Source organism: Dyadobacter sp. CY356 (assembly GCF_021440195.1).
Taxonomy (GTDB): Bacteria; Bacteroidota; Bacteroidia; order Cytophagales; family Spirosomataceae; genus Dyadobacter.
The window spans coordinates 173,015-288,357 of record NZ_JAJTSZ010000001.1; the positions used below are offsets into that span (position 1 = coordinate 173,015).

The following is a 115,343-nucleotide window of genomic DNA, read 5'->3' on the forward strand; positions in this document are numbered from 1 at the left end:
TCAGGATTATACTCTGTCTAAAAATAATGATGTTACAAGTATTGATATTCTGAAATATGCAACACAAGGGACTGTTACTGATGGAGTTGAAATCAGAGCATATGCAACAGGATCGACCTCGCCTGTACTGACTATTCAGCTGAAAGGTGCTTCTATCACTTCGTATGCCGTAGGTGGGGCTAGCCAGGATGGCGGTTGTACCAATTGCTCAGGATTGACCGAAAATATCACAATAGCCTATGGCGCTATCAAAATCGGAACTTTTGTATGGAGACTTTCAGATAACACAGCAAATTTTTGATATGATCAGGCACGTAAAATTCAATCTATATCTAATGTTATGCCTGGTATTTACGATCTCATCATTTGGCGTGACTGCACAACAATATTCTGGTTTGGCGGCTAATATCCCGTCCTGGCAGGAGGATTTCCGTAAACTGAAAAAGTCGCCGGCACTGAGTAAACTGGAAGAAATACGGGCACGTACAGCTCCTGATTATTTTAATAATTTGTACGGAGCGAAATCCAGATATGCAAAACGGGAGGGTAATACTTTACGGACAGCGGCAGATTGCGGCAATTACGTATGTAGTGCCACGCCCTTGCCGGTTACCTTGATTTCTTTCAAAGGTGAACGGATAGATGCAAATCATGCTGGACTGACATGGGAAACTTCGTCAGAAACTAATAATGCAGGATTTGATATTGAAAGATCGCTGACGGCGGCCGCAACCTTTGAAAAGGTTGGTTATGTTGACGGCGGCGGGACGATTTCGAAGGAAAAATCCTATGCGTTTTCCGATCTGAATTCGAATGAAAACATAAGTTATTATCGTTTGAAACAACTGGATTATGACGGGACATTTGAGTATTCCAGAATTATTGCCGTCAACGGGTTTAAGGAATTATTATCGTTAATCACTGTTCCAAATCCGGGAACGCAAAACAATACTTTTTTTCAGGTTTCCGGGAATGATTCATCGGGGGAAATTGATTTGACCATACTGAATGTTAAGGGCCGGATAATTTATCAAAACCAGCGGTTTAAGACGAAAAATGACAAAAAGATTTCACTTGCCGGATTTCCCAAACTAACCTCAGGGCTGTATGTAGCGAAGATCATTTCGGCCGGCCAGCAATCCACTGTATCATTTGTGATCAGCGAGTAATAATAAATCTTAAAAGAAGGTGTAAGGCAGGATTTATCGTAAAGTCAGATTTGAATGGGTATATTTACTTTTAAAAAATCTGATAGAAATGCGTTGTTTACCGATTAAAGTTTATCAGAAGAAAACTTATAAAATGATGAAAAAGCTGCTTGTTTATCTGGTTTTGATGCTGTGTTTTCAAAATGTATTTGCCCAATCTGCATCACCAGTGGCCTCTAAAGCATTGTTTGGTAATAATTCAAAAACAGGTAAATATGCAGACATTCGTGGTTTTAAGATGTATTATGAAGTTTACGGCACTGGAAAACCTCTGTTACTGATTCATGGAAATGGAGGCTCCATAGAAAACTTCAAAAACCAGATTCCATATTTTGCCAAAAACTATAAAGTAATTGTTGCCGACAGTCGTGCGCAGGGAAAATCAGCGGATCCGGCAGATTCGTTGTCGTATGAAATGATGGCAGATGATCTTAATGAATTATTGAATAAGCTGAACGTAGATTCCTGTAATGTTGTAGGTTGGAGTGACGGTGGTATCGACGGTATTCTACTGGCCATCAGGCATCCTGAAAAAGTAAGAAAACTGGCCATAACCGGAGCGAATTTATGGCCGGATACTACGGCCATTGAACCCGGATTTGTAAAAATGATCGTAGCGGCCAAGGACAGTCTTTCCAAAGTGCAGCAGATTTCCGAGGTTAAAGCACAGGAGAAATTACTTAATCTGATGATCTTCAATCCAAATATCACCACAGCGGATTTGAAAAATGTAAAATGTCCAACGCTCGTTATTGGTGGAGATCACGATGTGATTTTGCCGAAGCATACCATGGTGATCGCTGAGGCCATTCCTAAATCCTATTTGTGGATTTTACCAAATTCGGGGCATTCAACGCTTGTCGTGTATAAAGATATGTTTAATCAGGTGGTTGGTGATTTCTTCAAAACACCTTACAGAAAACAAAAAGGTACAGCGCAACTCGAATAAAAAACGTATTTTACCTTCACCGGCAAAGATTGAATAAAGAACAGAACACGCTTGCCAAAGACGGTTATGCATTATGAGGATTTCGTAAATTTCGTATCTTGTGGTCATCGGAAGTCCTCAGAATATCAGCCAATATTTTCCGGGACTTTCAAAATCACACCAAACGATTTCAGGAACCTGTCTGTCATGGAAAAAAATACAAAATCGACCGCTCAAAAAGTGTCTATTGCTGTTTTGCCTTTTTTGAATTTGAGCAATGATCCGAAGCAGGAGTATTTTAGTGATGGCGTGACAGAAGAAATTATTAACGTATTAAGCCATGTGCCTGATTTACAGGTCGCAGGGCGCACTTCTTCTTTTATTTTTAAAGGAAAAAACCAGGATGTAAGGCTGATCGGTGAGCAACTGAATGTTAATCATATTCTGGAAGGAAGTATTAGAAAATCGGGAAATAAACTGCGTATTTCGGCGAACCTGATCAAAGTAGAAGACGGATATCAGATATGGTCCGAGAAATATGACAGAGAGCTGATTGATATTTTTGACATTCAGGATGAGATTGCGCTTTCGATTTTGAAAGAAATCAAAATACAATTATTAAGTACCGAACATGCAACGCCTTTTAAAAGGTATACCAATAATCCTGAGGCCTATCAATTGTATTTGCACGGCCGGTTTTTTCATAACAAATTTGCAGGAGCTGAGGAATTCAATAAAGCGATCGGGTATTTTCAGTTGGCCATTGAACTGGAACCAAACTATGCAATCGCATATGCAGGCATTGCTTCCTGTTATCTGAACATGTGGTTTTATCGCCTTCTTCCGGCAGCCAATGCTTTGCCACTGATGAAAATGGCAACCGAAAAAGCGCTGGAACTGGACGATAGCATTGCGGAAAGTTACCTGGCTCTGGCCCGGATGCAGATGTTATACGAATGGGATTTCACAAATGCCTCTGTCACGTTTAAAAAAGCGTTGGAATTAAGCTGGAACGCGGCCGAATTACATATACAATTTGCCTTGTACTCAGCTTTGACGGGCAGTCTGTCCCAGGCAGAGGAACACGTGATACAGGCTTTATCGCTTGAGCCGTTTTCACTGATCAACAATTTCTATGCGGCCTACGTATACTGGATAGCCGGAAACATTGAAAAAGCCGTCGCTCAGGGACGAAAACTTGTTGCGCTGGAACCGTCATTCTGGGGTGGATATATGATTACAGGCTTGAATCTGATCACGCTAAAAAATTATCCTGAAAGCCAGGAAGCGCTGGAAACTGCGCTGGAACTCAACTATAACGGAATTACGCTTAGTGCCTGTGGTGCATTATTCGGACTTTCCGACGAGACGGAAAGTGCCTGGGATATTCTAACGCAGATGGCTTCACTAAGCAAAACCCAGGTTGTGTCCAATTATGATAATGGCATTGTGCATGCCTGTGTGGGCGATGTGGATAAAGCTTTGCATTATTTTCAAACCGCAATTGAAAAGCATGAACCTCCAATGCTGTTTTTCAAATTCATAGTGCGTGACTGGCTTACCGGCAGATTACATGATGAACGTTATGAAGCACTCGTCCAACAAATTATTGATTAGGAGAATTTCTAATTGTATTAAAGTTTGTCATTTAGCACAATAAGGTAAAAAGGCTTGGGTCAACATAAAGCCAGGCCATATTATAAGAAACTACTTTTTTGGAATAACACGCCAGGAAACGCCAAAGGCAGTCTGCTGATTTTGACGTTTCGGTGTTGAATATTATTCGTTTTACTGACGCCTGTCCTTGTAATTGAGACAATAAGCTAAGTTTTTTCAATGGAAACTTGATATTGATCAAATAGACCAAGTTTTTGACCTAATAGTAAAAGTCTTTCCCTTTTTATAATAATACCTTTGACCGAATCTATTACACTCAACCAGATGAATGCTCAACCCGAAATGCTCCCGGAGCTTATGCTCAAACCGACCGAAAAAACGGATAGAATCAGCGCTATGGATACGATCCGGGGCATTTCGTTGTTGGGTATTTTATTGATGAACATCACCGGCCTTGGTTTATATCATGCCTATGATGATCCAACCGTAACCGGCGGAGCAACAGGTTGGGATTTAAAAGTATGGTGGATAAATTCAATGTTTTTTGAAGGTACAATGCGAGGCATGTTTTCCATGCTTTTTGGCGCGGGCATTGTGTTATTTAACAGTCGTTTGGCCGGAAATATAAATGGCGTTTCAGTCACTGACGCATTCTTTCGCAGATTGTTATGGATGTTTCTTTTCGGTATTATCCATACCTACATTTTATTGTGGAATGGTGAAGTGCTTTATCCATATGCCATCGTTGGTATGTTTGTATTTAGTTTCAGGCACTGGAAGCCGAGCCGTTTGATTGTTGCAAGCGCAGTACTTCTTGTTTTTATGTCACTGATTTATAACTACGACTATTATGATACCAAAACGGCTTTTGATAAGTACACATCCGTTGAGTTGAAAAAGAAAGAATTCAAGAAACTTACAAAGGAAGATTCGACGGCGATTGAAACCTGGAAGGGCAAAGTCTCTGATGCAAAACCACCAAAAGAAAAAATAGATAAATTTGTAAAGTCAATGCATAAGGATTATTGGAGCATTATTAAGGTAAAGGCTCCCATCGCTCAGTTTATGCAAAGTACCTACATGTATCGGTACTTCTTTATGGAAATGGCAGCGATGATGTTGCTTGGTATGGCCTTTCTTAAAACCGGAATTTTCAGAGCAGCCAAATCAAATAAATTTTATTTGATAATGGCTATTATTGGTTACGGAACAGGATTGACTGTCAATTATTTTGAAACCAGTTATGTCATGGATCATCATTTTGATATACTTTCAATGGCAGCAGTTTTCAGGACCTATGACGTTGGCAGAGTGCCAACAACGATTGGGCATATTGCAGTGATTATGCTTTTTATAAAATCAGGTATTCTTCCTTTTCTCCAAAAAAGTCTTTCAGCGGTGGGGCAAATGGCTTTAACAAATTACGTCAGTCATTCCATTATCTGTAATTTTATTTTCATGGGTTATGGCCTTTCCTTATATGGGATGCTGCACCGTCACCAGCTTTATTACATTGTATTCAGTATCTGGATTTTCCAATTAATTTTTAGTCCGATCTGGCTCAGATATTTCCGTTTTGGTCCGCTTGAATGGACTTGGAGAAGTTTGACCTACTGGGAAAAACAGCCAATGAAACGTGAAAATATTAGAATATCGGAAGAATGAAATATATTCTTATCGACAGCGACTTTGGTGGGCGTAAGCAGTCAATAAGAGGACTTAAATCTGGCGAAAAATACAAATTTTGAAAAACTGCTATCCGATTGTTAAATTTGGTTTTAACAATCAGTTGATCACTATGACCTCAAATTCCATCGATGATTTTTACAAACGGGCAACAGCCACGCTCCCGGAAGATATTTCGAAAGAAATAGGTCATTTCAATGTGTTTGAAATTGAAAAACTGTTTGACAAAAAAACAGGAACACGGATTATGCCTTACAGCCGGAGGTCATATTACAAGATCAGCTTTCTGCAAGGTAAAAACAGGGCGGAGTATGCCGATAAGGTTATTAATATAAACGGAAGTGCTCTGCTTTTTGCGACGCCTAAAATTCCCTATCACTGGATACCGGAAGACGATAACCAGACGGGGCTATTTTGTATTTTCACCAGTGATTTTCTTTCTAAAAACAGAGCGGGAATTATCCTCGATGATCTGCCCATCTTTCGTCCGGGCGAACTTCCTGTTTTTGAGCTTACCTCAGAGCAATCGGAAGAACTGGGATATCTTTTCAGGAAAATGCACAAAGAACTGCAAACGGATTACATTTTTAAATATGACCTGCTGCGCAATTTATTGTTAGAAGTCATCCATTTCGGGCAAAAATTGCAACCCGCTTCTTCGCTTAGTTCCGTACAAAACGCTTCTGACAGGATTTCTTCACTATTCATCGAGCTTTTGGAAAGACAATTTCCGCTGGAATCTCAGGAACAAAGACTCAGCCTTCGGGCCGCAAAAGATTATGCAGACAGACTAGCTGTTCATGTGAATCATTTGAACAAAGTACTTAAAGAAACAACCGGGAGCACCACGACTGAAATCATCAGTAACAGAATTGCCCAGGAGGCAAAGATTTTATTGAAACAGACCGATTGGACTATTTCGGAAATCGCATACATATTGGGATTTGATGATCTGGCCAACTTCTCCAATTTTTTCAAAAAGCAGACTTCCTTTACACCAATGGGTTTTCGGGCTTAAAGTTTTAGCTGAAAAAATATATTTACATTTCCCGATTTACCTATGACATAGGGCTGTCATTATGCATGTTTTTCTTTGTGGTGTTGATACAATTTCAATCACTAAAAAATAAAAATATGTTTAACGTTCTGTCTGAAATCTCCTGGTTAAGCGTTCTGCTGGCATTCGTGCCTTACTTTCTTCTTGGCGCTTTATGGTTCACTTTGCTTTTTCCAAAATCATATAAAATTTCATTAGGCAGAGAAAATGACACACCACAAAAACCGGCTCCAATATTTATAATTGGTCCAGCAATTTGTTGTTTTGTGATCACAGTTGCTACTGCCATTTTAATGTATGCTTTAAAAATAGATTCTTACGAAAATGCTGTGATTTTTGCAGTCATTGTTGGATTTGGTTATCTGGCGGCCAATACGGTCAATATTGCTATTAACCCTAATATACCAAAACCGTTGCTTTACGGTTTGATAAGTGGCGCATATCATATGGCTGGTATCTTGATTGTCAGCCTGATTTTAACCGCAATGAAATAAGTATCAGTTCGATTATGCTATTTTTGAGAAAATTCAGCCAGCAATCATGATTGAAAAAGAGTTAAAAACTTTTTATCCGGCAAACCGTCAGCAATGGAGAGCATGGCTGGAAGAAAACCACAATAATGAAAAATCCGTCTGGCTGATTTTCTACAAAAATAAATCAAACACGCCAACCATCACTTGGAGCGATGCCGTGGATGAAGCACTTTGTTTTGGATGGATTGACAGTATTGCAAAACCGCTGGACGAAGAAAAATTCATGCGGTTTTTTAGCAGGAGAAAAGTCAATAGTGTTTGGTCAGGAGTTAATAAAGAAAAAGTCAGGCGACTTATTGAAGATGGGGTAATGACGCAAAAAGGCCTGAAAAGTATCGAAACTGCAAAAAGAAATGGTTCCTGGATATCTCTTGACGATGTAGAAGCATTGATAGTCCCTGCGGACCTGGAAGAGGAGTTTCAAAAAAGGCCAAACGCAAATAGCAATTTTTCAGGTCTGAGTAAATCCGTTAAAAAGAGTATTTTACAATGGTTGAATCAAGCCAAACGATCTGATACGAGGCAGAAGCGCATTGTTGAAATTGTAGAACTTGCTGAACTGAATCTGAAACCACAAGCCATTCAGTGGACAAAAAAATAGCTAATGATTGACCCGGAAATAACGCGACTTTCACGTTTGGTTGCGTTGCTTACATTGCTTCAAACAAAGCGGATATTGACGGCCACAGAACTGGCGAAACGGTTTTCTGTCAGTACACGTACGATTTACCGTGATATTAGAACACTTGAAAGTGCGGGAATTCCTGTGGTGACGCAGGAAGGTAAGGGGTATGCGATGCTGGACGGGTACCGCTTGCCGCCGGTAATGTTTACGCGAGAGGAAGCCATAGCATTACTGACAGCTGAAAAACTTGCCGCCCAACTCACCGACGCAGCCACAGCACATCTCAGCGGGGCGGCGATGAACAAGTTGCGCGCTGCTATGCGGCATGCAGACCGTGATTATCTGGAAACAATTGATCCGCATATTTTTGTTTTGCCCAGCCAGCCCGGGCAATCGAATGCTTACCAGCAATTGGTAACTGCTGTCACCGCGCATCGTGTAGTCAATATTTTATATCGGGGTGCTGACAATGAATCTGCAATTAACCGCGATATTGAGCCGATCGGTCTCTATCTGAGTCAGCAATGGCACGTAGTTGGTTACTGCCGGCTCCGGCAGGCGTTCCGGGATTTCCGACTGGATCGTATTCAATATCTACGGTTAAGCGAAGAAATTTTTACCGCCCGCCCTGAAACATTGGAGCAATAGTGGGTTGACGAAGCCAAAAGAAGATCCAGAGAAAAGGTAACAATCCGCTTTCAGGCAGTTGCTATTTTGCCGGCTCTTGCTCAGCATTTGCACGATACCAAGCAACAGTATGGCTGGACACACGAGGAACTGTTGCCTGATGGAAGTCTGGAAATGATATTTTTAATCGGCTCATTACCTTACCTCGCTACCTGGCTGCTGCCATATGCAGGGGCAGTTACAATACTCGAACCGATTGAGTTAAGGAAACATTTGCATGACCTGGCTCAGCAGGCATATGATTTTTTTTGTAATTCGGATATGTAATTTTTATTTTAAATGACTGATTTTAAAATGTTTCTGGCTAAAAGATCAGAACTGTTCCAGCCCTGTCATAAAAAGATCAAACCCGCCTTTGCCGCCAGGACGGTCAGAAGAAAATATCATGAGCTGGTAATTAAAGTTATAAAGTCTTGGTAGAACCGGCCGGTATTCATTATACAATGTATTGATCCGCCCGCCTGCATTTACAGGTACAGACCATTTCCCGTTTTCCAGTGTGGAAGTATAAATATCAAATCCACCCTTTCCTCCTGGCCTGTCCGAAACAAATACCATCGTATTCTCCATTAAATAAGGGCATTTATCTTCATAAGGACTGGAAAGTTCATCCATTTTTCTGATCCTGAAATCCTTTGGATGAATCAGGTTCTCTCTCGTAATTTGTTCCGCGCCTGTCCGTGAAATCGTTACTTCATAAATGTCGAAATTACCTCCGCGGTTTGAACAAAAATAGATTTTATCACCTTCATACGAAAAAGTCGGATAGGCATCATCCTGATCAGAATTCAATATGTCAAACTTTTCTGGCTTTGGATTATTTCCGTATGTAAGATGTTTTATGTCGAGATTGCCAGAGGAATCGTCTGCATAAAATAAAATCATATCATTGTTGCCACCGGAATTAGCAAAATCTATATTCAGGATTACTGATTTGGGACCGAGCACGTTAAAATCCCCATTTGCCCGGGATGCAAGAAATTGTGCACCATCATAAGAATTTTCTGAATAGGTGCCTGGTATATTTTTATGTGGTTTCAATTCCAGCCGGTCGCCGTAGCTAAAATCTGCTTTGGAATAAATAAGGTTGAAAACATCCTTTTTTTCTCGTTTGGAAGAGAATAACAAATACGTAGAACCTGATCTGTTTGAGGGCATATTGGAATTATAGTCGTCGAATTCAGAATTAAATTCATCCAGGCGTACAACTTCTTCCAGAAATTCCCCATCCTCTTTATGAGAAAAAATCGGCCAGCAGCTTGTCAGGCAAACTACGGGTAAAATAAGAAAGATCAGTTTTTTCATAAAAAGGAGAGATGAGTTGCTTTGTAAGACTCAGATTTACGCAAAAGGGTTGGATAAGTTTTGGATTTAATGTGACTTTTTATTTAACCCATAATTTATTAAATGTCATAGCTGACAAAAAAATGCTCCGACTTACCAGCGGAGCATTTTTTCTAAATTTAAATTCCTAACCTATTAATCTAATTTACCTTCAATCTTACCTATCGGATTTGGATGCTCATTAAATTCTTTTCGCGCTTCCGACCAGGAAGAATTCTCGGGATATAGTGCACTGCGCAGATAAGCCAGGGAAAGTTGTTGTACTGCGGACACGCGTTCCGGATTTTCATCACTCGTTTCAGTAACCAGATATCCGGAAATCCCACCTAACAAATGTTCACCACCAAACAACGTTACCAGCCAGTCGGCTCCCGGACTCAAAGTAAAGGCATCTGTAAACCAGTCCCATCCGCGAATTGTCAAAGGTGAAATGTCTTTATCACCCGCAATGACAAGCGTTGGTGTTGTCATTGCGGCATAACTTGGATTCATAAACGGAAAATGCTCAGCAGCAAACGGGCTCAGGTCGCTGCCTCCTTTTCCTGCCGGGGTCAGCAGTACGCCAACCTTTATCCTGGAATCGGACATATCCTCGCCAAGCGTTCCGTCGGGGTTGATAACCCGAGCACCTAACAACATTCCGGTTGTTTGCGCACCAAAAGAGTGGCCAACTGCAACAATGCTGTCATGATCCAAACGACCTTTAAGGCCAATTACAGAATCTGCAATAAAGTCGAGCTCATCCAGGATTTGTTTCACATCTTCAACACGGAATTTCCAGATCAAAGGTGTACGCGGATCTTCTGGACTGAGGGCCAGTGTTCTTGAATCGAGAAAAGTTGGCTGGATCACAACGAAACCGTTGGCAGCCCAGAAATTTACGAGTGGCGCATATCCGTCCAGTGAAGAGCCATAGCCATGTGCAAAGATGATAATGGGTAACTTGATACCGCTTACGGGAGCTGAAACCCGCAATTGAATTGCTTCGCCACGTTCAGGTGCTGATAATAAAATGGGGCTGACAGACAAAACAGAAGTTGGAACGTTTACTGCTTTATCACTGGCAGTTTTGATAATCTCTGTTTCAATTGATTCTACTTGTTTCATGGATTTGTATTATAAAAAGTTAAAAGAACGACCAGCATGTTGTGGCTGATTGCCTTGTTTGTTTTGTAATACAAAGCTCCGCTTTAACGGATATTCTGAATAGAGAGAATCAAACCGAAAATTATGCTTTTCATACTTTCTCTTTATTCTTTCTGAAAGCGTTTGGGGTAAGAGCGGTAATTCTTTTGAAATAGTTATTGAAATAGCTGGGGTATTCAAAACCCAGAGCAAAGGCAACATCTGCTACACTCCAATTGGTATGTTGCAGTAGCGCTTTTGCTTCGGACGTAATGCGCTCGGCGATATGTACGGATATGGGTTTGCCGGTAATTTCCTTTACGGAGCGGTTGAGATAGTTGACATGAACAGCCAGACTTTCAGCGAAATCCTGGGCAGTCCTTAACCGCAACGGATCTGCGGCGGTTTCTACCGGGAATTGTTTTTCCAGTAATTCCATAAATAAATAGGTCATTCTCGTAGCGGCGTTTTTTTCTTTAATCTCAGTTTGAGGCTGGATACGCAGTGCTTCGTGAATGATGATATCTATAAAACTTCTAAGCATTTCGGCTTTTTTGTCATATTCACCACCATATACGGCTTGCATTCTCTCGAAAATGGATTTAATAAATGTCGCCTGTTCACTATTCAGCGGTACTATGGGTATGCCGTCAAATCGAAATAGGGAAGTGTTCAATAAACTGTCGGTCCGTTCTCTGCTTCCTATAAAACGCTCTGTAAATACGCAAGCGAATCCATTTTGCTCGGGCGATAAATGTTCATTGGAATAAGCAATGTGCGGATTGCCAAAAAACAGGAAAGTATCATTGATATTAAATGTCTGGTCACCATAACAAATATTAAAATGCCCGGTCGCCAAAACAATTTTGTAATAATCACGTCTGCCGTAAAAAAGTTTAGGATAGGAGGGGCCGCTTATCTGGTGGACTTTAAAGCCCTTCAATTTTATTGCGGAACTTTGGAATCCTGCAACCTGACATTCGAGGTTTTTATTCATTTTGTAAAGTTAATAGAATCAAACATTAATGAAAATTGTAGCTGTCAATTTTCATTAATGACCGGATGCGAATTTGTCCGGGTTCCTGGCAAAAGAAAGTTTGTTTAACTGTTTATGATTATTATTTAACGGTTATTTTCCTGCTGTTTTTTTTGTCTACTTTGGGTTATAAAAAATTCGAACATTCATTAGAAAATATTCTATTGACCCTTGCCCGTTTTCAACCCTCCTTCTTTACTGCATGAGTTGTTTTCCAAATCTTAATATTTTTTGACCGCGATGGCAGAACCACTACGGCTTGCTTACCTGATTTTTGTACATAAGGATCCGTCTCAACTGGCCCGTTTACTGAAAAGGCTTTACTATCCAACCAGCATGTTTTATATTTATGTTGATGGTAAGGCAGATATCAATCTTTTTAAGTCGGCAATTAACGGAATGCCTTCGGATCAGGTTATTTGGCTGACAAAACGGAAGTCTATTTCCTGGGGGAACTTCTCTTTGTCCGACGCTTATCTCACCAGTTTTCAGACGATTCTGAAACAAAATCCTGAGCCTGACTTCATCCTGACGGTCAGTGGACAGGATTATCCTATTGCAACCACAGAGACAATACAGAACTGGTTTTTGCAGCATGTTGATCAGACGATCATGGACCATTCTATCATTACTAATAATTCGCCGCATATTACTGAGCGCGTAGAGCAATATTATTTGTCAGTTAAACGGCATCATGCGATCAAATATCCGCATCCCAATCCCGATATACTTAGACGAAAGGTTTTTAATACTGCTTTGCGTTTGAGCGGCTTGTTTCCTTTACCACGAAAAATGCCGATGGGACACCAACTGTTTTTCGGCACAAATTGGTTTCAGCTAAAACCAGCAGCGGTGCGATATCTTCTTGATTTTTGTCGTTTACATCCTTCTTACCTTAAATTTTTTCGCACGACTTATGTGCCCGAAGAATTTCTGTTTCAAACAATATTACTAAACGCTTCTGATGCAGAGAGGGGTAAGATATCCAATCAACGTTTGACATATATGCAGTGGGACAGACCTTCCGGAAGTTACACTTCACCTATATCAATTGACGAATTGCCTTCGATATTAACATCCGCCAAGTTTTTCGCCCGCAAGTTTGACAAACAACATGGTGAAGAAGTTCTCGACCAGATCGATCGGTATCTCGATCAGTGATAAGAAACGAATAAGTTAATCAAGTGATCCATATTGATATTCCTGTAAAAAACCTTTTTCCCTTTTAACTGCTATACCAGAAATTATGAAAAATATTTCTATCGCGCACAGAATTAATTTGCCTTGGGTTGAGTCTCCGTTTTTTAACACCTTGATTTCAGAAAAACAACTTTCAGACCAGCAAAGGAATATTGCCAATCATTTTCACCATGAAGGTTTTATTGTATTGCCGCAATTGGTCAGTCATGAATTAATTGATCAGACTTTACAGGATATCAAAGGGGAGTATCCCGACAAAATCGGACAGGAACCAATTCGTCAGCAGGATTTATGGAAGAAATATAATAGTGTGCGTGAAATAGCAAGTTCACCACAAGTTATGGATGTACTTAAAATGTTGTATGACCGGGAGCCCATTCCATTTCAAACTTTGAACTTTAAGTTTGGGACCCAACAGCGAGCCCATTCCGACAGCATTCATTTCAGCAGTATTCCTGCCCGGTATATGTGTGGTGTGTGGGTGGCGCTTGAGGAAACTACATCTGACAACGGACCATTGTTTTACTACCCTCGCTCACACCGCCAGGAAGAATTTAATTATTTTGATATAGGTATTGAAGCAGAGAAGAATTATGCGGAATACTATAAATATGAGGAATTCATGGAAGAATTCATGGATGCAAAAGGCTACGAACGTCAGGAAATTCACCTGCAAAAAGGTGATGTTTTGATCTGGTCGTCCAATCTGGTACATGGTGGAATGCCCATTAAAGGTGACAATCTGACCCGCTGGTCCCAGGTCAGTCATTATTATTTTGAAGGATGTACATATTATTCTCCCCGTTCTTCAGATATGTTTTCCAACGACCTTAATCTGAGACGCGTAATCAATATTGCCACCGGAGAAACGGTACAGCACAGTGACAACGGTAAACCGATAGAAACAATAAACACAGGCAATTCGCGGTATGCAATCAGCCATAATTTCACACTGCCAATACTGGTGAAGGGGTTATTGAAGAAGGTGCTGGGCAGGAAGCCTTTTTAAAGTTAGAAGTGGGTTCTTGTGCAATAAAAAGTTGATTCAGTATTTCTTATTGAGGACTGATAGTTAAGATGAAACAAAAGTATTCTAAGGGAAATACCTGAAAAGGTGAGTTTGTTATGCAATAGATAAAAATTCAAGATATTATTGTTACAAATGGGTAGAAGGAGTGTAATCTGAAATGTCAAATCTTCGTCAATCAAATTTTATGGTCGTTTGCTGGCCATTGAGAAAGCCTTGTCTGTCTATGTGCTTTGACACTCCATTCAATACATTTTGCTCTTACTGTATCATTAAGTCTTTTATTGATAATGCGGCAATAGCTCTTGATTTTCATAGATCAGTATTCATCAGGACTTGCGTAAAAAGTGCATTCAGGATTTGGCTGGAAATCTTTAAAATCCGAAAGACTAACTCTGAATGGCATCAGTTTCGACAAAATTTGTCTAAATTCTGATAAGATAAGGTGATAGGTCGCTTCATTAGCGACAAAAAAGATTAAAGTGATATGTGCTAATGAATTTTCACTTCCATAAGGCCTTTTCAAGCGATCTCTTAATTTAACTTTAAATTCTTGAAAAAGTTTGATTGTTACATCATCAGGAGATATTGCTAAACAGTAAATGTCCATGTGCTGATTGTTGTCTTTATGTCTGCCCTATAAACATAAACATAAAATTTACGGATAAAATTTTAGCGTTAAACAAATATTTTAATAGAAATAATTTTCAAAAAGAGTATCGAGCAAATTTGTTGAAATTTAAGAAAGAGTGAGCCCCACTGTCTCTAATGATAATTCAGGGCCATTTTACCCGAAAAGTATCAAATTGTCAAGGAAGAGACTAGCTACAATACAGGTTGTTTGAAAATCTGGTATTAACCAAACCTCATTTTCATATTGAAACGAGCAATTCAAAAAATTTAGTAAATAGCTAAAACAAAAAAATGGCTCTGATTTATCATCAGAGCCATTTGTACCCGGAGCCGGAGTCGAACCGGCACGAGTGTAACCTCATTGGTGTTTGAGACCAACGCGTCTACCAATTCCGCCATCCGGGCATTGTGTTGTGTTGGGAGTGCAAAAGTAGGGAGAAAATCAGATTAACCAAACATTGTTTCAAAAATATTTTGAATAAATTTTCAGTGATTATATCAATATGATTTTTCTTCTTTCATTACTCATAACGCAACGCTTCGATAGGGTCTAAGCGTGAGGCTTTTATGGCTGGGTAGATACCTGACAGTACGCCTACAACTACGCAGACAACAATTCCCAAAGCCATCCATGCCCATGGAATAACAAAGGAACTTTCGGAGCTTATGGAGTTTGAAATCACATTTCCAATCAAAATCCCGAGAAATAAGCCGGCAATACCACCGATAATACAAACCACAATGGCTTCTATCAAAAACTGAAAACGGATAACACTTGGTGTTGCGCCCAGGGATTTTCGGATCCCGATTTCCCTTGTGCGCTCAGTAACGGAAACCAGCATGATATTCATCAGGGCTATCGATGCACCTAGTAATGTGATAATCCCGATACCAAAACCACCTATCCTTAGATAACCGGTAATATTTTCAAAATCTTTCGCCATGGCATCGGCTCGCTCGACCACAAACGAATCTTCGTTTCCGAGCCTGTCGTTTCGGATACGCCGCATAAGACCTCGCGCTTCTTCCAGAATCACTTCGCCATCTGAAATCTTTGAAGTGGAAGCGGTGATACTATACGTCAAAGTTCGGTTGGCAGCTAATCCGCGTCCGTTATCCAGAGGAATGATCATGATCCGGTCGGCGTCATTTCCGCCACCCATCGATCCTTTCTTTTGCAGCACACCAATCACCTTGTATTTGGAACCCATAAAGGTGATTTCCTTATTTAACGGATCAAGATTGCCGAAGAGATTCCTGGCAATTTCCTGACCAAGCAACACGACATTCAAAGAATTGTCCATGTCGTTTTTATTCAGATTCCGGCCAAAATCGATCTTATAACCATTGATACCTAAATACTGCTCGTCCGTACCAATCACATTACTGTTCGGGTTGGTTTTTTTTGATCGGTAATTGGCCTGAATTGCCCCGCCGATGCTGGATGATAAGGATACAGTTCCACCAAAATCATCCCGGAAACGTTGTGAAAATTCACTTGCCTCTCTGTAATCGATGACAGGATATCGCTTCCCGCGCCTTCCGCCATTCCGGAAATTATCTTCGTCGTGATTTTTGACCGTAAAAGTATTGGCACCTAAGTCAGCAAAACTGCTGTTTACTGAATTCTGGATACCTTCAATGGCTGTCAGAATTCCTACCAGAGAAGTAATGCCAATGGCAATAATAAGCGCAGTGAGCACCGTCCGCAGCAGGTTTGACTGGATGGAACGCAAGCCTTCGTCTACATTTTCTCTGATATTCATTTTATAATTATGCGTTACGTACCATATTTTGTTTAAATTACGTTAAATCAGACAGAATATATTCGTTGTAAAACGTATATTTCGTTGTGAACGCATTGAATTAATTTTGCGATTAAACCGAAATTTTTTTCAACGATCTGACCTGATTTGTAATTTGTATAAAGGTTACTTTGTAAAATAAAGAAACCTGTTTTTATCAATACGTAAAGCTGCACATGATGCGTGAAAGAATCAAACCAATGGTACGGCTCTTTGCCCCGTTTATCATTATTTTAGGAATTTCTGCCCAGAGTTTTGGGAACAGGCTATTGATTCCGATGGATGATTCGCAAAAAAATCATTTGAAGGCTTATGGGATCGCTTACTGGATACTGAAAAGCTATGAGATGGAAATGGACTGGCTGCTGAACTATCGCGGCGGTAGTTTTATGGTGGCTTATAATCAGCAATTTGCTTCGGAGATGACGGTTCGGGGGGTAAGTTTTGAAGTCATTTCGGAAGGGCAGGCTGGTAAAATACTGAGTGATATCAGCGCGCCGGATGTTAATATGGATGCTGTGAAATTGCAAAAAGCACCGAAAGTGGCGGTTTATTCTCCCAAATCAAAATCGCCCTGGGATGATGCCGTGACGCTGGTCTTGACTTATGCTGAAATTCCGTATGATGTGGTATATGATGATGAAGTACTGAATGACAAACTACCTGAATATGACTGGCTGCATTTGCACCACGAAGATTTTACAGGCCAGTTTGGCAAGTTTTTTCAATACAAGGATTATCCCTGGTATCGCGAGCAAAAACGTGAGGCAGAAGGCATAGCTGAGAAATTCCAGTTTGCCAACGTGCCGCAGATGAAGCTGGCTGTGGCTAAGAAAATTTCTGCATTTGTAACCGGTGGTGGTTTTATGTTTGCGATGTGTAACGCAACGGATACTTTTGACATTGCCCTGGCCGCCGAAGGTCTTGATATTGTGGAGGCTATGTATGACGGAACGCCGGCAGATCCAACGGCCAACAGTAAACTTCATTACGAAAACACGTTCGCTTTTCAGAACTTTAAAACCATTCCATATCCTTATGAAATCGAGTTTTCGGATATTGACAGTCAGGTTGAGGAACGCGGATTAAACGAATCGAATGACTTTTTCTCATTGTTTCAGTTTTCAGCAAAATGGGATCCGGTACCTAGTATGCTGACGCAAAATCACCAGACAATCATCAAAGGTTTTTGTGGACAAACCACTGCATTTAAAAATCGTTTTGTAAAACCGGAAGTGGTTATACTGGCAGAAAACAAACAATTACAGGAAGCCAGATATATCCACAGTACTCACGGAAAAGGCTTTTTTACTTTTTATGGCGGTCACGATCCGGAAGATTATCAGCACAGGGTAGGCGAGGAGCCAACTGATTTAAACTTACATCCCAATTCGGCCGGATATCGTCTGATTTTGAACAATATCCTTTTCCCGGCAGCGAAGAAAAAGAAAATGAAAACCTGAGATTCTTTAAATCTTCCTGTTCGTAAACACACAAACCGTGCTATTTCGCACGGTTTTTTCTTTGTTAATATTTCTTAAATTTCTGAAAATTAGTGTGTTAGCTTTTGGCACAATGTTGTAAATAATAAGGTATCGTCAGCCATGAAAATGAAGTTATCATATCTTAAAAATTTACAAAATGGATCGGGAAGTTGAACCGCTATATGTCCAAAAACAAAATAACCGGCGATGGATTGTTAGTGTTGCCGTCATTATCGCCATCGCTTTGGCTATTTATTTATTTCGCAACTCTTTGAAAGGAACCATTGAAGCGAGCAGGATCAGGACTGCGGCTGTTGAAACAGGGGATGTGGAAAATACGATTTCTGCCTCCGGGGAAATAATCCCGGCTTATGAACAAATTATTACAAGTCCGATCCGGGCAAGTATCCGCAGGGTTTTGATCAATCCCGGAACGCCTGTGTCACCCGGACAAGCCATTGTGGATCTTGACAAATCGCTGACGGAAATTGAGCTTGAAAAATTTCAGGATCAGCTTGCTCTGAAAAAAAACAGTATCGAACAGCTGCGAATGAAACTGAATAAAAACCTGTTTGACGCCGAAATAAGTGACAAAATCAAACTGCTGAATATCAATAAACTCAGAGCAGATTTTGAAGATGCAAAACGTTTGAAAAAAGTTGGCGGAGGAACGGGCGAAGATATCACCAGAGCAGAAAACGAGCTTAAAATCGCCGAACTTGAAAAAAAACAACTGGAAAATGATCTTTCCTATAATCGTGAATCCATGGGCGCAAGTTTGAAAGAAACCGAACTGGGTGCTCGGATTGAAGGAAATAATTTGAAAGAACTATCTCATAAACTAAAAATGGCCGATATCGTTGCAGACCGTAAAGGGGTTTTGACCTGGGTAAATGACAATATTGGATCGGCGGTGAATGAGGGAGAAATGCTTGCCAAGGTTGCCGATCTGGGAAGTTTCAGAATTGATGGTTCGTGTTCAGACGTATATGCCGAACAGGTTAAGGTGGGATTGCCGGTAATCATTAAACTAAATGAGACCATTTTACGTGGTTTAATTTCACAGGTAAAACCCTCAGTCAAAAATGGTATCGTCGAATTCATAGTGCAGCTTGATAATGCTAGAAACGAATCGCTGCGGCCAAACATGAAGGTTGAAGTTTACATCATTACCAACCGGAGCTTGAAAACACTGCGCGTGGCCAATGGACCTGCTTTTAATGGAAAGAGAAAACAATATGTTTATGTTGTGAAGAATGGTGTAGCCTATCGCCGCGAAGTCGAAATGGGACTATCAAATTTCGATTATGTTGAAATAAAAAATGGTGTGCAAAAAGGCGAAAGTATTGTTTTGTCTGACATGAGCCAATTTGAAAATCTGGAAGAAATCTCAATTAAATAATTATGAAAAAGAGATACTTCTACATTTTGCTTATCATTTTTACTGCCCGGTTGGCAGAAGCGCAGATACAACGTATTTCACTTATGGAAGTTGTTCAGCAAGCCCGGGAGCAATCAGTGGCTTCAAAGCAGGCTGTGACTTCCAGGAAAACCAATTACTGGCAATACCGGTCTTTTATGGCCGATTTTAAGCCACAATTGAGTTTGAATGGAACGATTCCGGGTTTTACCAATTCTTATATCCAGGTAATCCAGCCAGATGGAACGGTATCTTTTCAATCCGTTTCTTATAATAATTCAGTGGCAAACATTTCGCTGAATCAAAGTGTAGCATTGACTGGCGGTACTATTTATGTTCAGCAACAGATGCAGCGTTTTGATAATTTTGCCGGAAAAACGACCAGTTATAATGGTATACCTTTTGAGTTTGGGATCACTCAGCCCTTATTTCGATTCAACGCCATGAAATGGAACCGGAAAATTGAGCCGTTAAAATATCAGGAGGGAAATCAGCAATATATAGCCTCACTGGAACAAGTTGCGCTGGATGCTACCGGCTTATATTTTGATCTTTTGGTGGCGCAGGTGAACTTACAGATTGCAGGAAAAAACCGAAGTAACAATGATACACTTTATAAAATAGCCGGTCATAAACTGGAATTGGGGAAGATTTCCCAAAACGATTTATTACAGCTGCAAATGGGACTTTTAACAGCACAAAAAGATCTGGCTTCTGCTCAGCAGGCTGCCGCAGTGGCTTCGCTCAAACTCAAAATGTTTTTAAGTTCAAGAGATGAGCGGGAACTGGAACTGGAAATTCCGATGGAAAAGGATGAATTTCCAGTTAATCCACAACTGGCATTGGATCAGGCTTTTTTGAACCGGTCAACTGCAATTTCTTTTCGCCGCAGGTTACTGGAAGCGGAGCGAGATGTTGTTCAGGCAAAACAGGAAAATGGTTTGAATGCCTCGCTGAATGCCACATTTGGATTGTCAAATCAGGGATCGCGACCAGGTGAAGTTTACATAAAACCACAGGATCGTGAATTTGTTGAATTACAATTTACATTGCCGATTATGACCTGGGGACGAAATAAAGCCAGAACAGAAGTGGCGAAAGCGAATAGGGAATTCGCACAACAATCTGTTGAGCAGGATAAACTGACTTTCGAACAGGAAATTTTCACACAGGTAACACTTTTGCAAATGTTGCAGAAACAGGTAAAATTGACCAAACTGGCAGATCAGATTGCTGCAAACCGTTATCAGATCGCCCAGGATAGATTTATATTAAGTAATTTGAGCGTAACCGATTTGGGTATTGCGATGCAGGAAAAAGACAGAGCCAGGCGCGATTATATTTTAGCCTTGCGGGATTACTGGCAATCTTATTACACCTTACGTTTATTGACATTATATGATTTTGAAAATGACCGGGCCATAAATGGGTAGGGGCGACCCTTGTGGTCGCCCAATTTGGTCGCCGGAAAACGATATCTCGAACGCTATAACAGGAAGAATTCAAAAATAATAAATCCCAAAACCATAATAGCCATGATCAAATTACAAAACGTTGAAAAAGTTTACCGGACCAGTTCAATAGAAACATTAGCGCTCAACAACATCAATATTGACGTCAAAAAAGGAGAATTTGTATCCATCATGGGACCGTCAGGTTGTGGAAAAAGTACCTTGCTAAACATCATAGGTTTGCTGGATGCGCCGTCAAAAGGAACTATTGAAATTGACGGATTGAAAGTTGAAAAATATCATGACAAAGAGCTGGCACATTTGAGAAACCAGAAACTGGGTTTCATTTTCCAGAGTTTTCATTTGATCAACGATCTCTCCGTCGTTGATAACGTAGAAATTCCTTTGTTATACCGTGAAAGTAATGCCAAACAACGCAGGGAATTGGCCGAAGAAGCACTGGTAAAAGTAGGATTATCCAACCGGATGAAACATTTCCCGAAACAATTATCGGGCGGACAAAAACAGCGTGTCGCCATAGCGCGCGCCATCGTTGGAAAACCGGAAATAATCCTGGCAGACGAGCCAACTGGAAACCTGGACAGCGCTATGGGAAACGAAATAATCAGCATTCTTCAAAACCTGAATGAAAACGGAGCAACAATCGTGATGGTAACACACGACGACGCAATGGCAAAAAGAACACACCGGCTGATCAGGCTGTTCGACGGAACGCAGGTACTTTAATATAAATGAGTGAATGATAGAATGAGTGAATGATTGAATGTGTGGCTAAGTGAGACATTTTAATTAATGCAAAGACTTTCTCATTCTGTTATCAAAACTCAATAATATCCAAAAATCGGGATCTCGCCACATTCTCTCACTCACTCATTCTCTCACTCTATCATTCTATCATTAACTAACTCCCATGCTCGCTAATTATATAAAAATCGCCTGGAAGGTTTTGCTGCGGCATCCTTTCTATACATTTATCACCTTGTTTGGTATAAGTCTCACGCTTACGGTTCTTATGCTTATAACTTCATTTCTGGATCATTTAATTGGAGCGCATTATCCCGAGACAAAAAGAGACAGGACACTTTACATTGAAAGAATCGTAATGCAGGATTCGTCCCGGCAGTCGATGATGTCCAATTCCATGAGTTTTAAATTTCTGACAGATTATGCCAAAACAGTTAAATCAGCAGAGCGTGTCACTATTTTTTCATTTTTCAACGGATCAAATGCTTATGTAGGTTCTCAGAAAATTAAACTTAATATCACTTTTTCTGACGCAGATTTCTGGCGGGTTTCGGATTTTGAATTTATTGAAGGGAAACCATATAATGAGCAAAACATAGCAAACAGCGACTATGTAGCTGTGATCACAGACGACTTTAAAAAGCATTATTTTTCCAATTCAGATGAACCGGTTGTTGGCAAAAATGTTGAGATTGAGAGTATTAATTACAAAGTGATTGGTGTTGTAAAAGGCAGTCCCATAACCCGACCATATACCCACGCAGATGTTTATTTTCCTTATACCGCACCAAAAAGTAATTACCAGAACAGCGGTATGGTAGGTAATTTCATAGCCATGATTTTGGCTAAAGATCCCTCAGATCTGAAAGCAGTCCGGAGTGAATTTCAGAGTAATATCAGGAAAATTCCATTGCCAGGTAACCAGGATGGATTTAAATATGGTGTGCTCGAAGTAAGAAGTGATCCATATCTGGAAAACTTTGTAACGACTATTATGAACGGAGGTCCGGGGTTGAAAAATATTTTTTACGGCGTGATTGTATTTATTGTGCTCATGCTCATGGGGCTTCCGGCTATTAATCTGGTGAACTTAAATGTTGGGCGTATTTTAGAAAGAGCTTCTGAAATTGGTGTCAGAAAAGCCTTTGGCGCGCCGGTAAAGACGCTGATGTGGCAGTTTATTGTTGAAAATATTTTTATCACATTCATCGGAGGCATCATCGCACTAATCCTGACTTTTACAATTATTCAAATCATCAATGCAAGCGGCTGGATTGCCTATGCCGACCTTACGATCAATCTTACGGTGTTTTTAATCAGCGTATTTGTTTGTCTGATTTTTGGATTACTCTCAGGAGTTTTACCAGCGCTCAGAATGTCAAAACTTAGCATTATCGAGGCACTGAAAGCGTAAATCATATTTTGAATGAGTGACCGGGTCGCCGGTGCGATGAGAGAATAAGTGTCTCATTCGAAATATTCATTCATTCTCCCATTCCATCATTCACTCATTAATTTTCTCCCCATGATACGTCATCTTTTCAAATTAATATGGAATAAAAAGAAAACCCATTCGCTGCTGATAATAGAAATTTGGGCTTCTTTTCTGGTTCTTTTCGGACTGGCAACGCTGATTACCTTCAATGTGAAAAATTACCTGGAACCACTCGGATTTGCGTATGAAAATGTTTGGGCGATTAATCTGAGCAACAATCAGGATACTTTGGCAGTAGCAGAAAAGGTGCAAACTATATTTCAAAGCGTTAAGGGGTTTCCGGAAGTAGAATCACTTTCAAGGATGAGCGATGCTTATCCTTTTTCACAGAGCAACAATAGCCGGACGGTGAAGTATAAAAATTCAGATGTTCAAATGGGTGTTGTTTTTGCAGATGAAAATCTTTCAAAAACTATCAACATTCCACTGATAGCTGGAAAATGGTACCGAAATAAGGATAGTGTAGGTAAGTATATTCCGGTTGTTATCAACAAAATGGCAGAAGGTGCACTTTTTGATAATCAACCAGCGGTTGGGAAAGTACTTAAAGATTATGATGGAAAAGCAGTTTGGGTTGTGGCCGGTGTTGTAGATTATTACAAGGATAAAGGTGAGTTTATGCTCAACAAACCAATGATGTTTGAATTGTTGAAGGCTGATCAGATTTATAACAAAACATTGGTAATCCGTGTCAAGCCGGGGACAGATGCCGTATTTGAAGCCAAACTTGTAAAGGCAATTACTGGCATTGCAAAAGGATGGAGCACTGAAATCGTGTATCTGACAGACGCTCGTCAAAAACAACATAACATAACACTTATCCCGGTCATTATTTTTCTGATCATTTGCAGTTTTCTACTGATAAATGTCGCATTGGGCTTATTTGGAATTCTGAATTTAAGTATAGCCAGAAGACGTGGAGAAATTGGATTACGCCGTGCCATGGGAGCAACGGAAGGGAGCGTTACAGCACAGTTTTTAGGTGAAATATGGGTTCTGGCAACTTTTAGCCTCATATTAGGTTTGTTATTTGCGGTGCAGTTTCCGTTGATGAATGTATTTGATATTGCTGGTGGGGTTTATATCACAGCAATTCTGATCGCGATTGTAATCATTTTCCTGATCGTTACACTCTGCGCCTGGTACCCAAGCCGGCAGGCATCAAGGATTCATCCGGCGATTGCTTTGCATGAGGATTAAGGAAATTAATGTTTTAAGGTTTCACGCCAAGCAAAAAAGGAAGGGCAAAGGACGCTGAGAATCTTTTGCGTATTTTGCCAAAAATAAACACACGCTAATTATGACTGAGAACGAATTGTCTTTTAAGATTATTGGTATCGCTTTGGAGCTACACAGAAATGTTGGTCCGGGGTTATTAGAATCGTCTTATGAAAATGCCTTAGTATATGATTTAAGACAAGCTGGAATGGAAGTAAAACAACAGGTGCCAGTACCATTTCTTTACAAGGAAATAAAAATGGAAGTAGGTTACAGGTTGGATATAATTGTTGAAAACAAAATTATTATTGAAGTTAAATCAATTGAAACTGTTGCGCCAGTTCACTATGCTCAGCTGCTTACATATCTGAAATTATCGAACATGAAATTAGGGCTATTAATTAACTTCAATACTAAATTGCTTCGGGAAGGAATCCACAGAGTAGTAAATAATCTTTAAATCCAACTTTTGCGCCCTCTGCTCAACTTTAAACCTTTGCGTGAAATTAAACAGAACTTATGATCCTCATAGTTGACGACGACTTAGCCATTAGAACCTCACTCGCCCTTCTTCTGAAAAAAGAAGGATTCAGTGTCAAAGGCGCAGGCTCACCCGAGGATACTTTTGAAGTATTAAAACATGAAATCCCTGAATTAATTCTATTAGATCTTAACTTTTCTATTGAGACATCGGGCGATGAAGGCATGCAGCTATTGCAAAGATTACATAAATACAATCCGAAAATTCCGGTTATTTTAATTACCGGCTGGGGAACAATAGATCTGGCTGTGAAGGGCATGAAGGAAGGAGCCAGAGATTTTATCACCAAACCCTGGCAAAATGAATATCTTCTTCAATCCATCAACACGATTTTAAATCTGACAAATCAGGCACCGCAGTCTGCCAATCGACGTAAACTTGAACAAACTTATCACTTTCAAAACATAGTCGGAGAAGACCCAAAACTCCTTCAGATTTTGGAAACAGTCGGCCGTGTATCGTCAACAGATGCGCCTGTGCTTATCACAGGAGAAAGTGGAACGGGTAAAGAGCTGATCGCTGAGGCCATCCATACCAACAGCAAACGAAAAACGAAACCCTTTGTGAAAGTCAATTTGGGCGGAATTTCTTCAACTTTATTTGAAAGTGAATTATTTGGTCATGTACGAGGTGCATTCACAGATGCAAAAACCGATCGGGCAGGCCGTTTTGAAATGGCGCATAAGGGGACGATCTTCCTGGATGAAATCGGAGAACTGGATCTTGCCAGTCAGGTTAAATTGCTCAGGGTTTTGCAGGAAAGAACTTTTGAACCGCTGGGAAGCAGTAAAAGCCGGACGGTTGATGTCCGGATTATATGTGCCACAAACCGGAATCTGGAAGAAATGGTTGCGCAAGGTACTTTCAGGGAAGATCTTTTTTATAGAATAAATTTGATTACCGTAAAGCTTCCTGCGTTAAGAGAACGGCCTGGCGATATCCCAATTCTGGCGGAATTTTTTATGAATAATTTAAAAGTGATTTATGAAAGACCAGCTTTACAATTAAGTCCAACCGCGTTGAAATGGTTAAAAACTTTGACTTTACAGGGAAATATCCGTCAGTTAAAAAACATTGTTGAGCGTACCGTTTTGTTAGCTGGCGATGATATACTTGAAGCAGAAAATTTTAAGCAAAACATGAATTCTGATTCACCTTCCACTTCTAAAAATTCGTTGCCAGAGGTTGGTACAATAACTCTGGAAGAAATGGAGTATCAAATGATTACCCGCGCGATGGAATTTCATCAGCATAAAATATCCAAGGTGGCGAGAGCACTGGGAATTACCCGGTTTGCACTATACCGGCGACTGGAAAAATATGGGATTTCTTATGAATCTGAAAACTAATTTGAAGGCGTAATTATGAAAATTTCACTTCGGCTGCGCTATATTATTTTTATTGGTATTCTTCACGCCGTGTTGATATTGATGATATTCATTTTGCTCCGCGAAAAGAAAATATTTTTTATAGCATCCGAAATTTTAATTCTCGTTTCAATCCTGATCTCAATTCAGATTTATAGAGATTTTTTAAGACCAATAGAATTTGTTCGCTCTGGTATTGAAGCAATTAAAGATAAAGATTTCAGTATAAAATTTGTACCGACAGGGAAAAGCGAAATTGATATTTTAATTGAAGTATATAACCTCATGATCGATCAGTTGAGAGAGGAAAGGATCAAATTAAATGAGCAACATTTCTTTCTTGAAAAGTTGATTGAAGCTTCACCCATTGCGATCCTGATCATGGATTTTGATGACAAAATCGCTTCTGTTAATGAAAAGACAAAAAATCTGTTTCAAAAGAACGGGAATTCCTGGCAGGGCAAAAGGCTTGATGAACTGGATTTTGCCTTGTTTGCCCAATTGACAGATCTACAAGATGGCGAGTCGCGAACGATCAAAATTAATAGTGTTGAAACCTATAAGGTTCAACGTTCCCATTTTATGGATCAGGGTTTCCGAAGATCATTTTTGATGATTGAAGAACTGACAGCAGATATCCTCGAATCGGAGAAAAAGGCCTATGGAAAAGTGATCCGAATGATGGCTCATGAAGTGAATAATACGCTTGGCGCAACGGATTCAATTCTTCAGACAACAAGAAATTATCTGGCAGAAGATTCATTTCTGGATTTACGGGATGCGCTTGGGATTGCATCTGACAGAAATAAAAAGCTGGCAGTCTTTATGCGAAATTTTGCCGACGTGGTAAGACTGCCGGTTCCTTTCAAAGAAAACACAGATATAGGAAGATTAGTAAAAAGTGTAGGAACATTTATGCGGCCCATGGCTGAGCAGAAGGGCATAAGTATTGAAATGGATCTGTCTGCCGATACGGATTATTGGATGAACATTGATGCAGGGCAAATGGAACAGGTTTTTGTAAATGTGATTAAAAACGCCATAGAAGCTTGTGAAGTTGGAAATGTGATTCGAATGGAAGTTTCAGAAGACAACATTCTGATAAAAAATAATGGGAAACCAATTGAAAACGAAACGGCAATACAGCTTTTTAACCCGTTTTTTAGTACAAAAAAAGATGGACAAGGAATTGGATTAACACTAACGAAAGAAATTCTGTTAAGTCATGGATTTTCATTTTCGCTGGCATCAGGACCTGATGGCTGGACTATTTTTGAAATTTCAAATCCGAAATAAATTTGATCAAATCTTACGTTTTCGGATTGTTAAAACAGAAACCGGATTTCTTATCAGCAACTGATCTAGATCCGAATCTGTTAATCCTTTTGTTTTTAAAAGAGGTATAAATCTATCTGACAGATCCGTGAAACCTCTGAAATTTCCGCCATTTTCTTCACCCGGTTTATACCATCCGGCATCCTGAGAAATTAGCACTTTATTAAGTAGGTTATGATCTTTCATGAATTTAACCAGGACAGCGTTCTTTTCTAAATTATCCTTGCTAATCCCATCCAGACTTATCAAGGCTCCCTTTTTTGCGGCTTTCAGGAAATCATCAGGATCGTTACTATTTGCGTGAACCCATACAAATGCTTCTGCTGCAACGCCTTCTTTTTGTAATATTTCAATTTCTTCAAAAGCAGGTAAGGATGGCCCTGTGTGCGAATATATTGTTAAACCGGTTTCCAGATGTGTCATTGCTGCGGCCCGGACTAATTTCTGATGTAATGTCGAAAGAGAAACGGGATTTACACTTATTTTTATAAATCCGGGTTTTATTCCGGTTCCGTCAATTCCCTTATTAAATTCCGTTATCCAGCGTGACGATAATTGTTCCGCTGTCTCTTTGAATGCAAAGTCGGGAAGATACTTATTGTCCGATGCACCATAAAAACCGGTATTTGTCAGTATGTGCAAACCGCTTAATTCGGATAACTTTTTTAATAACAGGACATCACGACCCAGATATGCCGGTGTACATTCTACTAAACTTTTTATACCGCGCTCTTTTATTTCTAACAGATAGGGTAACACCTTATCAATCACTTTTTGATGGTCCCAACGGTTGGCATTGATTTTATCTGCACCAATAAAATCTACAAGAATATGTTCATGAATAAGCGTTCTACCAAGATCCCAAGCTTTGATTTCACCAAGGACGGTATTAATATTTCCTTCCTGTAAGGAAATATCAGGTAAAAAAAATGGAGCTGAAAGACAGAATTGGAGAAAACTACGGCGTGAATGCATTTCGCAGGAATTGAGTTCTTACGAAAGATAATCTTTTGAATTGTCTGTTGCGTAAAAATCTAGATTTTATTAAAAGCAGGAATGGCACCTTTACGTTCGTATTCGTTAAGCCAGGTTTTATGTTTTCCTTGAATGGTCAGGTAAAAATCAAAAACCGGTTTCAAATCTTTTTGAATATCTCCCGACAAAAAGATGGGCTGACTGATCACAAGCGCTTTACGAGGATAATCGAATCCTATAAGTATCAGAGGTACCTCAGCAAGAAGAGCCATATGATAAAATCCAGTTTTCAGTCTGTCAACATCTTTTCTGGTTCCTTCCGGCGTGATAGCAATATGTAATGTTTCATTTTGCTCAAACATCGCTGCAACGGCTTCTACCAAATTACCCGATTGATTTCTATAAACCGGATAACATCCCAAAGCCCGAAACAACCAGCCCGAATACCATTTGAAAAGCTGACTTTTGGCAAGAAAACCAACGTTGATTTTCATTTCCCCACGTGCACCCAGACATAACATAAAATCCCAGTTCGAGTTATGAGGTGCACCAACCCATACCGCCTTTCTTATTTCATAGGGTGGTATGCCGATAATTTTCCAGCCAGCAATCCGAAAAATAAATGCGGCGATGATATTAAGCATTTTGAAAAAGATCTATTAAAGCTGCTGGTTTTATGCAGACCAAAATCAAAGAACAATAAACGGTTTTGGACTAAAAGATATGATGAAGATAATCAATGCTATTATGCCCAATATCATACGTGCTGTACCGATGGGCTGATTTTCTTCTGTATCAGGATGGCGAATTCCCAAAAATCTTCCCAATATAAAAATAAACGGAAGGAATCCGGAATAACCTTCCCATTCCGGACGAAGGAATGACAAGCCAAATTGTCCAACGACAATCATTAAGCTGACCATCAGTGCATTGGAAGCATTTTCACTGATACGTCTCAGGCAGATATAGAGGAAATATATGTAAATGAACAACGAAAGTAAATGTTCATAAAAGACAGAATCATTGTTGATGGCAAAATCTTCTGCTCTGAACATGCCCAGTCCTGCATAAAATACAAAAACGATGTAAAGGGCCGGAGCTACGACATCAAACTTCTTTTTCCCAATCATCCCATACAAAATATGCCCTCCGTCCAGCTGACCGATTGGTATAAGATTCAGTGACGTAAAAAATAAAGCAAGGTATCCAGCAAACAGAAATGGATAATGAATAATCTCATAAGCATGAGGCATACGTGCCGGATCTGCTACGAAATTTTTGAAAAACCAGAAAAGTATGTTATCGCCCAGTACAATATTTCCGGCTGAGTTTTCATAAACAAATTGCGGATAACTTAGTCCGTAACGTGCGTATTCCGGATGGACCGAAAAAATATATTCAGCAGGCGGCAGATGCGTAAATCCATACCACAATACAACTATTGCAGCTACGAAACCAGCTAACGGACCGGCAATTCCAATATCAAAAAACTTTAAGCGTGATTTTACAACCGAAGTAATTCTGATAAAAGCACCCATGGTACCGATACTCTGTGAAATTCCGAACCACAAAGGAATGTAGTAGGGAAGCGTCACTTTTACCTGATGTTTTTTTGCCGTAAAATAATGGCCAAACTCATGAACGGTAAGAATGGTCAGGAAGGGGATAGAAAATTGAAATCCCATGAAAAACTCTGACCAACCCATGTATTTCCCTGTGTCGGCCACTTCATTTCCTGACGTTTTCTCTGCCAGAAAATGAATAAAAGTGCTGACAAAAGAAAAAACATTACCAAAAATCCACTCGGCACCGGCCATGGTGGTGGTGATAACCGTTGCAATAAAAAGTAAAGCCTGAATCAGGTGTGTGCGGGTATTAGGCGACATAATCTTTAAGATAGTCCAGTATGGTAACAGGCTTTTGTACGAGAATTGTGTCGATGCCTAATTTTGAAGCTGCTGTAATATTATCTGCGTTATCGTCCAGGAAAAGTGTTTCCTCCGCTACAAGGCCGGATTCTTCCAGAACCTGCAAATAAATTGCCGGATCAGGTTTCATCTTACCCATTTCATACGATAGATATACTTTTTCAAAGAGATCATCCAGTTTTTCAACCCCCGACGCGGCTTGCAGAATTTTATTGACTTCTTTGATATGAATCGAACTGGTATTACTCAAAAGAAATAAACGATACTTTTTCCCAAGTTCTTTAATCAGTTCAATTCTGGCAGGAGGAATATCAAGCAGTAAACTGTTCCAGGCCGTATCAATAATTTCTTCTGACCAATCAGGAAATTCGAGTACTTCCCTGACCATATTTCTGAAAGCAATTTCGTCCACCAGTCCGGTTTCAAACATACGGAAAAGCTCTTTTTCTTTGAAAAGAGTCAAAACTTCATGCTGTTCTTTACCACTTAATTTCGCAAAATTACTCGAAGCAAGAGGGACGTCAATGTTAAGAATGACATCACCCAGGTCAAAAATGATATTTTTTATACGGCTGTTTTTCATGAAATCCTAAAAGCTTGATTATTCAACAACAACACCCATTGCACAGAATTTATCGATACGCTGATCAATTCTTTTCTGAGGATTCATGGAAGAAAGTTCTTTGATATTGCTCAGAATTACTTTTTTCACTTCTGCGGCCATCCAGGCATGATCCAAATGAGCTCCTCCAAGTGGTTCGGCAATAATTCCGTCAATCAGCTTGTTGTTTTTCATGTCTTTCGCAGTGATTTTCATTGCTTCGGCTGCCTGCTCCTTGAAATCCCAGCTGCGCCACAGAATGGTCGAGCAGTTTTCAGGAGAGATTACAGAATACCATGTATTTTCCAACATCAAAACACGGTCACCCACTGCAATGCCAATCGCGCCACCAGAAGCACCTTCACCAATTATAATACAAATGACAGGCACTTTCAAAAGGAACATTTCCTTGATATTACGTGCGATCGCTTCACCCTGTCCGCGCTCTTCTGCTTCCATGCCAGGAAATGCGCCGGGCGTATCAACCAAAGTCACAATAGGGACATTGAATTTCTCCGCCAGTTTCATCAAACGTAAAGCTTTGCGGTAACCTTCCGGATTTGGCATCCCAAAATTGCGGTGCTGCCGCTGCTTGGTATTTCTTCCTTTTTGCTGACCAATGATCATGCAGGTTTGTCCGCCAACATTTGCCAGTCCTCCTATCATCGCAGGATCATCTCTAACCTGGCGGTCTCCGTGAAGTTCTATGAATTCATCGCAAATGAGCTGGATATAATCAAGCGTATAAGGACGATCCGGATGACGCGACAACTGGACGCGCTGCCAGCTAGTGAGCTTACCGAAAATATCCTTGCGAAGTTCAGTAATATTATTTTCCAGAAGGGTGATAGCGGAAGAAACATCTACGTTATTCTGCTGCGCTAATGTCTTCATCTCTTCGAGCTTACGTTCTAGCTCGGCCATTGGTTTTTCAAAATCAAGGTATGTTCTCATGTTATATTTCTTCTTTTTGGCTGAGGCTTAAAGTTCATAGGAGTGACCTCTTAACGGTATTTCCACCGTTTTGTAGCCTAGTTCATTAATTTTACCCTGGAAATCAGACATGCTTTGATGTTCGCCATGCACCAGAAAAACAGTTTTTAATTTCTCGGGATCCTGCATTTTTACAAACCGGATCAAGTCATTCTGGTCTCCGTGGCCGCTAAATACGTCAATTTTTTCAATATTAGCCAAGACTGGCAGCTTGTTTCCGCGAATAGATATGCTGTCCTGACCATTTAAAAGCCTCCATCCCAGCGTGCCTTCGCTCGCATAACCAATCATGAGTATAGTCGCATAAGGATTACCGATGTTTGCTTCAACGTGTTGTTCTACCCGCCCGCCCTGCACCATTCCGGATGACGAAATGATAATACAAGGTTCGTTATAGTTTGAAACGGCGCGACTGGCGTCAGAACTTTCCAGATAGATAAGATTGTCAAAGTCGAACAAAATATCATTATCGGCATGAAATGTTCTGGCTTCTTTATTCAACAATTTTACATAACGCTGATAAACTTTGGTACTGCTATGCGCCAGGGGACTATCAGAAAAGACTTTCAGATTCGGGAAAGCATGATCCGCATATATTTTGTTCAATGTAAAAAGCAAAGCCTGTGTACGGCCAACGCTGAAAGAGGGAATGATCAATCTTCCCGGAATATCGATACAAGTACGTTTTATCACATCAGCCAATGCCTCAGCCGGAGAAGTGGTATCTTCATGAAGACGGTTCCCATAGGTAGACTCACAAACCAGATAATCAACCTGCGGTATTTCTTGTGGATCAATTAGTAAGGGATAGTTACTTCTGCCGATATCACCCGAAAAACAGATCTTTTTCTTTTCTCCGTTTTCTGTAACTTCTACCACAATATGCGCTGCCCCAAGTAAATGGCCGGCCGCGTAAAATGTGATGGCTACGTTATCTGAAATGCGGTAACGCTGTCCAAAAGATACCGGGACAAAGTTATCAAGTGCCTCATTTACATTTTTTTCTACAAAATAATCGCGGGGAACGTCCTTCCGTTTTCTACCTCTTTTTTTGTTTGACGAGCTGTTTTGTGAATTCAGTCTTTTTTGGTGTAAATGAGCAGCATCTTTTAAAAGCAAAGCAGTCAGTGCCAAAGTTGGCTCTGTACAAACTACCCGACCTTCAAAACCTTCTTTGAATAAATTAGGGATATTTCCGGAATGATCAATGTGTGCATGCGTTAACAGCACCGTATTGATCATGCTTGCATCAAATGGGAAAACACTTTTTTGTTCATCATAGCGCGTTCTTCTGTCTTTCTCATCTAAATCAAAATCTGAGCCACAGTCAATCAAAATCCGGTAATCGTCTGTTTCAAGCAGAAACATACTGCCGGTAACTTGTTGGGCGGCTCCCCAAAATGTCAATTTCATGTTTTATGTAATACCGTGAATATCTATATTGCGATTTTTCTCTATGTGGGAAAAATCAATATTATTTCGAATCGTAAGGTCTAATCAAAGGATTAAATTAATGTAAATAAACCTGCTGTAAGATAATGCAAGTATAATAACGGCAATTGTTGCGGAATATCATGAACATAACTTAATCATTTAATTACAAAAGTATCAAAAAAGAGGCTTAGAATTGGTGAAGTCTGCATAGTTTAGCATAAGAATGTTAATTTTTTGAAGCAGACCCAGACCGAGTAAACAGTTATGAAACTTATATATACCTTATTCTGCATGCTTGTTTTCTTTGCAGGAAAGGCGCAACCGATTGATAGTTTGGCATTAATCGGTTTTAGTGATGCCGTACTTGAACTGCAAAACAGTGAGCTTATCCGTAACGGAACCTTATCTGTCAGCGTAAAATCAGTCGCAGATAAAAAAACGATTTTTGGAATAAATTCTGAAAAATCACTCCCTTCTGCTTCAATCCTGAAACTGGTTAGTACGGCATCAATCTTGTCTGTATTAGGGGGTGATTTTCGATACCAGACGTTTCTGGAATATGATGGATTTGTTAACAAAGATACCTTGGTTGGAAATATCTACATCCGTGGAACGGGAGATCCATCATTGGGAAGTGAACGGTTTAAAGATTACCCTTCGAGTGCTGCACTGATAGCGCGCTGGACTGCCGCTATTCAAAAATTTGGAATAAAATTTATTAAAGGCGATGTATTTGCAGATGCTTCCTATTTTGATTCAAATACGATAGCAGATAGCTGGATTTGGGGCGATCTTGGAAATTATTATGGTGCCGGTGTGTCAGGATTAAATTTTAATGACAATCAATACAGGATCAAATTCGAGCCCGGCATTCAGGAAGACGACCCGGCAGTATTTCAGGGAATTGAGCCTTCTATTCCTTATCTTATTTTTTCAAATAAAGTAACTACCGGCGAGAGAGGTTCGGGTGATAAGACCGTCGTGTATGGCAATCCGCTAAGCAATCAGGTTATTCTTACAGGAACAGTACCGAGAGGTGTGTCATCATTTTCTGTAAAGGGGTCTATTCCGGATCCTGCTTATTATGCCGCTTATGCGCTAAAACAAAGTCTTTCCGGCACTATCAAAATTATTCCGGAGTCATTAACATTTAAACTTACCAAGGCCGCCTCGACATTTGGACCAAAAAAAATACTGGACGAGTATAAATCTCCGCCTTTGCGAGAGATCTGTCAGCAGGCTAATTTCTGGAGTATTAATTTATATGCCGACTCATTTTTGAAAAAAGCCGGGAAAGTTTTAGAGGGCAAGTCGGATTACGATGATGCGGCAAAAGCGATAACTAACTTCTGGTGGAACAAAAAAGCAGATATGCGTGGTTTTTTTATCAAAGATGGAAGCGGTCTATCTCCGTCAGGTTCAATCACGACCAACAATCTTACTGACATTCTAAGCCTGGCGACCAAAGAAGCATCCTATCCAGATTTCTATAAAAGTATCGCAGTGCTGGGAGTAAATGGAACAGTCAGAAATCTTGGTAAAGGGACAAAAGCTTCCGGAAACATCCGCGCTAAGAGCGGTTCAATTGAAGGCACCAGAGCCTATGCAGGTTATGTCACGACAAAGTCCGGAGCTGTATTAAGTTTTGCCATAATTGCCAATAAATACCAGCAGGAAAGCAGTCGTATTGTTTCAGAGGAATTAGTAAGACTAATGACGCTTTTGGCAGGATTATGAATATTACAATGAGTATAGAAATTAAAAAAGTGCCGGTAAAAGATATTCTGCCAATCCGGCATAAAGTACTTTGGCCTGACAAACCGTTCGAATTCGTTAAAGTAGATGGGGATGAAGAAGGGATTCACTTCGGACTTTATGAAGATAATATTCTGGTAGCGGTTATCTCCTTATTTGCAGAAGGGCAAAGTATGCGGTTCCGCAAATTTGCTACGCTGCAAGAATATCAAAATCGCGGACTGGGCAAAATGATGATTTTGAAAGTAATTGAATATGCCAAAGAAAGTGGCTTCGAAAGATTGTGGTGCGACGCAAGAACGGACGCGTTGAATTTTTACGAAAGGGTAGGATTTAAAAAGATCTCTGAGCCTTTCTACAAAGAAGAAATTGAATATTATAAAATTGAAAAAATACTGTAAATGAGAAAGCGGCTGAAAGCCAACCGCCTTCTCATTGATATTATTAAACAACTTTTTCTATGACAAGATTATGGTTTGTATAAATACAGAGATCAGCTGCAACAGTTAGTCCTTCGCGAACCATCTCTTCGGCTGTCAGATGCGTTGCATGTTTTTTCAGAGCCTGAGCTGCTGACAAAGCAAAGTTTCCGCCAGAGCCAATGGCTGCAATTCCATTTTCAGGTTCCAAAACATCACCAGTACCGGAAATTACAAGAATCTCATCTTTATTGGCTGTGATCATCATAGCTTCCAACTTACGTAAATAACGATCCGTACGCCAATCCTTTGCAAGCTCGATAGCCGCACGTTTCATATTGCCTCCGTAAGCATTAAGTTTTTCTTCAAAGCGTTCCAAAAGCGTAAAAGCATCCGCTGTTGATCCCGCAAAACCAACAAGGATCTTGCCACCCATCAGTGTACGTATCTTTTTTACATTGCTTTTTGCGACTGTATTACCCATCGTCGCCTGTCCGTCAGCACCCAGTGAAACGGTGCCATTGTGAAGTACGCCAAGGACGGTGGTTGCATGTATTTTTTCCATAGTGTAATTGTGGATTCTAAATGATATCTGCCAAAAGCGCAGAAATTTAATCTGTCATTAAAACAAAAGTGCCAGGCTATAAAACCTGACACTTTTGACATTATTGTATTTTATGAACTGAAATCATTTCGAAAAACTAGTTTTTGTTTTTCAGAAAGTTTGAGATGGATTTAAGCTCCTGCCTGGATTTCTCATTTTCAATGAGTCTTCTCTTTATTTCAGAATTAGTATCCATTTTTACAACCGTTCGATCCGTTCTTTGATCTAATTTTTCAGCGGCTTCCTCTAATTTTTCAACAATTCCGCCTAGCAATCCAGTTATCTTATCTAACCTTTCATCCATTTCATCTAACCTCTTACCCATTTGAGCAATAAGCGTCTCGATCTGATTTAAACGGTCTCCTGATTTCATATTTAGTGTGTGTGTTTGTAATTACAACATTATACCAACATGCTCATAGGCTCTTCCAACAGCTTTTTCACAGTGTTCAGGAACTGCGCAGCAAGTGCTCCGTCAACAACACGGTGATCAGCAGAAAGTGTAACCTTCATAATGTTGGTTGGGTATACCGTTCCATCTTCTTTGAAAGCCGCAACTTTTTTGATACCGCCAATAGCCAAAATGCAAGAATCCGGTGGGTTGATGATCGCTGTAAATTCATCTACACCAAACATACCCAGGTTAGAAATCGAGAATGTATTACCTTCCCAATCCTTTGGCTGCAATTTTTTATCTTTTGCTTTACCGGCAAAATCTTTTACTTCCGCCGAAATAGTAGAAAGATTTTTCTTGTCAGCATCACGGATTACAGGAACCAAAAGTCCTTCGTCAACCGCAACTGCAACACCGATATTTACATAATTGTATTTTCTGATTTTATCTCCCAACCATGCAGAGTTAACCGCAGGATGTTGTTTCAATGCAATCGCACAAGCTTTGATCACGAAGTCATTGAACGAGATTTTGGCAGGGCTAACTTCATTCAATTGCGGACGTAGAGCCATCGCTTTGTCCATCACGATTTCCATGGTTACATAAAAATGCGGTGCAGTGAACAAACTGTCGCTCAAACGACGTGCAATCGTTTTACGCATTTGAGAAATCGGCGAATCAACGAAATCTCCGTTTGCAGGTGCAGCAACTGGTTGTGCTTCTGGTTTCGCAGCAGGTGCTGGTTCAGCAGCTTTTGCAGGCGCAGCTTCTGTTTTAGCAGCCGGTTTAAACTCATCAACATCACGCTTCACGATACGGCCATTATCCCCGCTTCCTGAAACCTGATCAATGTTGATTCCCTTTTCTTCTGCCAAACGACGTGCCAGAGGAGAGGCCTTAATCCGTTCTCCCGAATCTGCAACTGATGTCGTTTTGTCGGCTTCCGCGGGTGCACCAGCTTCTTCGGTTTTGGCAGCAGGAGCCGCTTCCTGTTCTGCTTCTCCGTTTTCACGGACAAGCAAAGCTTCAACGTTAGATCCTTCTTCACCAATTACAGCAATAATTCCGTCAACCGGAACCGCTTCGCCTTCTTTGATACCTACATAAAGCAAAGTACCGTCTTCATATGCTTCAAGTTCCATGGTGGCTTTGTCGGTTTCGACTTCCGCCAGAATGTCTCCTGATTTTACTTTATCTCCAACTTTTTTCTGCCATGAAACCAAAGTTCCTTCTTCCATCGTATCGCTCATTTTAGGCATACGAACCACGGCAGCATTAATTTTTTCAGTAGATTTTGCGGCAGGTGCAGCCGGCGCTTTTTCAGTAGTCGGTGTTGCAGTTTCTACCGCTGCTTCTGGTTTAGCTTCTTCTTTCGGAGCTTCAGCTTTTCCGTTTGACGCTCCATTTCCACCACCTTCTTCCAGTAAGGATTTATAATCTTCACCTTTTTCACCCACAACAGCCATTACGCCGTCAATAGGAACAGCATCGCCTTTTTTAACGCCTATATAAAGAAGAGTACCATCATAATACGATTCAAGATCCATAGTAGCTTTGTCGGTCTCGACTTCCGCTATAATTTCACCGGATTTGATTACATCACCAACTTGTTTGTGCCATTCTGCAATAACACCTTCTTCCATGGTGTCGCTCATCTTGGGCATACGGATTACTTCTGCCATATCGGTATTTGTCGTATTTTAGTTTCTTGGGTATTACAAATAGATTTGAGTCAAATTTACAACAAAAGGCTTACGAAGCACTTTCTTTTGTTATTAAATTATAACGCTGCTTTCGATTTAATTAATCTTCAATACAGCCATAAATGCTTCCTGTGGAATTTCTACATTACCAACCTGACGCATACGTTTTTTCCCTTTTTTCTGTTTTTCAAGCAGTTTACGCTTACGGGAAATATCACCACCATAACATTTTGCCAATACGTCTTTACGCATCGCCTTCACTGTTTCACGGGCGATAATCTTCTGACCAATAGCGGCCTGGATCGCGATCTCAAACATTTGACGGGGAATCAGTTCACGCAATTTCTCACACAGTTTTTTACCCCATTCATATGCTTTTGTTCTGTGAACAATGGCCGACAAAGCATCAACAGGTTCACCGTTAAGCATTACGTCCAGTTTCACCATGTCAGACTCTTCGTATCCGGCAAGGTCATAATCCAGCGACGCATAACCTTTTGAAATCGTTTTCAGTTTGTCAAAAAAGTCAAACACAACTTCGGCAAGCGGCAACCTGAATTGTAATTCAACGCGTTCGGCAGTCAGATAAACCTGATTTTTCAACATGCCTCGTTTGTCCATACAAAGCGTAAGGATCGGGCCGATATAATCAGATTTTGTGATAATCTGTGCGTTGATATAAGGTTCTTCAATCCAGTTGATAAGGTTCGGTTCAGGCATTTCTGACGGAGCGCTAATATTGATCAACTGGTCTTTTGTATTGGTTATCCTAAACTGAACCGAAGGAACCGTTGTAATAACCGTCATATCAAATTCGCGTTCCAGACGTTCCTGAACGATTTCCATGTGCAGCATACCGAGGAATCCGCAACGGAAACCAAAACCAAGTGCCGCAGATGTTTCAGGTTCCCAAACCAAAGCAGCATCGTTTAGCTGAAGTTTTTCCATCGCATCACGAAGTTCTTCAAATTCGGTGGTATCAACCGGATAAATACCAGCAAAAACCATCGGTTTTACTTCCGAGAAACCAACGATGGATTCAGATGCCTGGCGGTGCAAATGCGTGATCGTATCACCAACTTTTACTTCTTTGGCTACTTTGATACCCGAAATCAGATAACCTACGTCACCGCATTCAACAACTTGTTTTGGTATTTGAACAAGACCAAGCGTACCAATTTCATCGGCAAAATATTCTTTGCCGGTGTTCATGAATTTTACCTTATCGCCTTTTTTGATACTTCCGTTTTTGATACGGAAAATAACTTCAATACCGCGGTAGGAATTGAAAACTGAATCAAAGATCAGTGCCTGCAAAGGAGCTTCCGGATCACCTACCGGCGCAGGAACTCTTTCAATAATAGCATCGAGAATTTCTTTGATACCAATTCCTTCTTTTCCGCTGGCAGGGATAATATCATCACGTTCGCAACCCAGAAGGTCAACCATTTCATCCTTGATTTCCTCAGGTCTTGCGCCTGGTAAATCTACTTTGTTAAGTACCGGGATGATGGTCAGATTATGATTTATAGCAAGATATAAGTTCGAGATTGTCTGCGCTTCTGTTCCCTGGGAGGCATCTACAAGTAATAATGCACCTTCACAGGCAGCAATCGAGCGGGAAACTTCATATGAAAAATCGACGTGTCCCGGCGTATCAATCAGGTTCAGTGTGAATTCTTCCCCTTTGTAAAGATAAGTCATCTGGATCGCGTGGCTCTTGATCGTGATGCCGCGTTCGCGTTCCAGATCCATATTGTCAAGGAGCTGCGCCTGCATGTCGCGGTTGGATACCGTTTTGGTGAATTCCAACAGACGATCTGCCAGCGTACTTTTTCCGTGGTCAATATGGGCAATAATGCAAAAATTACGAATGTTCTTCATGAAAATAATTATATAGGCCGACAAAATTACATGCCTAAACTTTCAAATCCTACATTTCACTTATCCACTGCATCATAAGTGCCGAAAGATAGCCTCCGTAGGTGCCTATCGCATAACCAAGAATAGCCAATAAAATCCCGACAGATGCCAGCGAAGGATGAAATGCCGCAGCGACCACAGAAGCTGACGCGGAACCGCCCACATTTGCCTGACTGGAAACGGCCAGAAAGAAGTATGGAATTTTCAATAACCGGGCTACGATAATAATTAAACCTGCATGAACCATCATCCAGATTAAACCAATGGCAAAAAGTCCGGGATTGTCTGCAATCGATCCCAAATCCATTTGCATACCGATTGTTGCAACCAAAATGTAAAGAAATACACTTCCCAATTTTGATGCACCAACATTTTCCAGTTTTCGTAAAGGTGTAAAAGACAGAATAATTCCGATTAGTGTGACCAATCCGGTGATCCAGAAAAAGCTGGAAGTGAGACTGTATTTTTCCAAAGACGGATAATTCGTGCTTAAATAAGGTGTAATTATTTCTGCCAGAAAATGAGCAATTCCGGTAGCACCCAAACCGACAGCAGCCAGATATATAAAATCTTTTGTAGCCGGAATTTTCTGGTTATTCTGTTGATAAGCTTCGAGATGATTTTTAATTTCATCAATTCCACTGCTATCAGCTTTCAGAAATCGATCTATTTTTGTCGCAAAACCTGCACCATATATCAAAACGGCCATCCACAATTCGGCTGTGATAACATCAACGGCAACAATTTGAGAGAATAATCTGTCACTTGGTTTAAACACTTCCCGCAAGGCTGTCTGATTGGCACCGCCGCCGATCCAGCTTCCGGCAATGGTTGCTAATCCGCGCCAAATGGCATCCGGACCTTCTCCGGCAACGGTTTCAGGACTTATTTTTTCAACAATAAAAAGGGCGATAGGACCTCCAATGATTATTCCAAAAGATCCTACAAGCATCATAATAATGGCTGGCGGACCAAGTTTCGCCAACGCTTTCCAGTCCATGCCCAGCGTGAAAAGTACAAGACACGCGGGGAGCAGATATCTTGAAACAACCGGATATAGCTGAGATTCTGCTCCATTGATTATTCCGAACGAATTCAATAAACCCGGAATGAAATAGCAAAGAAGCAATGGCGGGAAAATGTTATAAAATCGTTGCCATCCTTTTTGTGGAAGTGACGCGGTATAGAAAACCATGGCAAGAATTACCATCAGCAGGCCAAGAACCGTTGCGTCGTTTTTTAGCATAAAAAATTAATTTTTATTAGGGCATAGGAGAATAATGTCCAAATATATACAATTCATAAAGCCGGCCTACCTACTTTATGACTTACCTGGATTTATATCATGTATTAGAAAAAGAATCCGTCAATTATCCAAAATTATTCAGAGTAAATCCAGTGACTTTATGGGTTTTACTGAAATGAGTAGTTTCCTAAACCTATAAATATTCAATGAGTAAAACATTACAAATAAGATCAGAATCAGAAAAGGAAAGACCCGTTATGGTGAGGGAAGGCCGTGCGCTTTGGATAAGCATGTCACTTTTTGTTTCTGTATTTTTCTTTTTTTTATCAATAAAACCTGCTCTTGCACAATCGGGAGGCAAGTTGTCTGTAACCGGGAAAGTTGCCGACACCCAGAATAACGGTGCTTTAAGTTATGCAAGTGTTCGTTTATTCAAAACATCCGACAGCACTTTTGTCACTGGTTCAATTACGAATGAGGCAGGTGAGTTTGTTATTGAAGTCGGCTCGGGGTCATATTATGCTTTGACAGAATTTATTGGATACAATGCAAAGAAGTCGTCTGGAGTGAATGTTACATCTCAGAATTCTCCTTTCAATATTGGCACAATCAAATTAAATCCTTCTGCAAAAACACTGGATGAGGTTGTGGTTCAGGGAGAGAAAAGTACGATGGAGCTGACTTTGGACAAAAAGATTTTTAATGTTGGAAAAGATCTCGCGAACGCAGGAGGAACCGGCGTTGATATTCTGACCAATATACCTTCCGTTGCTGTGGATGTGGATGGAAATGTTAGTCTGCGGGGAAGCAATAATGTACGTATACTAATTGACGGTAAACCTTCCGGACTGGTAAGTTTGAAAGGTGGGAGTGGTCTGCAATCATTACAGGGAAGTATGATCGAACGTGTTGAAATCATCACAAATCCGTCTGCCAGGTATGAAGCCGAAGGAATGGGCGGGATTATTAACATTGTTTTGAAAAAAGAAAGAAAAGAAGGATTTAACGGTTCGTTTGATATTATTACCGGCCATCCAACAAATTTTGGTGCTGCTGCAAATGTGAATTACCGCAGGAAAAACCTTAATTTTTTCGTCAATTATACATTTTCTTACCGAAATACGCCGGGTAAAAATTCACTGTATCAGGAATTGTACAGAAATGATTCGACTTTTATTACTGAAAAATACATGACGAGTCGTTTGAAAGGGCAGAACAACAGCGCACGTGCAGGGATTGACTATTATTTAAATGATAAAAATGTTCTGACGGGATCTTACACCTACCGGCTGAGTAAAGGGAAGCGTTTTTCAAATATTGATTATCGTGACTATCTGTCGAACCTGAATAATTTGTTGAGCACCACAAACCGCACGCAGGATGAAACTGAAACTGAGCCAAATTCTGAATATGCATTAACTTACAAAAAGACATTTAAAAGAAAAGGACAGGAGCTGACTGCTGATTTCAGGTATCTGGATAACTGGGAAGATTCGGATCAATATTACAGACAGAAAACGTTGCGACCTGACGGAAGTCCATCCGATATTCCATCCACTTTACAACGCGCTGTCAATTACGAAACGGAGAAGCAATTTCTGGCTCAGGTAGATTATGTGCATCCGTTTGCTAAGGAAGGAAAATTTGAAGCCGGCGGAAGAAGCAGCACAAGAAATATGACCAATGATTATACCGTTACGCAGCAAAATGATGATGGTAGTTTCAGCCCGATTCCAGGCCTGACCAACGACTTTTTGTATGAGGAAAGAATTAATGCGGCCTATGGGATTGTAGGAAACAAAACGAAAAAGCTTTCTTATCAGGTGGGTTTAAGAGCGGAGTGGACAGGGGTGACCACTACATTAAAACAGACCAATGAAGTCAACAAAAGAACTTACGCCAATTTATTCCCGAGTGTGCATGTGAGTTATGTTCTGCCGCGTCAAAACGCGCTTCAGCTAAGTTTCAGCCGGCGTGTGCGCAGGCCGCAGTATAATGATTTAAGTCCGTTCATGACATATAGTGATAACCGGAATTATTTCAGTGGAAACCCGGATCTGAACCCGGAATTTACGAATGCTTTTGAAATCGGTCATATAAAATATGTAGAAAAAGGGTCGCTCAGTACCTCTTTATATTACCGCCACACCAACGGAAAAATCATCAGTATCCGGCGTGTGGAAGACAACGGAGACTCTTATACAAAACCTGAAAATCTGGGAACAGAGAATTCTTATGGAGCAGAATTTACCGGATCTTATACTTTGTACCAATGGTGGAAAATGGATGGAAGTTTAAATTTTTTCCGTGCGGTAACAAATGGCCAGGGCGTTGATTCTGAGTTTCAAAGTGATACATACAGCTGGTTTGCGCGCACGACCTCACGTTTTACACTATGGAAAAATACCGATCTGCAACTTCGTGCCAATTACGAAGCTCCGCAGCAAACGCCGCAGGGAAAAAGAAAAGCTTTGGCGACCCTGGATCTGGCTGCAAGCCGTGATGTTTTTAAAAATAACGGAACCCTTGTTTTGAGCGTTACAGATGTTTTTAATTCCCGCAAATACAGATCAATTCTGGAAGGATCCAACTATTATGCTACTACCAGCTCCCAAGGCAGATTGAGACAAATTAACCTGACACTGAATTACCGTTTACATCAGGCTAAAAAGAAAAAAGAACTTAACGCGGGGGAATACTGATTTTTCCTGCCAACCGCGATCGTTAGTGTTGCTGAAATAATATTCCATCAATAAATTTGTATGATTTATTGATGGAATATTTTCTTTAAATATGAATCGAATCAAACTATAAGAGATTTGCCGGGATATGGCTAACCCGCGCAGTTCTTCTTTAAGGCATTCCGGGTAAGATTTTATTTTCAGTATTAATATTACCATTGGCACGATGTTAACAGCAGGTACACTGGAAATAGTACCCTTTACAATAAGTGAGAAAATAAGATATAAGTATGAATTTAATTGAACTTGATTTCGAAAGAGCCAAGGCAAAACACATCTTATTTAAAACACAACTCAGATCAATGCTTTATGGTGTTGAGGCAGACGAATTTTCTGTTACAAGTCATGAGGAATGCGAAGTAGGCAAATGGATTTACAATCATGCACTTGAAAGGTATGGGTACATTCCTGAGATGCACGACCTTGAAAAAGTGCACCATAAAATTCATGACTGTGCTAATGAACTGCTCGGTCTTTATAGAAATGGAGAGGTTGAAAAGGCCCGGGAAGGGTTATCCTCGATGGAATTGATTGCAGGTAATCTTACAACTTTATTATCTGTAATTAAGGTCAAGGTCAGTTCGGATAATAACCTTCTGCCCGAAAATGAAGATTCAGATCAACTGAGTATAAATTATAAAGAACTTCTCCAATTGCATGAAAAACTTGTTGCGCTAGACGAACGTGTAAAAAAGGAAATTGAAAACACCGCGAAAGCTAAACGACAGGAAAATAGCAGCGAAAGCCGTTTCAGAAATACTATGATGCAGGCGCCTGTCGGGATGGTGATTTTGAGAGGTCCGGAGTTCATCGTGGATATGGCCAATGCGGCATATTTAGAAATAGTTGACAGAAAAGAAGAAGAATTTACAGGCAGGCCTTTATTTGAATCTCTCCCCGAAGTAAAAGACCGCGTTGAACCGATTTTGCGGGGTGTATTAACAAACGGAATTCCATTCTACGGAAATGATTTTGAGATCACTTTAACGCGTGCCGGAATCCCGGAAATCTGTTGTTTTAACTTTGTTTATCAGCCTCTGCTGGATACAGATGGTACTATAAGCGGAATTATAGTCGTTGTCACAGAAGTGACAGGGCAGAGAAGGGCAAAAAAAGCCTTGCAACAAAGTGAGACCCGGTTTCGTAATCTAGTAACACAGTCACAATTTGCCAAAGCTATTTTGGAAGGTGAAGATATGGTGATAAGCCTGGCCAACGAGGCTATGTTAAATGATATCTGGAAACGTGAACTGAAAGATGTTCAGGGCAAAAAACTTCTGGAAGTTTTCCCTGAGCTGGCCGATCAAAAATTTCCACAAATCCTGAATGAAGTATATTTTAAAGGAATAACGCATAGAGAAAATGAAGCCGTGGCATATGTGGAAACGTCTGAGGGGCTTCAAAGATATTATCTTGATTTCCAGTACGCACCCATTCTGGAAGTTGACGGATCTGTTTCCGGCGTGATGATTTCGGTGAACAATGTAACAGAAAAAGTTGAAGCCAGACAGCAGGTGAATGACGCTGTGGAAAGACTGCGACTTGCCACCGAAGGAACACAACTGGGAACCTGGGATCTGAATTTGAAAACGCGTGAAATTGTTTATTCTTCGAGGTTAAGTCAATTGTTTGGTCAGCCGGAAACCAGACATTTAACGCATAAGGAAATGCGTGACCAGGTTTTCCCTGAGGACATCCGTATGATTGAACAAGCTTTTGAGAATGCTTTAATAACCGGAATTTATAATTATGAAGCAAGAATTGTTCATCCGGACGGTTCATTGCACTGGGTGAGGACACAAGGGAAAGTCATTTTTGACGAGGACGGCAGTCCACTCCGGATGCTAGGGACTATGATGGATATTTCGCAGCAAAAACAGGCAGAGAAAATTATTGAGGAAAGTGAGAAACGGTATAAGGACCTGATTGAAACTTTACCCGTTGCTGTGTATACCGTCGATGCTGAGGGTCTGGTTAATTTGTATAACAAAGCTGCTGTGAAATTGTGGGAACGGGAACCCGAATTAGGCAAGGATCTATGGTGCGGCTCTTACGAAATGTACACGTTAGAGGGAGATTTCCTCCCACATGCAGAATGTCCTATGGTACCTGCTCTGAGAGAAAAACGTGCACTGACAGCAGAAGCTTACGTGAAACGGCCGGATGGAACACTCCGGCATGTGATTGCAAATCCTCAGCCTATTTTTGACAGCGCAGGAAACGTAACCGGCGCGTTAAACGTCGTAATCGATATTACGGATCGGAAAGAAGCAGAATTTGCCTTAAAAACAAGTGAGGGGAAATTCAGAACTCTGGCAGATTCAATGCCGCAGTTTATCTGGACTGCTGATATTGATGGAAATCTTTCCTACTTCAACCGATCAGTCTTCGATTATTCCGGTTTAAATTTTGAGCAAATTGAAAAAAGCGGATGGCTGCAAATGGTTCATCCGGATGACAGGAAAATGAATGTTCAATTGTGGTCTGAGGCGATCCGTTCGGGTAAAGATTTTATTTATGAACATCGTTTCCGCAAGTTTGATGGCGAATATCGCTGGCAGCTAAGTCGTGCAATACCCCAAAAAGATGCGGATGGTGTAATCCAGATGTGGGTTGGAACAAGTACTGATATTCATGACAGCAAATTATTTATTGACGAACTGGAATTGAAAGTTCAGCAGCGAACCAGGGAACTTACTGTTATTAATGACGAATTGATCCGTACCAATATTGAATTGGGGCAGTTTGCCTATGTGGCCAGTCACGATTTGCAGGAGCCGCTTCGTAAAATCCAGACTTTTGCGTCAAGAATAATGGAAACTGAAAAGGATAATCTTTCTGATCGTGGTAAGGATTATTTCAATCGGATGCAGGCCTCATCAACCCGGATGCAGCGTTTAATTGTTGATTTGCTTGCTTTTTCGCGCGCGACTTCCGTAGAAAAGAATTTTGAACCTACTGATCTGAATATTCTATTGCAGAATGTGAAAGAGCAGTTGAGTGAAAGTATACAGCAAAAAGGGGCTATCGTTAATATTTCAGCATTACCTACGCTGAATGTAATCGTATTTCAATTTGAACAATTATTTACCAATCTGCTTGCTAATTCTTTAAAATTCGTAACGGACGGTATTCGTCCGGAAATTCAAATAACCGCCGGAATCATTGCCGGGAAGGATTTAGGATATCCGGAAGCTAATCCTGAAAATGACTATCATTATCTTTCCTTTGCAGATAATGGAATTGGTTTTGATCCGCAGTTCAAGGAGAGGATTTTTCAGGTTTTTCAGCGTCTGCATAATAAAAATGCTTATGAAGGCACTGGAATCGGACTGGCGATATGTAAAAAAATCGTTGATAATCACTCAGGTATCATTATGGCGAACAGTAATCCTGGCGAAGGAGCAACTTTTACTATTTATCTTCCAATTGTTTGATTTATTTATCAATCACAATACCATCAAAAGCTTCCAGTTTATCAATGCTGAATTCAAGGAATCCATCCTTCCAGGTGTAGACAAGAGGTTTTCCATTCGACATTGAAAATACCTTAGCGGGTTTGAAATCGGATTTCAGTTTAAATTTCATTAGATAAACAGGTAACGGAGGAAAATAGGTATTACCGCTAAATCCGGTCAAATTAATCAGGTGCAGGATCATGCCATTGTCTTTTCCTGTTGTATCAATGCCGTTAATATTCTTGCTGTATTTTTGGAGAATGGTTTCAACACGGGCAGGTGCGTTGGTCTGGATCGTTTGAAGTGCTTCCGGATAAATATAGTTTATTACATCAAGCAGAATATTCTTATGTTCCTCATATCCATGCATATAATACAACCTGCCAATATTTACAGGCATCAAAACAGCTTTACCTTTCGAATGATTTTTTATACCCAAGGCGAAATAACCAATCGGATCGTGGCCGCCGATAATTTCGGGAGGACCTGGTCTTCCTTTGTCCAGAACCGGCAGCAAAGTTTCATCCGCAGATTTAAAATCATATAATCCAAGATTGAATTTCCAGAAAAGCATTTTCTGTTTTGTGAAATGTTTAAAGATGTTCTTGTTTTCGGGATTCAGATAATTTCCGGCGCCGTCATTATCCATTGTCACAATTTTAGCACCAAACAAATCCATCAGAGTTTCGGGTGTGTCAAAAAAAGCTTTGTTGGTTGCTATTATATTTGTTCCGTTATCAGACGCTTGTTTAAGTATATGTAACGAATTTTTGCTCAGATAAGTAATCTCTGGTAAAATAATCAGTTTGTACTTTTTTACTTTTGTTTCCAGATTTTCAATTTGCGCATCTTCAATAATATCAAAAGGAATATGTGCTTCTTTTAACATCAAAACAATCCCGCGATATTCCTGCATGGTAGGTCCGCTGGGCCAGGAACCAGGAGCGATCACAGCAACTTTTGCAACTGATTTATATCTGCCAAAATATGGTTCATGTTTTTTGTGATATGCGTAAACTGACTTGATCACGTCATAATTTCGCTCGTCTTCATAACCGCGCATATCACCCATCATACTGATATCCAGTCCTGAGCCGTTTGCAATATTTTCGTATAACCGAATTCTTACCTCCTCGGGCTCAACAGCATTATAGCGAGACTGGAAGGAGATCTGCTGGATACTGGCGTTGCTGATAATATGATTGGGATAGGAATTAACAGCATTGCCAACATTATCAGACGCCGTATAGGGCCAGTAGGGCAAAACGGTACTGCTCTGGGATTCATGCCTGATGATATCAACATATTTGTCAAAATAAGTACAGACTGCAATGTTACTGTTTTTGGATTTTACTAAGGTATTGAGTCTGTGTGACCAGTCTTCAACGGTAAATTTTTTGAATTCCAGATACTTTTGAAATAGCGGATCGGCTTTATTTTCTTCCAATGGCAGAGTCTTTCCATTTGTATATTCGGCAAAGCGTTTTTTGTCATATTCGTTCTGATCAATGCCATGATATTTTTCCTCATAAGGATTATTGACCTGATAACCCGGCATATTCAGGAAAATGCCGTCAACGGGGAACTTATCAATGACTTCTTCTATAATTTTGAATGCTTTTTCCTGCACGTAGGGTGCATTAATGGAAACGACATACATATCGGTATTAATAATTCTTTCACCTTTTGGAGAGATGTAACACCAGTCGGGATGGGCTTTGAAAATACTTTCCTGGACACGGCTGAAATCGAAGCGAACAATAACCCGGATGCCTTTTTCGTGACATTTCCTGACTACATCGGCCAGCATGTTATTGTTTTTAAGGAACGGATTCCGGTAATGAAAGTCAAGTTCGGTAGGATAAAAGGCCATTATTCCGCCTGCATTGATCAGTAGTGTATTGGCTGAAAAATTTTCAAGATCTTTTAACAAAGAATCAGGATTCAGTGTGGCAGCTTCATATGCCGGTAAGTTGGTCTGGATAACACGCAGATTATTTTTCTTCCACCAGGCTGTTGTGTCAGGTTTTTGTGCAAATACGATGGTATTTAACAGGAGGAAATAAATAAGAAAATAGAATGATCTGCCGTTCATTTGCGCTTTATTATTTCTGTGGAATAAATGTAATAAAGACGCTTATTCTTGAATATACTTGCGCTTTTCTACTTAACCGCAATGGACGCGATGGGTTTACGCAATGGGTGCAATGGATTTTTTAAGCGGACAATTTTTTTCTTTTCAGAAAAGTGATTCCGATTCCGGCGAGAATGATGATGCCGCCAATGATCATTTGAAGTGAGACTTTTTCATTGATAAAGAGCCAGGCCAGCAAACCTGTCACCAGAGATTGACTGAGTAAACTTAATGAAACACGTTGTGCATCCAGTTTTTGAACTGCGTAACTTATCGTTAGCCAACCTAATAACTGACAAATTAAACCCTGAATGCTCAGCACGCCCCAAATTGCTGGCGTGAAATTCCATAATTGCTGGCCTGTGACCAGACAAATGATCAGTAAATAAATACTGGAAACGGACATACTGTAAACCATGAAACTGACGATTTTCATCCGGTTCAGGACTTTTTTGCTGACGATCATATAGCTGGCGTATAAAAGCCCGGATGTAAGAGCCATCAGAAATCCTTTGTCAAAACGCATTTGCGTAAAAGTGTCCAAACCCATCAGAATGACCATACCTGATAGCGCAACCAACGTTCCCATCCAGAATTGTTTTCCGGGTTTGTCATGGAGAAAAAGTGCAGAAGCGATTCCTACCCAAACCGGTGATAAATTGGTAAGTAATGTGGCCTGTGTTGCGTTGGAATAATGAATTGATAAATTCCAGATGGCAATATCACTTCCAAATAAAATGCCGCAAATAAAAATGGGAAGCCATAAAGACCGGTCAGGTTTTTGAAGCTGATTTTTGATCAGAACATAGGGTAACAGAAAAATAACCGCAATGGCCATTCGGTAAAATGCAGAAGACAATCCCGAAACGGGCGCCCATTTAACCAGAACAGGGAAAATACTGATACTAATAATGCCAATAAGAAGACAGATCCGGGGGCTAAGCATGAGCACAATGTAAAGTTATCCGATGATTTTTACTCGTCCAACTTCTCCGTTCATAAGTCTTACTTTAATTCCATGTGTATGTTTTGGTGCACTGGTCAATATATCTTTTACAATGCCCTTTGTCAGTTTTCCGGTACGCTGATCCTGCTTTAAAACAATTGATACTGCCAATCCCGGCGTTATATTTCTCCGTTCGGTTCCTGATACTTCATCCATATTCCTGTTTTTGTCTATTAAGAAAACATAAATTTTTTCAAAATTAGAACAAAATGGCTAGGGAACATCATCCTCAGTGATATTCATTGCTATAAGGTTAACGAATTATATTTTTCCAAGTTTTTGTTACGCAGGATATATTATTCAACTTCAAATCCCGACATAGTTTGCGGCATACAACGAATGTAAATATGTTAAATATTATTTCTTCTTTGAATATTCAAATTGGAAAAATGTTTCTAAAAATGCTCTTTCCTTCATCTTGAACACATTTCAAATTATAGACGTTACCTTTCCTTAATTATTGAAGTTTTTGCCAACATTTTAATATAGATGTCCAGACTTCTTAAAATCTTGCTTTTTGTTTTGTATATCAATTTAACAAAACAAAGAAACACCTACTGGAAATGTTATAAGAAATTGATATGAAAAAGAGCGTACTGACTTTAACCCTTGGTGGTTTTGGAATTGGAATGACCGAATTCGTGATTATGGGAATTCTGCCGGATATCGCAAAATCACTGGAAATTACAATCCCCGAAGCCGGGCATTTAGTATCGGCTTATGCGCTTGGTGTTGTTGTTGGTGCTCCTTTGCTTATCGGTTTTACAGGGAGCAAACCGCCGAAAACGATCCTGTTGTTATTGATGGTTTTGTTTACCGTTTTCAATACTATTTCAGCTTTTGCCCCAAGTTACTATATGCTCTTGCTTTCCAGATTCTTTTCCGGAATGCCGCATGGAGCATTTTTTGGCGTGGGTGCGGTAGTCGCCGGACGGTTGGCAGAACCCGGGAAAGAGGCGCGGTCTGTTTCGCTCATGTTTGCCGGATTAACAATCGCCAATCTGATTGGAGTTCCTTTGGGCACATTTATCGGCCATCATATCAGCTGGCGGATAACGTTTATGATCGTCGGTGTGATTGGTCTGCTGACAACCACCAGTATTAGAATCTGGATGCCTTCACTCGCTGTAACCAATACAAAAGGGTTGTTGAGCGAGCTTAAATTTTTTACACGCCTTGACGCCTGGTTGATCGTGGCTGTTATTGCGGTTGGTACCGGCGGATTCTTTTGCTGGTATAGTTACATCGCTCCGTTATTGACGGAGGTTGCAGGATTCAGTGATGATTCCATTATGTATATTCTCGTGTTAGCCGGATTGGGTATGGTCATTGGTAACTTTATCGGTGGCCGTCTTGCAGACCGGTATTCACCTTTAATCAGTTCCGCGGGGTTATTATTTGCAATGGCTGTGTCTCTAACTATTTTATTCTTTGTTTCCCACAACCAGGTATTGACATTAATTTCAACATTCGTCACTGGTGCCATCGCATTTGCCATGCTGTCGCCTTTACAAATGCTGATGATCAACACCGCCAAAGGTGCTGAAATGCTGGCTGCTTCTGTAAGCCAGGCAAGTTTTAATATTGGAAACGCGCTTGGAGCCTATTTGGGCGGTTTGCCCATTGCAGCTGGTTTAGGATTTAATTCTCCCGAATGGGTGGGCGCAAGTCTGGCAATCGGCGGCGTGTTGGTTTCATTTGTGCTGATGTTCCATTTAAAAAGAAACCGAGAAATTCGTCTACAGGCGGTTGAAGCATAACTAAACCTCAACGGAAATTTTATTCAGGATTTTAATTTCATCAATGGTAATGGTACTGATCAGTTCAAAAAGTCCATTAATGGTCTTAAAATCCGACAAAGCCTTTCTTGCAGGTGAGTGTGCAGATTTTTCAATACCCATTTCTTTAAGTTCTTTTTTCCGGATCGTTAGCAGTTCAATCAATTTCTGGTTTTGCGGAAGCGATTCTTTGATCACTTCATTTCCGATATGCTGCTCTCCGTCAATCACTTTAATTGCCGTTTCAAACTGACGGTCAATTTGACGGATCATCGGTTTGAATTCTTCCGATAAATAACTTTGTCCCACTGTTTGCGCGTAGGTAGAAAGTGATGCAATGTAGGAGGTAAGCATATGGCTGGTTGCCACAAACTGGTGGTGTTCTTCCATTTTAACCTGCTGCTTTTTGGGTTCGGAAAGCATACGCTGGAAATTGTCGGAGAGGTTGGCCATGGCAATAATGGCTTGTTTCCGATGCAATTTTAATTCCCCGATATTTAAGGAAACACCGGTGAAAATTGTTGAAACATTATCAAAATATTTTCGGTTTGCGTCGAGCGCTTCCTTCATATACTGCTTAATCTGCGTATGTTCCCATACCGGAAGCACATAGGAAGAAACAAAATACGCGATGATGGATCCAATGACCGTATCAATCACACGATCCTGTAAAACGGCCGTGATGTGATGCGGATTAAGAAAATTAAACCAGAGCAGCACGTAAAGCGTAATGCCGGTTGAGGCAACAAAATAATTGATCTTTAAAAAACTGTATGCCCCAATCATGGCAAGCATCATGATAATAAAAATCACAGTGTCATCTTTTACAAGATAAAGCGTCAGAAATCCGATAATCGCACCTAAAATCGTCCCGCCGATCCGGTATTTATTTCTTTGTTGTGTAATGCTGAATGCCGGTTTCATGATTGTTACAATGGTCAGCAAAATCCAGTATCCGTGGCCAACATCAAAAAACAGAGAGCCTAAGAATCCTATAATCAGAGCCAGTGTAACGCGGAAAGCATGGCGGAAATGACTGGATTTAAATGATAGATTATCCAGCAAAATTCGCGGCGAATACTCTTGTTTGGTTATAAAATCGTCCGTGTCAAGATTAGGTTTATAATCGTTGCTCAAATTGACATCGTAAGCGGTTGCCCTGTGAAGTTTTTTTATCCGTTCGGTTATATCCTGGATACTGTTCAATATCTGGCGCAGCATGATAAAATCTTCCACATTATCATGCGTCATTCTGCTTTCTCGAATTTTGTCAAAAGCCAGCTGGCATTTGTTGAAGGCTTCATCAAGGTCATGTTTTGATTTTGATGGAAACCCGCCCTGCACGGCCAATCCGATTTGTAAAAGTTCATCGGCAAGCCAGCTGATATAAGTACCATAAAGCCGCAGGATTTTAGTATTGTCGAAAGCTCTGTGCAGGTTTGAATAATTCTGCTGGGAATTCAGGATCCGCTCCATTAAATCAACACTATCCAAAAACATAAGCATCAAAATCCGGCTGGTATTTGTGGATTCTGAAACGATCTGTCGGGTTTTGAAAAGAATTTCTCTCAACGTTTCATGATTTTCCCGAAGGATCACCTGCTGGTGAATCATTTGATTAAACAGCTCGTCATAATCCGGTTTGGCGAAGTAATACCCGGCTTTGACAGAAAGTAATTTTCCAAGTTCAACAAAATTTTCTCCTAATAACTGCTGTATCAGTTTGTAGGGACGTATTTTTTGCAGAATAAGAAACAGGATCAGATACCAGATTCCGCCGGCAGAAAAAACCAGCGCATTATGGAGCACCATGTCCCGGCTGATGTGATCATCAATATTAAAAACAAAAACAAGCAGCGATATCAGACCAATGCTGTTTGCACGGTTCCCGTAAACGCCAACAAGCGAGAAAAACATACCGAAAAGTATGATCTCAATGAAGGAAATAAAGTGAATATGTCTTAGGAAACCTGTTACGCAGGCAACGAAGAAGCAGGTCACTATGGCGATCATCAGGGAATTTCTTCTACGATGCACAGGTCCCGGGTTATCCGTGGTGCCGATGAGCAAGGTACCTAACGGGAAAGCGATGAGGTCATTCAGGATACCGTAATGATGAAAGATAAGGCACGGGATTACAGCTCCTAACGTCAGACGGATGCCCGTGGAAAGGTAGTGGCTGGAAATAAATTTCTTAAACTCATCAAGGTAATTCATGCAAAAGCTAAACGGTGGCTGATTCGGTACTTCCAATATCAACTTTATGTATGACAAAAACGATACCTGAGCATAAATTTCTTGCTTCGGATCTCAGTCTTTTAGCCGCTGAGGTCTAAATTTAGAAATATTTACGAACCATAACCTTTGGGAAATGGTTTTCTTTAATACATTTTACGGAATAATTATATTTGTTTTGAGAAAGCATTTAAGGAAACATGCCAGAATGGCCCGGTATGTCATTTACAAGGAAACATTAATAGACTTCAGGGATCATTTCTGGACTTTTGTAGGTTCATTTGCAGGCATTGGTATTATAGGATTTTTAAATCAGAAAAGCTTTACACATATAGATAATCTGTTTTTGATCGGGTCATTTGGTGCATCTTCTGTTTTGATTTATGGTATTGTCAACAGCCCTCTCGCACAGCCCAGAAACCTAGTTGGCGGTCATGTTATTTGTGCTTTGGTAGGCGTAACGGTCCATTATATCATCCCAAATGAAATCTGGCTTTCTTCTGCATTTGCCGTTTCTATCTCCATCGTGATGATGCAGATCACGAAAACCCTTCACCCTCCCGGCGGCGCAACTGCACTTATTGCCAATATCGGATCTGAAAAAGTAACCAGTCTGGGTTATTTGTATGTGCTTAGTCCGGTTTTATCAGGGGTCATTATATTGCTTCTCGTTGCCCTAGTCGTTAATAATATGACATCTCATAGAAAATATCCAATTAATAAACATTGGTATAAAGTTCACAAAAGACGATATCTTTAGCTTTTCAAAACGATGATTTAGTTTTTGCAAATCAGAATTTATGAATACAAGTGCATTATCTCCTTATCGGCAAAAAAAAGCGAAAAGGACAATTACAGTTTTAGGCGCAGCTGCCATGATCGGTGTTTTTGCAGCTTTGGTGGCCGATACTTTGAAAGTGATTACAGAACATTATGAGCATGACTTCCTGCACCGGCTCGGAGAGAACAGATATCTGATTTTCTTTTTACCCCTGATCGGTTTTAGTACCATTCATATTTTGAGACATTTTTTGTTTCGAAATAAACCCAATAAAGGAATACGGGAAGTAATGGATTCTATTGTCAGAAATGGCAAAACGCTGCCGGCTTACAAGATTCCTTCTCATTATTTCAACGGGTTTCTGACCGTAATTTTTGGCGGATCCACAGGAATTGAAGTATCCACAGTGGTTGCAACGGCTTCCATCGGTGCACTATCCAGTCATAAAATTAACGATTTAAGTAAATACCGCACCGACCTTATTTGCGCAGGACTGGCTGCTGGCGTAACTGCTTTATTTAATGCACCCATTGCCGGATTTATGTTCGCCTATGAGGTTTTTACAAGCCGCAGAAAAAAGACGCATATTGCTGCGGTGGCAACGGCAATCCTGACCTCTTTTCTTTTGACGAAATACTTTTTTTACAAACAGGTTTTTGATTTTAATGTGACGGTCTGGCACAAAGAAGCCATCCCTTATTTTATATTGCTGGGTATCCTGGCTGGTTTTAATGCAGTGTTTCTAACCAAAAGTGTACTCTATTTCAAAAAAATCTTTGGATCCATCCAAAATGATTATGTCAAAATACTGGCAGGTTCATTGATAATCTCTACGCTCGTATTTTTCTTTCCAAGCCTTTATGGCGAAGGTTATGCCGGAATTAAAAGTCTGACAATCGTTTCTCAACCTTCTGATCTTTTGGTGTTGCTGCCTTTATTGTTTGTCTTGTTTTTAAAACCTATTGCCACCTCGGTGACGCTGGGAGCTGGTGGTGACGGAGGTGTTTTTGCTCCAAGTTTATTTATCGGTGCTTTTCTCGGTCTGATCACGGCAATGACACTAAATCATTTTTTCCACCTGAATCTTATTCCACTCAACTTTATTGTGATAGGAATGGCAGCCGTTTTAAGCGGAAGTATTCATGCACCATTGACATCGATTTTTCTGGTTTGCGCCATAGCCGACAATTATATTTTATTTGTACCGATTGTGATCGCCTGTCTGATTTCGCGCTTCGTGGCTAATAAAATTTATCCATTTACGGTTTATACGTATAAGCCCATGGCTTGATTGTTGTAACTGAAAATTAAGTTCGTTTATAGTACTATTAACATAAATTAAAAGGGTTTTATGAATATCAGAAAGGCAATTGATCAGGATCGTCATGAGGTTTGGGAAATTTTTACAGCGGTAATTCAGACGGGTGATACCTATGTCTTTGCCCCTGATACCGCAAAAGAGGATCTGGATAAACATTGGTTTTCGCCTTACATGGATACCTATGTTTTGGAAGAAAATGGAGAAATTCTGGGCACATACATTATCAGACCTAATCAAATTGATTTAGGATCTCACGTTGCCAATGCAGCTTATATGGTGCATCCAAATGCGCAGGGAAGAGGAATAGGAAAGCTGCTTTGTGAGCATTCATTGATGGAAGCACGCAAATTCGGCTTTTTGGCCATGCAGTTTAATCTGGTCGTGAGTACGAATGAGGCAGCCATAAAACTCTGGAAAAAATATGGATTTGAGATAATCGGTACAATTCCAAATGGATTTAATCACCTTACACTTGGCTATGTTGATGCGTTTATTATGTATCTTAAACTATAAATTTACATGAACTGGTAACTTTCCATGCTCACATTTAATTTTGAAACCTTCCCCGTCCTTGAAACAGAAAGACTGTTATTGAAAGCAATTTCAATGGATTTTGTAGATGATATTTTTCATCAGCGAAGCAAAAAAGAGGTTATGCAGTACATCGCAAGACCGATGCTTTATTTGAAAATTCAGGCAGAGGATCTGGTTAAAAATTATCAGTATTTGTATGAACAAAGAATCAGTATTTCCTGGGCCATCACGCTGAAAGATTCCGGCCAGATGATCGGTACGGTTGGTTTTCCAAGAATTAATAAGGACAATTACAGAGGTGAAGTTGGTTATTCTCTTGATCCTGATTATTGGTTTAAGGGCTATATGAACGAAGCTTTACAGGAGGTTTTAAGATTCGGTTTTGGAGAATTACACTTTCACAGTATCGAAGCGCTTATTCATCCGGATAATAAAGCTTCTTCTGATCTGGTTTTGAAACATGGTTTTGTGAAAGAAGCCTATTTTAAAGAGTATACTTATTTTGAAGGGACGTTTCTGGATGTTGAAGTATATTCTTTGCTGGCTGGAAAATAAATTTCAAGTAGCCATAACTAAAAAATCCGTTTGCAAACTGCAAACGGATTTTTTAGTTAAAACAGAACCTGTATCCTACTGAACTGCCAATTCGTTTGTTGTCGTTTTTAACGTAACTTCAACGTTTCCACGGGTGGCGTTTGAATATGGACAAACCTGATGAGCTTTTGCGATCAGATCGTCTGCAACGGATTGTTCCACACCCGGAATGTTGGCTTCCAGTGTAATCACCAATCCAAATCCGTCCGCCTCATTTTTACCAATTCCTACATGCGCGGTTACGTTCGTCATACCTGTTTTAATTTTGCTGCGCTGAATGATCAGGCTTAGTGCGCTGTCAAAACAAGCCGCATATCCCGCTGCAAATAATTGTTCAGGATTGGTGTAATCATTATTGGCTCCGCCCATTTCTTTTGGCAAGCGCACTTCCAGTTCCAAAACTCCGTCGGATGACGTTACTTTTCCATTTCTTCCGCCTGTCGCTGTTGCTGTCGCGGTATATACTGCATTGATCATCTTTGTTTCGTTTTAGTGAGTTATTCAATTAATTACTATGTACTGTTTCAATCTTGTTGATTTTATCAAGGAGGCCTGTCGCCAGTATTTTCATTTCAAGTAACTCTTTATCAGTGAGATCAAGGCTACATTTTATCTGTTCCGGAATGTCAGAAGCACTTTCCTTCAATTTTTTTCCTGATTCTGTTAAGGTGATAATGACCACACGTTCGTCTTCTTTTAGCCTTTTCCGCATAACCAGTTCACGGTCTTCCAGTTTTTTTAATAAAGGAGAAAGTGTGCCGGAATCAAGCATAAGTTTATGTCCAAGCTCCTTCACTGAAACGGAGTCTTCTTCCCAAAGCACCATCATCACAAGATATTGAGGATAGGTCAATCCAATTTTCTCCAGAATAGGGAGATAGTGACTTGTGATTTTCCTTGACAAAGCATAAAGCGGAAAACACAGCTGATTTGATAATTTTAGAATATCCATATCTTGTTATTGATTGTGTAAAATTAAATTGTATACAATTGAATTGCAAGTTTTGATTCAATTAATTTTTAGAAAACAAAAAAAGGAGCCGCACCATGATGATGCAGCTCCTTTAATAATCTTAAGATTTTATAATCCTAGTTTTCAGAATTTAACTTCAAAATAGCTTTATCGATGTGGTAGCGGCCAGTTCCTTCTTCACCTATCACATCAAAAAGTTCGATCGCACGACGAGCGTTGTCTTCTTCTTCAATCTGTTCGTTTACAAACCACTGCATGAAGGTTTCTGTTGCGTAATCTTCTTCGCGGCGTGTCTGCGTTACAATACGGTTAATTGATTGTGTAACCGCGATTTCGCTTTGTAGTGCTGCTTCAAATACACTTCTGAATGAAGCAAATTCCTGTTTTACAGCAGGTACCTCAGGAGAAACCGCAGTTCCGCCTACAGTCATGATGTAATTGAAAATTTTCAACATATGTCCGCGCTCTTCGTCGGATTGTTTAAGGAAATAAGCGGCGCTGTTTCTGTAACCATTGCGGTCGCACCATGAAGCCATAGCCAAATATTTAGCTGAGGCTTCTGCTTCCATTTTAACCTGGTTGTTCAATAATATTTCTATCTCTTCTTTTAAGGAAGTACGGGCTCTAAGTAGATCTCTCATGGTATTCGTGTTTATCTTTTGAAGTAATAAGCACAAATATCAAAGGAAAGTTCGTCATAACAAGACGAACGCTTAAATTTGGAATTGGTCTAATATGAAGGCCGTCAGCTATTTAGACTAATTCTTGTTCTACGTAAAGAATGGTGTGAAGAAGAGAATTTAGCTCGATTGCGAAGTGTGTTCCGTTCACAAGTTCTCTTAACTGGATCAGTTCGCAAAGGGTAAGTTTCTGATTGATATTAAGTTGAGGAGCTTCAACGAATTCGTAATCAGACTCGTCAGAAAGGTCAAATAATCTGCTTTTGATGTCAATATTGTTTACCAAACGACGAAAATTCAGGAAATCCTGGATACGAAATGAAGCAATCATCTCTCCAAAATGAATTACAATTCTTGAACTTTTATCACACTGAAAGCTGAAACCTTTGGAGGTACTGAACAATTCATTCGGGTTATTCACTGCAACTGACATTTAGATGACCTTGAAATCTGCCACAAAGATAAATCGTAACTTTTATCATTGCAAGTATTATTTAAAACCAATCTAATTATATGGAGTGTTTAACTGAATTTTAATCAAGAAAAAAACGTCGTTCCCTTTTTCAAGTAAACGACGTTTTCAAACGAAGTGGATATATAAATTCCTCTAAATTTTCAACCAAGCCAGGTAGAGGCATGAAAATACTTTAAGTCCGAAGGACTGATATTATTATAGGAGAAGTGAAATTTAGCGTATTTTGTTTCTCAATTTCTATAATAATAACATCCCTTCGGGATTGAAAACGACAATTTACTAACGTTTTAATTCTATTGCGTTTCGGTATGCTAACCAAGCCAGCTTTATTTGAAGAAAATCCAATGGCCATCAGCCAGCAGCTATCTACTTTTCCCCGGCCTTCGCCCAGTTGTCACGCAAAGTCACCGTACGGTTAAAAACCGGTTTCTCAACCGTACCATCCGGATCAGCTGCGAAGTATCCTTTTCTTAAAAACTGGAATGATTCGCCTGGTTTTGCTTCTTTCAATGCAGGTTCTGCAAATCCTGTGATGATGTTTAACGATTCCGGATTCATATATTCCTTGAAATCACCTTCTTCCGACGCAACATTTTCAACAGAAAATAAACGGTCATATAACCTGACTTCAACCAGAACACCATGTTTTGCAGAAACCCAGTGCAAAGTTCCTTTTACATTGATACCCGTCGTATCCTGCCCGCTTTTGCTGTTTTCAATATAAGTACAATGCACTTCGGTAACCTCACCGTTTTCATCTTTAACCACAGAGTTAGCCTGAATGATGTAAGCTCCTTTCAAACGCACCATTTTACCCGGCGCAAGTCTGAAATACTTTTTGGACGGAACTTCCATGAAATCTTCGCGTTCGATGAAAATCTCTTTTGTAAAAAGAATTTCCCGCATACCCGTTGCGATATCCTCCGGGTTATTTTCCGTAATGCAGGTTTCAGAAAGATCCTCAGGGAAATTGGTGATCACCAGTTTCAAAGGATCAAGAACCACCATTCTGCGAAGGGAAGTTTTGTTCAGATCTTCCCGCACACAAAATTCCAGCAAACCTACATCGATCATATTTTCCCGACGTGCTACGCCGATACGATCGCAAAATTCACGGATACTGGCAGGTGTATAACCCCTTCTGCGCAAACCGCTGATGGTTGGCATCCGCGGATCGTCCCAGCCATTTACGTGGCCATCCTGAACTAGCTGCAACAATTTTCTTTTGCTCGTAACCGTATAATTCAGATTCCTGCGCGCAAATTCATATTGATGCGACGGATATATTTCCAGCTTTTCGATCAGCCAGTCGTATAGTTCACGATGCGGAATAAATTCCATTGTACAAAGCGAGTGCGTTATGTTTTCAATGGAATCACTTTGTCCGTGCGCAAAATCGTACATCGGATAAATGCACCATTTGTTGCCGGTACGGTGGTGATGCGCATGTTTGATACGGTATAAAATAGGGTCGCGCATCAGCATATTCTGGTGCGCCATATCAATTTTTGCACGGAGTGTATGACTTCCATCCGGAAAATCTCCGTTTTTCATTTGCTCAAAAAGAGCCAGATTTTCTTCAATCGTGCGGTCCCGGAACGGACTGTTTTTTCCCGGCTCTGTTGGTGTGCCTTTCAATGTTGCAATTTCCTCCGAAGTGGAATCATCAACATAGGCTAGGTTCATATGGATAAGCCTTACCGCATAATCGTATAAGGTATCGAAATAGTCAGAAGCATAAAGTTCGTTCCGCCATTCAAAACCCATCCAGCGGATGTCATTTTTAATACTTTCAACGTATTCTGTATCTTCCGTCGTTGGATTAGTATCATCAAAACGCAGGTTGGTATAACCTGGAAATTTCTTTGTCAATCCAAAATTCAGACAAATACTTGAAGCGTGACCGATATGAAGATATCCGTTTGGTTCGGGAGGAAAACGGGTCACAATTTCCTTGTACTTACCCGTTTGCAGGTCCGCCTCAATGATCTCTTCAATAAAATTCAGGCTCTTCTCTTCTTTTTTCTCTTCCGTAATCATACAGTACTGGAAATATATTAATTGTCAAAGTTAATGTTCTTCACGTCAACCTCGAAATAATTTGTGTTCTTTGAATGAAATCTGTATTTAATTCAGTATTCTGTTGTCAAATTTATACAAACGCAACAGTTTTAAGAATATTCAAGATTTAGATTAACACGAAAAAGTACAAATCAGTGCCTGATCTAGCCCATCATTAATCTTTACTTTTAAACCTAAAAAGGTAAACTCACTACTTTCTCTTACTTTTGCTTCATGCGCTATTTTATAGAATTCAGCTACAAAGGAACAAATTACAGTGGTTGGCAGAAGCAAAACAATGCCATTTCTGTCCAGCAAAAACTGGATGAAGCACTTACGCTTATTTTGAGGGAAACGATTGAAACCGTAGGCAGCAGCCGGACCGATACCGGCGTACATGCCGAACAGCAATATGCGCATTTTGATATTATTGAGGCCGTTAAGGATTGCGATTTATTGACTTACCGGCTTAACAGTCTGCTGCCATTCGACATTGCTGTTCACCGTGTTTTTCCTGTTGAAGATACTGCCCATTCCCGTTTTGATGCCAGTTACCGGCGTTATGAATACCGGATCGTGAAAAGGAAAAATCCTTTTCTATTTGGTGAATCACATATTTTTCACAAACCGCTGAATATTGAGCTGATGAATGAGGCGGCATTGCTATTGTTTAAATATAAGAACTTCGAAAGTTTTAGTAAGCTACACACGCAGGTTAACAACTTTCTTTGTGATATTACTGAGGCAGAATGGTTTGAAAAAAATGGCATTCTGATATTCAGTGTGAAATCAAACCGTTTCCTGCGTGGTATGGTCCGGGCGCTGGTTGGGACATTACTGGAAGTGGGTACCGGCAAAAAAAGTATAGCAGATTTTGAAAAAATTATTCAGGCACAGGACAGGAGCAAGGCAGGAGCACAGGCACCTGCGGAAGGTTTATTTTTGGTTGAAGTCGGGTATCCGGAGTAGGAAATTTTACTGTATTTTTTCCAAAAGTTTTTCAACCTGCCAGTCGCCAAAGCCATAAATTCCTTCCCGTTTGCCAAACTCTTTAAAGATCGTTTTAAAATCTGTCGTTTCTTTTTCCTGCATAATCTGCTTTAAAACCATTTCCGGTCTGTGAGCTTTCCGGTCAAGCTGAGCCTGGATAACCTGACTTAAAAATCGAAAATTTTCTGATTTCATCATTGCCAGTTCTGCGAATTTTTCACGGTTATCATTTTTGTAAGCATCCCAGAGATTAGCCAGCAGACTTAAATCAGCCAGTGAAAGTTCCTGTTTGTTTAGGTAAGCATCGGCCAAAGCATGACGATCCATCGGGCCAAATCCACGCCAATCAGGTTCCTGGCCGATTAGCGGCGGTTTGATGATATAAGATTTAAGAGTATGCGCAACAGGCAGCAGCAGTGAAGCGCAAAACCATAAATTTGCCTGGCAAAACAAATCATCCTCAAACCAAAAGTTAACTTCCGAGTTGGCAGGGATTGCTTTTATTTTTTCAAATTCAGTAACAACTTCTTCAAAATAAACTTCCTTCTCTTCACCATAAGTTTCCTGAATAAAACCTGCGCGGGTTTCCCAGAATGCTTCCGGTGTTTCGCCATTTACAGGTCCGTCAACCAGACATTCTCTTGCAATAATGATTTCGCCGGTTAGCAATTCAGCCGGGAAGTTATCCAGCAATGCGTCACCGTTAAGAATATGGAAGGTTTTGTTTTTTGTTGAAATCATGGCTTTGTCCTGAAAATAATTTAAACGCTTCCATCTGTTATTTATGGAAGCGTTTAAAGTTAAGTTTTATATTGAACGTTTGGTTGTCTCATTATTGACCAATCTGAAAATTCCCAGCGGATTGGCGTTTTTCAATTCAACAGGAAGTAAAGAGTCATCCCAATCCTGAAACGATTGCGGACGGACAAAACGAAGAATGGAATGCCGGCCAACAGAAGTGAATCGGGCATCCGTCGCCGATGGAAATGGCCCGCCATGATGCATGGAAGGACAAACTTCTACGCCGGTAGGAACGCCATTCATAATAAACCGTCCACAAATTTTGGAAAGCGTTCTTAGTAATTCAGGATAACGGGAAGCTTCGTCAGCGTCAGCCATCAGCGATGCAGTTAATTGCCCCTTCAAATGAGAAATGGCCGAAAGTAATTCAGCTTTATCCTTACAAATAACCAATAAGGAAAATGGCCCGAAGACTTCTTCATGGATTTTAGGGTTTGCAATGAAATCTTTGCCGCTCACTTTTGCAACCGAAGCCTGAGATTGATTTTCCTGTTCTTCCGTCAAATCGGAATAAGCCAGTTCGGTCACACCTTCTTGCCCGACCAGTTCATCTCTCAACTTATAAAAATTGGAACGGATACCGGCCGTCAACATTGTTGTTGAGGCGGTTTTCAGGATTTCGTTTTTATAAGCTTCCTCATATAAATTCAGCGAACCGGTTTCAATAACAAATACCAATCCGGGATTTGTACAAAATTGTCCGGCCCCCAGTGTCACAGAACCCGCCATGGTTTTGGCTAATTGCAGCGCATTCTTTTCAAGATATTCAGGTAGTATAACAACCGGATTCACACTTCCCATTTCAGCAAAAACAGAAATTGGTTCTTCACGTTCCTGCGCCATTTTGTGCAGTGCCATTCCACCTTTTATGGAGCCGGTAAAACCAACAGCCTTGCTGGCCGGATGTTTGACCAGGGCAGCGCCCACTTCAAAACCATCATCATACAACATAGAGAAAACGCCATCCGGCATTCCTGTTCTTTTCGCTGCTTTCACTATCGCTTGCGCTGTAAGATCACTTACGCCGGGGTGTGCCGGATGCGCTTTCACTACTACCGGATTTCCGGCTGCCAGAGCAGGACCAGTATCAACGCCGGCAACTGAATAGGCAAAAGGAAAGTTACTCGAACCAAAAACAATGATTGGCCCGATAGGAATAAGCATTTTACGCAGATCTGACTTGGGAATCGGCGTGCGATCAGGAATGGCAGTATCAATACTCGCTTCCACCCATGACCCCTCACGGATCAGATCTGCAAATTGTGTTAGCTGATTAATCGTCCGTGCTCTTTCGCCTTGTAAACGTGCAATGGGTAATCCGGTTTCAAGATTTGCTCTTTCCAGTAATTCATCACCGATGGCCAGTATTTCTTCGGTAATAGCAATCAAAAAATCGGCTCTCTTTGCCGCGGGAATTTGCGAATATTCGTCGAAAGCTTTTTGGGCAAGTTCCATGGCCTGGGCTACTTCATCAGGAGTAGCGGTATGAAACTTTTCAGGTAATTCTATATTTTGAGCCGGAACGTACGACTTGAAAGTATGTTCGTTTTGAGATGAAAGTGAGTAACCTATATAATTTTCTCCTTGAATTGTCATCGTTTCAGTATGGTTTTGATGTTGAGATTGGAATAGATGAATACCTGTAAAAGCAAAAATTGCGTTGATATCCTTTACAGATCAACGCAATTTTATATACTTTAAATTCCTTTTTCTGATTAAAGAAGGCGGGCGATAATGTCGTCAACCGATATGCCCTCGGCCTCTGCTTTAAAGTTTCTGATTATTCTATGACGTAACACCGGAAGTGCAACGGCCTTCACATCTTCAATATCCGGGGAATATTTTCCGGAAAGTAAAGCGTTACATTTGGATGCTAAAATCAAGGCTTGTGAGGCACGCGGGCCAGCGCCCCATTCAAGATAATCATTCGTATCTTTTATTGCGAGAGCAGAAGAAGGTCTGGTTTTATGGACCAGTTTTACTGCATATTCAATCACATGATCAGTAACCGGAACGCGGCGGACCAGATGTTGGAAATCCATAATTTCTTCCGCCGTGATCACTTCTTTAACCTGGTATTTTGAATCGTTGGTTGTGTTTTTTACGATATGAACTTCCTCCGCATATGACGGATAATCCAGCTGGATCATAAACATAAACCGATCCAACTGTGCTTCGGGAAGCGGATAGGTTCCTTCCTGTTCAATCGGATTTTGCGTCGCCAGTACGAAAAAGGGACGTGATAAAGCGTGACGTTGTCCGGCGATTGTTACAGAATACTCCTGCATGGCTTCCAAAAGCGCTGACTGCGTTTTTGGAGGCGTACGGTTTATTTCATCCGCCAGAATGATATTTGAAAATATGGGTCCCTGAATAAATTTGAAATTGCGGTTTTGATCCAAAGTTTCAGAACCCAGAATATCCGACGGCATTAAGTCCGGGGTAAACTGAATCCTGTTAAATTTTAAATCAAGCGATGAAGCAATGGTTTGAATAAGCAGTGTTTTAGCCAATCCCGGTACCCCAACCAGCAAACAATGTCCCTGACAAAAAATGGCTGTAAGCAACCTTTTAATAACTTCATCCTGTCCGACGATCACTTGACCTATTTCACTACGGATTTTCTCATAGGCCACTTTCATAGCCTCGGCTGCTTCAACGTCAGATTTATAATTCACAGTGAGTCAATTTTCAATTTTGGGGAATCTTAAATTTCTTCAATCGTTACGCTTTGAACTCAGGTATCGCTGCCGTTGGACAACCCCAGAATTTTACAATTTTTATATTCAGGTTCTACACTAATGAAAACATCACCCTGCGCTTTTTTGAACCACTCTTCCAGGGCATGATTTCTTTTATTACTCAACACGATCTGGGAAATTTTCTCATAGTCATCACGAAGATTGGCAGTATGCGGCTCAGACCGGCTTTTGTACCAAAGAATACGCATCGCACTTCTTCCATCCTCCGTACGGTAAGAAACCGGCACGCTTAAATCTCCAACTTTCATGGTATCAATAGCGAAATAAAGCGCAGGGTCCATTGAAGCATCCAGTGTCAATCGTCCAAGCTGTGTATTTCTGTCCTGGATAATTCCACCTGTTTCTGCGGTTTCTTTATCCTCTGAATTGTTAAGCGCCGCTTTCGCAAATTTCAAACTATCGGATTTGATAAGAATGCGTAAACTGTCAAGTACACGTAGCGCACTGCTCATGTCCGTTCCTTTGTTATAATCCGGGCGCAAAAGAATGTGACGCGCATGATATTCGGCGCCACGGGTTTCAATCAGTTTGATTAAGTGAAAACCAAATTGCGATTCCACGATGTCTGACATTTCGCCTGGTTTCAAACCAAGTGCTGTTCCTTCAAATTCAGGAACCATCGCACCACGTTTTGCAAAACCCAGATCCCCGCCATTTTTTGCAGATCCAACATCCTCAGAATAAATCGTTGCAAGCATGGCGAAATCTTCACCTTTTTCTGCACGTGCTCTCAATTCAAGAAGCTGGTTTTTTAATTTATCTTTTTGTTCTCTGGTCACCGTTCCCAACCGGACAATATGCCCGATTTCAACTTCTGACGGAATATATGGCAAACTGTCTTTTGGTATAGCGTTGAAGAATTTACGGACATCACTCGGTGTGATCTTCACATTACCGGAAATGGTACGCTGCATTTTTTCAACCACTTTCTGTTCTTTTACCTGCGTACGGAGTTCGGTTTTTAAGTTTTCTACGCTTTTTCCGTAAGCTTCAACCAGGTTTTTTTCTGATCCGAAACGCTGGATCATATAATTCATCTTTCCGTCCAGCTCATTATCAACATCCTTATCCTCAACAGTTACTGAGTCAATTTCAGCTTTTGCCAAAAGCATTTTGTTGATGATCAGTGATTCCAGGATCTGGCATTTTTCCGGTGCTTTCTGACCATTCTGGGCGTAGCTGTTATACATTTCTTCCAGCTCGGAATTGAGGATATAATGGTTATCCACACGGGCAATAATTTTGTCAATCATAACACCCTGCTGCCCTTGCCCGTAACCAACCAGACTTAAACACAATGTGCAGATTGCAAAACATTGCATTACTATCAATCTATTTATTTTCATATTATTTTAAGTGTTCCTAAGTTGAAATAGTAGGGCTTATCGTGATCCGGTTTTGTAATAAAAAGATAGTCAACCGGTTTTTAAAATGCTAATTTACGTTTAACGCTTAATTTTTTCTAATTCTTGTTGATTCACTTTTACAGGAAATTTCTGCTGAAGCTTTTCAAGCCACTGTTTTTCCAATACTTTCTGATATTCATTGATGACACCGCCCCGTGCTTCGGCGAATGTTTTTACTCTGGCCGGTTCAATTTTTTCTATATCGATCCAATAAGTTAAACCATTGGCAGTCAATGTTTGTTCACCGGCTTCCCATTTAGCCTGACCTAACAATGCATTATTTTTCTGAAAATATCCTTCCTGAATAATAACGGCATCCGGCGTCACTGAATTATAGACTTTCTCAACATCTTTTTTAGACTGACTGTAAAACTGAAAACTTATTCTTCTATTACGCTCAATTTCGGCAGATTGACGAAAAGATCCGTAATCTTTTTCAAGAATTTTAACAATGGATATATTTTTTGAGCTTAAATACTGAACCGCTTTTCTTATTCTGTCGGCTGAAATTGTTTCGGCTTCTGTTGAAGAACGATAACCGGCTACTTCAACAACATAATCCGGATTCTTTTGAAGAATGATATATACATCATAAAGTTTGTCGATCTGATCCTGTGTCAAATCGCTGGAACCTTCTTTGAATATCAATTCATTCGCTTTTCTTTCCAGTAAATATGGACTTTTTGCAATTGCTCTTTTTACAGCGTGAAGTGTGGCAGTATCCGGAGCCGTTACAATGGTTCCAAAAGCGCGTTCAGGATAACGGAAATGCTCCATATTTTTTTGATAATATGCCTGCTGACCGACAGAGTCTGTAAGTGAACGCTGTAAAACATTTTCTTCTGTGAGCAGGTCAAGCAAAACGCCCTGACGGATTTCTGTTATCTGGCTTTTAAATTCCGGATAAGTTTCTTCCAGGTGCTCTTTTTCGTAAGCAAAAAGACGATCCGTCAGATAATCATTATAATAATGTTTGAAAATAACCTCCGGTGCGGAGCCCTTTGGTCGTGGTTTCTGCTGTGTTTTGATATAATTTAAAAAAGAAAGTGCTTCGTATGGTCGCTTTTCGATTGTAAATAATACATTGGAAGCCCAGTCCGTTGATACAGCTTTCATGTAATCCCAGGAACCTGAAATTAGCGTACTGTCAATTAATGGATTAAATAAGGCATATTGATCGGCAAATTCCTGTACTGCATATTTGGTGCGAAGACGTTTTGCTGTGGCCTGATCCAAAACCTTTCCTCTGGAATCGGTAACCACTTTTTGTCTCAGAGTTGGTGCCATCACACTATATGGTTCCAGATTCTTTTTTTCAATCAGTTTGATGATATGCCAGCCGTAAGACGACAAAACGGGTGCGGCATAAGCATTTGGTTTTGTCAGTGCAAATGAAGTTTCTTCGACTTCCGGTACCATCTGTCCTGTGCCAAAAGGGGGTAGGAGTCCATGATTTTTGCTGGATTGTTTGTCATCAGAATAGCTTTCTGCAACAGCATCCCATTCCTGACCAGACTGAAGCTTTTTATATGCTTCGTCAATCTTAATTTTTGCAGCTGTTTTCTGCGCTTCCGTAGCTTTTTTATCCACTTTCACCATGATGTGCGCAATCCTCACCGTTCCCCGGCTTGCCCTGCGATCATTCACTTTGATAATATGATAACCCGTTTTACTTCGTACAGGTTGGGATATTTTTCCAACAGGCAAATTATAGGCAGTCGTTTCAAATGGATAAACTGTTTGAAAAACCGTAAAATAACCAAGGTCACCTTTGTTATGAACTGCCGACGGATCTTTGGAAAATTTTGCAGCCATATCACTAAAATCGGCACCTTCTTCCAGTCTGCCGCGTAATGCAACGGCGGCATTGTAGGCATCCATTGTATCTTTCGGTGAGGCATCTTCCGGAATCGCAATCAAAATATGAGAAGCTTTCACTTCCTGTTTCATCCTCGCGTATGCCTCTGTTGAGAGTTTTTCAACAAGCACTTTGTCAACCAAAAAGTTTTTGGCCAATTGGTCATAATACGAGTTTATTTCTTCCTTATAATCATTTGTCGTATCCAATCCCTCTTGCCGGGCAGCGAGCATTTTAATTTTCTGATCGCGGTAGACAGGTAAATATTCCTCTGCTGTAAGCTCTTTGACAGAATCAGAAGCAAATTTATTTTTGGTATAAGAATCTAAAAAATCAGTTGCGGTAAACTTTTCAGTGCCAATTTGAATAAGCGCAGGTGTTTCAGTAACTACTTGTGTTTTAGGAGCTGAGGTCTTACAGGAATTGAATATAACTGCGGAAAGCAGAGAAATCAGTATTGGGTATTTAAGCATACGTGTACACAATTCGTAAATCAGAGATTGTTCATCTCCGCATAATTTTAATCTAACTTTTTAATAATCTAATTATTGTATTTGCCCAAAGTTATGTCGTTTCATACGAGTATAAAAATAATACGCTGATGAAGGTTTATTTTGTACAGTTAAATTCCCCGGTATGGTGTGAAAAATAGTGGAAATACGCTACAATTCAGCAGTATGGATAAAGCATGAAATAACATGTAAAAACTGCCTTTTATGAAAATAAATTTAATCTATATGGTTTAAAGAATATTATCAGGAATTATCCTCGTGTTGTAACCATTAGGCATAGAATTTGTGCAAATTTGAGAATACCTTCACTTATTCAGCAATCGCGATGGAAGATTCCAAATTACATGAGTTCGTTCTGAAAATAAGCTCGTTATGGAACGAACAAAAAATTAGAGAAGTGCTTTATCTGGAAGCTTTGAAGAAAGATAGTATGGGGCCTCTCAGAAAAATGCTAACGCAGGGTCATTTCAGTGCCTTAATATTTCAGAAGGAAATTCATTCGATTTACGATTATTTTAAGTGTTTTCTTACAGACAAAGATCTGATAAGCGATAAGGAAGTAAATTTGAATACAATTGCAGGATTGTATGATCTGGAAGAAAAAGAAGAAGTAACTGACTATTTGAAAAAAACGGAAGGTAGAATTTTACAGTCTTATAAATCACTTTATAAATATCTGGATAGGGATTTGGAAATCAAACGGGTTGTTGATGAACACCTGAACAGAATTTCTGAATTTTATGAAATCCTGTCCAGGTATGACATCGTGCGGATTAAAGATTTAAAGCGCTCTGTTTCGGCCTGATCAGTCTTCGCTCGAAAGGAATTTGTAAACAATTCCTGCCAATGCTGCTCCAACCACCGGTGCTACAATAAATAACCAAAGCTGCTCTGTTGCCCAGCCACCAACAAATAATGCCTGACTGATACTTCTTGCAGGATTAACCGAGGTGTTCGTAACAGGAATACTGATCAGGTGAATCAATGTTAATGCCAAACCGATCGCTATTCCTGCAAATCCGCCTGCTGCTTTTTTATCAGTCGCACCAAGAATAATAATCAGGAACATAAAAGTCATTACGATTTCTGTAACAAGTGCTGCCGCCATGCTGTATTTTCCCGGGGAATGATCACCATATCCATTTGCGGCAAAATCTCCGATCGTGCTGCCATTTCCGGTTATGATAAATGATAAAACCGTTGCTGCGGCAATTCCGCCCAGGATCTGTGCAACGATGTAAGGCAATAAATCTTTCCCCGAAAACCTGCCGCCAATCCATAGCCCAACGGATACTGCCGGATTAAGATGCGCTCCTGAAATGTGTCCGAGTGAATAAGCAATGGTCAATACTGTTAATCCAAAGGCAAAGGAAACGCCAAGCAGGCCAATTCCTACATGTGGAAATGCTGCTGCAAGAGCCGCACTTCCGCAACCGCCTAAAACCAACCAAAATGTCCCGATAAATTCTGCTGCGTACTTTTTCATGTGTGTATAGTATTATGTTTAAAAGTGTGATAATTGTTTTTGGAATAATAGACGCAATTAGCGTTTGCAGGTCACAGTTAGCTGAAAATCAAAAAGCCCGGAAATGTAAATCGGGTTTACATTTCCGGGCTTTTTGTGTTAAATATCAGACTGCTATGCTTCGTAAAGTTCTATGGGAAGATCGTCAGGATCTGCAAAAAAAGTGAATTTTTTACCTGTGAATTCATCAATTCGTATTGGTTCCGGATGTACATCTCTTTTTTCAAGTTCTGCAATGGCCTCTTCAATATTTTCGACCTGAAAAGCCAGATGGCGCAGCCCTGTTGCTTCTGGTCGCGACGGACGTTTGGGAGGTTCGGGAAATGAAAATAATTCGATACAATATTGACCATTTAAAGAAAGATCAAGTTTGAAAGATTGTCTTTCCGCACGGTTCACTTCTCTGTCAATCGTAAAACCTAAAACATCAGTATAAAAACTTTTCGACTTTTCGTAGTCTGATGCGATAATGGCAATATGATGTATTCCTTTCAGTTGCAGCATTTGATAAGATTAAATTTTGTAAACAAAAAAAGAAAGTTAGTTTTTTGGATTTAAAATACAAATCCGCCGAACGATTTTATTCATCCGGCGGATAGAAACGCACTGTGTTGAGTAAAGTTAAATCTTGATAAATAGTTTCTTTTTGTACATCCAGTATAAGATCCAGAATTCTACAAGTAGTATTATGGTGCCGCTTACAAGCGTGCGATAAGCCTCTCCAAATATCAGATCATAATGCTGACTGATATTAGTACGGAAAGACTGGTCAATAAAATCATTTATTGTATGCGCAAAAATGTAGGCTGCAATGGAGTTGGTACCGATCACGATTAATGGCAGAAACCAGGATTTGTTTTCTTTTACATCGACAATAAAATAAAATCCTGCCAAAAGAAGGAAACACCATCCGCCACTGAACAACGTCCAGGCCGGCGTCCAGATACGTTTCACAATGGGATTAATTCCGGTAAGATTTAAAGTGATGGCAATCACAAAAAGTAGGGCTGCTGTTATCACAAAACGTTTGATAAGCCAGGATGAAGATTCCGCGTTTTTCAACCATTTTCCGGCAATTAATCCCAGCGTCATCGTTCCCAACGTAGGTATAAAACTGAGCGTACTATATCCTCCACCGTTAAAGTGGAAAGGACTTTCTCTCGGAAAAATATTCATAAACCACCGGTCGAACGCCCAGGCTGCGTTTGTATTTTTATTCCAGTGCGCCGCGAAACCTTGTAAATTATGTTCCCAATCCGCGGTAGTGCCCGTTTCTGCCCAATCAAAATAGGGGCCGGGAAGTGGGTAAACGGCAAAGAATATTCCGTAACCTAAAAGTATAAATGCCAAAGCCGTCCATTGCACACGCTCTGAGCGGAAACCCAAAGCAAACAGAAATGGATAACCAAGACCGATTTGCGTCAACGTATCTTCAAAAGTAAAGTTGGTCTGATCGCGGTGCATGGATCGTAAAAAGATACCAAGCAGAATTAATATCAACGAGCGTCTTAAAGTATGAAACCACATCATACCGGTTGTTTGCTGATTGCTGGCTCTGCTTGCCATGGAATAGGGCAGGGCAACACCAACTAAAAATGAGAACGATGGTTGTATCAGATCATGCAGTGAGCATCCGACCCAGGAAACGTGGCTTTGCTGATAGTGAAGAAAAGCCCAGAAAGCACTGTCAGGCAGAGCTTCCGACACTTTGTTAAAACTTAAAACTTCGCCCATCATGAGCAGCATTACAAAACCGCGGTATGCATCAACAGAGGAAACCCGTTGAGGAATGGCTGGCAAGGAAAAATCTTTCAATGTAAAGTGGGTTAGGATTTACAAAACAGGCTCATCCTTTGGGACGATCTCACAATGTACTACAAGTTATTTATCAAAAAAGGCTATTGGTGTCAAAAGCAAAAACCCCGCCGGATATACCCGGTGGGGTTTTTTAATCATATTAATACAAAAAAGATCCTGTTATAGATTCATCTTTTTAAGCTCCTTCACCGCATGGTCCGCAGCACGTGCTGTCATAGCCATATAAGTAAGTGATGGGTTAACACATGAAGATGATGTCATAAAGGCACCGTCGGTCATGTAGACGTTTTCTGCACCCCAAACCTGATTGTTTTTATTCAAAACAGAAGTTTTAGGATCGTTACCCATACGGGCAGTACCCATTTCATGGATACCAATTCCAGGATGTTTTGACTCATCGTTATATTTTGATACGTTTTTCAAACCAGCCGCTTCCAACATTTCAGCAGCATCGTTCATCATATCAACACGCATTTTCTTTTCGTTGTCTCCGTAAGCAGCATCAAAAACCACTACTGGAAGTCCCCATTTATCTTTTTTGGTAGAAGAAAGTGTGAAACGGTTTTTTTCGTCAGCAAGCATTTCGCCAAATCCACCAAGATTCATACTCCATCCGCCAGGCTGCGAAAGTTCCTTTTTGAATTCAGCACCGAAACCATCCATTCCGGCTCCGCGTCCCCAGCTGTCGCGGCTCGCACCACCCTGATAGCCAAATCCTCTAAGGTAATCACGTTTATCAGTACCCCAGTTACGGTAACGCGGAACGTAAACACCATTTGCGCGACGTCCGAAATAATATTTATCTTCATAACCTTCCATATCGCCACGGGCTCCAACAGCAAGATGGTGATCCATAATATTACGGCCAACCTGATCGCTGTCATTACCAAAACCATTCGGGAATCTTTTTGATTTCGAGTTCAAAAGGATTGACGCAGAAGCAATGGCGGAAGCGTTAAGGAAAATAACTTTTGCAAAATATTCCTTCGTTTCCATTGTATTCTGGTTGATCGTACGAACGCCGGTTGCTTTACCAAGCTTGTCGTCGTAGATCACTTCGGTTACAATTGTATCAGGAATCAAAGTAAGATTTCCGGTTTTTGTTGCAGCTGGCAAAGTTGCAGCCTGCGTACTGAAATATGCACCATATGGACAGCCTCGCATACACATGTTACGGAACTGACAGGCAGCACGTCCTAATTCTGTATGTACTGCATTTGGCTGCGTTAAATGTGCAGCGCGTCCCATGATCACGTGACGGCCTGCAAATTTCTTTTCAATTTCGCCTTTAACCGTTTTTTCAACACAGTTCATTTGCATCGGAGGAAGGTAATTACCGTCTGGTAATACATCCAATCCATCTTTTGCACCACTGATACCTGCGAATTTCTCTACGTAATCATACCACGGAGCGATGTCGTTATAACGGATCGGCCAGTCGATTGAGATACCATCTTTGGCGTTCGCTTCAAAATCTGCCGGGTTCAGGCGGTAGCTCTGACGACCCCACAAAAGTGAGCGGCCACCTACGTGATAGGCACGAATCCAGTCAAATCCTCTTGTTTCTTCGTATGGATTTTCTTTATCGTTTTCAAAAAGATATCTGTGCTCTTCATTTGCTGTGTAACCCGTACGCATTCCAGCCCAGTATTCTTCTTTGGCAACGGTAGTCACACGTCCGCGGTGTTCAAATTCCCAGGGAGCCAGTGTGGCGGTTTTGTAATCGGTAATATGTTTAATGTCACGCCCGCGTTCGAGCATAACCACTTTCAGTCCTTTTTCAGTTAACTCTTTAGCAGCCCATCCTCCGCTTATACCAGAACCAACGACGATTGCATCGTACGTTACTTCCTTTTGACCTTTCAGGTTTAAATTCATAGTGAAATGATATTATAACTTAATGATAACCAGTTTTTTGCAAGCTTCAATTACTTAAAGCTTTTTAAATTAAAACTACATAGCCCAGGCTTTCTGACCAGGTTTCAAGTCGATACAGCCATCGTAACGGCCCGGTACCGGAACGTAATCCAAAGCCAGCGTAGCACCAGGTTCAGATGTAAAGTATCCAAGAAGTGTAAGTTCTTTGATCAGTTTGAAGAAAGGAACACCCTGGTCATCAGTATATTCTTTTCCAGCCTCTGTGAATTTCTTACGTTCCTCGCTTGCTTTATCAGAATCTGTTTTGGCGGAAGCTTCCAGTTCTTTTAAAATCTTTGTCTGATCTGCCGGAGAAGCTTTCAGGAAATCTTTCTTTTCAAGTTCTTTCAACCCTTTGGCAAAACTATCCTGATCTTTTCCCGCATAACATTCTTTGATCATCTTCTCGATGAACTCGCCAACCTTGGCATCTTTTGCACCAGGGGTATCAGTTTTAGGGATAATAATTTCAGCAACTTCGGAAACTAAATTTTTTTGATCCGCCGAGAAAGGAAAAGTCAGCGCAGTCGACGTTTCTGTCGACGATTTGCAGCCCTCCAGAAAAGCCAGCATGGTCGGGGCGGAAAGCGTACCACCCATCAATAGTGCCACACGGGCAATTGCGTCACGTCTTTTCATTTTATATACTTATAAGGTTAACAATCCAAAGTGTAATTATACATTCGATTAATGCAATTAAGAACAACCCGGCTAATTTATGAAATATTCTCTATTATTGTCTGGTTAGAACAATTCTATATTACGGGAATATATTGTAACTAATTGATAATTAATAGTATAATGAAATAGGCTAAAACAGTCTATTTGTTTAATTTTTTTTAGAGAAGAGGGTTCTTGTAAACACAATTTTCACAGAACGGTAAACGACCTATAAAACCAGTAAATTGCATCCGCGGATATCAGAATTATCAAAACGGCCCATAACATAAAAAGTACCGGATTCTGCGCCGAATCTACCCAGATCCTGGGTTTCGATGAATGAGCAGCTGTCCAGATTTGCCAGATCAATAATATTGATGCCGCCGGTTTTTGAGCCTGCTAAATTATGATCATAAATGGAAAAAGGATCATTGACATCACGAAGCAGGATACGCATCGTAGTTCCGGGGTAGAATAATCCGTCGCCTTGAGAATAACTTTGAGAAAGCAGTTCGGTCATTCCATATTCTGAATGGATTTTTGAAACACCAAAACTACCGGTCAGTATGTCATGAACTTCCTCCCGAAGCAATTCCTGGCGGCGTCCTTTCATTCCTCCGGTATCCATTATTTTCAGATCCGGAATATTTTTAAGAAAAGAAAAGTCGATATTACTTTCAGCCAGGTCCAGAAGTGCGAAAGTAACGCCCATCAGTAAAATGCCGCGACCGTCCGGATTTTTCGCCAGCTTTTTCAGCTGTTCAATCATTTCTCCGGTATTATGAAGATAAAAATTGGACAGCGGAGAATTAGCCTGATCAATAAAATGCTGCATCATATACACCAGAGACGAGTTGTTTCGTTCAAGGTATGATGGTAGCAGAACAAGCATATGGAAGTCGTCCAGGTGCCCGTAATTTTGCAGAAAGATGCGCGTAGAGACGGATTTGTAGAGTGGAGCATCATACAAGGCATGACGGCTGGTGGCAGCACCGGTGGTTCCGCTACTTTCAAAAATAACGGTTGGTTTCGGCGGGTTTCCGGTTTTGATTAAATGATGTTTAAAGAATTGAATCGGAAGGAAAGGAATTTCCGTAAGTCTGCTGACTTCATCTGTTTTGAAGTGCAAATGTGATATATATTCTTTGTAAACCGGATTATTTTCAGCCTGGTATTTGAAAATTTGCAGTGCAAGTGATTCGAAATCAATTGGATCCAAATCAATAATTTGCTGGCGAAGTTCCTGACGTATTTCCAATGAAGATTTATTGCTTTGAAGTTTCAATCGTAGTACTTTCGTAAATAGAATAACAAAGTTAGAAGTTACAAGCCAAAACTTAGCGGCTTACTTTTGAAAACTTAGAGAATTAATAAGGCAACTTTATGTATTGCTGACTTATATCAACAGAAATTATAAACCTGATCTATGAAATTAAAAATCTTACTTTTTTTTATAACGGCTATTGCATTGGTGAGCTGCGTTGATATTCCTGATTTTGACGATACGCCAAAGATTTTTTATAACAGCATTGATACGCAGACGGAATTAGATACCAGTGGTAAAAAGATTCAGGAAAATATTACCGTAACCGTGGATTTTGAAGACGGGGATGGAGATTTGGGTGCTTCAGATGCTGAAATTGCTGATTCTGTAAAGTATAGGGACTGGGGTAATTATGAACTTGTTACTTCAACCCTTACCAATGGAAAATGGGTTGACCAAATCCTAGCCATTGATCAGTTCAAGTGGTTTCCGGATCTGAAACCAGATGGAAAGTCAGGTCCGATAAAAGGTAAACTGGATTTGCATACTTCTGCAAAATACTTTAACAGCTCTGTGCCTGTTACCATTAAATATAAGGTCCGGATTCGTGATCGCGCATTACGCGTAAGCAACCAGATTGTTACGGACAGTATTACGGTTCCCGGATTTAGATAATAACGAGAAAATTATAATTAAAAGAGGCCAATATCTGATTTGATATTGGCCTCTTTTTTTATAATTTTTGGTTTAATTTTTGCAACTAATATTGATATATTATCCTGTCAAATAGAAAACTGCACGATATGAAAAACGAAATTTTATCATTTTGTATGTTCGCTTTGGTAATTTCAAGCTGTGCTCTAATTTGTTTATAACTTATTACAGAAACTTAAACACATATTATATGCCTTACCTCTTCACATCAATCTTTGGATTTGGAAACCAGGAAATATTTTTTATTTCATGCTCGATTGCCTTATTTATATTATTCTTATGGGCAATCATTGATTTAATGTCAAACAAAGACAAGCTAATAGGTGAAAAATTGATCTGGCTTCTGGTTATTCTATTCTTTCCAATTATTGGAACGCTGATTTATCTATATTATGGCAGATCAGATAGAAATTTATCCAATAATCGCTGATTTCTGCTCAACGGCTTGTAAAATTGTATTTTTTTGAAGGCTATTGTTCCTGTGAACAGCTTTTACAAATGAGCTAATCTGCGGTTTGTTTGTACGACTTGTAAACCGCTACAATAATCTATTGCACCATTGTAGAGAATAATATTGAGATTCTTCAACAACGGAATAAAATAATATTTCGCGCAAAAGGGTCCGTGAGGGTATAGGCAAATATTGCAGTAATCAATTAATTGAGAATTAGGAACCTGCTTTTAAATAATCCCGCCGGAAACGTTATAAATCCGTTATTTTTAGCGTATCAAATCCAATCACTCATGCGACAAAAGAAACTGGAAATTGATTCAATTGATCTTCATTATTTACTATCGCTAGCCAGTCTGGCGAAACCACGACAAAAATTACTCCGTTCGATGGGGAATGAAATCCGGGATTCCGTGATTGCTTCCCTGACGGTTCCGCAGCGGGATACCCTGGTTGCTGATGCGGTGGAAGATGCTATCATTAAAATAGGGAAGTTCCCCGGAACACGTGAGGAGCTTGCCGATGATCTGGATCTGTCAAACCTGAATTTTAATTCGCTGATGTATACCCGGCTGAGTGCTGTACTTACCGACGTTATTCATTTATACGGCAAACCGGAAGGAAGTGTCGGCAGGGACGAGCTTATATCCGCTGCAACAGTTGGCAAAATAAAAAAACGCATCATCAGCAAATTGTAAGTATTTATGAGGGAAAAATTACGAATCATATTGGCTTTGCTCTTTATCGTGTCAACCCGTCCGATTTTTTCTCAGGCAATTTCCGGTGCAAAAATTTTTGAAAAATACAACGTTCAGCTGCGTCAGTCGTTTGAAAGTGCGGACACAAAACAGGAACCGGCAGCTTTTACGATTACCCTGCCACAAAAATCCGCAGGATCTTACCTGATTGATGGCGGAATTTCACTTGGATACGCCTTCAGGGATTCTTTGCAGCACGAAAGGCTTTATGTGAAGGTCCTGGCAGAATACCACAGAAATACGCTCATTGAAAAAACACAGAACAACAGTCAGTTCGGTATCGGTGCTCAGTACTTTCTGAAATCTCCCCAGGCAGTAAACTGGATTGTAAACGGTTCTCTAAAATATATAAACGATGCGGCTACAGACAAAGGGTCTTTGTTGTTATCGGGCGGTATGACCTATTACAACGAAACAGAAAAATGGTACGCCATTAACAGTCCTACCAATGTGGCAAGGATCGGCACAACACAGCTGCGCTCGTTCTTTACGCCGAGTGCCGGGTTTGAATATCAGCGTACCACCAAAGTGGCCGGCGATTCTTTGTATAATATTAAAGACAACGTTCTGCGGGGTATCGGAAAAGCCAGGTTGAGTTTTACGTTACACAAATTCCCTTCTATGGTACCGCTTTTTGAGCTTTACGGAGATGGTACGTTACGTTATGATTTTGTAAATCAAACCCAGGCATCAGGCGGCTGGCGTCCATACCTGGATACAGGAGTTCGCTATTTTTTTGCCGGGCAGGAGAATGTTTCCATCGGGCTGAGTTACGTTTCAGGAGAAAATCCGGTCAGTGGTTTTCAAAAGCAGAGGTATTGGCTGGTGGCTTTGAAAGTTTATATTTAATGGATTAAGATTTTAAAATAGAAGTAAATCCGCCAAAAGGTCTGTGAGGATACAGACCAAGGAGCAAAAAAATTATTTTCGGTTACCGATAAACATTGGGATGTATGCTTCTATTTTTCTCTCAGAAAGAAGTATCATATAGGGATAAGCAATTTTCAAGGCCTCATCAGTTAAAATACTCGGTACCAGTGTGTCCAGTTTTATATCTCCTTTAGTATAAGCAAACACAAAACGCACCGGGAGAATATACTCCCCCGTGTAGGCCGGTTTCAGATGAGGTAGATGGTGTAATGCTTTTATAACCTGATTATCAAAACCATAATCAGGCTGACCAGGATTTAAAATTGCTATATTCCCTACCCGACCTAGTGAATCGATTTGAAAATGAGCGTAAATAGTTGATCGCGTGTAGACTTTTGCTTCGGCGGCTTGCTGTGGATAGGTAATATATTTATGTAATACAGCATTAAATGCGAGATTTTGATCAAGGTTATGGAGTGACTGCGCATGTAAAAATTGAACAAAAAGGCATAATCCTGTTAACGTGCTGAACTTAATCATTTCAAAAGGATTTGGATTGTAAAAGATTTTATAATATAACGTTTTTCTATATACTTAACCTCTTTCAAAATATAATTTTTTGTTGTTTCTTAAAATGTTTTGCGCTGTCTTCTTTGAACATTTTGTACTCGCAACATTCAAGCTTTTTAACGATTTTCAAAATTAAAGAAAACTAATATTTAACCCGTGGTCTGTGAGGACACAGACCAAGAAGTAGTTACTTTTCAGGAGAAAATCCGGTCAGTGGTTTTCAAAAACGGAGGTATTGGCTGGTGGCTTTGAAGATTTATATTTGATCCGGAATTACTGAGCTATTTTATTATATCAGATTTGTATATTGAGTTAAATTAACCATTAAACAAACATTTTATGCCTCAACTTTATACAAGAATTCTTGGATTTGGGAATCAGGAATTATTTTTAATTTCTTGCTGGATCGTCGTTTTAGTAATGATCGTCTGGACGATTAATGATTTAATGACAAATAAAGACCTGATTATAGGAGGGAAATTGATTTGGCTTCTGGTTATACTTTTGTTCCCTATTTTGGGTACGCTCATCTATTTGTATTATGGCAGATCAGATAAGCATTTATCTAATAACCGATGATTTAACTTTTTTGAAGGAAATTTTAGTTCTTAACAATTGAATGCTTCATTATTCAGGGAATAGTTTTTCTGTGCTGGCACAAAACTTATTGTATTATTTTTAAAGATCGATCACAACTAAATTAATAAAATATGTCACCAGAAGAAATAGAAGACCAGGATTCGGAAAGATACGAGCAAAAGTTAGCCGAATTATTAGGCGTTACTTATGAAGATCTGTTAATGACCGAGTATGAAGTAACAGACAACATTGGAGATGATGACGTGGTGTATGAACATATTTTAAGATTTTCAGATGATTCTCCAAGGTCAGTTCTTGATAAAATTATTGGACTCAGCGCTGAAAATGAAATTACCATTCCAGTAGTTGACCTTGCGGACGAGGAGTAGGTTCTGTTTAATAATTCAATTCAAATATTAAGAATCGTTTAAAGTTTATAACGCGTGTTCACCCCATTTGCAATTGGGGTGAACATGGTCCAGCGTCCAACACAATAACCCAAAACCACATTGTAGTATTAAGTACAATTCTGTAAAACAACATTTTCTAACCTCAAAACCCCCTTAAAACCATAAACTGCCGTATATTTAAGATCTTTATCGGTCGCAATGTTTATGCAGGGAAATTTTACCAAAATAGTTAATTCTTTACTCTCCTTTTTTCTGACAGTTTTAGTTGTCAATGTTTCCTGTGCCCAAAAATCTCCACCTGGAGATAGTATAAAAATTGCCATTGCCCCTGAGTATAATGAAGTCGGTAAATCCCATCGTTTTTTTCTCGGTGAAAATTACCGGAAGTTATGGGCTATGCCCGTTCCAATGCGGATACTTGATTTTTCCAAAGAACGTGGTGGTTTGACGATTGTGAAATTGGGTGGCGGAATGCAAACCCGTTCCCTGCGATTGAAAGATGTTTCCGGTAAAGAATGGGTTTTGAGAACGATACAGAAATATCCGGAACGCGGATTAGCCGAAAATCTTAAACCAACTATTGCAAAAGATATTGTCCAGGATCAGGTCTCCACTGGCCATCCTTTCGGTGCTTTGGTTGCGCCCTCTCTGGCTGGTGCTTTGGGGTTATTACATTCCAATCCTGAAATTGTTTACGTTGGCAATGATCCGGGTTTGGGAGAATATCAAAAGGATTTTGCTGATGCAGTCTATTTATTTGAAGAAAGAAATCCTTTTGAAACCGAAAAGACGGACGCGACGGATAAGGCGCAGCGAAAAGTCAGGAATGATAATGACACAAATTTTGATGAAAAACTGACACTTCGTGCGCGTTTACTGGATATGGTTATCGGTGACTGGGACCGCCACGAGGATAACTGGCGCTGGCTCCCGGAAAAGTCCAAAGGTGAAAGGATTTACAAACCCATCCCAAGAGACCGTGATAAAGTTTTTTACAAAACTTCCGGACTTTTGCCCTGGTTTTTGTCTCATCAATGGCTGAAATCCAATCTGCAGCCATACAGTGAAAATATCAGGGATGTAAAAGGATATAATTTCAATGCCCGTTACCTGGATCGTTATTTTTTGAATCAGCTGGATGAAGATGACTGGAAAGAAGAAATAAAATATATTCAGGACAGGTTGACTTCTGAGCTTATTGATAGTACGATGAAGTTTTTGCCGGATCGTGTTTACGCCGATCCGAGTACCGCTGAACTTACGAAATCTTTAAAAGGCAGGGTGAAAAATCTGCCGGTTTACGCGTTGGAATATTATCAATTTTTAGCCAGCATTGTAGAAATACCTGCATCTGATAAAAAAGAATATTTTGATATCCGCCATACCAAAAAAGGTGATATTGATCTGAGGATTTTTAATATTAAAAAAGACGGATCAAACGGCAGGACGATTTATCACCGCAAATTTGATCACAACGTTACCAAAGAAATAAGGCTTTATGGATTTGAGGGAGAAGATGTCTTTGCTGTTAATGGCACCACAAAATCTTCTATCAAAGTCCGCATGGTTGGTGGTGATGATATAGATACATTTGAAATTGACGAAAACCTGAAAAATAAATACAAACAGTATGTCTATGACCGTTCGGATCAGGAAAATAAATTACCTGCGCCGTCGCTTGCCAGGTTGCGGTTATCTGCGGATACGTCTGTGAATCAATACAATAAGAGAAGTTTTCTTTTTGACAGGCTCGGGCCTCTTTTTCGTATTAATTACAATATCGATCAGGGAATTCAACTGGGAGCAGGTTTGATTTTCGAAAAGCAGGGATTTCGAAAGGAACCTTATGCCTTTAAAAATGAATTTTGGGCTAATTATTCGACTGGCAGAAAATCTTTTATCCTGGACTATGTTGGCGATTTTAAAAAAGTATTTGGGCTAAATGATCTCGAAATTGATGCACATTTATTAGGGCCAAACAATTTGAGCAACTTTTTTGGTATTGGAAATAATACGAAATTCCCTAACAAAGGAAACAGGAAAATGCCATATTATCGAAACAGGTATGATTATCTGACAGTAGATTTTAAATTGAAACGGAAAATAACAAAGGATCTAACTTTGTTCGGGGGTGTATCGACAGAGTATTATACCAGTAAACAAAACAACAATCTAACCCGGTTTCTGTTCGACTTTAATGAAACAAATCCGCAATATCAGGTTTTTCAGGATCGTGTTTATGCCGGTTTAATAGCAGGCTGGACTTATGATACCCGCGACAATATTTCTATGCCTTCAAAAGGACTTTACTGGAATACAACTTTTTCGGCAAAGGAAAAACTCAATGGATTTTCACAGTCCTACGGTAAGCTGGCTACCGAAATCAGATATTATCTAAGTAGTAAAAATGCTGATTTTGTAATGGCAAACCGTTTGGGTGGTGGTACCACTGTGGGTGATCCGGCCTTCTTCCAAAAAATGCAATTAGGAGGCGTTCGCAGTCTTCGCGGATATCATACCAATCGTTTTACAGGCAAAACGATGATGTACCACAATCTTGATATGAGGCTGGATGTCCTGCATTTCACTTCTTATATCGTTCCGGGAACGTTAGGAATTATTGGTTTCAATGATGTAGGGCGGGTCTGGGAGCCAGATCAATCTTCAAAAAAATGGCATGATGGATATGGCGGCGGATTGTATGTAGTTCCGGCAGAGCTGCTTCTAATTCAATTTGTGATGGGTTTTTCCAGGGAAGGGTCCCTGCCTTATATCTCAATCGGTTTTAGTTTCTAGCCTGGTCAGCTTTCCATATCCTGATTTTGCGCTTCCATTTCTTCCATAATTTTGGCAGGAATCATAATACGAAAAGTGGTTCCTTTACCAACTTCGGAGCTTTTGACAAATAATTTACCGCCGTGGTAATCTTCAATGATACGTTTGGCCAGTGTAAGTCCCAAGCCCCAGCCACGCTTTTTGGTACTAAATCCGGGATTGAAAATTTTATTGGCATTCGCCTTGGTCATTCCTTTCCCGTTGTCAGAAATATCAATCAGGATTTCCTTGCTCAGCGGCGGAGCCTGAAGTGTAACATGAATTTCACCGATTCCGGCCATTGCATCCACCGCATTTTTGCAAATGTTTTCAACAACCCATTCAAAAAGATTTTTATTTAAAAGTGCAGTCTGACCTTCCGCCAACTGGTCATGAATGTGAAAATGTACTTTGGAAGAAACCCGTTTTTGCAGGTAAGTGATAAAACTTGTAACGATAAGTGATACAGATTCCTGTTTTAAGGTGGGAACCGAACCGATATTGGAAAAACGTGTCGTGATCATTTCAAGACGTACCACATCTTTCTCGATCTCATCGGCAATGGAAGAATCAATATTGGGATCACTGCGAAAATATTCAACCCAGGCCATCAATGATGACAGTGGCGTTCCCAATTGATGCGCAGTTTCCTTGGCCAGACCAACCCAAACCCGGTTTTGTTCTGCTTTTCTGGCAGCACTAAAAGCCAGATATGCCAGATAGCCAATCAGCAGCATGACCGAAAGCTGTACAAAAGGATAATATCTGAGCTGCGTTAATAAAAATGAATTGCTGTAATAAATATAACCTACTTTGCCTTCTCCGATCTGTACAGGTACCGGAGTATGCTCACTTTTCATTTTTATTAACTGCGCTTCAATGATACGCTCCTTTTCACGAAGCGATGCATTTTTGGGAAAGTTGATATTTCTCTGGATGGGGAAATTATTTTCATCAACATAAATAACAGGAATCTGATAGAATGTAACTGCATCCTGAATCACGCCCATTACCACATTGAAATTCTCATCATCGGGGCTGTTAACAATATAGCGCAGGCCTTCTCCATATAGTTTTACTTCGCGCTCTTCTCTTTCTTCAAGTTTATCAACCAGATCGTTGGTATAAAACAATGAAGCTATACTCAAAAAGAGTAAAATTACCCCAATAGCATATTTTAAATTGCCTTTTTTCTCATACGTTTCAACCAGAGAACGACGCAGCTTTTCGCTGTTTATAAGCGCAGCCGGGTGTAATCGGAAACGGGGTTTATTTTTAGGTGTTTCTGCAATCATTTATTTTCAGACACTTAACAAATTTACCTGTTGAAATATTAAGGCTTACAAATAACGTAAAATAATTGTGCTTAGTGGATTTTACTATCAATTTCCTTTGTTGTGAGGTCAGGAATAAAGATGACCAATGTCATTTAAACGCCTCGGATTATAGCGGAAATTTACAATACCAGGCGAAGTTTTATTTATATGTTTTCTAAATAAAGATGTGCTCTTTGTTAAGCGTTCCTATTGTAAATTTTGTGCTGTATTTTTGTAAATCGAATTAGACCTAGTGATGTATAATCATTTCAAATCAATAAGTTTATCACATCGGAATGCCCCACTTTCCATCAGAGAGCAACTTGCGCTTTCAGAGGAAGGAGCAAAAGGAATAATGCTTCGTTTGAAGGATTTTTTCGAAGTTTCCGATGTTCTTGTCGTTTCAACCTGCAATCGTACAGAAATATATTATTCTTCCGCCGAAGATCTGAATGAAGAAATTATCAAACTTCTTTTAATTGAGAAGGGAATCTCTGATATACATTCTTTTCTGGATTACTTTGATCGTTTTTCAGAAGGTGAAAGTGCTGTGCAACACTTATTTGAAGTTGCTACCGGCCTTCACTCTCAGGTGGTTGGTGATATGCAAATTCCAAATCAGATCAAACACGCTTACCAGTGGACTGCCGATCTGAACATGGCCGGGCCATTTTTGCACAGACTTTTACATACCATCTTTTTCGCCAACAAGCGTGTAGCACAGGAAACGTTTTTCCGTGATGGAGCGGCTTCGGTTTCTTACGCTGCTGTTGAACTTTTGGATGGTTTGATGCCTAATCCTAAGATTCTGGTTGTTGGTCTGGGAGAAATCGGGACGGATGTTTGCCGGAATCTTGCGCAAAAAACAGGTGCGGATGTAACATTGGTAAACCGTACTTCGAGCAAAGCTGAGGCTCTTGCCACTGAGCTGGGTTTCAAAGTTGCTGATTTTGAAAATATTGAACAGGAAATTTCAAAAGCCGATATAATCGTTTCTTCTATTGCCCTTGATGAACCGTTTTTTACAAAAGAAATGATGGTTCGTCTGCGTGGTATGTCTTTCAAATATTTTATTGATCTGTCGGTTCCGCGTAGTGTATCACCGGAAGTGGAAGAAATTCCTGGTGTGATGCTCTATTCAATTGATTCAATTCGTTCAAGAGCAGACGAAGCACTGACACGTCGTCTGGAATCTGTTCCACGGGTGAGAGAAATCATTGGCGAAGCTGTTCTGGAATTTAATGACTGGTCAAAAGAAATGATTGTTTCACCGACCATTCAAAAATTAAAAGGTGCGCTTGAACAAATACGTAAAGAAGAACTGACACGGTTCACTAAAAATCTGAGTGATTCTGAACTTGAAAAAGTAGAACGTATCACGACAAGCATGATGCAGAAAATCCTGAAATTGCCGGTTTTGCAACTGAAAGCAGCCTGTAAGCGGGGAGAAGCAGAAACGCTGATCGATGTTTTGAATGATCTTTTCAATCTTGAAAAGCAAAGCGAAACACACTGACAAAGAATATTATTCACTATGGAGTTATAAAACCCTGATGACCGCAAGGAATTCAGGGTTATTTTTTGGATTATAAACAATAAAGAACGGGCCGCTTTTGCGGCCCGTTCTATGCATTACCTTACCCTCCACAATATTTTTATTTATTGCTGATTACATCGTTTTGATGAAAGGACCAGCAATTTTAAGAACTTCTTCCATAGTCAAAGGCTCATCAAATGATTCCGTAATGGCAGTGAAAGATATACCTTCCAAACCTGCAACACCAGGAAGATTCAAAGTACCCTGAACAACATTTCCTTCACCCGCGTAAACCGCAGCAGGAACACCAGTATCATTTGAAATCCAACCTTTGATCGTTGCATCACCAGAAATTTTCCCAAGAATTCTTCTTGCAATTGCAGCGTGACGCGCTTCAACTGAATGTATTTGAAGAGCATACTCCAACAAAGGTTTTGACGTGATAAGGTTACCAGCCTGTCCTTTGTATGCGCGTACTCCTGTATCTTCCAAAGCTTTTGAAACCGTGACAAACGTCGCGAAATCAGTGAAAACTGTTGGGAACACAGCAGGGAAATCAAAAGTTGGTTTTTTTACTGCTGCTGCACCAAGTGCAGCTACAAGAAAGTCAACGTGTGCTTTCTCATGTTTTCCGATTTGTGCGAATACCGGTGCATATTCAGCTTTGATCAGTCCGGCTGTACCGTTACCAATCATATAGAATTCGTTTTCCAGGTATTCAAGTGTCAAAGCGTAGTTCAAAACTTCCGTAGCAGTTGGAGTAGCACCAAATGCCTTGTTCACGATAGAACCGAAAGCAACAGGAACAGCAGCTGCTGCCAGTTTGCTACCAATACGGTTCATAAACATACGACGAGACGCATGCTCTAAACGGCCAACTGCATCGCCGTCAAATTTTTGGAAACTGTCAATTATATTAAAAATATTCATGTCTTCGTGATATTAGAATGTTGATGATTAAGATGGCAAGTTTGCACCACTGATTTTGTCCATTACAAAAGGCTGAACAGCCGGAAGGATAACACTCGGAGGAACCGCAGCATCAAATCCACCAAATCCCATGATCGAGACAAGAACATCGTCACCAGCAAAAGACATTGTGTTTGGCATCAACAAGTCACGGATGATAGAAGCGTGACGTGCTTCAACAGATACAATTTTTCCTGCAAGAAGCAAGTAATCAGCGCTCATAATCAATTTACCAGCACCATTGTAAGCCTGAACTCCTGTATCTTCAAACAATTTGGCAGCACCTAATACGCTTGCACGGTCGTTGAAATTGATAGAAGAGAAATTTGGGGTTAAACCTTTGATAGCAGCACCACCCAAAGCAGCTTTGAAGAATTGTCTGTGAATGATTTCATGATCACGAATGTCAGTAAGGATCATTTTTTCTTCAGCTGACATACCTGCATAAGGACTAGCCATTACCTGTGTGTAGAATGCAGCTTCCAATTGTTCCAGTGCATAAGCATAGTTAAGGATACCAACATCACCTGATCCTAAATCAACTGTCTGGTCACCCTGAATGTCATGGTCCGTACATGCGCCCAAGATAAATGCACCTGTCGCAGCAGCAACACCGGCAGATCTTAAAAAGTAGCGTCTGTTTACCACAGATAGCATTTGCTTATCTTCGGAAACTGGGTTGTCTAATAAGGTTTTTTTCATAATCTTGATGTTTCTAAAACTCTCGTTTGTTGAAAAGGTTGAATTTTAAACAGACTTACGACGACCTATTCAAAATAGATTAAACAATTTTAAAAATATTTGGTATTCACATTGTTTGGCAAAACTTGATTTTGCATTCCTACGCTATTTATTCAATTAAACGCCGGTAATGATTGGATTTTTACCAGAATGAAAAATGTCAAAACATTAAATTTTTTTTTGAGTGTAGAAAATATTGTAGATTCTTTCGGTTTTATTTTTTTGGATGTTGAGAATGAGACTTTTGTATTATGTCAAAGCCTGACTTTTTAAATCAATCATAATACATCTTACTAAGCATTATGCTATATAATTAATTAATTTGCCGCTGGCTTAACATCCGGTTTTAAATTTTCTGCGTATGTTTAAAATAATACGTAATCCGGCAAGCAATATATTAGTACATCTTTACCTCCATCCGATATGGCGTGCATATACGCTCAGAAAAGAGTAAGCCAGCATATATCCGGCATTTTGAAAATTTTCCGTTCTAACGGTTATCATACCAGCTTACTGCTGTCTGTTTTATTGATAAATGAATGTTTTACAGTACAGGCTCAAAACCAGCACTGGAGTCCGTCCGCCGAATTGGGAAGCTATATTGGCACAAGTTCAACAGCACCATTCTGGTTACGGTCTAACCAGTTCGGTACGGTTCCGCTAACCATGCCCGCATTAACCGGGCGCGTGGGGCTGACGTATGAATCTCAGATATATGCCGATACGATTAAAAAATCAAGACATGCTAAAATCCGTTGGGGCGCAGGTGCGGAAACGGTTTTTAACCTTGGGAGAGGCAATGAAAAAGTTTTGCTTCCGGAAGCGTATATTAAAGTAAGGTGGAAAAAGCTGGAATTCTGGGGCGGCAGGAGAAAACAAATTTTAGGAATCATTGACACGACATTAAGTACCGGCTCTTTTACCTGGTCGGGTAATGCGATGCCGGTGCCAAAAATTCAGCTTGGTTTCCCGGATTATGTCCCTTTGAAATTTTTAAATAATTATGTTTCCCTAAAAGGTTTTTTCTCACACGGCTGGTTTAATGTACCTTATATACAAGGTGCTTATCTTCATCAGAAAACGTTGCATGGAAAGTTTGGGAAACCGGGGGGTAAGTTTAGTATGCAGGTCGGCGTGGTACATAGTGTTACCTGGGGAGGTCATGCAGATTATTTACAAAGCAGTCCTCTTGCGGTTAATGGGCAACTAACGGATAATTTCGGAGATTTTTTATGGGGCGTTGTTATAGGCAAAATTCCAAAAGCATATCAAAATAGACGTTTTACAAATTTTGATGGTGAAAACAGGGTAGGGAATCATGTGGGGCAATATGATCTTGCTTTTGAGTACAAATTGAAAACTTCAAAATTACTTCTTTATCATAACCATCCGTTTGAAGACGGATCTGGTTTACAATTGCAAAATATCCCTGACGGATTATATGGATTGAGCTGGAAAAGGGCGTCAACTACCAAATCTTTTATTGAAGTTAGAGGGGTTTTGCTTGAATATCTTTTTAGTAAGGATCAGTCAGGTGCAGGCTTTGATCTGACCAATACACATTTTAAAGGGAATGATAATTATTTTGACCATGCCCAATATAAAGAAGGCTGGTCATATTTTGGAAAAGGCATGGGGACGCCGTTTATTCAGCCAAACAGTGAAATTAAATCACAATACTGGGGTGAGTTTTTTCCTGATAACCGGGTTGGCGTTTATCACGTCGGACTGGAAGGAACGGCGGCGAAATCAATTCAATGGCGGACCAAATTATCTTACAGTTCAAATTTTGGAACAAATAACAGACCATTCAATCCTACGGCAAGGCAATTTTCTTATTTGTTGATGGTCGATGCACCAATTTTTAAATGGGGAAATACAAGGCTGGTAACCAAACTTGCTTTTGATCAGGGCGACTTGTTGCCGTCATCTCTGGCGGGATATATAGGTTTCAGGTCTACGGCCTGGGGGAAATGGAAATAAATTTTCTTTATCAATATAAAAACTGAAAAGGTGGCCGAATTTCTCAGCCACCTTTCAGTTTTTACTTTTTCGCAGCCCGTTTAATCGGCCTTCCATATTTTGCCATTTTCTCTGCCGCATGGTCTCTGCGGACATTTACCTTTTTGTTCTTGTCAATTTTCTCATGAAAAGCCGCGCCAACAGTTCCTTTTTTAGGAAGTTTAATGTCGACCGTTTTCATATAGATATGAGGCTTTTCATTTTCAGTAAGGATATCCGATATTTTAAGATTTTCCGGCAGCGGAAGCATAGGAATTTCATAATTCATCAGTGCTTCAATACCTTCCTGAAATTCCTTTTCCTTTTCTGTTACAAATGTAATCGCGATCCCTTTTTTGTCAGCCCGGCCCGTTCTTCCGATACGGTGAATGTAATTTTCAGGTACTTCGGGAACATCGAAATTGAAAACGTGAGAAACCTCCGCCACATCCAACCCTCTGGCAATAATGTCCGTCGCGATTAGTAATCTGTAATTTCCTTCGTGAAATTGTTTGACACTATTGAAACGGTGGTTTTGTTCCTTATTAGAATGTATCACACCAATTTTGTCAGGAAATTTCCTTTCCAATTGTCCGAATAAAAGATCAGCCAAATGTTTGGTAGCGGCAAAAACGAGTACCTTGGACATATCCTCATTTTCACTTAAAAGCAATTCTAACAAATTTACTTTGGTGTAAAAATTAGGAACGTCATAAGCCATTTGCTCAATATTTTCCAGAGGCGTTCCGACAGGAGCTGCTTCAATGCGGACGGGATTATTGAAATATGTCTGCATCAATACTTCTACTTCCGGAATTAAAGTTGCAGAAAATAAAAGATTTTGTCTTTTCTGAGGCAGAAGATCCAGGATATTTTTGAGCTGTGTCCGAAAGCCAAGATTCAGCATTTCATCTACTTCATCAATAACCAGTTTCTTTATATTTTTTGTTTTTAAAGAGCCGTTCATAGCCAGATCCACCAAACGTCCCGGCGTTGCGACAACTACATCCGCTCCGTTTTTTAATTCGGCCATCTGTACTTTAATATTTCCGCCGCCATAAACCCCAACTGCGGTCAGGGTCATATAAGCAGCCAGTTTCTTCACTTCTTCTACCACCTGCACAACTAGTTCGCGCGTAGGAACAATGATGAGAAGCTGAGGCAAGCGATCTTTGGAAAACTGTATTTGACGAAGTGTCGGTAATAAATAAGCAAAGGTTTTTCCTGTTCCCGTCTGGGCAATTCCACATACATCTTTACCGGACATCATAACAGAAAAAACTTTTTCCTGAATGGTTGTCGGCGTAGTATAACCAAGATCCTCTAATGCGTTCAGTAGCGGCCTGGTGAGATTTAATTCTTCAAAAGTCATAACACAATCCTAAATAATCCGCAAAGGTAATTCTAATTTCCTGATTTTTACATTTTTGTATAAAGCCAGGCCCACCAGATCAATGCAAATTGTAAAGGTAAACGAAGTATGGCGATCCACAGATATGGATTTTGTTCTTTATAAAAAGTAACCGCCATTTGGATATTGGCAGGGAAAACGGCAATCAATAATAAAATTAAAAGCCAGGCTCCGATGTGTCTGGAGGCTGGAATGGCTAGTAGTATTGCAAATAAAATTTCACAAACTCCGCTTATGTGCACAATTTCGAGTGGGTAGGGAAGGAATTTCGGGACTATGCTCACAAACATTTTTGGCTTTGTGAAATGTGTGATGCCTGCAAAAATGAAAAATGCAGACATGAGGTAGAGGAAGAAGTGTTTCATAAGATAGATAGTGAAATTATATAAATTGAAATATTTACAAATGGCCATAAGCCATGAGAACTTTGGCATTAGTCAATTCCTATTCAATCCCCAATAAATAAAAATCCCCATCAGGAGATTCCCCGTCAGAAATAATTTCCCAGCCCTGGGAAGCATAAAATTTCAGGGCATTTTTATTTGCCTGTAAACATTTCAAAGTTGCTGGCCGGCCGGTTCTTGCCAGACAGGCCTTTAAAAGAGATTTGCCTACTCCATGGCCGATAAAATCCGGATGAATAAACAGAGAATGAATGAAATTATCAGGCAGCCACCACGCAATAAAACCTATTGGCTCGTGATCCGATAGGGCTACTAAAACCTCTTCTTCCTGTATTGCTGCGTCAAAATCTTCCAGTTTTAAAGTGTCAGCATCCAGCCATGGAAAAGCGAGTTTACGTGATTCCAGATAGATGTGGCGCAGCGATTCTCTGTCTTCCGGATTATAGTCGCGGACGGTCCAGAATATTTCGTTTTTGTTTGATTTCAATTTCTCCAATTTTCGCAAGCTGTATCATTTCTTATCTTGAACAGATATAGTAATTTATTTTCTAAAACTGTACCCAATGTTACGAATTTATAATCTTGTCAAATAAAGCCGCGTTGTTTCTCCTTCGTTCATTTTATTTAAATTAGATTTGCATTGATTTGCTGATCAAATAAATGAGCATCTTATAAGAAAGAAAGCCGGGTTGAAGGCGTTTTTAATAACATTCTCAGTGTTTTATTGGAACAATTATCGACCGTGATATCTTGTATTATGGCAGCATCTGTTTTGTTGAATTGCCGTTATGAAATGTTTTTAATTTTAGTGGAATGAAACTTGTCGGACAATTAAACCGGGTTGTAATTACCGGACTTGGCGCTTTGACACCGCTGGGGAATAATATAAATGACTTCTGGGGTGCGTTGGTTAATGGTGTAAGCGGTGCAGCAGAAATTACAAAATTTGATACTACAAATTTCAAAACAAAGTTTGCCTGTGAAATTAAGGGCTTCAATCCACAGGATTTTTTTGATAGAAACGACGCAAGAAAGTATGATCCCTTTACCCAGTACGCATTGGTTTCGGTTGCCGAAGCTTTAAAAAATGCGGACGTTGATTTTGACAAACTGAACAAAAACCGCATCGGAGTTATCTGGGGAAGTGCAAATGGCGGAACTTCAACTTTCCAGGATGCAGTTTCTGAATATACAACCGGGAATGGCATACCACGTTTTAATCCCTATTTTTATCCCAAAATGATTGTTGACATCGCCTCCGGTGTCATTTCTATTAAATACGGTTTACGTGGTGTAAATTTTACATCCGTATCTGCCTGTGCGAGTGCTAATACAGCGATCATTGAAGCATTTAATTTTATTCAGTGGGGGAAAGCGGATATGATTATCACGGGTGGTTCGGAGGCTTCTATTTATGAAGTTTCTATCGGCGGTTTTAATGCGACAAAAGCATTATCTACAAATAACGAAAATGCAAAGACTGCATGTAAACCGTTTGATCCTGACCGTGATGGCTTTGTAATGGGAGAGGGCGCAGGTGCTTTAATTCTTGAAAGTTATGAACACGCGGTAAGTCGCGGAGCCAATATCATTGCAGAAATTGTTGGGGGCGGAATGACCGCAGATGCGTTTCACCTGACCAGTACCCATCCGGAAGGAGCGGGAACAACAGCCGCTATGTTTCTTTCATTGGAAGAAGCGGGAATTTCTGCTGCACAGATTGACTATCTCAATGTGCACGGAACGGCTTCATCAGTGGGTGATATTAGTGAACTGCAATCGATTAAAACTGTTTTCGGACTGGATACCAATCTTAGTATAAGTGCTACAAAGTCGATGACGGGCCATTTACTTGGTGCAGCCGGCGCAATAGAAGCCATTGCCTGTATCAAGGCTGTCGAAAATGACATTATTCCACCGACAATCAATACGCAAAAACTGGAACCTGAATTTGAGGGAAGGCTTGATCTTACCTTAGGTAAATCGAAAAATAAAACGGTTCATTATGCCATGAACAATACGCTTGGTTTTGGCGGTCATATCGCTTCCAGTATTTTTACCAAGTTTAAGGAATAGATTTTCTAAAGTAATTTTGAAATAAATTTCAATTTGATAAAACCATAAAAAAAGCATCCGTTTCGGGATGCTTTTTTTGTTTATCGATGAAGTGTAATATTTTATCGTGTTCTCAACCGACCACTTTTTTTATCATAAGTACCCAATGGGAAACTCAATCCAAGATTAATGCCAAAGTTGCGATTTTGAATGTTGCTGCCCGTGTCTTTAGTTACATCCAAAAGTCCAAGTCCGTATCTAACATCAAAATTGAGCCACACTTTACGTGTCAGTTCATAGTTCAATCCCAGACCACCTGTTAGTCCCAGGTCAAAAACGTTATAAACACGACTGTCTGCATTGCCATTAATGTTATTTCCGTTGATATCTTTTGCACTAACAAGGAAGTTCAGACTTGGTCCAAGAAATACTTTTGGACGAAGACGGTCACCATATTGTCCGAAGAAGTAAGTGAAAAGCAACGGAACCTGTACGTAGTTCAAATTAATTTCATCTCTTTTATCATTGATTTTGGCACCAAGCTGTGTATATAGTATTTGTCCGCTGAAGCCAAATCCTTTTTTTGAACTGTAATTATAAAAAGCACCGATTGTCAAACCTGGTTTAACTTCTGTTTTACTTGTGCTTCCGTGAAAGTTAGCCAGCGAAACACCTGCGATCGGGCCTATGGAAACATTTTCCTGTGCAAATGCCTGGGATATTCCCAGAGAAAGAGATAATAGTAGAATAATACAATTTTTCATGTAGGTACGTTTAAGTTAATTCAAAACGTACTTATCAATTTATATTCCAGTGAAGCTATTCTCGGCGGATTTTACTTATTTAGTTTGTTATCAGCAATATAATTAATTAGCGGAATTTTTACAATAGTAGATAATTTAGAGAAATTGGGGTGTGTTATCCACACCTTATATCAAATTACCACATTCAGAAGTCATCTTCGTCATCAAAAACTGCTGTATTTGGTATCTCGTATGTCTTCAAAAAAGCTTTCAGGACACTGGGCTCTTTCCATTTTTTCAGCGTTAACTTAATTTCTTTTATCTCCGCCTTCACTTCATTAATGTTGGTGTTAAATTTAACAACAACTGTCGTCATCGAATTGGCGTGCTGAGGATTTAACCCGCATAAATAGGAAATCTGTTCTTGTATTTCTTCTTTCTCTTTTTCCAGTTCTTCAACCTGTTCTTTCAATACCAGATTGTAATAAGTCAGCTGCTCTTTCCCCAGATTTTCAAGGTGATCCTGATCAATTCTTTCAAACTCAATCTGTAACTTCAACAATTCCAGCAGGTTGTTTTCCTGATAGGTTTGTGTAACACGCTGCATGATTTCTGTTTTCCGGATTTTTTCAGCTTCGTCCGTTTCGCGGTCGGGATGGAATGCTTTCACCAAATCCATATAAACCGTTCTCACGGATTTTGTCGTTTTTTGCTTTGTTAATATCTTTCTCGCTTCCTTTGCCTGTTCTGCAAAAGCTTTTGCTTTTTCTGCTCTTAATTCTTCCTTGATCCGGATTTGTTCTTCCTCACTCAGTTCATAAAAATTTTCAGGAACAGTTTCTTCGTCTATTATGTCATTTTCTTCTGCTAGTAATTTACTGTCGATCAGCTGTGAATCAGCTCTTTTCAATTCGTTAAGCGCAGTATCAAAACTGACTTCACTGTATTTATTAAAAAGCGGAATGAGCTCTTCAAATTTATAATTGACGATCAGGTCAAAAGAAATTTCTGAGATCAGGTAGGCGAGTTTGGTCAGATATGCTTTTCTATATAAATCCTTTTCGTAAGTCCGGTCCATCAGTTTTACCAGCTCCACACGAAACGACTGATACTCCATCACGATCGGATTATATTCGTTTTGTACGCGCTCAATTAAAAGATAATAGGTTGCGCGTAACTCAGGAATCAATTTATCCAACTGTTCAATTTTTTCGGATAACTGATTGAATTCTTTTTGACGTTTATTCAAAACGGTCTTTGGCTGCCCAATACGCAGCACACTTGATCTTTGCATAATTTTATTTTAATGTATACAAATAACTTTTTTAGCTATTTGTAAGTTTCCAATATTATGGACATTCAGTTTTTCTTACCCGTCGGACGGCGAAAAAAGCCGTCCGACGGGCTGCCGCTCTGACCTTGAAAGAAACCTAATGAAGAACTTTTACTGTAATAAAGCCGGCTTACGAGCCACCGGACCGACGGTTTTTTCTACCGTCGGACCGGTATAAAAAGTTTCTAAATCTGAAAATAAATTAAAGTCTTAAAACCCCAACTCCTGATAAGAAATTAAAACAATAGCCACAACGGCCAAAGCCAAACCCAATCGATTCAAATTATTTAATTTCTCCTTATACAAAATCCAGGCAGCGAGAGAAGAAACGAGCATACTCAGAATATTATAGATTGGAAAAACAAAGGCGGCACTATTTCCAAATGATCCCAGTGCTAACAACAAAAAATAGAGTGAAAGGAAGTTAGGTACTCCCAATATCAACCCGCCGATTACACTTCTTAATTCCAGTTTTTCTCCGCCGAAAACAATTTTGTAAAGCAAAACCAGCGTTCCGATCAGGATAGCGCCGGAGCAGGCAATGATCATGAAAAGCGTGGTCTGCTCCGGACGGTAATACGACATGGTCAGATAATTGATCAGCGTATTATTTGTCCCGCTTGCCAGAAAAGTGAAAACCGGAAGAAGCCAGGCGTAAGAAATTACTGAAACCCGAAGCGGTTGGCCATCTTCAAATTCGGTTGTTTTTTGCTGTTTTTGAATCGCTCCCAGGGCCAGAGCCGCAAGCGCGATAAGCAGTCCGGCGTAATTAAGAAGAGTAAAATCCTTATTTGTATTTTTAAAAATTAAAAGCCCAAATAAAACCGGAATCACCAGCGACATATTTCCTGCCAGAGAAGCCGCTGTCACGCTTACTTTCTGGGCCGTTAATCCGATAGACATGAATGCTATCACAAACAGCGTTCCCAGTGCCAAAGTCAATAGGGTTCCTTCCGAATTCCACTGAATTTCCTGAAAAGCTTTCAGGTCCGGTGTGAGAAAAAGACCGGTTACGACACAGGAATAATAATTAAAAACAACCGCATGAAAAGAATTAACCTGATAGCGCGGATAGGCGCGCATGATCATGTAAAGCGCAACAGTAAAAATTACGGCCAGTAAAAAGTACAACATTGTAAGATTAACTTAACTCAGTTTTGATACGATTTCATCAATTACTCTTGGGAAATGTACATGTTCCAGCACCTGCACTTTTCTGGCAACATCGTCCGGTGTATCTGATTCCGCAACTTCACAAGAAGCCTGGAAAATGATATTCCCCTCATCGTAATTTTCATTCACAAAATGGATTGTTATACCTGATTCTTTTTCAGCGTTGGTAACTACCGCTTCGTGAACAAAATGTCCATACATCCCTTTTCCACCATATTTGGGAAGTAAAGCAGGATGGATATTGACCATTTTCTCTGAATAGGTTCCAAGTAAAGAAGCAGGAATGAGCATCATAAAACCAGCCAGAACGATTAAATCGATATGATTATTTTTTAATAATTCTAAAATACGGTCTGTTTCATAAAAGGTTTTTCTATCAAAAACAACAACAGGTATCTGGAACTTCCTGGCGCGTTGAATGACGCCTGCTTGTGGATTGTTTGTAAAAATAAGGTTAATCTGCACATCAGTGCGGCCTTCAAAATATTCACAGATCTTTTCTGCATTCGAACCCGAACCTGACGCGAAAATGGCAATACGTTTCATTTAGTTGAAAGTGGAAAGTAGAGAGTTGAAAGTTGCCTTGCAGTGATAAAGCCTGCATATGCTATATTGTATATTATGCTTTGAACTCCCTGTTTTAAATAATTTGGCAAAGCTATAAAAAAATGAACGGCTTTCCGGGAATATCGAAAGCCGTTCTCTCATTGGTTGCTGGTAACAATGCTGCTTTTAGTAAATTTTCGTCAGCTCGCTTCTGCTGATCAGTTTCCCTTTTCTGTATGATTCTGATTTAATATCCCACAAAACACCCGGTGCTCTCCACGAAATTGTGTTGATGTCGAGGGTGATACCAAATCCAATTTTAGTCTCCATTTTAATATCATAAGAAATTTTGAAGGCGTCATAAGTGCCGGCAGGAACCGTAACTTTTTCCTGGGCTTCAACATTCCGGTTATAAATGGTCATATTCATCGTCATGTTCATCGGGCCGGATGCTCCTTCACCTTTTAAGGAGGCGTCTTTTAATTTCTGTCCTACACTCAGTTTTCCTGGGTATTCAATATTGGATGAGGTGAATTTCATATTGAAATTTTCAATAGATTTCATTTGTTGCTCATTGATTAAAGTGCTGGCATCCAATAGCAATGTGTTGCCGTTACACTTCATTAGATACGTATTTTTATACTGGGATTTCCCTTTTGCATCAAACGTTTCCATATCAATTGTGATCACTGACATGTCAGCTTCTGGTACAACTTTCACAATTTTATAAGTCATGCTGCTTGTCAATTTTCCTTTTGCATCATAATTGGCCATGTCAAAACCACCACCCGCCTGCATCTTGACACCCATACAATCCTGTGCGAAGGAACCGGAAATTGTCAAAAGCAAAAATGCTATAATTAGTAAAAATCTGTTTTTCATATCGAAATAATTTAGGTTTTGTTAGTACGATGTAGATTGATTTTACAGAGAATGAACGATGATTTGTGCCGTAAAATATGCTTAAAATGTCACTTTCTGAGAATCTTGTTATTGAACGGTTTTGGCTCTTACGCCCAAAGCATCGTTACCAAGCCTAAAAGCATAATTAATTTGCAAAGGGAACTGATTTTTTTAAAATCCCGACGCGTATCTGATTGATTTAAAGAATAAACCAGCCAGCCAATAGGAATCAGTAACAATAGAAATAATACGGCCAGTACGTTGTTATTAAGCTTATCAGCCATGGCAAAAAGGGACGTAACGAAAACAAAGATTATTCCGTAAAGAAAATATTTCGTTCTGCGGATTCCCCAGATTATGGGCAGCGTCCGGCAGCCATGTGCCTCGTCACCACGGATATCTTCCATGTCCTTTACAATTTCCCTGATTAAAGTTATGAAAAAAGAGAATACGGCATAGATGAATACCAGCTTACGATTTGCCGGATAGTGTAGGGTGAGTATCAATAAGGTAGCTCCTGTCAAAAGTGATACGATAAGATTTCCAATGAATGGCGCGCGTTTGTAACGTTCAGAATAAAACCAGAGTGAGGTAATAGAAATCACATTAACCAGAAATATCCATGGACTAACGATCAAACCTAACGCAGCTCCCAAAACGTTTAAAACCTGGTGTGCGCCCATTGCCCAGCGCCGTTTGAGATATCGCCCCACCACAACCCGTTCTGGTTTGTTAACGATATCGATTTTTATATCAAAATAATCGTTAATAATATAACCGGCTGCGGCAATACATACGGTTGACAGTGAAAGAACGAAAAGGTCAGGATCGCTGATGATTTCCTTCCATTCACTTCTGGGGCCAATCAATAAAATACGTGTGAGATACTGTGTGATGGCCACAATGAGCAGATTACTCATCCGAACCAAACGCACACTCCCGGTAACAAAATCCCGAATTCTCACTCTCGGTCTTACAGACACATCCATTAAGGTTAATAAAAAGCAGGTTCAGACTTTAAAATTATTCATTTTATATCAATTATAGAATTAATAAAATCTTTCTCTTCCTGTACGGGATAAAAAGGCATGATTTTGTGTTAGCTATGCATAACTCCTCGGTATCGAAAGTTTGTCGGGCTTTAGGCTTAATTTATTTCACTAAGAACAAAGAAATTTAATATTATGAAAATAGGCATTGTTTGCTATCCGACTTTCGGAGGAAGTGGCGTTGTCGCTACCGAACTTGGAAAAGCGCTTGCAAAAGAAGGACATCAGGTACATTTTATTACCTATTCCCAACCACAGCGACTGGATTTTTTCAACGAGAACCTTTATTACCATGAAGTAAATATACCTGCTTATCCATTGTTTCAGTATCCGCCTTACGAATCCGCCTTGTCGAGTCATATGGTGCATGTTGTTAAAATGGCTAAACTGGATCTGCTTCATGTACATTATGCAATTCCACATGCTTCTTCCGCTTATCTTGCCAAACAGATTTTAGCACAACAGGGGATTCATATCCCGGTGATTACAACCTTACATGGTACTGATATCACACTTGTTGGAAAAGATGAGTCTTACGAGCCGGTTGTAACTTTTTCAATCAATCAGTCAGATGGCATTACAGCGGTTTCAGAATCTCTTAAAAATGATACATACAAACATTTTGCTGTAACAAAAGACATTGAGGTGATTCCAAACTTTATTGATCTGGATCGTTTCAGCAGACAGAAAAAAGATCATTTCAAACTGGCGATTTGTCCAAATAATGAAAAACTGATCGTTCATACATCCAATTTCAGAAAAGTCAAAAGGATCGATGATGTGATCATGATTTTCCATCAGCTCCGCAACATTACCCCAAGCAAACTTTTATTAGTAGGAGATGGGCCCGACCGTGCACGAATCGAACGTTTATGCCGTGATCTTGACATGCTTTCTGACGTCCGTTTCCTTGGAAAACTGGATGCAATTGAAGAAGTGCTTTCCGTTGCCGATTTGTTTCTTATGCCTTCTGAATCTGAAAGTTTTGGGTTAGCTGCACTGGAAGCTTTGGCTTGTGAAGTTCCTTTAATTACTTCAAACGCCGGTGGATTACCAGAATTAAATATTCCAGGTGTAACAGGATTTTTGAGCGACGTTGGCGATGTTGATGACATGGTGAAACATGCTGCTTATATTCTTGAAGATGAAAATCTTCCGAGATTTAAAGAAAATGCATTGGCCCGAGCAAAAGAATTTGATGTGGCTAAAATATTGCCGCATTACGAATCTTATTACGAAAGAGTTGTAGAAAATAGCAAGGCTACGGTGTAAGTCGTTGTAGGTATGGTATTTGTAGCGGGCGGTTTTGTCAACTACAAATACCAATGCTATGCTAGCGAATATTCCATATACCAATCATAAAAGAATTGTAATTATCGGCGCCGGCTTTGGCGGACTGGCTCTTGCACGAGAACTCGCTAAACGCGATGATTTACAAATCGTATTGATCGACAAAAATAATTTCCACCAGTTTCAGCCTTTATTTTATCAGGTTGCCACAGCCGGACTGGAACCAAGTTCGATATCTTTCCCGCTTCGGAAAGCCTTTCAATCCAAGAAAAACGTACATATCAGAGTTGCAGAAGTTCTTTCATTAAATACTGAAAGGAAGTCGCTGGAAACTTCATTAGGCGAAATTACATATGATTTTCTGGTGGTTGCAACCGGAGCCACAACCAATTATTTCGGGATGAAAGAAATTGAAGAGCGGGCTATTCCAATGAAATCGGTTTCAGAAGCACTGGCTTTGCGGAACCGTGTATTGCAAAACCTGGAAGATGCGCTGGCCGTTGAAACCAATGATGAGCGTGAAGGTTTGATGAGCATTGTCATTGTTGGCGGAGGACCAACAGGCGTAGAATTGTCCGGATCACTTGCAGAAATGAAAAAGTACATCCTTCCGAAAGACTATCCGGAACTGGATTTTTCTTATATGAAGATTTATTTACTGGAAGGTCTGGATAAATTGTTGGGCGTGATGTCGGAAGAATCGTCCACCAAATCAAGAAAATACCTTGAAGAAATGGGTGTTGAAATTCTTACCGGACAATCTGTTGCAGGATATGACGGAAAATATGTGACGACCAAACAGGGCATGAAAATTCGTACTGACAATTTAATCTGGGCGGCTGGGGTGAAGGCCAACGCATTAAAAGGAATAAATCCGGAAGTACTGGTAAAAGGGGGCCGGATTAAGGTTGATGAATTTAACAGAGTTCAGGGTTATGCTGATATCTTCGCAATCGGTGATGTGGCTTCGATGAGCGAAGGGAAATTTGAGAACGGCCATCCGCAGCTTGCGCAGCCAGCCATGCAGCAGGGTAAAGCGCTGGCAAAAAATATCTGGCGTGCAATGGATGACAAACCGCCTGTCCCGTTTAAATATAATGATCTGGGATCAATGGCCACAGTGGGTAGAAATAAGGCTGTTGTAGATTTGCCATTTATAAAATTTCAGGGATTCCTGGCCTGGCTGACGTGGATGTTCATACATTTGATTTCTATTGTTGGGGTTAAAAATAAGGTACTTACGTTCATCAACTGGTTTTGGAGTTATGTCACTTTCGACCAGTCGCTGCGTTTGATTCTTACACCGAAAGTACTGGCAACCGGACTAGTAGAGGAGGAAGCGAATTTGCATGCCAAAGCTGAGGGCGATTTGTAATTACTGCAAAGTTTGCCGCCCGTCAATAAGTTAAACCATTCTTCCAACCTATTGGATGATTTGTTACCTTTTCGTTATATTCGTGTGTTATTTTTTACAGATTGCACGTTATAGTGGAGATATAAACCTTTGAAAGATGAAAATTGTATTTAATATTCTTATCATATTCTTTTTGCTGATTGCTTTTGTACCGGTTTTCCGCCGTTTTATGTTTCATTTATTGGTTGGAAGACAATTGGTGAAGGAGCAAAAAAGACAGGCAAAAGCTTATGAACAGAAAACCAAAGCAGGGATTCGTGTTGATACCACACCGCCGGATGCGAGCCAGTCACGCTTCCGTGGAGGTGAATATGTTGATTATGAAGAAGTAAAATAGTAAAAAGATATATTTTAATTAAAATTTAATTGAGCCTGAAATCGTGAGATTTTGGGCTTTTTTATGTTTGGAAGTATATTAAAAATGCAAGGTGCTTCGCGTGATTCCTAAAATGCTATATTCCTACCCCTATTTCTTCAACAAAAGTGTTTTATCTTACTATATCAAAGTTACCATTCTCTAAAAGAACGTCCTAAATGAGATAATTCCAAGCCTGGTTTAAGATGTCAAAGCTGTGTAACTCAATTATTATTTTGATAGCAAAAATCTTCTTACTTTAGTAATCATAATTATGCCTGAATTATTGCGCTTGTTTGGATTGCGTTTTTTCTTTTATAGTAATGATCATCGTCCACCGCACGTTCACGTAAGAAGTAATGATGGCGAGGCAAGATTCTCAATTAATCCAGTAAGTTGCCTGGAAAATAATGGGCTGAAAAAGCCAGATTTAAATTTGGCCCAAGTAATAGTTGAGACGAATAAGGAGGAATTTCAAAGAAAATGGAATGAGTTTTTTAAATCGTAGGATATGAAATTTTTTGATTATAAAGCTAAAAAAGTTGAAGTAGGCGAAGAAGAAATTCGAGTGACTCTTGTAGATGGGAGGGTAGCTGCCTTATTAATTTCGGATTTTCCCCTGTTGAGAGAAGCAACTTTCCCTCAAAGAAAAAACGTAGAAATCATCAATGGCTATGCCCTTTACTGGCCTGAACTAGGTGAAGATTTAAGCGTTGCCGGATTCTTTGAAAAGGAAATAATAACCAAATAGTGCTATGATCTGTTTTATTGCCAATTTTGCACAAACAAAAAAAATCCCGGCTAATCACCGGGATTTTTCTATTCTATATTTTTCCTAAAAACCTACCGGCTCAGATACAAATTTCTTTCGCTGTAAATCTTTTGGAAGAAATCATCCTGCAAATCATCGATAAAGTAAATAGCTTCACCAGTTGATTTCATTTCCGGTCCTAATTCTTTGTTCACGTTAGCAAACTTGTTGAATGAGAACACCGGGATTTTAATTGCCCAACCTTTTTTAACCGGGTTGAAAGTGAAATCCGTCAATTTTTTATCACCCAGCATTAACTTCGTTGCGTAGTTAACGTATGGCTCCTGGTATGCTTTGCAGATAAACGGCACCGTACGTGAAGCTCTTGGATTCGCTTCGATTACATAGGCAATACCGTTTTTGATGGCAAACTGTACGTTGATCAAACCTTTCACATTCATTGCCAGAGCAATTTTGCGTGTATATTCGTTGATCTGGCGAATCACATCATCTGTTAAATCGAATGGAGGAAGCGCAGCGTGAGAGTCACCCGAGTGAATTCCGGCTGGCTCGATATGTTCCATCACTCCGATGATGTAAGCATCTTCGCCGTCACAAATTGCGTCCGCTTCTGCTTCAAGAGCACCTTCAAGGAAGTGATCCAGAAGGATGTTATTGTCAGGAATATCGCGAAGAATTTTCACAACGTGTTGTTCCAATTCTTTCTCGTTAATTACAATTTTCATATTCTGTCCACCCAAAACATAACTTGGACGAACAAGTAACGGGAACCCTAGCGAGCGGGAAAGTTCAACCGCTGCATCAGCAGTTCTTACAGTTCCGAATTTTGGATAAGGAATTCCCAGTTCTTCAAGCAATGGAGAGAAACGTCCGCGGTCTTCGGCCCAGTCAAGTGAATTATAGCTGGTTCCGATAATTTTGATACCGTATTTATCAAGTTTCTCAGCCATTTTAAGGGCAGTTTGTCCACCAAGCTGAACAATCACACCTTCCGGTTTTTCATGTTCGATGATGTCAAAAACGTGCTCCCAGAAAACCGGCTCGAAATATAATTTGTCTGCAATATCCGGATCCGTCGAAACCGTTTCAGGATTACAGTTGATCATTATCGTTTCATAACCAAGTTCTTTGGCCGCCAAGACTCCGTGAACACAGGAATAATCAAACTCAATTCCTTGTCCGATACGGTTAGGCCCTGAGCCTAAAACGATCACTTTCTTTTTATTTGACACAACTGATTCGTTGTCAGGTGTTTCCTGAGAAGAATTGAAAGTTGAGTAGTAATAAGGTGTTTTTGCTTCAAATTCAGCTGCACAGGTATCTACACATTTGTAAACGCGTTTGATACCCAACTCTTTGCGTCTGTCATACACTTTACTTTCTTTTGTTTGAAGCAAATGTGCAATCTGACGGTCAGCATAGCCTTTTTGTTTAGCCGTCAGGAATAATTCTTTTGGCAGATCAGTCAGGTCAAACTTACCGATTTCATGTTCCAGTTCGATCAATTCCTCAATCTGACGTAAGAACCATGCATCAATTTTCGTAAGTGACTGGATTGTTTTGAAAGACAAACCAATTTTGAAAGCATCATAAATATGGAAAAGACGATCCCAGCTTGGATGTTGCAAACTGTATTTGATCGCTTCCTGATCACGTAATTCACGTCCATCAGCACCAAGTCCGTTTCTGCGGATTTCCAATGACTGACAGGCTTTTTGCAAAGCTTCCTGGAAATTACGTCCGATACCCATCGCTTCACCAACCGACTTCATTTGTAAACCCAATGCACGGTCGGCGCCCTGGAATTTATCAAAGTTCCAGCGGGGAACTTTAACGATCACATAGTCAATCGATGGTTCGAAGAATGCCGAAGTACTTCCTGTGATCGGGTTGATCAGCTCATCAAGATTATAACCAATCGCCATTTTCGCAGCGATTTTTGCAATTGGATAACCCGTTGCTTTCGACGCAAGTGCAGAAGAGCGGGAAACACGTGGGTTAATTTCTATGGCGATGATCATATCATTCGCCGGATTTACTGAAAACTGAACGTTACAGCCACCTGCAAATTTTCCTATTCCGTCCATCATTTTGATAGCCAGATCACGCATTTGCTGGTATAATGTATCCGGAAGTGTCATGGCCGGAGCGACCGTAATACTATCGCCGGTATGCACACCCATCGGGTCAAAGTTTTCAATTGAGCAGATAATGATAAAGTTTCCGGCTCCGTCGCGTAACAATTCAAGCTCGTATTCCTTCCAGCCATATACGCTTTGTTCTACCAAAACTTCATGTGTTGGAGAGGCGTGCAAACCGTTATTCAACGCCTGATCAAAATCTTTTTCGTTTTCAACGATACCTCCACCTGTACCGCCTAGTGTGAACGAAGGACGGATAACAAGCGGAAAACCGATTTCCTGGGCGATTTCTTTTCCTTCCAAAAATGATCTTGCTGTGCGGCCTTTGCAGACATTCACATCAAGTTCGAGCATTTTCAAACGGAATTTCTCTCTGTCCTCAGTAGTTTCGATCGCTTTAATATCGACTCCAATAATTTCTATATCATACTTTTTCCAGATACCTGCTTTGTCACAGTCGATTGCTAAATTTAAAGCCGTCTGACCACCCATGGTTGGTAAAACTGCATCAATCGGCCTGCCAAGCGCTCTATGTTTTTCAAGAATCTCGATGATATACTTCTTCTCCAATGGAAGCAGATACACATGATCAGCACTGATCGGATCCGTCATGATCGTTGCAGGGTTAGAGTTGATTAGAACAACTTCTATACCTTCTTCACGAAGTGAGCGGGCTGCTTGTGAACCTGCATAATCGAACTCACATGCCTGACCAATGATGATGGGACCAGAACCGATAATTAGGATGGACTTGATATTCGGATTTTTGGGCACAGTAAATGGTAATTTGTAGAATTTTGGGAATAACTTTTAATAACTTCGGAGCGTCCCTGATACTTTTTTTCTTTTGAATAAAAGGGGTTCGTTCAAAAATTCCACAAAGTTAATTCACATATTGGAAAAAGAATACTGAATGACCAAAAAAAGTGTATATGGTTGTACGTACACCAGATCGTGCCCAATCGTTTTTGGTTATTCGGGCAGAAGCATGTTTGGTGAAGTAACTTATTGATAAATAATTATATGGGTGAAATTGACAATAAGTTGCTTTATCAACTTATTCTGGGTTTTTTTATTACGACGATTGTGGCCACGATCGTTCATGAATACGGACATTTTTTTACCGCAAAATTACTAGGTTACGATGCCAAAGTGAGTTATGGCTATACGACATGGACGAATACAGCCTATCAGGATTTTATTGACAGTCTGTCAAGGGATGAAAGAATCAAAATCAGGACTAACGAATATTTTTCCAAAAAGGAAGAATATGAAGCCTTATTGGAAAGGATTAAAAATGAAACATTTTTGATTACATTAAGCGGTCCATTATTAACAATAATTATTGGCACGCTCGGGTCTGTAATTCTGTTTTTCAATAGAAAAAGTTTTGATCAGCATCAACTTTCTCCGAAACATTGGGTCTTACTTTTTATTGCATTCTTTTGGCTAAGACAGCCTGCAAACTACGTATTGGATCTGCTGTCCACGATTAGCCGGGGGAGATATCCTTATGGTAATGATGAAACTGTTTTAGCAAGATATCTGGGTTTCGATATTTGGTCAATATCCTTTATTCTGGCTGTCGCAGGACTGGCGGTTGTTTATTTTATTTACAGGAAATTCATTCCCGACGAAAATAAAACAACCTTTCTACTCGCAGGTTTGATCGGCGGACTTGGAGGTTATATGCTTTGGCTGTTTATTCTCGGTCCTGCTTTTATGCCTTAAATTATTAAAACGATTATTGATACGGCACCATAGAAGGCGCAGCAATATCAAAATCCCGAAGTCTTAACGGTGTGTTTCCTTCTATTGCATACCGGATGGCCGACGAGGTCCCGGGAATATTCGGATAATATCCAAAACGGAATTGCAATGTATTGATAGAAAGATTTTCATTTCTTAACCTGATTCCAAGTCCGTAGCCCTGATAAACTGGTGTATTCCAAAGGTGAAATTTATCCTGAGTAACCAGCCCGAAATCTGCAAAGGCATAGTAAGCAATACGGAAACCCAATAAACTCTTTTCAGAAAAATAGACCGTTTCAAGTCCAATCGTAAACTTTTTTGTACCAATTAACCGGTCGCTGTTGATTCCCCGGATGCCGTTATCTCTGCTGATGTTAATATAATCGACCGGGTCCCTGTTGACTCCACGGGTATATCTAACCGTTACAAACTGCCTGAAATAGCTATATCGGAACGGGATCAGTTTACTGATATAGTTCACTTGTCCACTGATCACGCCGGGTTGTTTTGAGTGGTTTTTAAAATAGGAGCCAACATTGAGCAGCCCATATAAATAACCCGAATTATGTGGAAGATAATGTCCTGATGCGTACTGAATCCCGGCATAACCTCTTTGTCCAAACTCAGTATTTTCCTGCCCGCCCGTAACTGCCAACAAATTCCCGACCGGAACATCTTCCGTTCTACCAAAACCATAGATAAGAACGTCTCGTTTATAACTCCGGTTAGAATAACCAAAACTCACAAGAGTTGCACTCCGGTCCCAATAAATAATATTGGTATCAGCGCGGACTTCCGGGCGTTGGTTGTATTTATATTTGTTATGCCGCAGTGCAAAAACCAGACGGGATTTTTCACTCAGCGAAGAATTTTTGAATGGAAATTTAAAAGATCTTCCCAGCCAGGCATCGTAATAATAGTATCCGGTTTGATAACGACTTTCTTTGTCCAGGCTGTCAAGATCTCTTTTGTATTGCCGGAACACGGCATGGCCACCTTCCAGGGAGCCTGCGTATTTCGTTTCGGTTGTAAGAAAGGAGCGTGAGAAAACCAGATTCTGAACTTCCTGGTCTCGTTCAAAGATTATATTTGCCTGGCCGGTTATGAAAGTTTTTCCGATATATGGAATTGTGTAAATGGTCCGGAACTGAAATTTCTGAATCGAATCGCTGGCGTCATACCTGATTTTGGTAAGTTGCTGATGCGTGGTTCCGTTAACGTTGGTGTTATTAAGACCAAGGCTGAATTTATCAAACTTGCTCGGGCTCGCTGAAATATTGAGTGACCAGGAATCTTGTATAATCACAACAATATCGGCCATCCAGGTAACGTCGGTCCTCGGAACTACAATAATCCGGGCATCCGTAATTGTCCCGTTTTTTCTTAACAAACGCTCGTTATCCCTTAAAACACTGGCTTGGATTTCGTCACCTTCCGAAAATCTCAAAAAGGATTTACGGATGATGCGTTCACGGGTATTGGTGTGAAAGGTTTTGCTTAAAAAACGATCAATTTGTTTGCCGACACGGGTTGTATCGTAAACGGATTCTCCCAGAACATCAAGTTGTTTAATGATGATTTTTCTGATCACCATTCCTTCATACGGCGTAAAAGGATTGGTTTCAATGGCCTTAATTTCTCCCTTTTTACCCTGATTATATACGTCCCGAAAGAGCAACCGATATATTGACCGCGAAAATTTTGTTTTAGACATACGGATTTTAAGATTCGTATATCGCACACTATCCATGTTTACCCCTCCATTAGTCCTCAGGCTGTCATTTCTTTGCGCCAGAGTTATGGTTGAAACAAACAAGAAGAGTAACAAATATCTAAACATGGGCACATAGTAATGAACAAATCATTAGATAATATATAAACGTACGAATGTTAGATGTAGTCAGATTTAAGCTGATTTTTGTGCTGTTGACGTGTAATTCCTGTAAAACAATAATTATTAATTTCGTGCCTCGCGAATTGCTTTAAGCACCAACTCTGTCTGTCCCGGAGATGGTGCTTTTTTTGTTTCAAATTTACCGTTTGGTTTGATGATGGCATACGTTGCAGAATCAAGCGGATTAAGTCTGATCAGTAAATCTATGATTTGATTGCTGTTTATAAACATATGTATACCTTTCAACTGATGTCTTACGATGTATTGTTTAACCAGATCATAAGAAACCGGGTTTTCATCTGTTGGTAAATGAACATATATAAATTCTACGTCCGTAGGCAGCTGTGCGCGCAGGGAAGCGGCAAATTCCAGATCGTCCCGGCTTTTTTGATCTTCAATATTCCATTTAAGAATATAGAGCGTTTTTCCTTTGTATTGCTCTGTGATGCTGTTAAACCAGGCGTTTCCACGGCTGTCAGATTCTGAGAGCCAGATTTCAGGCAGCACTTCTGTGGGTGTGGCTTTCAGGCCGGTGAAAGAAATCATTTTATTGATATTGACACTATCCTTCACTTCCAGCCTTACAATTTCATCAAGCGACTGGCGGAATTGGGGCGATATCAAACGGGTTTGAATGTATTTATTGAGGTTAAGCTGATTTTTGTATGAAAGCTTATAGAAATTTTTCGGCAGATAACGCGCATTTAAAAAGTCGGAGCCGGTACTGTCAAATTGCGTATGATTTAATCGGCTTTCAGCTTCGTAAGCAAAGAGCAGATCAAGTAAAACAGTGTTTCTTTTGTAAAGATTATTCAGGAAGTCCATCTCGACTTTTTCAGCTTTTCCGCGATCAATGATCGCATCAAGTTTCTCCGATTCATCAGCAGTTAATCCGGGCGTATTATTTTTTATCATGGTGCCCATTAATCTTACCTGAAGTGAATTAACCTTTGGTGAAGCGCCATCCGCCCACATTTGTTTTTTTAAATCGGCATAAGAAGAAATCCGGCCGGCCAACGATACATGCTGACCGGTTAAAGGTGCCTTCGCAAGCCTTTTTAAATCAACAAGCCAGCTATCTGATTTTGGTACATCCAGCTGATTGCTCAACAAATATTCATAAAGATTTTGATATCGTTCGTCTTCCGCGATGGATTGAACCCATTGGGTAAGCGACTTGTCCGGAATGGAACTTGAAGTTTGAAGTAATGCCGATACCCGAAGTTCTGCTCGCGCCGAAGCAGCTTTGGTTGCCTCGGAAAAACTTTTATCCCAAAAGGTATCATAAAACCTGGTACCCAGAACGCTGTTTGCGGTAAGCGCATTATTCAAAGAAGCCAGATATTGGGGATACAAATTATTGGCAGTCGCATTTACGCCTGCAAAATAAAAAAGCTTCTTTGCCTTCGAAATGGAATCGCCGTTGAATGTTATTTCAACTTCACCCGGAGATCCCAGAAAGGTCGTAAAAGCCTTGCCGCTGTAATCCAGATAAATTTCTTCGCTAGAAAATAAAATGGGCAGTGAAACCCGGAAACTTCCGTCAGCCTGTAACGGAGCTTGTTTGCTAAGCTCGGATTGTGGCTGTAAAATATTGTTTCGGGAGAAAGTAATGGATGGAGCCTGCCGGTATAATCGCCCGGTCAGATTCAATATTCTTCCTTTGATAATCAGAGAATCCGTAACAGCAAATCCAGAATAAGAAGTGCACAGCAATATAACGAGAATTATTAGAGGTAATTTAGTTCGCATGTTGATCAGTAATTATTAACGAAAAATACTGAGCCTTTGGGAAGCAAACAAATTTGTCAGTTAAATTTCAAATCGGTGAAAGGTCGAAGAAGTTCTGGTGGAAGTTAATATATTGATTGTCATGAATTTACTATAAATAATTCAATTTTCAGACCTTACATTTATTCCGTGATATTTCTGCTGAGCCTCATAATCGCGGCGTAATGGATGCCCTTCCCAGTCTTCCGGAAGTAAAATACGGCGAAGATCAGGATGATTTTCAAAATGAATCCCCAACAAATCAAAAGCTTCACGCTCATGCCAGTCTGCCGTGCGCCAGATGTGACTTACAGTAGATACAGAAGGTAAAGGCTGATCCGCCGTATTCCTTGGGAAAATAATTTTAAGCATCAGATCATGACCATAAGGAATAGAGTTGAGGTTGTATATCAATTCCATCGTAGCCAGGCCAGGTCCGTTATCTATTGCAGTTATACAGGCTAGGTAGTCAAAATAGAATCTTTCATCTTCAAACAGATACCTGCAGACTTCCGCAATATTTTTTGATGGGAGGATGATGAAAGGTTGAAGGCCTTTCTCATCAGCACTGATTATTTCACCAAATTGTGCAACCAGAATATTTTTTATTTCTTCAAAAGTCATTTCTATATCAGTTTGGAATGAAGGAATTTTTATGCGGGAACACCTTCCTGCATCTCCAGAAACAATTCCGGAGCAAGCGGATGTTCTCCACGTATTTTTTCCTGCAATCTCATAAATCCGCCGATCAGTGCTTCCGGTCGTGGCGGACAGCCAGGAACGTAGATATCAACCGGAATGATTTTATCTACACCTTTAACGACGTGATAGCCATGTTCCCAGTAAGGTCCGCCACAGTTTGAGCAGCTTCCCATAGAAATAACATATCTCGGCTCGGGCATCTGTTCATATAAACGGCGGATACGGTCGGCCATTTTGAAAGTTACAGTTCCGGCAACAATCATAACGTCGGACTGACGCGGGGAAGGCCGCGGCAATATTCCAAATCGTTCAAGATCATAATGCGAGGCATACGCTGCCATCATTTCAATTGCACAGCAAGCCAGCCCAAACCCCATCGGCCAAAGCGATGAAAGCCTTGCCCAGTTCATAAGATCCTCTGCGTTGGTCAATATAATTCCACCGTCGCCGGTTTTTATTCTTTCACTCATCTCTCTCACTTTTTGGTAAACGTACTGGTACAATATTTGTTCAAAAAAGAACTAATCTGTCGCATTGCAAAAGTAGTCAATATTGACCAGAAACAGGCTTTCGTATGCACCGGATTGTAAACACTTCAACTTATATAAAATGAAAAACAAACTACTTTTAACAATTCTGTTTTCCGCTTTTTTTATTAACATTTCAAATGCCCAGGAGGTTTCCGACACTACTGTTACAGCACCCAAAAAATTCATGAGCGGCATGGCGGTATATGGAGAATTCGGCCTTTTATCCAACAGCAGTTTTAAGGCAATTCGGAACCAGATGAAGGATTTAAACATAAAACCTTTTGAAAATCTGATGGCCTCGATCGTTCTTGCCAAGAGAATTGAGACTGAAAAATTCTTCGCTGAAAGTCGCTTGATCTTAATGAATTCCACTAAGTACAGTAATGATGAAAATCAAAGTAAAGGTATATTCCGGGGAATTGGTATCGGGGTGGATGCAAGTCCGAAATTTGTAAATTCCACACACTGGAATGTTTTGATACCAATTGGATGGGATTTGATGTTATATCAGGTAAAGGTTAAAAATGACCAGACTGCAAGTTTTGCGCAAGTGGTTTCTAATCCGAATGGTTACAGGGCTGCCAAAATACATAATGGCAGTTTTAATTTGCATGCGGGGATTGGTGTTGATTACAAAATGAATCTTTTTCCAAAGGTTTATGACAAAGTCTACATCAGCAGCAAGCTGACTTATCATTTGCCGGTTGCGCGTATGGGAAGATGGAGAGGGGATGATGTGACAGTTACGGATTTACCATCTTTTAAAGCCAATCAGCTTTATGCACAGATCGGACTTGTCTTTTTTCCAAAAAACATGGGTAAAATGTGGGGGAAGATGCACCATAATTTCAAGTAAAAGTCATTGCACAGTTTTAAACAAAACAGGAAGTCCTGATCGGGCTTCCTGTTTTGTTTACACGCTTTATAAAATTAATATACGGTCAAGCTCTCTTATATTTTTCATTGATTTGCTTATATAAATCAACGGGAACTGGTGATTTAATTTCCGGGATTTTCGGTTCCGGACGAACCCAGTCCAGATATCCTTTTACCCAGGCATAAGCTAGTCCCAAAATTAAAATCAATACAAAAACGGTCATTTCTGCCATCGCAAACCAGCCCCATTGCCCATTGGTTTGTGCGATAAGATCCTCATTACCAAAGACAACCGCCCAGGGAAAAAGGAATAATAATTCTATCTCAAAAAGAACGAAGATCAGCGCAATGACATAAAAACGGACGTTGAACTGGACATTGGCATTTCCTAATGGATCTTCACCGGATTCATATGTTGTAAGTTTTTCTTCATTAGGACGATCAGGTCTTAGAAAACGTGCGATCGTCAGCATGAGTCCGATAAGGGAAACTGCGGCAATTATAAAGAGAAGTATATAACCAAAATCACTAAGCATAAGGCTGAAAACGAGTTTCTGCAAAGCTAAGGAATTTTGATTCAGTCATATCAAAGGGCAATGGAAAGTATATCCGGAATTCTGTATTTTCTGATAACTTGAAATCAGATAATGCTCA

103 protein-coding genes, 1 tRNA gene and 1 pseudogene (2 of these 105 running past the window's edge) are annotated in these 115,343 nt (G+C 40.1%); 48 read left to right on the plus strand and 57 right to left on the minus strand.

What is annotated here, in order from left to right; genetic code table 11:
* From LXL81_RS00725 to LXL81_RS00765, 9 genes and pseudogenes are all read left to right on the plus strand, one after another.
* A protein-coding gene (locus LXL81_RS00725; RefSeq protein ID WP_234644790.1) for a type VI secretion system tube protein Hcp crosses the window boundary here: on the plus strand, positions 1–301 show its 3' portion. It extends 194 nt beyond the left edge of the window; the window shows 301 of its 495 coding nt (coding positions 195–495); its start codon lies off the left edge, out of view; its stop codon occupies positions 299–301.
* Positions 302–335: 34 nt separating this feature from the next.
* The gene (locus tag LXL81_RS00730; protein ID WP_234644791.1) at positions 336–1,169 is read left to right on the plus strand and encodes a T9SS type A sorting domain-containing protein; all 834 of its coding nucleotides are present in this window, start codon (positions 336–338) and stop codon (positions 1,167–1,169) included.
* A gap of 133 nt (positions 1,170–1,302) precedes the next feature.
* Positions 1,303–2,157, plus strand: coding sequence for an alpha/beta fold hydrolase (locus LXL81_RS00735; RefSeq protein WP_234644792.1), 855 nt, complete (start codon positions 1,303–1,305; stop codon positions 2,155–2,157).
* Positions 2,158–2,343: 186 nt separating this feature from the next.
* Positions 2,344–3,753 carry an AraC family transcriptional regulator gene (locus tag LXL81_RS00740; RefSeq protein ID WP_234644793.1) on the plus strand — a complete coding sequence of 470 codons (1,410 nt, stop codon included), beginning with the start codon at positions 2,344–2,346 and terminating at the stop codon, positions 3,751–3,753.
* A 324-nt stretch (positions 3,754–4,077) separates the two neighbouring features.
* A complete protein-coding gene (locus LXL81_RS00745; RefSeq protein WP_234644794.1) occupies positions 4,078–5,418 on the plus strand; it encodes a DUF418 domain-containing protein in 1,341 nt (446 codons plus the stop codon).
* A 133-nt stretch (positions 5,419–5,551) separates the two neighbouring features.
* Positions 5,552–6,457, plus strand: coding sequence for an AraC family transcriptional regulator (locus LXL81_RS00750; protein WP_234644795.1), 906 nt, complete (start codon positions 5,552–5,554; stop codon positions 6,455–6,457).
* Between the two features lie 65 nt (positions 6,458–6,522).
* The gene (locus tag LXL81_RS00755; protein WP_234644796.1) at positions 6,523–6,990 is read left to right on the plus strand and encodes a DUF1761 domain-containing protein; all 468 of its coding nucleotides are present in this window, start codon (positions 6,523–6,525) and stop codon (positions 6,988–6,990) included.
* A 46-nt stretch (positions 6,991–7,036) separates the two neighbouring features.
* On the plus strand, positions 7,037–7,630 hold the full coding sequence (locus LXL81_RS00760) for a YdeI family protein (protein WP_234644797.1): 594 nt from the start codon (positions 7,037–7,039) through the stop codon (positions 7,628–7,630).
* Positions 7,631–7,633: 3 nt separating this feature from the next.
* Positions 7,634–8,608, plus strand: a pseudogene (locus LXL81_RS00765) (helix-turn-helix transcriptional regulator).
* Positions 8,609–8,653: 45 nt separating this feature from the next.
* On the opposite strand, the gene LXL81_RS00770 reads toward LXL81_RS00765, so the two are convergent.
* From LXL81_RS00770 to LXL81_RS00780, 3 genes are all read right to left on the minus strand, one after another.
* Complete coding sequence (locus tag LXL81_RS00770; RefSeq protein WP_234644798.1) at positions 8,654–9,646, minus strand: TolB family protein; 993 nt, start codon at positions 9,644–9,646, stop codon at positions 8,654–8,656.
* A 174-nt stretch (positions 9,647–9,820) separates the two neighbouring features.
* Positions 9,821–10,792 (minus strand): alpha/beta fold hydrolase, encoded by a 972-nt coding sequence (locus LXL81_RS00775; RefSeq protein WP_234644799.1) that lies wholly within the window; start codon positions 10,790–10,792, stop codon positions 9,821–9,823.
* Positions 10,793–10,922: 130 nt separating this feature from the next.
* Complete coding sequence (locus tag LXL81_RS00780) at positions 10,923–11,807, minus strand: AraC family transcriptional regulator (protein ID WP_234644800.1); 885 nt, start codon at positions 11,805–11,807, stop codon at positions 10,923–10,925.
* 279 nt (positions 11,808–12,086) lie between these two features.
* Between LXL81_RS00780 and LXL81_RS00785 the strand changes: the two genes are divergently transcribed.
* Both LXL81_RS00785 and LXL81_RS00790 read left to right on the plus strand, forming a co-directional pair.
* On the plus strand, positions 12,087–13,007 hold the full coding sequence (locus LXL81_RS00785) for a beta-1,6-N-acetylglucosaminyltransferase (RefSeq protein WP_234644801.1): 921 nt from the start codon (positions 12,087–12,089) through the stop codon (positions 13,005–13,007).
* An 85-nt stretch (positions 13,008–13,092) separates the two neighbouring features.
* Positions 13,093–14,055 (plus strand): phytanoyl-CoA dioxygenase family protein, encoded by a 963-nt coding sequence (locus tag LXL81_RS00790; RefSeq protein ID WP_234644802.1) that lies wholly within the window; start codon positions 13,093–13,095, stop codon positions 14,053–14,055.
* Positions 14,056–14,392: 337 nt separating this feature from the next.
* On the opposite strand, the gene LXL81_RS00795 is transcribed toward LXL81_RS00790, so the two are convergent.
* The 3 genes from LXL81_RS00795 to LXL81_RS00805 all read right to left on the minus strand — a co-directional run bounded on the left by LXL81_RS00795 (position 14,393) and on the right by LXL81_RS00805 (position 16,472).
* Positions 14,393–14,683 (minus strand): 2'-5' RNA ligase family protein, encoded by a 291-nt coding sequence (locus LXL81_RS00795; RefSeq protein WP_234644803.1) that lies wholly within the window; start codon positions 14,681–14,683, stop codon positions 14,393–14,395.
* 344 nt (positions 14,684–15,027) lie between these two features.
* A tRNA-Leu gene (locus LXL81_RS00800) sits at positions 15,028–15,111 on the minus strand.
* 116 nt (positions 15,112–15,227) lie between these two features.
* A complete protein-coding gene (locus LXL81_RS00805) occupies positions 15,228–16,472 on the minus strand; it encodes an ABC transporter permease (RefSeq protein WP_234644804.1) in 1,245 nt (414 codons plus the stop codon).
* Positions 16,473–16,711: 239 nt separating this feature from the next.
* Between LXL81_RS00805 and LXL81_RS00810 the strand changes: the two genes are divergently transcribed.
* The 9 genes from LXL81_RS00810 (at position 16,712) to LXL81_RS00850 (ending at position 27,548) form a co-directional block, all read left to right on the plus strand.
* Positions 16,712–17,974: an asparagine synthetase B gene (locus LXL81_RS00810; RefSeq protein ID WP_234645835.1), complete on the plus strand. Its 1,263-nt coding sequence runs from the start codon at positions 16,712–16,714 to the stop codon at positions 17,972–17,974.
* 178 nt (positions 17,975–18,152) lie between these two features.
* Positions 18,153–19,397: an efflux RND transporter periplasmic adaptor subunit gene (locus LXL81_RS00815; protein ID WP_234644805.1), complete on the plus strand. Its 1,245-nt coding sequence runs from the start codon at positions 18,153–18,155 to the stop codon at positions 19,395–19,397.
* 2 nt (positions 19,398–19,399) lie between these two features.
* Entirely contained in the window at positions 19,400–20,848 is a 1,449-nt protein-coding gene (locus LXL81_RS00820; protein ID WP_234644806.1) for a TolC family protein, read from the plus strand.
* Positions 20,849–20,950: 102 nt separating this feature from the next.
* Positions 20,951–21,613 carry an ABC transporter ATP-binding protein gene (locus LXL81_RS00825; RefSeq protein WP_234644807.1) on the plus strand — a complete coding sequence of 221 codons (663 nt, stop codon included), beginning with the start codon at positions 20,951–20,953 and terminating at the stop codon, positions 21,611–21,613.
* A gap of 184 nt (positions 21,614–21,797) precedes the next feature.
* A complete protein-coding gene (locus LXL81_RS00830; protein ID WP_234644808.1) occupies positions 21,798–23,045 on the plus strand; it encodes an ABC transporter permease in 1,248 nt (415 codons plus the stop codon).
* 111 nt (positions 23,046–23,156) lie between these two features.
* Positions 23,157–24,326 carry an ABC transporter permease gene (locus LXL81_RS00835; RefSeq protein WP_234644809.1) on the plus strand — a complete coding sequence of 390 codons (1,170 nt, stop codon included), beginning with the start codon at positions 23,157–23,159 and terminating at the stop codon, positions 24,324–24,326.
* 100 nt (positions 24,327–24,426) lie between these two features.
* Complete coding sequence (locus LXL81_RS00840) at positions 24,427–24,804, plus strand: GxxExxY protein (protein WP_234644810.1); 378 nt, start codon at positions 24,427–24,429, stop codon at positions 24,802–24,804.
* A gap of 59 nt (positions 24,805–24,863) precedes the next feature.
* Complete coding sequence (locus LXL81_RS00845; protein WP_234644811.1) at positions 24,864–26,234, plus strand: sigma-54 dependent transcriptional regulator; 1,371 nt, start codon at positions 24,864–24,866, stop codon at positions 26,232–26,234.
* A gap of 15 nt (positions 26,235–26,249) precedes the next feature.
* A complete protein-coding gene (locus LXL81_RS00850; protein ID WP_234644812.1) occupies positions 26,250–27,548 on the plus strand; it encodes a PAS domain-containing sensor histidine kinase in 1,299 nt (432 codons plus the stop codon).
* 6 nt (positions 27,549–27,554) lie between these two features.
* On the opposite strand, the gene LXL81_RS00855 is transcribed toward LXL81_RS00850, so the two are convergent.
* The 6 genes from LXL81_RS00855 to LXL81_RS00880 are packed head-to-tail and all read right to left on the minus strand — an operon-like array spanning position 27,555 to position 33,497.
* On the minus strand, positions 27,555–28,562 hold the full coding sequence (locus LXL81_RS00855; protein ID WP_234644813.1) for a phosphotriesterase: 1,008 nt from the start codon (positions 28,560–28,562) through the stop codon (positions 27,555–27,557).
* A gap of 59 nt (positions 28,563–28,621) precedes the next feature.
* Positions 28,622–29,206, minus strand: a complete 585-nt coding sequence (locus tag LXL81_RS00860) for a 1-acyl-sn-glycerol-3-phosphate acyltransferase (protein WP_234644814.1) — start codon at positions 29,204–29,206, stop codon at positions 28,622–28,624.
* Between the two features lie 45 nt (positions 29,207–29,251).
* On the minus strand, positions 29,252–30,448 hold the full coding sequence (locus LXL81_RS00865; protein WP_234644815.1) for a site-2 protease family protein: 1,197 nt from the start codon (positions 30,446–30,448) through the stop codon (positions 29,252–29,254).
* A complete protein-coding gene (locus tag LXL81_RS00870; RefSeq protein ID WP_234644816.1) occupies positions 30,438–31,073 on the minus strand; it encodes an HAD family phosphatase in 636 nt (211 codons plus the stop codon). Before LXL81_RS00870 ends, LXL81_RS00865 begins: the two co-directional genes overlap by 11 nt.
* An 18-nt stretch (positions 31,074–31,091) precedes the next feature.
* Entirely contained in the window at positions 31,092–32,045 is a 954-nt protein-coding gene (locus tag LXL81_RS00875; RefSeq protein WP_234644817.1) for an acetyl-CoA carboxylase carboxyltransferase subunit alpha, read from the minus strand.
* 27 nt (positions 32,046–32,072) lie between these two features.
* On the minus strand, positions 32,073–33,497 hold the full coding sequence (locus tag LXL81_RS00880; protein ID WP_234644818.1) for an MBL fold metallo-hydrolase RNA specificity domain-containing protein: 1,425 nt from the start codon (positions 33,495–33,497) through the stop codon (positions 32,073–32,075).
* 285 nt (positions 33,498–33,782) lie between these two features.
* Here LXL81_RS00880 and dacB point away from each other — a divergent pair, with 285 nt between their 5' ends.
* The gene (gene dacB, locus LXL81_RS00885; protein WP_234644819.1) at positions 33,783–35,255 is read left to right on the plus strand and encodes a D-alanyl-D-alanine carboxypeptidase/D-alanyl-D-alanine-endopeptidase; all 1,473 of its coding nucleotides are present in this window, start codon (positions 33,783–33,785) and stop codon (positions 35,253–35,255) included.
* Between the two features lie 8 nt (positions 35,256–35,263).
* Positions 35,264–35,674, plus strand: coding sequence for a GNAT family N-acetyltransferase (locus tag LXL81_RS00890; protein WP_234644820.1), 411 nt, complete (start codon positions 35,264–35,266; stop codon positions 35,672–35,674).
* 43 nt (positions 35,675–35,717) lie between these two features.
* Here the strand turns inward: LXL81_RS00890 and hslV are convergent, their stop codons facing one another.
* The 5 genes from hslV to LXL81_RS00915 form a co-directional block, all read right to left on the minus strand.
* On the minus strand, positions 35,718–36,257 hold the full coding sequence (hslV, locus tag LXL81_RS00895) for an ATP-dependent protease subunit HslV (RefSeq protein WP_149239675.1): 540 nt from the start codon (positions 36,255–36,257) through the stop codon (positions 35,718–35,720).
* A 136-nt stretch (positions 36,258–36,393) separates the two neighbouring features.
* Positions 36,394–36,669, minus strand: coding sequence for a hypothetical protein (locus LXL81_RS00900; RefSeq protein WP_234644821.1), 276 nt, complete (start codon positions 36,667–36,669; stop codon positions 36,394–36,396).
* 29 nt (positions 36,670–36,698) lie between these two features.
* The gene (locus LXL81_RS00905) at positions 36,699–38,372 is read right to left on the minus strand and encodes a pyruvate dehydrogenase complex dihydrolipoamide acetyltransferase (RefSeq protein ID WP_234644822.1); all 1,674 of its coding nucleotides are present in this window, start codon (positions 38,370–38,372) and stop codon (positions 36,699–36,701) included.
* Positions 38,373–38,489: 117 nt separating this feature from the next.
* The gene (lepA, locus tag LXL81_RS00910; RefSeq protein WP_234644823.1) at positions 38,490–40,277 is read right to left on the minus strand and encodes a translation elongation factor 4; all 1,788 of its coding nucleotides are present in this window, start codon (positions 40,275–40,277) and stop codon (positions 38,490–38,492) included.
* A gap of 49 nt (positions 40,278–40,326) precedes the next feature.
* Positions 40,327–41,562, minus strand: a complete 1,236-nt coding sequence (locus LXL81_RS00915) for a DUF819 domain-containing protein (protein WP_234644824.1) — start codon at positions 41,560–41,562, stop codon at positions 40,327–40,329.
* A gap of 290 nt (positions 41,563–41,852) precedes the next feature.
* Here LXL81_RS00915 and LXL81_RS00920 point away from each other — a divergent pair, with 290 nt between their 5' ends.
* Both LXL81_RS00920 and LXL81_RS00925 read left to right on the plus strand, forming a co-directional pair.
* Positions 41,853–44,264 carry a TonB-dependent receptor domain-containing protein gene (locus LXL81_RS00920; RefSeq protein WP_234645836.1) on the plus strand — a complete coding sequence of 804 codons (2,412 nt, stop codon included), beginning with the start codon at positions 41,853–41,855 and terminating at the stop codon, positions 44,262–44,264.
* A gap of 269 nt (positions 44,265–44,533) precedes the next feature.
* A complete protein-coding gene (locus LXL81_RS00925; RefSeq protein ID WP_234644825.1) occupies positions 44,534–47,740 on the plus strand; it encodes a PAS domain S-box protein in 3,207 nt (1,068 codons plus the stop codon).
* Between the two features lies 1 nt (position 47,741).
* Here the strand turns inward: LXL81_RS00925 and LXL81_RS00930 are convergent, their stop codons facing one another.
* The 3 genes from LXL81_RS00930 to LXL81_RS00940 form a co-directional block, all read right to left on the minus strand.
* Positions 47,742–49,856, minus strand: coding sequence for a family 10 glycosylhydrolase (locus LXL81_RS00930; RefSeq protein WP_234644826.1), 2,115 nt, complete (start codon positions 49,854–49,856; stop codon positions 47,742–47,744).
* 121 nt (positions 49,857–49,977) lie between these two features.
* Entirely contained in the window at positions 49,978–50,841 is an 864-nt protein-coding gene (locus tag LXL81_RS00935) for a DMT family transporter (protein WP_234644827.1), read from the minus strand.
* Between the two features lie 15 nt (positions 50,842–50,856).
* A complete protein-coding gene (locus LXL81_RS00940; protein WP_234644828.1) occupies positions 50,857–51,057 on the minus strand; it encodes a YwbE family protein in 201 nt (66 codons plus the stop codon).
* 425 nt (positions 51,058–51,482) lie between these two features.
* Between LXL81_RS00940 and LXL81_RS00945 the strand changes: the two genes are divergently transcribed.
* Positions 51,483–52,661 (plus strand): MFS transporter, encoded by a 1,179-nt coding sequence (locus LXL81_RS00945; protein ID WP_234644829.1) that lies wholly within the window; start codon positions 51,483–51,485, stop codon positions 52,659–52,661.
* Here LXL81_RS00945 and LXL81_RS00950 read toward each other — a convergent pair whose 3' ends face one another.
* Positions 52,662–54,896, minus strand: a complete 2,235-nt coding sequence (locus tag LXL81_RS00950; protein ID WP_234644830.1) for an FUSC family membrane protein — start codon at positions 54,894–54,896, stop codon at positions 52,662–52,664.
* A gap of 196 nt (positions 54,897–55,092) precedes the next feature.
* Between LXL81_RS00950 and LXL81_RS00955 the strand changes: the two genes are divergently transcribed.
* The 4 genes from LXL81_RS00955 to LXL81_RS00970 are packed head-to-tail and all read left to right on the plus strand — an operon-like array spanning position 55,093 to position 58,105.
* Complete coding sequence (locus LXL81_RS00955) at positions 55,093–55,674, plus strand: HPP family protein (protein ID WP_409013830.1); 582 nt, start codon at positions 55,093–55,095, stop codon at positions 55,672–55,674.
* A 40-nt stretch (positions 55,675–55,714) separates the two neighbouring features.
* Complete coding sequence (locus tag LXL81_RS00960; protein WP_234644831.1) at positions 55,715–56,986, plus strand: chloride channel protein; 1,272 nt, start codon at positions 55,715–55,717, stop codon at positions 56,984–56,986.
* A 60-nt stretch (positions 56,987–57,046) separates the two neighbouring features.
* The gene (locus LXL81_RS00965) at positions 57,047–57,529 is read left to right on the plus strand and encodes a GNAT family N-acetyltransferase (RefSeq protein WP_234644832.1); all 483 of its coding nucleotides are present in this window, start codon (positions 57,047–57,049) and stop codon (positions 57,527–57,529) included.
* A gap of 24 nt (positions 57,530–57,553) precedes the next feature.
* Positions 57,554–58,105 (plus strand): GNAT family N-acetyltransferase, encoded by a 552-nt coding sequence (locus tag LXL81_RS00970; protein WP_234644833.1) that lies wholly within the window; start codon positions 57,554–57,556, stop codon positions 58,103–58,105.
* Between the two features lie 75 nt (positions 58,106–58,180).
* On the opposite strand, the gene LXL81_RS00975 is transcribed toward LXL81_RS00970, so the two are convergent.
* The 5 genes from LXL81_RS00975 to LXL81_RS00995 form a co-directional block, all read right to left on the minus strand.
* Positions 58,181–58,621: an organic hydroperoxide resistance protein gene (locus LXL81_RS00975; protein WP_234644834.1), complete on the minus strand. Its 441-nt coding sequence runs from the start codon at positions 58,619–58,621 to the stop codon at positions 58,181–58,183.
* A gap of 28 nt (positions 58,622–58,649) precedes the next feature.
* Positions 58,650–59,096, minus strand: a complete 447-nt coding sequence (locus LXL81_RS00980; RefSeq protein ID WP_234644835.1) for a MarR family winged helix-turn-helix transcriptional regulator — start codon at positions 59,094–59,096, stop codon at positions 58,650–58,652.
* Positions 59,097–59,233: 137 nt separating this feature from the next.
* Positions 59,234–59,758, minus strand: coding sequence for a ferritin (locus LXL81_RS00985; RefSeq protein WP_159466943.1), 525 nt, complete (start codon positions 59,756–59,758; stop codon positions 59,234–59,236).
* A 112-nt stretch (positions 59,759–59,870) separates the two neighbouring features.
* A complete protein-coding gene (locus LXL81_RS00990; protein WP_234644836.1) occupies positions 59,871–60,230 on the minus strand; it encodes a hypothetical protein in 360 nt (119 codons plus the stop codon).
* Between the two features lie 408 nt (positions 60,231–60,638).
* A complete protein-coding gene (locus LXL81_RS00995) occupies positions 60,639–62,312 on the minus strand; it encodes a glutamine--tRNA ligase/YqeY domain fusion protein (protein WP_234644837.1) in 1,674 nt (557 codons plus the stop codon).
* Positions 62,313–62,567: 255 nt separating this feature from the next.
* On the opposite strand from LXL81_RS00995, the gene truA reads away from it, so the two are divergent.
* Positions 62,568–63,302 carry a tRNA pseudouridine(38-40) synthase TruA gene (gene truA / locus LXL81_RS01000; protein ID WP_234644838.1) on the plus strand — a complete coding sequence of 245 codons (735 nt, stop codon included), beginning with the start codon at positions 62,568–62,570 and terminating at the stop codon, positions 63,300–63,302.
* A gap of 6 nt (positions 63,303–63,308) precedes the next feature.
* Here truA and LXL81_RS01005 read toward each other — a convergent pair whose 3' ends face one another.
* The 5 genes from LXL81_RS01005 to LXL81_RS01025 form a co-directional block, all read right to left on the minus strand.
* Positions 63,309–64,064: a DUF1835 domain-containing protein gene (locus LXL81_RS01005; RefSeq protein ID WP_234644839.1), complete on the minus strand. Its 756-nt coding sequence runs from the start codon at positions 64,062–64,064 to the stop codon at positions 63,309–63,311.
* A 66-nt stretch (positions 64,065–64,130) separates the two neighbouring features.
* Positions 64,131–65,720: an aldehyde dehydrogenase (NADP(+)) gene (locus tag LXL81_RS01010; RefSeq protein ID WP_234644840.1), complete on the minus strand. Its 1,590-nt coding sequence runs from the start codon at positions 65,718–65,720 to the stop codon at positions 64,131–64,133.
* A gap of 119 nt (positions 65,721–65,839) precedes the next feature.
* A complete protein-coding gene (locus LXL81_RS01015) occupies positions 65,840–66,802 on the minus strand; it encodes a MoxR family ATPase (protein WP_234644841.1) in 963 nt (320 codons plus the stop codon).
* Positions 66,803–66,861: 59 nt separating this feature from the next.
* Complete coding sequence (locus tag LXL81_RS01020) at positions 66,862–68,226, minus strand: peptidylprolyl isomerase (protein WP_409013857.1); 1,365 nt, start codon at positions 68,224–68,226, stop codon at positions 66,862–66,864.
* 105 nt (positions 68,227–68,331) lie between these two features.
* The gene (locus LXL81_RS01025) at positions 68,332–70,623 is read right to left on the minus strand and encodes a peptidylprolyl isomerase (RefSeq protein WP_234644843.1); all 2,292 of its coding nucleotides are present in this window, start codon (positions 70,621–70,623) and stop codon (positions 68,332–68,334) included.
* A 364-nt stretch (positions 70,624–70,987) separates the two neighbouring features.
* Here LXL81_RS01025 and LXL81_RS01030 point away from each other — a divergent pair, with 364 nt between their 5' ends.
* Positions 70,988–71,467: a hypothetical protein gene (locus LXL81_RS01030; RefSeq protein ID WP_234644844.1), complete on the plus strand. Its 480-nt coding sequence runs from the start codon at positions 70,988–70,990 to the stop codon at positions 71,465–71,467.
* Here LXL81_RS01030 and aqpZ read toward each other — a convergent pair whose 3' ends face one another.
* The 6 genes from aqpZ to LXL81_RS01060 all read right to left on the minus strand — a co-directional run bounded on the left by aqpZ (position 71,468) and on the right by LXL81_RS01060 (position 77,867).
* Positions 71,468–72,148 carry an aquaporin Z gene (gene aqpZ, locus LXL81_RS01035; RefSeq protein ID WP_234644845.1) on the minus strand — a complete coding sequence of 227 codons (681 nt, stop codon included), beginning with the start codon at positions 72,146–72,148 and terminating at the stop codon, positions 71,468–71,470. It abuts the gene before it with no gap.
* Between the two features lie 153 nt (positions 72,149–72,301).
* Positions 72,302–72,691, minus strand: coding sequence for a VOC family protein (locus LXL81_RS01040; RefSeq protein WP_234644846.1), 390 nt, complete (start codon positions 72,689–72,691; stop codon positions 72,302–72,304).
* A 117-nt stretch (positions 72,692–72,808) separates the two neighbouring features.
* Positions 72,809–74,002 (minus strand): acyltransferase family protein, encoded by a 1,194-nt coding sequence (locus LXL81_RS01045; protein ID WP_255713586.1) that lies wholly within the window; start codon positions 74,000–74,002, stop codon positions 72,809–72,811.
* A gap of 162 nt (positions 74,003–74,164) precedes the next feature.
* Complete coding sequence (locus tag LXL81_RS01050; RefSeq protein WP_234644847.1) at positions 74,165–75,883, minus strand: FAD-dependent oxidoreductase; 1,719 nt, start codon at positions 75,881–75,883, stop codon at positions 74,165–74,167.
* 75 nt (positions 75,884–75,958) lie between these two features.
* Entirely contained in the window at positions 75,959–76,561 is a 603-nt protein-coding gene (locus LXL81_RS01055; protein WP_234644848.1) for a gluconate 2-dehydrogenase subunit 3 family protein, read from the minus strand.
* Between the two features lie 250 nt (positions 76,562–76,811).
* On the minus strand, positions 76,812–77,867 hold the full coding sequence (locus LXL81_RS01060; RefSeq protein WP_234644849.1) for an acyl transferase: 1,056 nt from the start codon (positions 77,865–77,867) through the stop codon (positions 76,812–76,814).
* Positions 77,868–78,008: 141 nt separating this feature from the next.
* Here LXL81_RS01060 and LXL81_RS01065 point away from each other — a divergent pair, with 141 nt between their 5' ends.
* The 4 genes from LXL81_RS01065 (at position 78,009) to LXL81_RS01075 (ending at position 80,618) form a co-directional block, all read left to right on the plus strand.
* Complete coding sequence (locus LXL81_RS01065) at positions 78,009–78,521, plus strand: hypothetical protein (RefSeq protein ID WP_234644850.1); 513 nt, start codon at positions 78,009–78,011, stop codon at positions 78,519–78,521.
* A 229-nt stretch (positions 78,522–78,750) separates the two neighbouring features.
* Positions 78,751–78,990: a PLD nuclease N-terminal domain-containing protein gene (locus LXL81_RS29220; protein ID WP_409013832.1), complete on the plus strand. Its 240-nt coding sequence runs from the start codon at positions 78,751–78,753 to the stop codon at positions 78,988–78,990.
* 314 nt (positions 78,991–79,304) lie between these two features.
* Entirely contained in the window at positions 79,305–79,709 is a 405-nt protein-coding gene (locus tag LXL81_RS01070; protein WP_234644851.1) for a hypothetical protein, read from the plus strand.
* A gap of 6 nt (positions 79,710–79,715) precedes the next feature.
* Positions 79,716–80,618, plus strand: a complete 903-nt coding sequence (locus tag LXL81_RS01075; RefSeq protein WP_234644852.1) for a hypothetical protein — start codon at positions 79,716–79,718, stop codon at positions 80,616–80,618.
* A gap of 72 nt (positions 80,619–80,690) precedes the next feature.
* Here LXL81_RS01075 and LXL81_RS01080 read toward each other — a convergent pair whose 3' ends face one another.
* The gene (locus tag LXL81_RS01080) at positions 80,691–81,179 is read right to left on the minus strand and encodes an energy transducer TonB (protein ID WP_234644853.1); all 489 of its coding nucleotides are present in this window, start codon (positions 81,177–81,179) and stop codon (positions 80,691–80,693) included.
* Positions 81,180–81,548: 369 nt separating this feature from the next.
* Here LXL81_RS01080 and LXL81_RS01085 point away from each other — a divergent pair, with 369 nt between their 5' ends.
* From LXL81_RS01085 to LXL81_RS01095, 3 genes are all read left to right on the plus strand, one after another.
* Positions 81,549–81,788, plus strand: a complete 240-nt coding sequence (locus tag LXL81_RS01085) for a PLDc N-terminal domain-containing protein (RefSeq protein ID WP_234644854.1) — start codon at positions 81,549–81,551, stop codon at positions 81,786–81,788.
* Positions 81,789–81,919: 131 nt separating this feature from the next.
* Positions 81,920–82,177: a hypothetical protein gene (locus LXL81_RS01090; RefSeq protein WP_234644855.1), complete on the plus strand. Its 258-nt coding sequence runs from the start codon at positions 81,920–81,922 to the stop codon at positions 82,175–82,177.
* 225 nt (positions 82,178–82,402) lie between these two features.
* Positions 82,403–84,994: a BamA/TamA family outer membrane protein gene (locus LXL81_RS01095; RefSeq protein ID WP_234644856.1), complete on the plus strand. Its 2,592-nt coding sequence runs from the start codon at positions 82,403–82,405 to the stop codon at positions 84,992–84,994.
* A 5-nt stretch (positions 84,995–84,999) separates the two neighbouring features.
* On the opposite strand, the gene LXL81_RS01100 is transcribed toward LXL81_RS01095, so the two are convergent.
* Entirely contained in the window at positions 85,000–86,307 is a 1,308-nt protein-coding gene (locus LXL81_RS01100; RefSeq protein WP_234644857.1) for a PAS domain-containing sensor histidine kinase, read from the minus strand.
* Positions 86,308–86,584: 277 nt separating this feature from the next.
* Between LXL81_RS01100 and hemA the strand changes: the two genes are divergently transcribed.
* On the plus strand, positions 86,585–87,844 hold the full coding sequence (gene hemA, locus LXL81_RS01105; protein ID WP_234644858.1) for a glutamyl-tRNA reductase: 1,260 nt from the start codon (positions 86,585–86,587) through the stop codon (positions 87,842–87,844).
* 153 nt (positions 87,845–87,997) lie between these two features.
* Here the strand turns inward: hemA and LXL81_RS01110 are convergent, their stop codons facing one another.
* Together LXL81_RS01110 and LXL81_RS01115 are read right to left on the minus strand one after the other, a co-directional pair.
* The gene (locus tag LXL81_RS01110; RefSeq protein WP_234644859.1) at positions 87,998–88,795 is read right to left on the minus strand and encodes a ferritin-like domain-containing protein; all 798 of its coding nucleotides are present in this window, start codon (positions 88,793–88,795) and stop codon (positions 87,998–88,000) included.
* Positions 88,796–88,822: 27 nt separating this feature from the next.
* Complete coding sequence (locus LXL81_RS01115) at positions 88,823–89,536, minus strand: ferritin-like domain-containing protein (protein WP_234644860.1); 714 nt, start codon at positions 89,534–89,536, stop codon at positions 88,823–88,825.
* Positions 89,537–89,998: 462 nt separating this feature from the next.
* Here LXL81_RS01115 and LXL81_RS01120 point away from each other — a divergent pair, with 462 nt between their 5' ends.
* Positions 89,999–91,558 (plus strand): capsule assembly Wzi family protein, encoded by a 1,560-nt coding sequence (locus tag LXL81_RS01120; RefSeq protein WP_234644861.1) that lies wholly within the window; start codon positions 89,999–90,001, stop codon positions 91,556–91,558.
* A 61-nt stretch (positions 91,559–91,619) separates the two neighbouring features.
* On the opposite strand, the gene LXL81_RS01125 is transcribed toward LXL81_RS01120, so the two are convergent.
* From LXL81_RS01125 to LXL81_RS01135, 3 genes are all read right to left on the minus strand, one after another.
* Positions 91,620–92,948, minus strand: coding sequence for a DEAD/DEAH box helicase (locus tag LXL81_RS01125; RefSeq protein ID WP_234644862.1), 1,329 nt, complete (start codon positions 92,946–92,948; stop codon positions 91,620–91,622).
* A gap of 47 nt (positions 92,949–92,995) precedes the next feature.
* A complete protein-coding gene (locus LXL81_RS01130; protein ID WP_234644863.1) occupies positions 92,996–93,352 on the minus strand; it encodes a DoxX family protein in 357 nt (118 codons plus the stop codon).
* A gap of 79 nt (positions 93,353–93,431) precedes the next feature.
* A complete protein-coding gene (locus LXL81_RS01135; protein ID WP_234644864.1) occupies positions 93,432–93,878 on the minus strand; it encodes a GNAT family N-acetyltransferase in 447 nt (148 codons plus the stop codon).
* 326 nt (positions 93,879–94,204) lie between these two features.
* Between LXL81_RS01135 and fabF the strand changes: the two genes are divergently transcribed.
* On the plus strand, positions 94,205–95,467 hold the full coding sequence (fabF, locus tag LXL81_RS01140; RefSeq protein ID WP_234644865.1) for a beta-ketoacyl-ACP synthase II: 1,263 nt from the start codon (positions 94,205–94,207) through the stop codon (positions 95,465–95,467).
* A 101-nt stretch (positions 95,468–95,568) separates the two neighbouring features.
* On the opposite strand, the gene LXL81_RS01145 is transcribed toward fabF, so the two are convergent.
* The 6 genes from LXL81_RS01145 to LXL81_RS01170 all read right to left on the minus strand — a co-directional run bounded on the left by LXL81_RS01145 (position 95,569) and on the right by LXL81_RS01170 (position 101,133).
* Positions 95,569–96,210, minus strand: coding sequence for an outer membrane beta-barrel protein (locus LXL81_RS01145; protein ID WP_234644866.1), 642 nt, complete (start codon positions 96,208–96,210; stop codon positions 95,569–95,571).
* Between the two features lie 184 nt (positions 96,211–96,394).
* Positions 96,395–97,483, minus strand: a complete 1,089-nt coding sequence (locus LXL81_RS01150; protein WP_234644867.1) for a hypothetical protein — start codon at positions 97,481–97,483, stop codon at positions 96,395–96,397.
* Positions 97,484–97,732: 249 nt separating this feature from the next.
* Positions 97,733–98,656, minus strand: a complete 924-nt coding sequence (locus LXL81_RS01155) for an EamA family transporter (RefSeq protein ID WP_234644868.1) — start codon at positions 98,654–98,656, stop codon at positions 97,733–97,735.
* A 12-nt stretch (positions 98,657–98,668) separates the two neighbouring features.
* Positions 98,669–99,241: a phosphoribosylglycinamide formyltransferase gene (gene purN, locus LXL81_RS01160; protein ID WP_234644869.1), complete on the minus strand. Its 573-nt coding sequence runs from the start codon at positions 99,239–99,241 to the stop codon at positions 98,669–98,671.
* 186 nt (positions 99,242–99,427) lie between these two features.
* Positions 99,428–100,123 (minus strand): hypothetical protein, encoded by a 696-nt coding sequence (locus tag LXL81_RS01165; RefSeq protein WP_234644870.1) that lies wholly within the window; start codon positions 100,121–100,123, stop codon positions 99,428–99,430.
* A 128-nt stretch (positions 100,124–100,251) separates the two neighbouring features.
* Entirely contained in the window at positions 100,252–101,133 is an 882-nt protein-coding gene (locus LXL81_RS01170) for a geranylgeranylglycerol-phosphate geranylgeranyltransferase (RefSeq protein WP_234644871.1), read from the minus strand.
* A gap of 195 nt (positions 101,134–101,328) precedes the next feature.
* On the opposite strand from LXL81_RS01170, the gene bshA reads away from it, so the two are divergent.
* The 5 genes from bshA (at position 101,329) to LXL81_RS01195 (ending at position 105,003) form a co-directional block, all read left to right on the plus strand.
* Positions 101,329–102,465, plus strand: a complete 1,137-nt coding sequence (gene bshA, locus LXL81_RS01175) for an N-acetyl-alpha-D-glucosaminyl L-malate synthase BshA (RefSeq protein WP_234644872.1) — start codon at positions 101,329–101,331, stop codon at positions 102,463–102,465.
* A gap of 58 nt (positions 102,466–102,523) precedes the next feature.
* Complete coding sequence (locus LXL81_RS01180; protein ID WP_234644873.1) at positions 102,524–103,858, plus strand: NAD(P)/FAD-dependent oxidoreductase; 1,335 nt, start codon at positions 102,524–102,526, stop codon at positions 103,856–103,858.
* A gap of 136 nt (positions 103,859–103,994) precedes the next feature.
* Entirely contained in the window at positions 103,995–104,234 is a 240-nt protein-coding gene (locus tag LXL81_RS01185) for a DUF4834 family protein (RefSeq protein ID WP_234644874.1), read from the plus strand.
* Positions 104,235–104,526: 292 nt separating this feature from the next.
* On the plus strand, positions 104,527–104,760 hold the full coding sequence (locus LXL81_RS01190; protein ID WP_234644875.1) for a DUF4160 domain-containing protein: 234 nt from the start codon (positions 104,527–104,529) through the stop codon (positions 104,758–104,760).
* 3 nt (positions 104,761–104,763) lie between these two features.
* Positions 104,764–105,003: a DUF2442 domain-containing protein gene (locus LXL81_RS01195; RefSeq protein ID WP_234644876.1), complete on the plus strand. Its 240-nt coding sequence runs from the start codon at positions 104,764–104,766 to the stop codon at positions 105,001–105,003.
* 92 nt (positions 105,004–105,095) lie between these two features.
* On the opposite strand, the gene carB is transcribed toward LXL81_RS01195, so the two are convergent.
* Positions 105,096–107,939, minus strand: a complete 2,844-nt coding sequence (carB, locus tag LXL81_RS01200) for a carbamoyl-phosphate synthase large subunit (RefSeq protein ID WP_234644877.1) — start codon at positions 107,937–107,939, stop codon at positions 105,096–105,098.
* Between the two features lie 249 nt (positions 107,940–108,188).
* On the opposite strand from carB, the gene LXL81_RS01205 reads away from it, so the two are divergent.
* On the plus strand, positions 108,189–108,896 hold the full coding sequence (locus LXL81_RS01205) for a site-2 protease family protein (protein ID WP_234644878.1): 708 nt from the start codon (positions 108,189–108,191) through the stop codon (positions 108,894–108,896).
* Between the two features lie 13 nt (positions 108,897–108,909).
* Here the strand turns inward: LXL81_RS01205 and LXL81_RS01210 are convergent, their stop codons facing one another.
* The 4 genes from LXL81_RS01210 to LXL81_RS01225 all read right to left on the minus strand — a co-directional run bounded on the left by LXL81_RS01210 (position 108,910) and on the right by LXL81_RS01225 (position 113,753).
* Complete coding sequence (locus LXL81_RS01210) at positions 108,910–110,631, minus strand: hypothetical protein (RefSeq protein ID WP_234644879.1); 1,722 nt, start codon at positions 110,629–110,631, stop codon at positions 108,910–108,912.
* 243 nt (positions 110,632–110,874) lie between these two features.
* Complete coding sequence (locus LXL81_RS01215) at positions 110,875–112,563, minus strand: hypothetical protein (RefSeq protein WP_234644880.1); 1,689 nt, start codon at positions 112,561–112,563, stop codon at positions 110,875–110,877.
* A gap of 141 nt (positions 112,564–112,704) precedes the next feature.
* On the minus strand, positions 112,705–113,205 hold the full coding sequence (locus tag LXL81_RS01220; protein ID WP_234644881.1) for an NADH-quinone oxidoreductase subunit C: 501 nt from the start codon (positions 113,203–113,205) through the stop codon (positions 112,705–112,707).
* A 29-nt stretch (positions 113,206–113,234) separates the two neighbouring features.
* The gene (locus tag LXL81_RS01225) at positions 113,235–113,753 is read right to left on the minus strand and encodes an NADH-quinone oxidoreductase subunit B (protein ID WP_255713590.1); all 519 of its coding nucleotides are present in this window, start codon (positions 113,751–113,753) and stop codon (positions 113,235–113,237) included.
* Between the two features lie 139 nt (positions 113,754–113,892).
* Between LXL81_RS01225 and LXL81_RS01230 the strand changes: the two genes are divergently transcribed.
* On the plus strand, positions 113,893–114,669 hold the full coding sequence (locus tag LXL81_RS01230) for a hypothetical protein (RefSeq protein ID WP_234644882.1): 777 nt from the start codon (positions 113,893–113,895) through the stop codon (positions 114,667–114,669).
* Between the two features lie 85 nt (positions 114,670–114,754).
* Here the strand turns inward: LXL81_RS01230 and LXL81_RS01235 are convergent, their stop codons facing one another.
* Positions 114,755–115,225, minus strand: coding sequence for an NADH-quinone oxidoreductase subunit A (locus tag LXL81_RS01235; protein ID WP_234645840.1), 471 nt, complete (start codon positions 115,223–115,225; stop codon positions 114,755–114,757).
* Positions 115,226–115,329: 104 nt separating this feature from the next.
* On the minus strand, positions 115,330–115,343 hold the 3' end of the coding sequence (locus LXL81_RS01240) for a sulfite exporter TauE/SafE family protein (protein WP_234644883.1). 871 nt of this gene lie beyond the right edge of the window; only the last 14 of its 885 coding nucleotides appear in the window; the start codon falls outside the window, past its right edge — the gene reads right to left on this strand; its stop codon occupies positions 115,330–115,332.

What these genes read in the sequence shown, in the direction of transcription:
- LXL81_RS00730 (WP_234644791.1), top strand. Translation starts at nt 336, where the DNA reads ATGTTATGCCTGGTATTTACGATCTCATCATTTGGCGTGACTGCACAA.
- LXL81_RS00790 (WP_234644802.1), top strand. Translation starts at nt 13,093, where the DNA reads ATGAAAAATATTTCTATCGCGCACAGAATTAATTTGCCTTGGGTTGAG.
- LXL81_RS00990 (WP_234644836.1), bottom strand. Translation starts at nt 60,230, where the DNA reads ATGTCAGTTGCAGTGAATAACCCGAATGAATTGTTCAGTACCTCCAAA.
- LXL81_RS00875 (WP_234644817.1), bottom strand. Translation starts at nt 32,045, where the DNA reads ATGAGAACATACCTTGATTTTGAAAAACCAATGGCCGAGCTAGAACGT.
- LXL81_RS00755 (WP_234644796.1), top strand. Translation starts at nt 6,523, where the DNA reads ATGTTTTTCTTTGTGGTGTTGATACAATTTCAATCACTAAAAAATAAA.
- LXL81_RS00750 (WP_234644795.1), top strand. Translation starts at nt 5,552, where the DNA reads ATGACCTCAAATTCCATCGATGATTTTTACAAACGGGCAACAGCCACG.
- LXL81_RS00795 (WP_234644803.1), bottom strand. Translation starts at nt 14,683, where the DNA reads ATGGACATTTACTGTTTAGCAATATCTCCTGATGATGTAACAATCAAA.
- LXL81_RS00820 (WP_234644806.1), top strand. Translation starts at nt 19,400, where the DNA reads ATGAAAAAGAGATACTTCTACATTTTGCTTATCATTTTTACTGCCCGG.
- LXL81_RS01005 (WP_234644839.1), bottom strand. Translation starts at nt 64,064, where the DNA reads ATGATTTCAACAAAAAACAAAACCTTCCATATTCTTAACGGTGACGCA.
- LXL81_RS01185 (WP_234644874.1), top strand. Translation starts at nt 103,995, where the DNA reads ATGAAAATTGTATTTAATATTCTTATCATATTCTTTTTGCTGATTGCT.
- LXL81_RS01055 (WP_234644848.1), bottom strand. Translation starts at nt 76,561, where the DNA reads ATGAAAAGACGTGACGCAATTGCCCGTGTGGCACTATTGATGGGTGGT.
- LXL81_RS01030 (WP_234644844.1), top strand. Translation starts at nt 70,988, where the DNA reads ATGGAAGATTCCAAATTACATGAGTTCGTTCTGAAAATAAGCTCGTTA.
- LXL81_RS00825 (WP_234644807.1), top strand. Translation starts at nt 20,951, where the DNA reads ATGATCAAATTACAAAACGTTGAAAAAGTTTACCGGACCAGTTCAATA.
- LXL81_RS01115 (WP_234644860.1), bottom strand. Translation starts at nt 89,536, where the DNA reads ATGAAAAAAACCTTATTAGACAACCCAGTTTCCGAAGATAAGCAAATG.
- purN (WP_234644869.1), bottom strand. Translation starts at nt 99,241, where the DNA reads ATGAAACGTATTGCCATTTTCGCGTCAGGTTCGGGTTCGAATGCAGAA.
- LXL81_RS01190 (WP_234644875.1), top strand. Translation starts at nt 104,527, where the DNA reads ATGCCTGAATTATTGCGCTTGTTTGGATTGCGTTTTTTCTTTTATAGT.
- LXL81_RS01220 (WP_234644881.1), bottom strand. Translation starts at nt 113,205, where the DNA reads ATGACTTTTGAAGAAATAAAAAATATTCTGGTTGCACAATTTGGTGAA.
- LXL81_RS01170 (WP_234644871.1), bottom strand. Translation starts at nt 101,133, where the DNA reads ATGGATGTGTCTGTAAGACCGAGAGTGAGAATTCGGGATTTTGTTACC.
- LXL81_RS00860 (WP_234644814.1), bottom strand. Translation starts at nt 29,206, where the DNA reads ATGCTTAATATCATCGCCGCATTTATTTTTCGGATTGCTGGCTGGAAA.
- LXL81_RS01070 (WP_234644851.1), top strand. Translation starts at nt 79,305, where the DNA reads ATGCGACAAAAGAAACTGGAAATTGATTCAATTGATCTTCATTATTTA.
- LXL81_RS00740 (WP_234644793.1), top strand. Translation starts at nt 2,344, where the DNA reads ATGGAAAAAAATACAAAATCGACCGCTCAAAAAGTGTCTATTGCTGTT.
- LXL81_RS29220 (WP_409013832.1), top strand. Translation starts at nt 78,751, where the DNA reads ATGCCTTACCTCTTCACATCAATCTTTGGATTTGGAAACCAGGAAATA.
- LXL81_RS00865 (WP_234644815.1), bottom strand. Translation starts at nt 30,448, where the DNA reads ATGTCGCCTAATACCCGCACACACCTGATTCAGGCTTTACTTTTTATT.
- aqpZ (WP_234644845.1), bottom strand. Translation starts at nt 72,148, where the DNA reads ATGAAAAAGTACGCAGCAGAATTTATCGGGACATTTTGGTTGGTTTTA.
- LXL81_RS00830 (WP_234644808.1), top strand. Translation starts at nt 21,798, where the DNA reads ATGCTCGCTAATTATATAAAAATCGCCTGGAAGGTTTTGCTGCGGCAT.
- LXL81_RS00785 (WP_234644801.1), top strand. Translation starts at nt 12,087, where the DNA reads ATGGCAGAACCACTACGGCTTGCTTACCTGATTTTTGTACATAAGGAT.
- LXL81_RS01085 (WP_234644854.1), top strand. Translation starts at nt 81,549, where the DNA reads ATGCCTCAACTTTATACAAGAATTCTTGGATTTGGGAATCAGGAATTA.
- LXL81_RS00880 (WP_234644818.1), bottom strand. Translation starts at nt 33,497, where the DNA reads ATGAAATTGACATTTTGGGGAGCCGCCCAACAAGTTACCGGCAGTATG.
- LXL81_RS00815 (WP_234644805.1), top strand. Translation starts at nt 18,153, where the DNA reads ATGGATCGGGAAGTTGAACCGCTATATGTCCAAAAACAAAATAACCGG.
- LXL81_RS00840 (WP_234644810.1), top strand. Translation starts at nt 24,427, where the DNA reads ATGACTGAGAACGAATTGTCTTTTAAGATTATTGGTATCGCTTTGGAG.
- LXL81_RS00735 (WP_234644792.1), top strand. Translation starts at nt 1,303, where the DNA reads ATGATGAAAAAGCTGCTTGTTTATCTGGTTTTGATGCTGTGTTTTCAA.
- LXL81_RS01150 (WP_234644867.1), bottom strand. Translation starts at nt 97,483, where the DNA reads ATGCAAAGATCAAGTGTGCTGCGTATTGGGCAGCCAAAGACCGTTTTG.
- LXL81_RS01205 (WP_234644878.1), top strand. Translation starts at nt 108,189, where the DNA reads ATGGGTGAAATTGACAATAAGTTGCTTTATCAACTTATTCTGGGTTTT.
- LXL81_RS00805 (WP_234644804.1), bottom strand. Translation starts at nt 16,472, where the DNA reads ATGAATATCAGAGAAAATGTAGACGAAGGCTTGCGTTCCATCCAGTCA.
- LXL81_RS00915 (WP_234644824.1), bottom strand. Translation starts at nt 41,562, where the DNA reads ATGCTAAAAAACGACGCAACGGTTCTTGGCCTGCTGATGGTAATTCTT.
- LXL81_RS01145 (WP_234644866.1), bottom strand. Translation starts at nt 96,210, where the DNA reads ATGAAAAATTGTATTATTCTACTATTATCTCTTTCTCTGGGAATATCC.
- LXL81_RS01155 (WP_234644868.1), bottom strand. Translation starts at nt 98,656, where the DNA reads ATGTTGTACTTTTTACTGGCCGTAATTTTTACTGTTGCGCTTTACATG.
- LXL81_RS00930 (WP_234644826.1), bottom strand. Translation starts at nt 49,856, where the DNA reads ATGAACGGCAGATCATTCTATTTTCTTATTTATTTCCTCCTGTTAAAT.
- LXL81_RS01120 (WP_234644861.1), top strand. Translation starts at nt 89,999, where the DNA reads ATGGCGTGCATATACGCTCAGAAAAGAGTAAGCCAGCATATATCCGGC.
- LXL81_RS00760 (WP_234644797.1), top strand. Translation starts at nt 7,037, where the DNA reads ATGATTGAAAAAGAGTTAAAAACTTTTTATCCGGCAAACCGTCAGCAA.
- LXL81_RS01210 (WP_234644879.1), bottom strand. Translation starts at nt 110,631, where the DNA reads ATGTCTAAAACAAAATTTTCGCGGTCAATATATCGGTTGCTCTTTCGG.
- LXL81_RS00935 (WP_234644827.1), bottom strand. Translation starts at nt 50,841, where the DNA reads ATGCTTAGCCCCCGGATCTGTCTTCTTATTGGCATTATTAGTATCAGT.
- LXL81_RS00940 (WP_234644828.1), bottom strand. Translation starts at nt 51,057, where the DNA reads ATGGATGAAGTATCAGGAACCGAACGGAGAAATATAACGCCGGGATTG.
- truA (WP_234644838.1), top strand. Translation starts at nt 62,568, where the DNA reads ATGCGCTATTTTATAGAATTCAGCTACAAAGGAACAAATTACAGTGGT.
- LXL81_RS00960 (WP_234644831.1), top strand. Translation starts at nt 55,715, where the DNA reads ATGAATACAAGTGCATTATCTCCTTATCGGCAAAAAAAAGCGAAAAGG.
- LXL81_RS01125 (WP_234644862.1), bottom strand. Translation starts at nt 92,948, where the DNA reads ATGACTTTTGAAGAATTAAATCTCACCAGGCCGCTACTGAACGCATTA.
- lepA (WP_234644823.1), bottom strand. Translation starts at nt 40,277, where the DNA reads ATGAAGAACATTCGTAATTTTTGCATTATTGCCCATATTGACCACGGA.
- LXL81_RS01080 (WP_234644853.1), bottom strand. Translation starts at nt 81,179, where the DNA reads ATGATTAAGTTCAGCACGTTAACAGGATTATGCCTTTTTGTTCAATTT.
- hemA (WP_234644858.1), top strand. Translation starts at nt 86,585, where the DNA reads ATGTATAATCATTTCAAATCAATAAGTTTATCACATCGGAATGCCCCA.
- LXL81_RS01215 (WP_234644880.1), bottom strand. Translation starts at nt 112,563, where the DNA reads ATGCGAACTAAATTACCTCTAATAATTCTCGTTATATTGCTGTGCACT.
- LXL81_RS00870 (WP_234644816.1), bottom strand. Translation starts at nt 31,073, where the DNA reads ATGAAAAACAGCCGTATAAAAAATATCATTTTTGACCTGGGTGATGTC.
- LXL81_RS01235 (WP_234645840.1), bottom strand. Translation starts at nt 115,225, where the DNA reads ATGCTTAGTGATTTTGGTTATATACTTCTCTTTATAATTGCCGCAGTT.
- LXL81_RS00900 (WP_234644821.1), bottom strand. Translation starts at nt 36,669, where the DNA reads ATGAAATCAGGAGACCGTTTAAATCAGATCGAGACGCTTATTGCTCAA.
- LXL81_RS01100 (WP_234644857.1), bottom strand. Translation starts at nt 86,307, where the DNA reads ATGATTGCAGAAACACCTAAAAATAAACCCCGTTTCCGATTACACCCG.
- LXL81_RS00745 (WP_234644794.1), top strand. Translation starts at nt 4,078, where the DNA reads ATGAATGCTCAACCCGAAATGCTCCCGGAGCTTATGCTCAAACCGACC.
- LXL81_RS00810 (WP_234645835.1), top strand. Translation starts at nt 16,712, where the DNA reads ATGGTACGGCTCTTTGCCCCGTTTATCATTATTTTAGGAATTTCTGCC.
- LXL81_RS00950 (WP_234644830.1), bottom strand. Translation starts at nt 54,896, where the DNA reads ATGAATTACCTTGATGAGTTTAAGAAATTTATTTCCAGCCACTACCTT.
- LXL81_RS00770 (WP_234644798.1), bottom strand. Translation starts at nt 9,646, where the DNA reads ATGAAAAAACTGATCTTTCTTATTTTACCCGTAGTTTGCCTGACAAGC.
- LXL81_RS00975 (WP_234644834.1), bottom strand. Translation starts at nt 58,621, where the DNA reads ATGATCAATGCAGTATATACCGCGACAGCAACAGCGACAGGCGGAAGA.
- LXL81_RS00965 (WP_234644832.1), top strand. Translation starts at nt 57,047, where the DNA reads ATGAATATCAGAAAGGCAATTGATCAGGATCGTCATGAGGTTTGGGAA.
- LXL81_RS00845 (WP_234644811.1), top strand. Translation starts at nt 24,864, where the DNA reads ATGATCCTCATAGTTGACGACGACTTAGCCATTAGAACCTCACTCGCC.
- bshA (WP_234644872.1), top strand. Translation starts at nt 101,329, where the DNA reads ATGAAAATAGGCATTGTTTGCTATCCGACTTTCGGAGGAAGTGGCGTT.
- LXL81_RS00780 (WP_234644800.1), bottom strand. Translation starts at nt 11,807, where the DNA reads ATGAATAAAAACCTCGAATGTCAGGTTGCAGGATTCCAAAGTTCCGCA.
- LXL81_RS01110 (WP_234644859.1), bottom strand. Translation starts at nt 88,795, where the DNA reads ATGAATATTTTTAATATAATTGACAGTTTCCAAAAATTTGACGGCGAT.
- LXL81_RS00980 (WP_234644835.1), bottom strand. Translation starts at nt 59,096, where the DNA reads ATGGATATTCTAAAATTATCAAATCAGCTGTGTTTTCCGCTTTATGCT.
- LXL81_RS01165 (WP_234644870.1), bottom strand. Translation starts at nt 100,123, where the DNA reads ATGAAAAACAGATTTTTACTAATTATAGCATTTTTGCTTTTGACAATT.
- LXL81_RS00945 (WP_234644829.1), top strand. Translation starts at nt 51,483, where the DNA reads ATGAAAAAGAGCGTACTGACTTTAACCCTTGGTGGTTTTGGAATTGGA.
- LXL81_RS00905 (WP_234644822.1), bottom strand. Translation starts at nt 38,372, where the DNA reads ATGGCAGAAGTAATCCGTATGCCCAAGATGAGCGACACCATGGAAGAA.
- LXL81_RS01180 (WP_234644873.1), top strand. Translation starts at nt 102,524, where the DNA reads ATGCTAGCGAATATTCCATATACCAATCATAAAAGAATTGTAATTATC.
- LXL81_RS00890 (WP_234644820.1), top strand. Translation starts at nt 35,264, where the DNA reads ATGAGTATAGAAATTAAAAAAGTGCCGGTAAAAGATATTCTGCCAATC.
- LXL81_RS00970 (WP_234644833.1), top strand. Translation starts at nt 57,554, where the DNA reads ATGCTCACATTTAATTTTGAAACCTTCCCCGTCCTTGAAACAGAAAGA.
- LXL81_RS01040 (WP_234644846.1), bottom strand. Translation starts at nt 72,691, where the DNA reads ATGCTGCAACTGAAAGGAATACATCATATTGCCATTATCGCATCAGAC.
- LXL81_RS00995 (WP_234644837.1), bottom strand. Translation starts at nt 62,312, where the DNA reads ATGATTACGGAAGAGAAAAAAGAAGAGAAGAGCCTGAATTTTATTGAA.
- LXL81_RS01075 (WP_234644852.1), top strand. Translation starts at nt 79,716, where the DNA reads ATGAGGGAAAAATTACGAATCATATTGGCTTTGCTCTTTATCGTGTCA.
- LXL81_RS00835 (WP_234644809.1), top strand. Translation starts at nt 23,157, where the DNA reads ATGATACGTCATCTTTTCAAATTAATATGGAATAAAAAGAAAACCCAT.
- LXL81_RS00925 (WP_234644825.1), top strand. Translation starts at nt 44,534, where the DNA reads ATGAATTTAATTGAACTTGATTTCGAAAGAGCCAAGGCAAAACACATC.
- LXL81_RS00920 (WP_234645836.1), top strand. Translation starts at nt 41,853, where the DNA reads ATGTCACTTTTTGTTTCTGTATTTTTCTTTTTTTTATCAATAAAACCT.
- LXL81_RS00775 (WP_234644799.1), bottom strand. Translation starts at nt 10,792, where the DNA reads ATGAAACAAGTAGAATCAATTGAAACAGAGATTATCAAAACTGCCAGT.
- LXL81_RS01130 (WP_234644863.1), bottom strand. Translation starts at nt 93,352, where the DNA reads ATGAAACACTTCTTCCTCTACCTCATGTCTGCATTTTTCATTTTTGCA.
- dacB (WP_234644819.1), top strand. Translation starts at nt 33,783, where the DNA reads ATGAAACTTATATATACCTTATTCTGCATGCTTGTTTTCTTTGCAGGA.
- LXL81_RS00985 (WP_159466943.1), bottom strand. Translation starts at nt 59,758, where the DNA reads ATGAGAGATCTACTTAGAGCCCGTACTTCCTTAAAAGAAGAGATAGAA.
- LXL81_RS00855 (WP_234644813.1), bottom strand. Translation starts at nt 28,562, where the DNA reads ATGCATTCACGCCGTAGTTTTCTCCAATTCTGTCTTTCAGCTCCATTT.
- LXL81_RS01195 (WP_234644876.1), top strand. Translation starts at nt 104,764, where the DNA reads ATGAAATTTTTTGATTATAAAGCTAAAAAAGTTGAAGTAGGCGAAGAA.
- hslV (WP_149239675.1), bottom strand. Translation starts at nt 36,257, where the DNA reads ATGGAAAAAATACATGCAACCACCGTCCTTGGCGTACTTCACAATGGC.
- fabF (WP_234644865.1), top strand. Translation starts at nt 94,205, where the DNA reads ATGAAACTTGTCGGACAATTAAACCGGGTTGTAATTACCGGACTTGGC.
- LXL81_RS01090 (WP_234644855.1), top strand. Translation starts at nt 81,920, where the DNA reads ATGTCACCAGAAGAAATAGAAGACCAGGATTCGGAAAGATACGAGCAA.
- LXL81_RS01225 (WP_255713590.1), bottom strand. Translation starts at nt 113,753, where the DNA reads ATGAGTGAAAGAATAAAAACCGGCGACGGTGGAATTATATTGACCAAC.
- LXL81_RS01050 (WP_234644847.1), bottom strand. Translation starts at nt 75,883, where the DNA reads ATGAATTTAAACCTGAAAGGTCAAAAGGAAGTAACGTACGATGCAATC.
- LXL81_RS01010 (WP_234644840.1), bottom strand. Translation starts at nt 65,720, where the DNA reads ATGACAATTCAAGGAGAAAATTATATAGGTTACTCACTTTCATCTCAA.
- LXL81_RS01065 (WP_234644850.1), top strand. Translation starts at nt 78,009, where the DNA reads ATGAAATTAAAAATCTTACTTTTTTTTATAACGGCTATTGCATTGGTG.
- LXL81_RS01230 (WP_234644882.1), top strand. Translation starts at nt 113,893, where the DNA reads ATGAAAAACAAACTACTTTTAACAATTCTGTTTTCCGCTTTTTTTATT.
- LXL81_RS00850 (WP_234644812.1), top strand. Translation starts at nt 26,250, where the DNA reads ATGAAAATTTCACTTCGGCTGCGCTATATTATTTTTATTGGTATTCTT.
- LXL81_RS01025 (WP_234644843.1), bottom strand. Translation starts at nt 70,623, where the DNA reads ATGCTTAAATACCCAATACTGATTTCTCTGCTTTCCGCAGTTATATTC.
- LXL81_RS01095 (WP_234644856.1), top strand. Translation starts at nt 82,403, where the DNA reads ATGCAGGGAAATTTTACCAAAATAGTTAATTCTTTACTCTCCTTTTTT.